Raw genomic sequence first — 115,343 nt, forward strand, 5'->3', positions numbered from 1 at the left:
AAGGTATTGGTGTATTCCGCAAAGCCAGCTGCATAGAGAGCTGCCGCTATGAGATAAGCGATATATTGAAAGATATTGAGCCCACCCGATATAACCCCTGGGCCATAACTCATGACTGTGAATGTGGCAGCGCCACCGCTGCTTGGAAAGGTGGCGCCTAGTTTGGCATATGAGTACACCGAAAAAGATGCTGCAATCGCTCCGAGCAAAAAAGCCAGAGGAACGTGGGTGCCAGCATGGGCGCTTGCAGGCCCTAAGAGGGAGAATAGACCGGCACCCATCATGCCGCCAATGCCCAAGGCGGTAGCAGCAAATAGGCTGATTCCCGGTTCTTTACCAGTGGCCTTTTTTAATAGGGTGGGTTTTGCTTGGGCGGTCAATTTTTTTTTGGTATCGGATATTTAGGGCTTTATATTAAAGCCTTTACAGTAAATAGACATTTGGGTCCATTTGATGATAATCCAGTACTGTAATAGGTAATAACGCTAATGATGATGGCTAGTTATTTACTTTAGCCGCTGACATAATTTGTAAGTTTTAATTATTCATGAGGATGATTTTGTGAAAAAGTTCAACCGTAGTTTTATTTCTAATTCCATTGCCACTTTGATGGCGTGCTCTATTCCACTAATGGCTTCAGCAGAAATCGTGGTGCTGAAGGCCTCAACCATTATTACGATGGATGATAAAAATCCTCGAGCAGAAGCGATTGCTTTTGATACAAGCACCAAAAAAATTACTGCTGTTGGAACGCTTAAAGAAGTTCAAGCATCAGCGCCCAACGCTACGGTTAAAGATTTAGGTACAACTGTATTGATGCCGGGTTTCATTGATCCTCACAATCATCCCTTCTTATCAGGAATTACGACTCAAGCGCCTGCTATTTGGGTTGCGCCTTATGTTGGTTATAAGACCTGGGGTGATGTTCAGGCAAAAATTTTAAAAGCCGACAAAGAGTCTCCTGCTGGTGTGCCATTAGTCTTTAATGGTGTTGATAAATTGTTGCAACAAGCTCCAACCCCAACAAAAGATGTGCTCGATAAGTTAACCCCAAGTGGACGTCCAGTAGTTGTAATAGATAATTCTGGGCATGCGGTTTACTTTAACTCTGCATCCATCAAAATGTTGGGCTGGAAGGATGGCAAGCCACCTGCTGATCCAGTTGGCGGCAATTATGGTCGCAATAAAGACGGCACGTCTAATGGAGTTGCTAATGAGACTGCTGCCATCATGGCTGTAATGAGTCCGATCCTTCCTAAGGCCGTTCCTCATTTATTGCTCTCAGGCGCTGAGTGGTATGCCTATTTAGCCTCTTTTGGGATTACTTCTACCTCTGAGCATACCTACAGCACTGGCATGTACAAGGGCTACTTAGCGCTTGCTTCGGTACCTAATAGCCCAGTAAGAATAAGCGTCTATCACATGGCAGTTGATTCTGATGCGGGGGTTAAAGCCACTTGGCCTGACTCTAGCATGGTTCGCAAAAACGGTATCAAGCTCTGGGCTGATGGTACCCCTTGGCTGGGGAGCGTAGCTCAAAGCTTTGGATATTTGGATAATGAGCGGACTCGTAATGCTCAAATTATCCTTGGGCCACTTGGTGAAAAGGGCATGAACTACACACGCTTGCAGCTCGATGAGATGCTCGACAAATATACTCCGATGGGCTATCAGATGGCTTTTCACTGCAATGGTGACGTAGGCTTTGATGTAGTGCTTGATGCTTATGAGTATGCTCTAAATAAATACAATCTTATTGGCACCGATCACCGCTGGCGTGTTGAGCATTTGGGCGCAGCCCGCGCAGACCAATTTAAGCGCGCAGAAAGTCTTGGCGTAACAGTTTCACTGGCGCCTTTCCAATATATTTATTGGGGTGATTTATTGGATGGCACTATGTTTAAGCCTGAGTATGGTTCGCAATGGCAGCGCGCTGGCGATGCGTTTAAGTACAACATTCACACAACATTCCATAACGATGGCTCAGTATCTCCGCCTGACACTTTAAGAAATATTCAGCGGATGGTTACTCGAACAACAGACGCTGGTAATGTTCATGGCCCCAATCAGGCAGTGACCTTAGATCAGGCGCTCAAGGCTTCCACCATCAATGGGGCATATCAACTAAAACGCGATACAGAAGTTGGATCGCTTGAGGTGGGTAAGTACGCCGATTTGGTAGAGCTTTCCGCTGATATTACAGCGGTCAAACCCAATGAAATTTTGGATAAAGTCAAAGTCCAAGGTACTTGGCTTGGCGGTAAAAAAATTGATACTGCTCAATTCTTAAAAGAAGTTAAAGCGATTGATCCAAGCGAGCATCAGGCTCTAGGTCAGGCAAGTTTGAAGGCGGTTCATCCGCATTAAGAGATTGCGTTCAGACTAAAAACCGCCTTCGGGCGGTTTTTCTTTAGGCGCTCACCAACATGATTGATGGTGATAGGATATGGCTATTCAAGACTTTATAGGTAAAGGAAACTAATTCATGAGAACTATTGCCTCCACATTAATGGTTTTATCAGCGGGAGTTGTATTGGCTGGCTGCGCTATGCAAACGGAAATTATTCCAACAAGAGGTCAGTCTGAAGCTCAATTTAATAAAGATAAAGAAGCCTGTTTGCAAGTTGCTAGAAGCTACTACGGAGCATCTAACAATGATTTAACTACTTCCGATACATATTTGGCCTGTTTGAGCTCTAAGGGTTACGAGACAAAATCAAAGTTCTAATTTGATTGATTGCCTTGTAGCTGAATTGGGTCGCAGACGCCTTGCTTAAAAGGTTGGCCTATATAGTATGAGGCTTAGGAGTTGACTTAGATGTAGCGGTGGTGCCCAGGAAGGGACTCGAACCCCCACAACCTTACGATCGCCAGCACCTGAAGCTGGTGCGTCTACCAATTTCGCCACCTGGGCAAGCTTTTATTATAAATGGATAAGCATTTTTAGGTCTTTTGCGCCCGTTTTTGACTTTTTCTCATTTGTCCTCGCGGTTTGATACAGTAGGCTTATTCATAACAAAAATAGATATCAGTAGATATATAGATAGGGCATGTATTGCCGAAGGAATTAAATGCGTAAAGCAAAAGACTTGGTGCCACGTGAGGCAGATCGTTTAGGTACGGTTCAAGGGCATCGAGATGGATTTGGATTTGTCATTCCCGATGATGGTGGTGAAGATATTTTTCTTTCGGAAAGAGAAATGTCGCGTGTTATGCATGGGGATCGCGTCAATGTCAGAGTTTTAGGAACAGATCGTCGTGGTCGACCTGAGGGGCAAATTGTTGAAGTAGTCCTTCATGCCAATAAAGTGGTTATAGGCCGTCTCTTAAATGAAAATGGTGTTTTGATTGTTGCGCCAGAAGATAAACGTATTGGTCATGATATTTTGATTCCGCCTAAGGGGCAAGGTAACGCCAAATTGGGTCAGGTGGTCAGCGTAGAGATTATTGATTACCCAGATAGCTATCGGCAAGCGGTGGGAAGGGTGGTTGAAGTCCTTGGTGAAATTGATGATCCAGGGATGGAAATTGAAATCGCTGTCCGCAAATATGGAGTGCCGCATGAGTTTTCTGCGGCAGCATTAAAAGAAGCGGCTGCATTACCCGATGCAGTACAGCAATCTGATCTTGAGGGTCGCATTGATCTTCGAGATATTCCTTTGGTTACGATCGACGGCGCTGATGCGCGTGACTTTGATGATGCAGTCTATTGTGAGCCAGTCATGTACGGCAAAACAAAGGCTTGGCGATTAATTGTAGCCATTGCTGATGTCTCCCATTATGTGAAGCCTGGTCAACCACTCGATGACGAGGGTTTGTTACGCGCTACTTCGGTGTACTTTCCAAGGCGTGTCATACCGATGTTGCCAGAGAAGATTTCGAATGGACTTTGCTCCCTAAATCCTGGGGTAGATCGCTTGTGTATGGTGTGCGATTCTGTGGTGGATAACAACGGGATTGTGTTGGCTTACCAGTTCTATCCAGCGGTAATGCATTCTGCACAGCGTTTTACTTATGACACTGTTTGGGAGATTCTTTCCAATAGCAGGGGGCCTGAAGCAACTCGCTTTGCCCAATTCCGTCCGCTTTTAACTAATCTGTATTCTCTTTATAAGATTTTGCTAGCCGCTCGTGAGAAGCGCGGTGCAATCGAGTTTGAAACCACTGAAACCCAAATTATCAGTAATGAGCTTGGCAAAATCCTGCGTATTGAGCCACGCATTCGGAATGATGCGCATCGCTTGATTGAAGAGTGCATGCTGACCGCCAACGTTTGTGCTGCCGATTTCATTGATAAAAATAAACATTTAAGTCTCTATCGAGTTCACGGCGAACCCTCCGAAGAGAAATTGGTCACTCTTCGACAAGTGCTCAGAACCTCTGGTCTGTCATTGGGTGGTGGTGATAAGCCAAAGCCACGTGACTTTGCTAAGTTGATTCGTGAGATTAAAGATCGTCCCGATGCCAATATGTTGCAGTCAGTAGTTTTACGTGCCATGCAGCAAGCGATGTATCAGCCAGATAACGAAGGTCACTTTGGTTTGGCTTATCCAGCGTACTCTCATTTCACAAGTCCAATTCGTCGTTATCCAGACTTATTGACTCATAGAGTAATTAAATCCATTCTGCAGAAAAAGCCTTATGTACCTGTATTGCCGCCAAAGGTGCCTCTCAATTTAACTTTGCCCCGCAAAGGTAAAGGTCGAGAAAATGCAGTCAATGCCAAGAAATCTCAAAGCGATGCGAAGGCAGGGGCTGCTAAAGGTACCAAGCCACCAAAAGGTGCAAACGCTGCATTACCAATTTGGGGTCAACTAGGCGTTCACTGCTCTTCAAATGAACGACGCGCTGATGAAGCTTCGCGTGACGTCGAGGCGTGGCTGAAGTGTTATTACATGCGTGACCATTTAGGTCAGGAATATGCTGGCACTGTGACTGGTGTCGCAAATTTTGGTTTATTTATTCAGCTAGAGAGCTTATTTGTTGAAGGCATGGTTCATGTAACTGAACTGGGAGGTGATTACTTCCAGTTTGACGAAGCGCGCCAAGAATTACGTGGCGAGCGCACTGGAATTCGTTATCGCTTAGGTGATCGTGTGCACGTATTGGTAAGTCGTGTTGATTTGGATGCGCGTAAGATTGAATTTAGCCTAGTCAAATCAGTTGGCGCAGAACCAGGCGGCTCCCCCAATCGTCGTCAACTGTTGCTAGCTGCCGATACTGGCAGGCCAAATAAAAAGGCAGCCTCAAAAAGAAGTCGGCCAGACAATAAGATTCCGCAAAAGCCTAGTGGGGTTAATGTCAATGCAGCCAAATCTGCTGGCACTTTGGGCGCGAATCAGTCAAAGAGTAAAGCGAGTCGAAAAAACGGTAAAGCAAGTAAACCTGGAAGGTCTGTTGGCAAGCCTGCAGGCTCTAAACCACCAGTGCGAAGTACTAAAGCACGCCGTAAATAAAGATTGAGTTAATGAAAAAATGAAGCAAATATTAGTTGGATTTCATGCGGTTCAAGCGCGTTTGCGAGTTGATCCAGATAGCTTAAAGTCGGTGTACTTCGATCCTAGTCGTCGCGATAGACGAATGGGTGACTTTCTAAAGCAAGCAGAAGAAATTTTGGGAGAGCGTTTACATGCTGCTGATGCTGAGCGTCTTCATAAGCTTACTGGACATGACCGTCATCAGGGGGTAGTTGCCTTGGCTGAAAGGATGACCATTGCTCGCACGATTACTGAAGTCGTCGAGGACGTTGAAGGCGCTCAAGAGAAGCCTTTATTTTTAGTGTTGGATGGTGTTACCGATCCGCATAACTTTGGCGCCTGTCTGCGGGTAGCCGATGGCGCTGGCGTAGATGCGGTAGTCATCCCCAAAGATCGCTCCGCCTCCATTAATGCCACCGTCAGCAAAGTATCGAGTGGTGCATCAGAAGTGATGCCTGTAATTACAGTAACTAACCTCGTGCGCAGCATGAAAGAGATGCAAGAGGCAGGTGTTTGGCTAATCGGTACTGATGATGAAGCCACTAAATCAATCTATGACATTGATCTTACCGGTTCCATTGGTATTGTGATGGGAGCAGAGGGTGAGGGAATGCGTCGCCTCACCCGAGAGAACTGCGATGAGCTGGTCCGCATTCCTATGCAAGGTGTTGTCTCTAGTTTGAATGTATCAGTCGCAAGTGGCGTATGCTTGTATGAGGCATTAAGACAGCGCTTGGTAAAAGCTGCTAAGTAAACGATTTAAATAATGCGTACAAAAAGGAGTCAACCATGAAATGCAATATTGGACATACTGATCGCGTACTACGCATGACTGTTGGCGTAACACTAATGGGTTTAGCCGGGTTTGGAATTACTGGTCCATGGGCTTGGATTGGGGTTATTCCTTTGTTAACCGGAATGATTGGTAACTGCCCCGCATATTCATTGCTAGGTATCAATACGTCCCAAAGAAAATAGTTAATCTGTTCAGATTGAGCTCATTTACGAGCTAGTTCACATGGAATTCTAGAAAAATGTCGGCTACACTTTCTCCGGAGAAAAAATCCTTTCTTAAATATTGGGCAATTGGAATTTCGATCATCTATATATTGATCGCTATATTGGTGGTTTATATTGTCCAAGGTGAAAAAAGTTTTTCCAACAAAAATCATGCGCTACGCATGGATCCTAATGCAGTTGAGCCTGGCAAAACTCCTCCCGATCCACTGCCAAAAAATACCGACTTTAAGACAGTCAATGTTGGTATTTATTTAGATGGTATCGAAAACCTATCCATCTTAGATTCATATTGGACGCCTACTTTTTATATTTGGTTTCGATGGAAGGGGGATAAGTCACTTAATCCCGGTAAATACTTTAGGCTTGTCGACGGAAAAATCGAAAAGCAAGATCTTCAAGATAGTTACTCTGCTCCCGACGGTACCAACTATGAGCTTTATAAAGTGGTCGCCAAAGTCTCGAAATTCTTTAATACGACACGTGTCCCATTGGATGATCACATGCTCAATATTTATATTGAGGATTCCACCAATGATGTTCGAAAGATGCGGTATGTAGCAGATTCATCGTCTGGAATTAGTTCTCGAGTAAAAATTCCTGGATACAACATTACCGGAATGAGTACGGTTGTGAAACCGCATACTTATAAAACTAGCTATGGAGACCCAAGGGTTGCTGAGGGTGCGCGGACTACATTTAGTGAATATAACTATGGGGTAACCATAAAACGTAATAACATCGGCGTCTTTTTGAAACTCTTTGTTGGTTTGTATGCTGGAGTATTGCTGACTATATGTAGTTTTTATATCCATCCATCTGATACTGGCTCACGTTTTGCGTTGCCATCCGCCTCTTATTTTGGTGTGATTGCAAATGCCTATATGACAACCTCTTTGCTACCTCCTTCTGGATATTTTGGGTTGGCAGACTTAGTCACTTCAATAGGTTTATTTACGATCACCTTATGTGTGATTGCCTCATTAATATCGGTGTATTGTTTCCTGCAAAAAAATGAAAAAGAGTTTTCTCGTCAGGTTGACAAGGTTTCTCGCAGATACATTACAGTCGGATTTATAGCGGTAAATATTCTTTTGCCAGTTTGTGCTTTTTATTAGGAGCACTTAATCACTTTGCATCTTCGGTGGGGGCTCTATTTTCAAGATAGAGTCCTACAGATATCTGTCCTGAAAAGAAAAAATATCTGTAATGAGTCTAAATTACTGAGCTAGCAGCACTTCCAATTTCTCGGTATCAATACAGAAATTGCGGATGCCTTCCGCCAATTTTTCTGTAGCCATTGCATCATTATTAAGTTGTAAGCGGAAACTAGATTCATCTAACTTCAGCGGCGTAATGCCTTCTGTCTGCAGAGCTGCTTGAGCATTTGCTGCACTGAGTTTTTTCTCTACTACAGTATTATTTTGTTGAAGTTCGGCCAATAACTCGGGACTAATGGTGAGTAAATCTACGCCAGCAAGCTCCAGAATTTGGCTGGTGTTTCTGAAGCTGGCACCCATGATTTCTGTTGGAATGCCAAAGTGTTTGTAGTAGTGAAAAATTCTTTTTACTGAAGTGACGCCAGGATCATTTGCGCCGCCATTATTCATATCGCTCCAATTCGAGCCAAGTTTCGCTTTATACCAATCGGTAATACGTCCGACAAAAGGTGAGATGAGTTTGGCATTCGCAGCACCACAAGCGGCAGCTTGGACCAGCGAAAAGAGTAAAGTCATATTGCAATGAATGCCTTCCGCCTCTAATTGCTTGGCGGCAGCAATGCCCTCCCATGTGCCGGCTAACTTAATCAAAATGCGATTGCGGTTTATTCCATGGGATTCATATAAGGCGATTAAGTGTTTTGCTTTGGCTACAGTTCCCTTGGTGTCAAAGGAAAGTCTGGCATCTACTTCGGTTGAAACGCGTCCAGGAACAATTTTGAGAATTTCAAGGCCGAAAGCTACCAAGATATAGTCAACCAAATCGGTTGGGCTCATGCCAGGATGCGCTTCCTTCACAGAGCGTACTAAATCTTGATAGTTACTTTGCTGAGCAGCCTTCAGAATTAATGAAGGGTTGGTAGTGGCATCTTGAGGCTGAAAGACTTGCATGCGCTCAAAATCGCCAGTATCGGCTACAACCGTGGTGAGTTTCTTGAGTTGCTCGAGTTGGCTTATTGCTGAAGAGGTGCTATTCATGGGCTTGCTTGATGCTTTAAAGTAAATTTTTCGTCAATATCATATGATAGATGGAATAATTACTACCTTCCAGTAAAGGTGTTTAATAGGTATATGAATCAAGATCAGTTAAAGCAGATGGTGGGTGAGGCAGCTAGAGATGAGGTGCTAAAGCTGTCTGCTGGCCAGATTTTGGGTATTGGTACTGGATCTACAGCGAACTGCTTTATTGATGCTCTGGCGCCCAATAAAGATCATTTTGCTGGAACTGTTTCTAGTTCGAATGCAACTACTGAGCGCTTACTCAAGCATGGCTTCAAGGTTCTCAATCCCAATGATGTTCAAGAGCTTCCTGCCTATGTAGATGGCGCTGACGAAATTGATCCAGCAGGTCACATGATTAAGGGCGGTGGTGGGGCGCTTACCAGAGAAAAGATTATTGCCTCCATGGCAAAGCAATTTATATGTATTTGCGACTCTTCTAAGCAAGTTCCCGTGCTGGGCAATTTTGCCTTGCCAGTGGAAATCATTCCGCTTGCGCAGGGTGTGGTTACTCGAGAGTTGGAAAAGTTTGGTGGCAAAGTCAGTTTGCGTTTAGCAAAAAATACGCGCGCTGATTTAAATCAAACCCCTAGCGAACCTTTTGTCACCGATAACGGCGGTTGGATCTTGGATATAGCTGGCCTGCAGATTGTCGACCCAGTAAGCATGGAAGCCCGGATTAATCAAATTGCTGGCGTAATTACTGTTGGTCTCTTTGCCAAAGAGAAGGCTAATATTTTGTTGGTTAGCAATGCCGCCGGCGTTGAGCGTATCGCCTTCTAAATTATCCCAAGCTGAATTTAGGTATTAAAAAACCCGACGGGGCATCCCCATCGGGTTGTTTGCCATGGTATGCATGGCACAGGCACTCGGAATAACTAGATCCCTTAGCCTATAAGCGCATAGATGCACTCATTTTTAGTGGCTTTCGCCAATGTGGTGGAACACCATTACTGTCTCACCACGACTTCATCCTATGCCTGTGTTTTCTGCTTGTCAACAAGCAAAATCAATATTGAAAAATATTTATTCGGCTGAAGGAGGTACAAAGCCTTGGGCTGTATCAGCGCCACCTTCAAAGAAGTACTTTTCCACCTGCTTTAAGAGGTATTGGCGAGCACGCGGATCTGCCATATTGAGGCGATTTTCATTGATGAGCATGGTTTGTTGCTTCAACCATCCAGCCCAAGCCTCTTTAGAAACTTGATTCCAAATCTTTTTACCTAGCTCGCCAGGCAATGGTGCGAAATCCATGCCTTCAGCTTCTTTATTTAATTTGATGCATTGAACCATGCGTGCCATCTGTAATGCCTTTCGTATATTGCGATGTATCTTATAAATCTTTAGTTAAAACCATGGACTTGCGGTCCCAGTTGTAAATTTGTTTTCTTTCTTCTGGCAGGTCATCCACTGTTGCTCTTTTAAAACCACGCTTCAGAAACCAATGCTCCGTTCTGGTGGTCAGAACAAATAATTTTTTAATACCTTCTTGTTTAGCGCGCATCTCAATCCGCTTCAGAAGGCGTTCACCATCACCTGAGCCTTGAACATCAGGATCAACTGCCAGACAAGCGAGTTCACCAACCCCATTAGGGAATGGAAAGAGGGCTGCGCATCCGAAAAGGACGCGGTCATGTTCAATTACTGAGAAGCGCGCAATATCGCGCTCAATGACATCTTGACCACGCGCTGCCAAAATACCTTCTTCTTCGAGAGGCATTGTTAATTGCAAAATTCCACCTACGTCATCCTGATTGGCTTCGCGTAAGTTCTCGATATCCGATGAAGCCAGCATCATGCCAATGCCATCATGGGTAAAGAGCTCCTCCAAGAGCGCGCCATCTTGATTGCACGGCAGGAAGTGAACGCGACTCACACCTGCACGAATGGCTCTACCGGAGATATTCAGTAGGCTCTTCATGCCAATGTCCATGTCTTTGTTCTGCGTTACGTATTCTTGTAGCTGTGGCATGGACAATTCGGTGATGAAGTCACCTTCAGCGTCCTTCAGACCATCGTAAGGACTTAAAAAAATCAACTTATCAGCCTTAAGGGCAGCAGCGGTGGATGCGGCCACATCCTCATACGCCAAATTAAATGCTTGACCTGTTGGTGAAAAACCTAAAGGGGAGAGCAACACAATTTTGTTGCTATCTAAAGATTGCCTAATAGACCCGGAGTCTACTTTGCGCACCAGTCCAGTATGAATATAGTCAATGCCTTCAACCACGCCGACTGGCATGGCGGTGATAAAGTTTCCAGAAATCACAGAAATACGTGAGCCTGCCATCGGGGTATTTGGAAGCCCACGGCTAAATGCTGCTTCAATATCGAGGCGAAGTTCACCAGCAGCCTCTTTGACGCACTCTAGTGCTGCTGCATCTGTAATTCGATAAGAGTGCATGGCACTTTTGCCAAACTTGCTCTTAATTTTGCGGAGCATTAGCTGTTCTTCAATTTGCGGCCGAATACCGTGAACCAGCACAATACGCATACCCATAGCATGTAGCATGGCAATATCTTCAATGAGATTTTCCAGGCCAGATTCTTGAACAAGTTCACCTGCGAAGGCGATCACAAAAGTCTTTTCGCGGAAGCTGTGGATGTAGGGCGCAACATCGCGTAACCACCCTACGAAAGGGAAGTTGGAGGTAGATTCTTCGGCGCTTGTGGCAGGATTCGGTGCATTTGTTGGCATAGTGAGAAAATTATAGGGTGCAAGAGCCCATAAACCAACAAAAACCCAAAGCAAGGCCTCAGCCTGTGTCTGCTTCCAACACCGCGCGTAGGCTAGAAATTCTGTTTCCAGAGGAATTGCCGGTCTCGGGTCAGCGTCAACTGATCAAGGATGCCTTACAGAGTCATCAGGTGGTGATTGTTTGTGGGGAGACGGGTTCAGGCAAGACTACGCAATTGCCCAAAATTTGCTTAGATCTTGGTCGGGGCACTATCAATGGCGGCAAGTTGATTGGCCATACACAACCACGCCGAATTGCGGCAACTGCCACTGCTAAAAGAATTGCCCAAGAGCTCGGATCACCCATTGGTCAAGATGTCGGTTACCAAGTTCGCTTTGCCGATAAAACCAGTAAGACAGCCTCTATTAAGTTAATGACCGATGGCATCTTATTAGCTGAGACGCAGCGCGACCCACAGTTAAAGGCTTATGACACCCTCATTATTGATGAGGCTCATGAGCGTAGCCTGAATATCGATTTTCTATTGGGCTACCTACGTCAGCTACTTCCTAAGCGTCCAGATCTAAAACTGATTATCACTTCAGCAACGATCGATGCACAACGTTTTGCAGAGCACTTTGCGGTGAACGGCAAAGTAGCTCCCGTTATTGAGGTGAGTGGTCGATTGTTTCCAGTCGAGCAGCGATATGCACCACTAGAGCCAGACGCGAAGTCTGATGGGAAGAAAGAGTCCAAGGCTGCCAAAGAAATTCCGGATGCGGTAGCTGAGGAGATTGCCAATTTGTGGCGCGAGGGTGCCGCAGGTGCCGGTGATGTATTGGTTTTTCTGCCTGGTGAGCGCGAGATACGCGATTGTGCAGAAGTATTGCGCAAGGATCATGTTTTGCAACAGCGTTTTCACCCAGAGATTTTGAGTCTCTTTGCTCGGCAATCTGTTGCAGAACAAGAGAGAGTATTTAATCCTGGTAATGGCCGTCGAATTATTTTGACGACTAACGTAGCGGAAACCTCATTGACCGTTCCCAATATTCGCTATGTGATAGACAGCGGCTTGGCGCGCGTCAAGCGCTACTCATATCGTAATAAGGTGGAACAGCTTCAAATTGAACCTATCTCACAAGCGGCTGCCAATCAACGGGCTGGTCGTTGTGGACGGGTATCTGATGGTATTTGTGTACGCCTCTACAGTGAGCAAGATTATCAAGGGCGTCCTAAATTTACCGATCCAGAGATATTGCGTAGCTCACTGGCGGCGGTGCTTTTGCGAATGAGCTCATTGCGCCTGCCAAAAATTCAGCATTTCCCATTTATTGATAAACCCTTAGGTAGAGCCATTGCCGACGGGGTGCAACTTCTCGATGAATTAGGTGCAATAGAGTTTGATGAGCCAGAGACAGTTAATGACAAAGACATTAACAATAGCTTTAGGCTCACCGCAATTGGTAAGCAATTGGCTGATTTGCCTCTAGATCCACGCATAGGCAGAATGCTGTTGGCTGCAAAAGAGCAGAACGCTCTGAAGGAAGTCACCATCATCGCTTCAGCATTAGCCACCCAAGATCCGCGAGATCGACCAATGGATCAAGCTGCTGCGGCAGATCAAGCGCACTTGCAATTTGCGGATGAGCGTTCTGAATTTTTGAGTTTTGTCAAACTCTGGAATTGGTATCAAGATGCTTTGCAACATAAGCATAGCAACCGACAATTTGAGAATCTTTGTAAAAGTAAATTTCTTTCACCGCGTCGCTTGCGTGAGTGGCGTGATGTCCATGGTCAACTGCATACGATGTTGGGCGAAAAGGGTTGGAAAGAAAATGGTTTGGCTGCTAATTATGAGCAAATACATCTCTCTTTATTAACGGGTCTTTTGGGTTATGTGGCCAAAAAAGAAGAGGATGAAAAATCTCTCGACCGTAATAGTAAAACTGGTGGATATGTTGGTGCACGCGGTATTCGCCCATTTATCTGGCCTGGTTCAACGATTGGTAAAAAAGCGGGTGCGTGGATTTTGGCTGGAGAGTTGCAAGAAACCAATCGTATGTATGCGCGTACCATTGCCAAAATCGAACCACAGTGGGTAGAGCGGGTCGCAGCACACCGCCTGATTAAATCATTGAGTGATCCGTTTTGGGATAACCGCCAAGGTGAAGTGATGGCGTTTGAGAGGGGCACTCTATATGGTTTGCCGATTTATCACGGGCGCAGGGTGCGATACGAGCCACATCATCCTGATGAAGCAAGAGAGTTATTTATTCGGCAAGCATTAGTGCAAGGGGAGATGTTCGGACGCATGGATACTCCCGCTCTCCAACGCGAGACCGAAGCAGATGCAAGGAAGAAATACCCCAATCTTTTTGGTTTTTTCTGGCACAACCGACGCCTAATTAAAGAAATTGAAGCCTTAGAGCATCGGTCTCGTCGACCAGATGTGCTGGTTGATGATGAACTGCTGTTTGCTTTTTATGACTCGCGCATTCCTAAGGGGGTATGCAGTCGCGAGGGTCTAAAGGCTTGGCTATCAAAGGAAAAAGACAAAGATGCCGAACTCGATAGTCAACTCCGTCTAGCAAAAGCGGATTTGATGCGCCATGAAGCTGCTGGCATCACTGTTGACCGTTACCCTAAAACAATGCTCGTGGGAGGCGCTCAGCTCAGCCTGACTTATCACTTTGAACCTGGCAGCCCAAAGGATGGTGTAACACTCGTTGTTCCTTTAACCCAACTCAATCAAGTAGATGGTCGTCGCTGCGATTGGCTCGTTCCTGGTATGTGCGAGGAGAAGGTGTTGCTACTTTTAAAGTCGCTACCGCAGAAATTACGTCGCCATTGTGTACCTTTGCCTGAATATGCGAAGTCTTATCTAGAACGACAGCTTGATGCAAAACAGTTCGGCGTAGGTGATTTTTTGGATAGTCTCATTAGCGACATTCGTAAAGAGCGAGGATTGGAAATAAAGCGTACGGACTTTAGGCCAGAGTCTTTACCATTGCACTCATCGATGAATTTTCGTTTGATTGACGAACATGGGCGTCAGCTGGAGGTAGAGCGAAATCTAGCGCGCTTGCGTTCAGAATATGGCGAAACCGCTCGCAATGCTTTCCAAGCGATTGCTCAAGAAACCGCACAGGCTGAATTGGGGGTGGAAATTGCTCCTAAATCGAGCGATGACCAACAATCCAAAGGAAGTGCCCGCATGGTAGAGCAGGGCGGTTATCGCACTTGGGAATTTGGCGAACTACCTGAAACTTTAGAAATTCAGAAGGGCAATAAAACTTTACTTGGCTACCCAGCATTAGTAGATCGAGTTGATTACTGTGACTTAGAGGTTTTTGATGACTTGTTGGAAGCTCGAAAGCAGCATGCCCTTGGACTGCGACGACTATTTGCTTTAAGCAACAAAGACACACTTAAAGCATTGCAAAAGCAGTTGCCTGGCATTCGAGAATTGGGATTGTTATTTATTAATGTCGGGTCAGTGGATGGTTTGATAGAACAGATTCTGAATTTGGCATTAGAACGGGCTTTTATGTCCGAGCCACTCCCTGTAAATACAGATCAATTTGCGGAACGCTTGCAAGCAGGTAAGCCAAGATTGGCGCTGATTGCGCAAGAAATCTCGCGTCACACCTTAAATGCATTACAGGCTCATGCAGATTTGCAGAAAAAGATCGTGAGTGCAAAAGCGGTATCGCCAAGTGCTTATGCGGATATTCAAACCCAAATACAAGGTCTCATCTTCCCCAAGTTTGTTGCAGACATTCCATATTCTCAGTTAGTCCATGTGCCACGCTATTTGAAGGCGATTGCAATGCGGATTGATAAATTGCGGTCGAATCCGAGTCGCGATGCGCAATGTCAAAAGGACTGGGAATCTGTTGCTCGTCCTTGGCACAAGCTATTACAAGGAAAGAAAGGTTCTACTTCATATACGCTGAACGAAGATCCTGCTTTAAACGATTTTCGTTGGCAACTCGAAGAGTTAAGGGTGGCATTATTTGCCCAAGAGCTGAAAACTCCCACCCCAATGTCCTTAAAAAGACTAGAAAAGGTTTTAGCCAGCTTGCGCTAAGTCAAATCCACGGGCGATTAGAGGGTATTTATTCTCCCCGATTGCTTACAATGTGGGTATGTATACATTTATTAAAAATAGAGGTTTTCACGCCTTAGCAGCCTATACAGTATTGGCGCTTTTGATGGTGAACCACAATGCTTTTGCTCAGACGGGTAATTCGGCAACGCCTTCCTCATCCACTAGTTCAATCAATCAGCCGAAGTTGGCGGTCATTCTGAATTCTGGCGAAGCTTCTGTTAGCTTAATAGACATGACCACTCGTCAAGTCGTAAAGACTGTGCCAGTTGGAAAAGAGCCGCATCACTTGATGATGACTCCTGACCAAAAAACCTTATTGATTGCAAATGCCGCTGGTAATGATGTCGTTCTCATGAACCCGACTACTGGTGAGTTGACTGGCAAGATTCCAAACATCATCGATCCATATCAAATTGGTTACTCACCAAATCACAAATGGTTTGTGGCTAATGGTAATCGTTTAGATCGTGTAGATATTTATGCCGCTGATGGCGCAAATCTAAAATTAGCCAAGACAGTGAAGTTGGCGAAAACTCCGAGTCACATTGCCTTTACTTCCGATAGCAAAATTGCATTCATTACCTTGCAAGATTCCAGTGAGTTAGCTGCGATTGATCTTGAGACGCAAAACGTTTTGTGGGTGATGCCAACAGGAAAAGTACCGGCTGGATTGTGGATGACCCCAGGTGATCAATATCTCCTAGTCGGAATCACTGGAGATGACTATGTGCAGGTAATAGATTGGAAGACTCGTAAAGAAGTTAAACGTATTCCTACTGGCAAAGGCGCCCATAATTTCCGTCCATTGGGTGATAAGAAGCATGTCTTCGTCAGTAACCGCATAGCTTCCACTATTAGCTTGATTAATATGCAAACCTTAGAAAAGGTTGGCGATATTACTGGTCTTCCAGCTGGACCAGATGATATGGAAATCACTCCAGATGGCAAAACGATGTGGGTGACCTTTCGTTTCTCCAAAAAAGTTGGCGTGATTGATATCTCAACAATGAAACTTGTAACCGTCATCCCAGTGGGCAAATCACCTCATGGTGTCTTCTTTACTCCAAGGGCTGCATGGGAATAAAGGCCGCAATGAGTTATTCCGTGTTTACACGTCTTGCAGCCGCGCTTTTGCTCGGCTGTTTTTCATTGGGATGCATTGCTCAGGTTGCAGAGTGTAAAAAGAAGGTTTACTTGACTTTTGATACAGGCAATATGTCGGTCGCGGAGAAAGTAGCGGAGATTTTGAAGCGACAAAATGTAAAAGCTACCTTTTTCTTGGCTAATGAGAAAACCTTCCGTGGTGATTTTTCGTTAGATGATTCCTGGAAAGCTTATTGGCAAGAACGCGTTAAAGAAGGCCATCATTTTGGAAGCCATACTTATGACCACACTTACTTTGTCAAAGATGGTCCGAAGGGGGAGGTTTTTGAAAAGCCTCAGTTTGGGCCTAAAGCTGGGATGACGCTCTTGTATAACGAAGCGGCTATGTGCAAAGAAATCCGTAGAGTAGATCAGCGTTTCCAAGAGTTAACTGATCAACCATTGCAGAGAATATGGCGTGCTCCTGGTGGTAAAACTTCTCCAACCTTAATTCGGATGGGGGATATGTGTGGGTATCAACATATTGGCTGGGCTTCCGCTGGTTTTTTAGGGGATGAGCTGAATTCCGATAAACATCCGAATAGCCAACTTTTGGATAAAGCCAGTCGTACTATTGCTGATGGCGATATCACAATGGCCCATTTAGGTATCTGGTCCAGAAAAGATCCATGGGCACCTGCTGTTCTCGAGCAACTTATCATGAACCTAAAGGGTCGCGGGTTTTGCTTTGGTCTTCTACCCAAAGATTTGGCAAATGCGTCAAAATAAAGCATGGATTTCTCAGTCATTACCGCATCGATTTCAAGTGTCTACGGCAGTCTTCAGGAGTTTCTGTTCTCTGAGGTTGCTGGACCCATCCTCTACCAATTTGATTTAATGTCTTGGGCTGAAGATGTGTTTGATGGGATTGACTGGTTCTTGTTTGGTTGTGTGCAAATTTTCTTAATCTTTTTTGTTTTAAGAACTTGGGAGCGAATAGTTCCAGCAGAAAAGCAAGAGCGCTTTGCAAAATCAAGTAGGGCGGATGTAATCTATACATTGTTTCATCGCCTTGGAATTTTCCATGGACTCATCTTTATCCTTTTATCAGGATTCTTTTTTGAGCTCGATTCCATACTGCATGACTTTCGTTTTGGCAGATTGAATGTGGAGTCATGGTGGCCAGGGGTGACTTCAATCCCAGCAGTTAGCTTTTTGATCTACCTTATTCTCTTAGACTTTGTAGATTATCTTTATCATCGCGCTTCGCATACGTTTAATTGGTGGTGGCAATTACATGCTTTGCATCACAGTCAAACGGTAATGACGGCTTGGTCAGATAACCGTAATCATATTTTGGACGATATTATGCGTGCCGTTTTGATGGCTTTCTTCGCGCTGTTGTTTGGAGTATCGCCAGGTCAATTTATCGCCCTAGTTGCCTTAAGTCAATTTATCCAAAGTTGGCAACATGCCAATATCAAAATTGACCTTGGTCCAGCGCGCTATTTGCTGATTTCACCGATGTACCATCGCATGCATCATGCTGTGGGATATGGGCATGAAGCTAAAGGTAAGCCAGGCGTTTTAGGCGGTTGCAATTTTGGAATTTTATTTCCATGGTGGGACATGCTGTTTAACACAGCCATCTTCCCAAAAGAGGTCTATCCTACGGGGGTAAGAAATTTGTCAGTTTCGCAAAATATTCTTACCCAGCAATGGCAGGGCTTAGTGCACGCTATTAAAGAATTAAAGCCTAAATAGATTTCAATCTAGAGGCAATGGGGGGTGGTATGGTCGGATTGCAACAAGTATTTAAATCATTTGGTATGGCCTTAGTTGGGACCATGCATCCTCGTATGTTGTGGCTGAGTTTGCGACCATTTTTGATTGTATCGATTTTGTGGGGTTGTCTGATTTGGTTGATTTGGACCCCGGCACTGGAAGCCCTAAGCGTTTTTTTAACGACATCTATCTTTACTAGTTGGATACAAGAGGGACTCATTTGGGCTGGTTTTGAAAATGCCAGAGCATGGATTGCACCACTTTTCTTTGTGATGCTCATCATTCCACTGATTACGATTAGCTTATTAGTCTTTATCGCTTTCTCAACTGTTCCTGCGATTGTGAAGATCGCTTGTAAGCAATCGCAATACCAAGATCTAGAGTGCAAGCGTGGGGGCGGAATCTTTGGAAGCATAATTTACAGCTTGTGGTCTGCATTGCTATGCCTCGTTTTAGTAATGCTCACCCTGCCAGTTTGGTGGGTTCCTCCATTAGTAGCGGTCTTGCCACCATTGCTATGGGGTTGGTTAACAATGCGTCTTATGTCTTACGATGTTCTCGCCAAACATGCGAGCTCTGAAGAGCGGGATCAGCTCCTTGAAAAATATCGTTGGCCATTGCTTTGTATGGGAATTGCCTCCGGAATGCTTGGTGCAGTGCCAACTTTCTTTTGGGCCACATCCGCATTAGCCTTGGTGCTGTTTCCAGTCGTCAGCTTTGTGGCGTTGTGGATTTATTCCCTCATATTTGTATTTGCAGCGCTTTGGTTTAGCTACTTCTTGTTAGATGCTCTGAAGCAATTAAGAGATGAAGAGTTAGATAAGGCGCTGACAGTGCAATCGCGTGTAGTTGATATGGAACTTCCTTACCATGGTTGATGCAATTAAAAAAGTAGAAGTCGAAGAGGTAAAAAAAGAACAGCGTCGTTTTGGTTTAATTGTGATTGGCGATGAAATTTTGTCCGGTCGCCGTCAAGATAAGCACATGAGTAAGCTGATTGAATTGCTCAATGAACGAGGTCTTAGTCTCGCATGGGCAAAATATGTTGCCGATGATCCTAAGCAAATTACTGCCACTCTAAAAGAAAGCTTTGCGAGTGGGGATGTGGTGTTTAGTACAGGCGGTATTGGCGCTACGCCAGATGATCACACTCGTCAATGCGCGGCTCTTGCGTTGGGAACAAAAACAGAACTTCATCCTTCTGCTCAAGAATTGATTGCGGGACGTATTCAGTCAATGGCCGAGGGTGATCCCATTAAGTCAGACTTAAGCACTCCTGAAAATCAGCAGCGCTTCAAGATGGGCGAGTTTCCGATTGGTAGTGAGATCATTCCGAACCCTTATAACCAAATCCCAGGCTTTCGGATACGTGAGCATCACTTTGTCCCTGGCTTCCCAGTAATGGCTGCGCCGATGATGGCTTGGTGTTTAGATACCCATTACAAAGATTTATTTCATCAAGAGAATTGGGCAGAGCGGAGTTTTATTGTGCCCAAAGGAATTGAGTCCACTTTGACGCCACTGATGGAGCATATTGAGGCTAACTATCCTGGGGTGAAGGTGTTTAGCCTGCCATCGGTAGGGGACGCTAGCAAGGGCGGTGTTTACGCCCAGCGACATATCGAATTGGGCATCAAAGGCAACGCAAACCTTCTTGAAAGTGCTTGGATTGCCTTAAGAACGGGCGCACAAGAGTTGGGTTATGAAATTCACGATATCAGTTAAGCCTAAACGCACTAAAAAGGTGCAAATAGTCTTTTATTAGGCTTTAAGACTGATAATTGGGCACTTTAATAGTGCAATAATAAGGGTTCCCATTTGTTTGCTTCAGTAAATTACATACATCCATTAGGCATGTTTGGTGCCTGGAATAAACAAGGGTGTATGCCTTAAGTTTTGATTCCGAATTTAGTTAACAGAGGAGATTTGCATGACGAAGACCGTCGCTGATGTGATGAAGTTGGTTAAAGAGAAAGAGTGTACTTTTGTTGATTTTCGCTTTGTAGATACAAAGGGTAAAGAGCAGCACACAACAGTACCTATCTCTGCATTTGACGAAGACAAATTTGAGAGTGGTCATGCATTTGACGGCTCTTCTATTGCTGGCTGGAAGGGTATTGAAGCTTCAGATATGTTGCTTAAACCAGATCCAACAGCTGCATACATTGATCCATTCTATGAAGAGCCAACATTGGTTCTCACATGTGACGTTATCGAGCCAGCAGATGGCAAAGGTTACGATCGCGATCCACGCTCTATTGCAAAACGTGCTGAAGCGTATTTGAAGAGCACTGGTATTGGCGATGCTGCTTACTTTGGTCCAGAGCCAGAATTCTTTATTTTTGACGGCGTTCGTTGGGGTGCCGATATGCAAGGTTGCTTCGTAAAGATTGATTCTGAAGAAGCGCCATGGTCATCATCTAAAGAAATCGAAGGCGGCAATACTGGTCATCGTCCAGGTAAAAAAGGCGGCTACTTCCCAGTTGCTCCAGTAGATACATTCCAAGATATGCGTTCCGAAATGTGCTTGATTCTCGAATCATTGGGCATTCCAGTTGAAGTTCATCACCATGAAGTTGCTGGTCAAGGCCAAAACGAATTGGGAACCAAGTTCAGCACATTGGTACAGCGTGCTGACTGGACTATCTGGCAGAAGTACGTTATTCAAAACGTTGCGCATGCTTATGGCAAGACAGCAACATTTATGCCTAAGCCAGTAGTTGGCGATAACGGTTCTGGTATGCACGTTCACCAATCTGTTTGGAAAAACGGTGAGAACTTGTTTGCTGGTAATGGTTACGCAGGTTTGTCAGAGTTTGCTCTGTTCTACATCGGCGGCATCATCAAGCACGCGAAGGCATTAAACGCAATTACTAACCCAGGTACAAACTCATACAAGCGTTTGGTTCCAGGTTTTGAGGCGCCAGTGAAGTTGGCATACTCAGCACGTAATCGTTCTGCTTCTATCCGTATTCCACACGTTGCTAATCCAAAGGGTCGTCGTATTGAGACTCGCTTCCCAGATCCATTGGCTAACCCATACTTGGCATTCTCTGCCTTGTTGATGGCTGGTTTGGATGGTGTTCAGAACAAGATTCATCCAGGCGAAGCTGCTGACAAGAACTTGTATGACTTGCCACCAGAAGAAGATGCAAAGATCCCAACCGTTTGCGCGAGCTTGGAAGAAGCATTGGATGCATTGAGGAAAGATCACGAGTTCTTGACTCGCGGTGGAGTATTCACTGAATCAATGATTGATGCATATATCAATTTGAAGATGGAAGATGTCACACGTTTCCGTATGACAACTCATCCAATCGAATTTGATATGTACTACTCCCTGTAAGCGAAGGAGAGAACTTGAGCGCAGGTCTGTTGCGCAATTCGTTCAAGGGAGCAGCTTCGGCTGCTCCTTTTTTTCCGACATTGCTTGATCAGATGCCGAATGCCATCGTGGTATTTACGGCTGAGAACCAACAATTGGTATATGTGAATCCCGCTGCTGAGTCAGCCCTCGATCTTTCACGTAAATCACTTGAAGGTCAATCTGTGCACAATTTATTTGGCGATAACGAAGCATTAAATTCCATGATTTCCGAAGTGAGGCTAGGGCATGTATCAGCTCAACGTCAAGAAATGATGTTGCACTCGATGCCTAGCAGCATTCATCAAGAAATCATTCCGGCGCATGTGGTTGTCGCTGCGTTGGAAGACCCCACGCTGATCATGATGGAGTGGTTTCCAATCGATCAACAGCTGCGTAGCGAGCGCGATGAACGCGTGACTCAGCAAGTTGAGGCAAATAAACAGTTGATGCGCAACTTAGCGCATGAGATTAAAAATCCATTAGGCGGTATACGTGGAGCGGCGCAATTACTCGAATTTGAGTTGCCCGAAAAAGGTTTGCGTGAATATACGCAAGTCATTATTAAAGAATCTGATCGTTTACAAACGTTGGTGGATCGTCTCTTGGCGCCACATCGTAAAGCCCATGTGATGGAATCTTTTAATGTGCATGAGGCCTTAGAGCGTGTTCGCAGCTTGGTGCTGGCCGAGTTTCCAAAAGGTCTGCGCATTATTCGAAATTACGACACGAGCTTGCCAGATTTATTGGGTGATCGTGAGCAACTGATTCAGGCAACTCTGAATATTGTTCACAACGCCGCCCAAGCGCTGAGCGAAGAAATTCGCACTGGAGTAGCGCAAATAGAATTAAAAACTCGAGTAGCACGTTCGGTTACTATCGCAAAGCATCGCTATAAATTAGCCTTGGATTTGCATGTGATTGATAACGGCCCAGGCATACCACAAGAGATTATCGAGCGCATTTTCTTTCCCTTGGTGTCGGGTCGAGAGGGTGGTAGCGGACTTGGTCTGACGTTAGCGCAAACCTTTGTTCAGCAGCATCAGGGCTTTATCACTTGTAATAGCCGTCCTGGGCGCACTGATTTTCATATTCAAATTCCATATCGTAGGCAGGAGAAAGCATCATGAAACCAGTTTGGATCGTAGATGACGATCAATCTATTCGTTGGGTCCTTGAAAAAGCTCTATCGCGTGAAAATATTCCGCATAAGAGTTTTTCTAATCCCAACGATGTGCTCAATGCCCTAGAAAAAGAGACGCCTCAGGTGTTGATCTCCGATATTCGCATGCCACGCGGTAATGGCTTGGATTTATTGCAACATGTGAAGGCTAGTCATCCGCATTTACCAGTCATCATCATGACTGCCTATTCGGATTTAGATTCTGCTGTTTCCTCGTTTCAAGGTGGCGCTTTTGAATATCTTACAAAACCATTTGATGTAGAAAAGGCGGTTGAGCTGATTCATCGCGCTGTGGAGCAGGGCACCCGAGATAATTCTGGTGCCAAGGAATTAACTGCTTGGAGACAAGATGCGACCGAGATTATTGGTCAAGCGCCAGCGATGCAAGAAATTTTCCGTGCAATAGGACGTTTGGCTCAATCTAATGCCACCGTCTTGATCACTGGTGAATCCGGTACCGGAAAAGAGTTGGTTGCTCACGCATTACATAAACATAGCCCTAGCGCCAAGGGTCCATTTGTATCGCTGAGTACTTCCGCAGTACCTAAAGATTTATTGGAATCCGAGTTGTTTGGTCATGAGCGGGGCGCCTTCCCTGGTGCTCAGACTCTACGCCGTGGTCGTCTAGAACAAGCTGATGGCGGTACTTTATTTTTGGGTGAGGTTGGAGACCTGCCATTTGACCTTCAAACTCGCTTATTGCGCGTATTGTCTGATGGGCATTTTTATCGCATTGGCGGTCAAGATCCTATTAAGGCAAATGTTCGCATCATTGCATCAACTCATCAAAATTTAGAGGCAAGAGTAGTGGCTGGGCTTTTCCGTGAAGACTTATTGCATCGCCTAAATGTGATTCGTTTGCGTATGCCTTCTTTGCGCGAACGTACAGAAGACATTCCGATGTTGGCAAGGCACTTTATGCTGAGCTGTGCTAAATCCCTGGGCGTACAACCTAAAAAACTCTCAGATGAAGTGCTGAAAGAAATTAGTGCGATGCCATTTCCAGGAAACGTACGTCAACTAGAAAACTTATGTCATTGGCTAACAGTAATGACATCAGCAAATGTGATTGGAGTGAGCGATCTTCCTGCTGATATCGTAGCCCAGGCTAATGAGCAGCCAATTGCACTTCAAAGTGAGTCCGCGCCCAGTAATCCTAATCTTGCAAAAGCAGCCTCAGGTGACTGGGAGAGTGGTTTAGGGCGCCTCGCTGTGAAGATGCTGCAGGATGGCGAAAAGGAAGTATTTGATGCTCTTACTGCTCGCTTTGAAAAAGCGGTATTGCAAGCTGCTTTAGAGGTGACTCGTGGTAGGAGAGTTGAAGCTGCGCAGCGATTAGGTATTGGCCGCAATACGATCACGAGAAAGTTGCAAGAATTGGGAATCGATGACTGATTCAGTTCGAATAGCAGCGTGGAATGTGAACTCCCTGAAGGTTCGCCTTCCACAAGTATTGCGTTGGTTGCAGGATCAAGAAAAAAAGCAGCAAGCTATTGATGCGCTTTGTTTGCAAGAGCTGAAGCTGACCGATGACAAGTATCCCCACAAAGAGCTGGAGGATGCTGGTTATTTGAGTCTGGCTGCAGGGCAAAAAACCTATAACGGTGTTGCAATTATTCTGCGTAAAGCTGCATTGGCGCCCATTTCATCGGACATTGAGACTGCTTTCCTGAAGCCAGTCAGAAATATTCCGGATCATGCTGATGAGCAGCAGCGTATCCTTGCGGCTACAGTCTGTTTTGCTGGTACTCAACCCATGAGATTAGTATCTGCTTATTTCCCTAATGGGCAGTCGCCTGAGAGCGAGAAATTCACTTACAAGCTCAATTGGCTGCAAGCCTTGCAAACCTGGCTGAGCGAAGAGCTTCAGCAAAACTCACGTCTAGCTTTGCTTGGTGATTTCAATATTGCGCCTGCCGATGAAGATGTTCATGACCCTAAGGCTTGGGAAGGTCAGAATCTAGTGTCACCACCAGAGCGTGCCGCATTTCAGGATTTACTTAAACTTGGATTGCATGATTCATTCAGAATGTTTGAACAGTCACCCAAAACCTTCAGTTGGTGGGATTACCGCATGATGGGCTTTAGAAGGAATGCCGGTTTGCGCATCGATCACATATTGTTGAGTGAAGCGCTTAAAGCGAAATGCGAAGCTAGTATCGTTGATAAAGAACCAAGAGCTTGGGAGCAGCCGTCAGACCATGCCCCCGTAATAGCAACCATTAAAAAAACCTAAGCCTGCTGCGCTAAGCCCCCATGCCTTAGCAAGGCATCGATACTCGGTTCTCTACCTCTAAACGCTTTAAAAGATTCAGCAGCAGGGCGACTGCCGCCCACTTCCAGAATTTCTTGTCGATAACGAGCGCCCGTTTTTTCATCCAGAACACTGCCAGTAAGTTTGGCGGCCTCTTCAAAGGCAGAGTAAACGTCAGCTGACAGTACTTCCGCCCATTTATAACTGTAATATCCCGCTGCATAGCCGCCGGCAAATATATGGCTAAATGTATTGATCCAACGGGAAATCTCTGGTTGAGAGATTACGTTAAATTGGTTGGCAATCTCTCTAGAGAGTTCTAGCACTGCTCGGCTTTCTGTACTTTGCGCATCAAATGTAGAGTGCAAACGCCAATCGGTTAATGACATCACAATTTGACGCAGGGTCATGTAGCCATTTTGGAAATTCTTGGCGGCTAACATTTTTTCAAAAAGTTCGCGGGGTAAAGGTTTACCTGTCTCGGCATGAGAGGTCATTTTTTCTAAAACCTCCCACTCCCAACAGAAGTTTTCCATAAATTGACTTGGTAGCTCAACTGCATCCCACTCAACACCATTGATGCCAGAGACTCCTAGGGCGCTAACTTGAGTTAAGAGATGATGCAGACCATGACCGCTCTCATGGAAAAGGGTAATCACATCATCATGGGTAATGGTGGGTTGACGCAATACACCGTCCACCTTTACAGGGGGTGCAAAGTTGCAGACTAAGTAAGCTACCGGTATTTGGATCTCTCCATTGGGCAATATCCTGCGTCCACGTGCATCATCCATCCATGCGCCACCTCGTTTACCAGGTCGAGCGTAGGGGTCTAAATAAAAATACGCCACGATATTGCCTTGAGTATTCTTGACTGAGAACGATTGCACATCCGTATGCCAAGTAGGGAGATCAGCAGCTTCAATCTTGACGCCAAACAGGGTTTGGATTACTTGAAAAAGTCCATCTAATGCTTTGGGCAGAGGAAAATATTGCTTAAGCTCGTTCTCTGAAAATGAATAACGTTCTTGCTTTAATCTTTCTGAGGCAAAGGCAATATCCCAGGGTTCCAGCCCATCGGAAATACCGAGCTTCGTTTTTGCAAAATCACTCAATTCTTGCCAATCTTTGAGTGCAAATGGTTTTGCCTTCTGTGCAAAGTTGGTTAAGAATGAGTCCACCTCCTCAACGCTATTTGCCATCTTTGGCGCCAAACTTAGTGCGGCATAATTTTTGAAGCCGAGCATACGAGCCTCTTCATCTCGTAATCTTAATTGCTCAAGCATATTGAGAGTGTTATCCCACTCTAACTTACCATTGGCGTATTGAGGTGCTAGTTCTGAAGCTCGTGTAACGTATGCTTCATACATGAGACGTCTTAGCGCACGATTTTCAGAGTACTGCATGACTGGGTAGTAGGAGGGGAAGTGTAGCGTGAATGCCCAGCCCTGCAGGTTCTTTTGCGCAGCGGTGTCAGCAGCTGCAGTAATTGCATCTTCAGGCAATCCAACTAATTCAGCCTTGTTTGTAATAAGGTGCACAAAACTATCGGTGGCATCTAAGACATGATCGGAAAACGCTTTACCTAATATCGCTTGTTCGTCTTGAATTTGAGCAAAGCGGGGCTTATCAGCATCGCTAAGTTCGGCGCCACCCAAACGAAAATCTCGCAAAGAATTTTCAATCACTTTTTTCTGTGCTGGACTTAGTTTCTCAAAGACAGGTGCTTTACTTAATTCTTTGAATTTTTTGTAAAGATCTAAATTCTGTCCAAGACTAGAGAAGAAGGCGGTAACTTTGGGCAACATTTCTCCATAAGCTGCACGTAGTTCTGGCGTATCGGCAACACTATTGAGATGGGAGATCACTCCCCAAGATCTTCCCAATGCCTCGGTAGCATCTTCAAGAGGTTCTGCTAAAGCATTCCAGGTTGGCGCAGTATCCGAATTTACTGCCACATCAACAGCTTCTTGTGCGCGTTTGAGTAAATACTCAATTGCAGGGGCAATGTGTTCGGGCTTAACTTTTGAATAGCTGGCAATGCCTCGACCAAAAGTTAGTAGAGGATTATTTTGTAAATCAGAAGGAAGGGTATTGGAAGAGGATGTAGTCATCCCTCTAGCTTAACGGACTGGGAACTATTTTGCTAAAAGTCCCAGCCAATCCCTTAGAGCTTGACCGCTTTTTCAGCTGCTTCCAAGGTGTTCATGAGGAGCATAGTGATAGTCATCGGGCCAACTCCACCTGGAACTGGGGTGATCCAGCCTGCAACATATTTGGCCGTATCGAAGTCGACATCTCCGCAAAGCTTGCCATCGGGTAGGCGATTGATGCCTACGTCAATTACTACAGCGCCATTCTTGACCATATCGCCGGAAATCATCTTTGGTTTGCCTGTAGCTACCACCAAAATATCGGCATCTTTAGTATGGTGAGCTAAGTCACGGGTTTTGCTATTACAAATAGTCACGGTTGCACCAGCTTGCAATAAAAGCATTGCCATTGGCTTACCTACGATATTAGAGGCGCCCACAATGACAGCGCGAGCCCCGCGAATGGGGTAGTCAATGCTTTCGAGGATTTTCATGCAACCATAAGGCGTGCAAGGTTTGAACTCGGGTTGCCCAACCATGAGCGCGCCAGCATTGGCAACATGAAAGCCATCAACATCTTTTTCTGGAGCAATTGCCTCGAGAACACGCTCTGAAGCAATGTGTTCTGGTAGCGGAAGTTGTACCAAGATTCCGTGTATAGCTGGGTCCGCATTAAGGGTGGCGATGCGAGCAAGCAACTCTTCTTCGCCAAGTTCAGCAGAGTAACGCTCTAAGACAGAATGAAAGCCAACGTCTTCGCAAGCCTTCACTTTATTGCGCACATAGACTTGGCTGGCTGGATTATCTCCGACCACAATGACTGCCAATCCTGGTCTAGTGCCTTTAGCGGTAACAATGGCCCCGCGTGCGGCAATCTCAGTGCGTAGTTTTTTAGAAAGGGCGTTTCCGTCTAATAATTGAGCAGGCATTGATCAACCCAGTGATTAATTAGGCTGTGGGTCAGACAAAGCTAGGCGAAGCAGATCGGCAACTGTATTGACATTGAGCTTCTCCATGATATTGGCACGATGTGCTTCAACAGTCTTAATAGAGATACCGAGGTCATCGGCAATTTGTTTGTTTAAGCGACCAGCAACAATGCGCTCCAATACTTGGCGTTCGCGTCCTGTTAGCTTGCTCAGTAAACCTTGGGTAATTTTTCGTTGGCTAGCTTGAGAGTAAACAACACGAGCTTTGGCAAGCATGCGATCAACCAAGCCGCAAAGATCATTCTCTTTAAAGGGTTTCTCAATAAAATCGATTGCGCCACGCTTCATTGTGGAGACTGCCATGGAGACGTCACCATGACCGGTGATAAAGGCAACAGGCATTGGCAGATTTTCACTGGTGAGGCGCTCTTGTAGCTCAAGGCCAGACATGCCAGGCATCCGAACATCCAAAATAGCGCAAGAGATGGTGGATTTATCTGTGCTTTGTAGAGATTGTAAAAAACGTTCAGCGCTTGCATGGCAACGCACTACATAGCCATTGCTCTCAAGGAGCCAGGTAAGCGAATCTCTTACCGCTTCATCGTCATCCACAACATAGACAACTTCGGCTTGATTTGGTTTTGTAGTAGCACTTAAGTTCATATCGGTTCTCGCGAGGTCAAACTATCAATTCGGTGTTAAACATTATCCTTAGATTCTGGGGATTCTAAGGGTAGGAGTATTGTAAAGGTGCAGCCTGCCAGCTTGGTCTGTTCTGAGTCCGTGACGTTTGTGGCCCAAAGTCTGCCATGGTGGGACTCAATAATAGAACGGCAAATATTGAGTCCCATGCCCATACCATCGGATTTTGTACTAAAAAACGGCTCAAACATGTGTTCCAGCACGTTTTCAGGGATGCCACCACCGGCATCAGTAACCTGGATTCTGAGCATCGCTGGGAAGATACTGGTTTCTAAATCCGCGCTAATTTTTACAGCGGGAGCTGACCAGCGGGAGGAAAGGGGGTACGCCTCGCGAACGCTATCAAGAGCATTCTTCAGGAGATTCACTACCACCTGCAGGATTAGAACCGGATCTAGATTGACTACTGGTAGATTTTCCGCAATCTGAGAAGTGATGCTTAAGCGATGCCGATGTGCCTCAATTTCAACCAAGCCAACTGCGTCGTTAATGATTTCTGAAATGCAAGATGCCTTACGTTGTGGCTCGCTGCGTTTCACAAAACCCCGTATACGTTGAATGATGGTGCCAGCTCGATGAGCCTGTTCAGAGGCTTTTTCTAGTGCGGGCAAAATTTCTTTAGTTAGTGTTGGATCTAGATTGCCGTCTAAACGCTTAGCAACACCCATGCAGTAATTGGATATGGCGGAGAGTGGTTGATTTAATTCGTGAGCTAGTGAAGATGCCATTTCACCCATGGTGGTAAGGCGACTAGTAAACTGCATGCGCTCTTGTTGCTGCTGCGCTAATTCATCTGCTTCTTTGCGGGTGGTGATATCCGTAGCAATTAAAAGCTGCGCGAGATGTCCATCTACCCATGGAATAAAGCGACGTCTTACTTCAAACCATTGATTGCTGCCGTCACTCAGTTGCACTTCTTCAGACTCAGATTCTTGATACAAAAAGTGTGTTGGAATTCCAGGGGGAGAATCTTCTAGGTCCTCTGCAATATCTCGCATCGTGGTATTACTTGCATCGTTACCAGCCAATTGGAAGTGACCTTTTGAGTCATCACCAAAGCGCTCACGATAGAAACGATTAGCAAACAACAGAGCATTTGTTTCCAAAGAGACAACCGATACTGCTGCGTCTAGACTTTCTAAAACGGTTGTAAAGCGTTCTTGAGATGCTGCCAACTCTTCACGAATCTTTTTTGGCTCAGAAATATCAATTAATGAAGTAACCCAGCCAGTCTGCTTTCCTTTTTCATTGATGAGTGGGGCAATAAAGGTGCGGGTTTGGATTAGAGTGCCATCTCTTTTGACGATCACGCCTTCAATACCGACCTTCATGCTGCCTGAGATATCAGCTCGTAGCGCACGATTCATTTTTTCAACGAGCTCATCCCTTCTGCTATCAGGCCAGAATGGGAATGGCGGCGTGAGACCCATTAACTCGTCAGCGGTCCAGCCCGTCATTTCGCAAAATGCGCGGTTGACATAGGTAATGCGTTTTTGCATGTCATGAGCTCGAATACCCACAGGAGTGGAATTCTCCATCGCCTTACGGAAGCTAGTTTCGGTACGTAAACTTGCCTCTGCTTCTTGTCGTACTTGCATTTGTTTTAAAACAGACCAAAGGCTCCAAATCACGAAGACGCATAAGCCCATTACAACCCCGATCAACATTCGGAAAGTTAGATTGGTGGGTGGTGGATATGTATCGATACGTAAATTAATATTCGGACTTAAAACACCGATATCCAAACTCGTTTGATTGCTAAATGCTCTCTTAGGGATACCCTTATCAGAGGAAATAGCCAATACTTTTTCGTTATCTGTCAGTAAGGTGAAGCGATAGTGGGACTTAAGCTCACCAGGAATCACATCCAAAATTCCTTGAGTGGTATAGAGCGCAGCTAAGTAACCAATGATTTCACCGCCAACAATATTTGGCACCACTTGCCAAAAAACGATTTTTCTCTCAGCGGAAATGGGTTCGTCAGTTGGTAAATCCAAAAAGATGAACTGACTAAATGCAGCTCGACTCGTTACCCGACTGAGTTCAATGGCCGATAAAAGATTTGCATGAATAAGTTGATTGTTTTGAGATTTACTAACCCAGTCCGTTTTCTCGCTCTCAGCTGGTGCTATCCACTGTCTCCGGTGTTGTGCATCTAGCCAAATGATTCTGACAATCTCATGATTATTGACAACAATATCTTCTGCTTGCTCGCGAGCAATCTGTCTTAGTTTGACCTGATCTTCACTAGCAGCGAGTTCTCGATTAATGGTGGTTAAAGCTTCAAGGTTGTTGAGAAAGCGCGATTGAATGCGTTGCTTGGCAAAAGAGAGTTCTCTAAACAATGCAGCTTCTTGCTGATTTTTTTCTTGAAGATGAAGTGTGCCCAAAATAATGCCCATGACTGCAGTAAATAAAACAATCGCAAGTAATGGGGTGTAAACCAGTCTAAATCCGCGAATTTTGCGGAGCCATCTGAATGGGCTGAGGACTAAGCTAGCAAAAGGCGTGAATTTCATGAATATGATGCATTTTGCCCTATTTGTTTTATTTGAAATCGATTTTGAGGGGGTTTTCTACTTCTTATTTGCAGTGCAATAAAATACCACATTATGAGAAATATTATCATTATGTGGAAAATTGCTTGTTTACACCCATATACCTTCCTAGAATATTGCCTATAGAGTTAATGACAAATTACGCACTATTAATTGGAGACAAATGATGGCAGCAGTTCCAGATCAAATATTAGGCAAACAAAATGCTCAGGATGCCGATCCAGGCGAGACTCAGGAATGGTTACAAGCGCTTGATGGCGTGATTCGTAATGAAGGTCCTGAAAGAGCTGCCTACCTCATCGACCAACAAATTTCTCATGCGCGCGTAAACGGAGTAGTGCAACCGTTCCATGCTGAGACACCTTATATCAATACGATTCCCGTAGAGAATCAAGCGCGACTCCCAGGTGATCAGAATGTTGAACATCGCATTCGTTCATACACTCGCTGGAATGCAATGGCAATGGTGCTTCGTGCCAATAAAGATACCAACGTTGGTGGACACATTTCATCTTTCCAGTCCGCTGCAACTTTATACGATGTTGGCTTCAATCATTTCTGGCATGCACCTTCGCCTGAACATGGTGGCGATTTAATTTTTGTTCAGGGCCATTCAGCACCAGGTGTTTATGCGCGTGCATATATGTTGGGACGTCTTGAAGAGGACCAACTAAATAATTTCCGTCAAGAAGTTGGCGGCAAAGGCATTTCAAGTTATCCACATCCATGGTTGATGCCTGATTTCTGGCAATTCCCTACAGTATCGATGGGTCTTGGCCCGATCATGGCGATCTACCAAGCGCGCTTTATGAAATATTTAACTGACCGTGGCTTTATTCAAGAGCAAGGTCGGAAGGTTTGGGCATTCTTGGGTGACGGTGAAACTGATGAGCCAGAGTCATTGGGCGCGATTGGTATGGCTGGCCGTGAAAAGTTAGATAACTTAATTTTTGTTATCAACTGTAACTTACAGCGCTTGGATGGACCAGTACGCGGTAATGGAAAAATTATTCAAGAATTAGAAAGCGAGTTCCGTGGCGCCGGTTGGAATGTGATCAAAGTTGTTTGGGGTGGTCAGTGGGATGCATTATTTGCTCGAGATAAAAAAGGTATCTTGATGCAGCGCCTAGGGGAAATCGTTGACGGTCAGTATCAGACCATGAAATCTAAGAACGGCGCTTATGTTCGTGAGATTGTTTTCAACACTCCAGAATTAAAAGCCCTAGTGAGTGACTGGAGCGATGATGAAATTTGGCAATTAAACCGTGGCGGTCATGATCCGCATAAGGTGTTTGCTGCATTCCATGCCGCCGTAAATCATAAAGATCAACCAACAGTTATCTTGGCTCACACAATTAAGGGCTACGGTATGGGTGGTTCAGGTGAGGCGATGAATATTGCTCACCAAGCCAAGAAGATGAATGCGGATGACGTTCGTCGATTCCGTGATCGCTTTGAGATTCCTGTAAAAGACGAGCAACTAGATGAAATGCCTTTAGTGAAGTTTGCTGATGGTAGTCCTGAGCTTGAGTATATGAAAGCGCGTCGTAATGAATTAGGTGGCTACTTACCGCAACGTCGCATGAAATCCGAGAGCTTGCCTGTTCCAGCACTGGATGTTTTTGCCCCTTTGCTTGAGGCAACTACAGAAGGTCGTGAGATCTCTACAACCATGGCATTTGTACGCATGCTCAATACAGTAGTGCGTGATAAGGTCATTGGTAAGCGCGTAGTTCCTATTGTTCCTGATGAGTCTCGCACCTTTGGTATGGAAGGTATGTTCCGTCAATTAGGAATCTGGAATCAACTCGGTCAGTTATACACGCCAGAAGATCATGATCAATTGATGTTCTATAAAGAGGACAAGACTGGTCAAATCCTGCAAGAGGGCATTAATGAAGCAGGGGGCATGTGTGATTGGATTGCAGCTGCAACTTCTTACTCTACTCATGGAGTGCCGATGTTGCCTTTCTATATCTTCTATTCCATGTTTGGTTTCCAGCGTATTGGCGACTTAGCTTGGGCAGCAGGAGATATGCGTAGTCGCGGCTTCTTGCTCGGTGGTACGGCAGGAAGAACGACTCTAAATGGCGAAGGTTTGCAACATGAAGATGGACATAGCCATCTTTGGAGCGGCGCAGTTCCTAACTGCATCAGCTACGACCCAACATTCGCCTTTGAATTAGCGGTTGTTGTTCAAGATGGTATGCGTCGCATGTTAGAAGTTCAGGAAGATGTTTATTACTACATCACTTTAATGAATGAAAACTATGCACACCCTGCAATGCCTAAGGGTGCGGAGCAAGACATTATTAAAGGGATGTACAAGCTTAAGTCCGTTGGCGACGATAAGGCAAAACTCCGCGTACAACTATTAGGTTCTGGCACCATCTTCCGCGAAGTGATTGAAGCTGCCGATATTCTCCATAAAGACTGGGGTATTGCTTCTGATTTATGGGGTTGCCCAAGTTTCACTGAGCTTGGTCGTGATTGGACTGCAGTACACCGCAGTAATCTTTTGAACCCAACTGCTACACCGACTCTTTCTCACGTTGAGAAGTGCCTGAAGGACACATCTGGTCCTGTGATTGCTGCAACCGATTACGTGCGTTTATTTGCTGAACAAATTCGTCCGGCTATTCAACATATGGGTCGTCGTTATGAAGTCTTGGGTACCGATGGATTTGGACGCTCCGACACTCGTGAAAAACTCCGCGACTTCTTTGAAGTTGATCGTCGTTGGGTGGTGCTCACAGCATTGAGATCCTTGGTTGATGCCGGTCAGCTTGATCGATCTAAATTGGCTGAAGCAATTCAGAAATACGGGATTGATGCTGCTAAACCAAATCCAATGACGGTTTGATAAGAGAAAAATAATATGAGTCAAATAATAGAAATCAAAGTTCCGGATATTGGTGATTACAAAGACGTTCCAGTCATTGAAGTCTTGGTAAAAGCAGGTGATACCGTTGAAAAAGAGCAATCACTGGTTGTACTTGAATCTGATAAAGCCACAATGGACGTTCCTTCCTCACACTCTGGTGTGGTGAAAGAAGTCAAAGTAAAGGTTGGCGACAATCTCTCTGAGGGATCGGTAGTAATTACTTTAGAAGAGGGGGCGGCAACGGCAGCGCCGGTAGCTAGTTCTTCGCCAGCGCCACCTCAAGCCCAGACCCAAGCTTCTGCACCTGTGGCAGCATCTGCTGGCGGCGCTCCAATAGAAATCAAAGTTCCGGATATTGGTGATTACAAAGACGTCCCTGTCATTGAAGTCTTGGTAAAAGCAGGCGATACCGTAGAAAAAGAGCAATCACTGGTTGTGCTTGAATCTGATAAAGCCACAATGGACGTTCCTTCCTCACACTCTGGTGTGGTGAAAGAAGTCAAAGTAAAGGTTGGCGACAATCTCTCTGAGGGGTCAGTTGTTGTTATTTTGGAAGGTGGCTCTGCTGCAGTAGCAGCCCCTGCGCCCGCTACTGCCCCTGCAACATCAGCAGCTCCAGCAATAAAAACAGTTGAGCCTCCGATTCCTAGGGCGCCAGCACCGCCTCCAATCAGCAATACACCACCTGTAGTAGATGCAGCCGTTAGCCACGCAAGTCCATCGGTGCGAAAGTTCGCGCGTGAACTGGGTGTGACGATTTCTCAAGTCAAGGGCTCTGGACCGAAGGGACGTATTACTCAGGAAGACGTGCAAGCATTTGTGAAAGCAGCAATGAGCGGTGGCGCAGGTAGTCCTGCTGCTGCCCCTAGCGGTGGCAGCTTGGGTGGTCTAAATCTAATTCCATGGCCAAAAGTGGATTTCACAAAGTTTGGTGAAATTGAACGTCAGCCATTAAATCGAATTAAGAAACTCACTGCCGCCAATTTAGGTCGCAACTGGGTCATGATCCCAGCGGTGACCTATCACGAAGATGCTGATATTACTGATCTAGAAGCTTTCCGCGTTCTCACCAATAAAGAGAATGAGAAGAAGGGCATCAAGATTACGATGCTTGCTTTCTTGATGAAAGCCGCAGTAGCTGCGCTGAAGAAGTATCCAGAATTTAATAGCTCCTTAGATGGCGATGATTTGATTTTGAAGAAGTACTTCAATATTGGATTTGCTGCTGATACTCCAACTGGATTAGTGGTGCCAGTTATTAAGGATGCGGATAAGAAGGGCATCTTCGAGTTGGCAAAAGAAACATCTGAACTCGCGGCTCTTGCGCGTGATGGCAAATTAAAGCCCGATCAAATGCAAGGTGCTAGCTTTACGATTTCTTCATTAGGTGGCATCGGTGGAACATATTTTTCACCAATCGTGAATGCGCCTGAAGTTGCGATTTTGGGCGTAAGCAAGGCTGCCATGAAACCTGTTTGGGACGGCAAACAATTCGCGCCTCGCTTGATTTGTCCACTATCCCTCTCTGCGGATCATCGTGTGATTGATGGTGCCTTGGCGACACGATTCAACGTGTATATTGCTCAGCTTTTAGCCGACTTCCGTCGCGCTAGTCTGTAAGGGGGGTCTATGGCTAAGCAAACGATCCTCGTGCCAGATATTGGCGACTACTCTGATGTGCCAGTGATAGAAGTGCTGGTCAAAGTTGGCGATGTAATTGAAAAAGAGCAGCCTTTGTTGGTGCTTGAATCCGATAAAGCAACTATGGAGGTGCCTGCAGATGCTGCTGGTACGGTGACCAATATTGCTATCAAGTTGGGCGATAAAGTGAGTAAAGGCTCTTTGATTCTGGAGATTGAAGCAAGTGCTTCTGCGCCAGCCGCAAAGCCTGCTGCCACTGCTGCACCAGTGGCTGCAGCTCCAACAACCCCCGCTAAGTCATCTCCTGCTCCAGTAGTGGGGCAGTACAGCGGTAAGGTGGATCATGAGTGCGAGATGTTGGTGTTAGGTGCTGGACCTGGTGGATATAGCGCAGCTTTTCGCAGTGCAGATTTGGGAATGAATACCGTTTTAGTGGAACGCTATCCAACCTTAGGTGGCGTTTGCTTAAACGTAGGTTGTATTCCATCAAAGGCGCTTCTGCACACAACTGCAGTTATGGATGAAGTCAAAACGATGGCTAAGCATGGCATCACTTTTGGCGAACCTAAGATTGAGATTGATCAGCTGCGAGGTTATAAAGAATCAGTAATCGCCAAATTAACAGGTGGTCTCGCTGGTATGGCCAAAGCGCGCAAAGTGAAAGTGGTGCGCGGTCTTGGTAAGTTCTTGGATGCGAACCATGTCGAAGTTGAACTCACTAACGGCGCAGGACAGGATCTGACTGGTCAAAAAGAAGTGGTACGTTTTCAGAAGGCCATTATTGCTGCAGGTAGTCAGCCAGTGAAGTTGCCATTCTTGCCAGAAGATCCACGAATTGTGGATAGCACAGGAGCGTTATTGCTCAAGAGTATTCCAAAGCGCATGTTAGTGATTGGTGGCGGCATTATTGGTTTGGAGATGGCTACTGTTTACAGCACACTTGGATCAAGAATTGATATCGCTGAAATGATGGATGGCCTGATGGCTGGTGCTGATCGTGACTTAGAGAAAGTCTGGGAGAAGTTCAATGCCGGACGTTTTGAAAAAGTGATGCTCAAGACTCGAGCTGCCAAGGCAGAAGTAAAGCCAGATGGTATTCAAGTGACCTTTGAAGGTGAGAATGCACCTGCTGAGCCGCAGACTTATGATTTGGTATTGGTGGCGGTAGGCCGCACTCCCAATGGCAAGAAGATAGATGCAGATAAGGCGGGTGTGCAGGTCGATGAGCGCGGCTTCATTCCAGTTGATAAGCAAATGCGCACTAATGTTCCTAATATTTTTGCCATTGGCGATTTGGTGGGGCAACCGATGTTAGCGCACAAAGCGGTTCATGAAGGTCATGTGGCTGCTGAAGCCGCTGCTGGTGAGAAATCCTACTTCGATGCGAAACAAATTCCTTCCGTTGCCTATACTGACCCAGAGGTAGCGTGGGCTGGTTTGACTGAAGAGCAGTGCAAAGCTCAAGGAATCGCATATGAAAAAGGCCTATTCCCATGGGCAGCTAGTGGGCGTGCAATTGCTAATGGTCGTGATGAAGGTTTTACAAAACTGATTTTTGATGCAACTACCCACCGCATTATCGGTGGCGGTATTGTAGGTACTCATGCCGGTGATTTAATTGGTGAAGTGTGCCTTGCAATTGAAATGGGTGCTGATGCAGTAGATATCGGTAAAACGATTCATCCTCATCCAACACTTGGTGAGTCGGTTGGACTAGCAGCGGAAGCGGCACATGGCCACTGCACTGATTTACCACCAGTGAAGAAAAAATCATAAAGAGGGAAGAGAGTAGAGATGCTCTCTGAAATTGGAGTGAAAAGTAAGCGTAAAGAGTAATTAAAAAGCCCCGATAATTCGGGGCTTTTTATTAAGAAGAGCGCGAATGAAATCTAATGCTTCGAATTACTTCTTCTTCGTGGTTTTAGCGACAGTATCAGCAGTCTTTAAAACAGTTTCAGTTGCGCTATTGAGATTGTTTTGTGCAACTTCAACTGCATGCTTAACTGCTTTTTGACTGGTTTCAAATACATTGTTAGCAGAAGCGATTGCTTGTTTCATCGCTTGTACTGCAGCGTCAGATCCTGCGGGCGCATTCTTAGTCCACTCTTCAACCAATGAATTGATTTTCTTTTGACCAGCCTGAAATTCTTTTTCAGCTGATTTAGTAAAGTTATTTTGAGTCTCATGCGCCAACTCATAAAGATGACGGCTGTAAGCCATAATCTTTTCTGCCATCGGCTGAACAGTTTCAGCTTGGTGGGCGAGCAATTGCTGAATATCCTTCACTTCTAGGGCTTTTTTGGCGCTGTTCATGCTGTCACTTAAGCTTTGCTTAGCAATGTGCATATTGAGCTCAACCAATTTTTCAATGCTTTGTAACGCTTGATTAGTTAAACCACTCAAGGTCTCTAGGTTTGCTTTTTGTGCTGCTGCGAGTTGTTCAGGAGTTAAGTTCATTTCAATCTCTTTCCGTTTAGTTTGTCTCGAGTCTGTCATTGGGCATACGTCTAATGTACTACCTTTAGCTTGATTATAGAGTAATTATGTTGCGTTGCAACATAATTACTCTGGTTTCAAGAAACTGGGAGTTCTTTAAAAAGAGCCTAAAATCAGACGTTAAGTTAAAAAATCTCAAGAATTTCAGTAAGTTACCAATGAAGTTAACGCTTGATAAAGCAATCGCGCCCATTTTTGTCCTTATTTGGAGTACAGGTTTTGTGATCGCTCGTTTGGCAATGCCCTATGTAGAGCCAGCCACCTTCTTATTTTGGCGTTTTTCAGGTGTTTTAGTAGCAATGACAGCCCTAAGTCTAGTGTGGAAGATCACTTGGCCTAGCTGGTCTCAAATCAAGCATATCGCCATTGCAGGGATGATGCTCCAGTTTGGCTACTTACTGGGAGTTTGGTTTGCCGTTAGGTTGGGGATGGGAGCTGGCTTGGCAGCCATCATCGTGGGATTACAGCCGATCGTGACTGCTTGGTTTGCTGCTTGGATTTCTGAAAAGGTGACGACACGTCAGTGGATTGGGTTGGGGTTTGGATTTGCAGGGGTTGCCTTGGTAGTAGCTGAAAAGATTGGCTTTGACCATATTCCTGTCGTCAGTTACGTTTTGGCGTTTATTGCGCTACTTTCAATTACGTTTGGCACGCTCTATCAAAAGAAATACTGTCCTGTATTTGATTTAAGAGCTGGTTCCTCTATTCAATTTGGCGTTTCCTCAGTGCTCTGTTTTATTTGCATGTATCTATTTGAGTCGGGTGAAATGGTTTGGAATGCTTCAGTAGTTGGCGCATTGCTATGGGCGATCTTTCCATTATCAATTGGATCAATCAGCTTGTTATTTATGATGATTCGTAAGGGAGCTGCTACTAAAGTGACGAGCTTGCTCTATTTAACACCACCAACGACCGCTTTAATGGCTTGGTTGCTGTTTGATGAGCCATTCACGCTCCTAATGGCGATTGGTCTCTGTTTGACGATGACTGGTGTGATTTTGGTAAATGCGCGTCAAACGAATACGGTTCCAACAATTGCAGAGTAGTTGAGCGTTTTAGTGGCGTTAATTTAGCGGGATGGATTTTCATGCTGGTGCGAATAAATCGCTGATGCTTCTGGAAATTAATTATCATTCCGTATGTTGAATGTTTTGGAAGGTTTTCTGGGATGCGTTTGAATCGAATTTGGCTTTCTGCCTTGGTATTATTTTTTGCTGTTGGCGTCTCTGTGAATACATCCGCTATCGCTGCCAGCAAAGATAAGCAGACAGCCAAATCTCCTGCCAAAGTAGTTGCCAAAACAAATTCTAAGGCAGCCAAGAAACCCAAATCCGTACGCGTGACTGTAACGCGCTCAACTGAACCTGTTGTGCCTACAAGACCATCTCTTGCTACTGCATTGGGTTTGCGTGGTCAGCACGATGAACTCAGTTTGAAATCCAGCGTGGCGATGGTCGTCAATCAAGATACCAAAGAAGTGTATTTTGAAAAGAATCCTTCTGTCAGTTTGCCAATCGCTTCTATTACCAAGCTCATGACTGCCATGGTCTTATTGGACTCTAAATTGCCTCTTGATGAAGCTATTGTGATTAATTCTGACGATGCGCACATTTATCGGCATTCTCGATTGGCTGAGGGTACCGTACTTACTAGAGAAGAGGCTTTGTTATTAGCGCTGATGTCCTCTGAGAATCGTGCTGCATATACCCTTGGAAGAAACTACCCAGGTGGAATCCCGGCGTTTGTGGATGCAATGAATCGCAAGGCAAAAGAGCTTGGCATGGACCACTCTCATTTTGCCGATCCTACTGGTTTGATGAGTGAAAACGTGGCTAGCGCTGAAGATTTGACTCGTATGTTAAACGCAGCGTATCAATACAAAATGATTCGTGAGTTTTCTACCTGGCCAGACTTAACTATGGTGATTGCCAATCGTCCACAAAAGTTCCTCAATACCAACCGCTTAGTGCGCTCTGGTGATATGAATATCGGCCTGCAAAAAACTGGCTATATTAATGCCGCTGGTAAATGTCTGGTGATGCAAGCACGAGTTAATAACACACCATTGCTATTGGTCTTCCTCGATTCAGTGGGAACGCAATCCCGTTTTGCGGATGCTGTACGTGTGCGCGATTGGTATGAGCGTATGCCTTCTGGAGCACAGCCAATACGTCGCTTAATGTGAGTTAGCCGTTTGGAGTTAAGCGAGTGTGCTTGGCTCTGAAGACTTGGGTTTAAAGCCCATCCCTTTGGAGATCTGCAGGGCAGTTTCTTGAAGGGCGCGTAGCCAGTCTGCCTGAATGCGATCGGTTGGGGCGCTCAAAGAAAGACCTGCAACTAACTTTCCTGTGTCATCCAAGATGGCGGCAGCAAGGCAACTAACACCAAGTTCTAGCTCTTCGTCATCGCGCGCGCTTCCCACTTTGCGAACTTGATTGAGTTCGGCTTCTAGCTTTCCTAAATCGGTAATACTATTGCGAGTATGTCCAGATAAACCAGTGCGTGTTACATAAGCGCGCACTTGGCTTGGATCATCACTTGCCAAGAAAAGCTTACCAACTGAGGTGAGATGTAAAGGCGCACGACCACCGATAGCGCGCACAACCTGCATGCCGGAACGTTCGCTATACGCACGATCTACATAGACAATTTCATCACCCTGACGAACCGAGAGGTTTACTGTTTCACCAGTTAATTTATGCAGAGTGCGCATAGGTAGTTGAGCGGCTTCACGCACAGATAAGCGCGCTTTTACGAGATTACCAAGTTCTAACAGTTTTAAGCCAAGACGATAAGTGCCGCCATCACCACGTTCAACGAGTCTGCAGGCAACCATGTCATTCAAAATGCGATGAGCGGTAGAAGGGTGAAGTCCAGTCATTTCTGCTAGATTTTTGAGGCTACTGGATTCTTCTTGATCTGCGAGTGCGTCTAGCAAATTCATCATCCGATCGACTACCTGAATGGCTGTTTTGCCAACCTCGCCTGCGGATTTGGGTGTCTTGATAGCTTTGTCGGTGCTCATGAGTTCCATTGTAGCGATTTCATGAGGAATTGCATATTATGAAATCTGATTTTACGAAATCCGCAACAAAACAGAATCACCAGCCTCTCAAAAAGCGAATTTAGGCTTATCTAAGGGCGCGGGCGCATTCATTTATAAGCTCAGGACCACGGTAAATTAAGCCGCTATAAAGTTGCACTAAGCTAGCGCCGTCCATAATCTTTTCTCTAGCATCATTGCCCGTCAGAATGCCTCCCACACCAATGATGGGTAACTGATCTCCTACTCTGGCTTTTAGGGCCTTAATCACTCTATTAGAAGCCTCTCGAACGGGAGCGCCCGATAAACCCCCAGCTTCATTGGCATGCTCCATGCCTTGAACCGCTTCTCGAGAGACGGTGGTATTGGTTGCTATAACAGCGTCAATACCAAACTCAAGCATGAGATCTGCAATCAAATGAATATCGTCATGATCTAGGTCTGGCGCAATTTTCAGAAAGAGTGGCTTACGCACACCATGACGATCGGATAATGATTTTCTTTCTTCGTCTAAGCTACCAAGTAATTCACGGAGCATTTCTTCCCCATGCAAGTCACGGAGATTTTTAGTGTTCGGCGATGAAATATTAACGGTGATGTAGCTCGCAATTTCATAGACCGCTTCCATCGCGAAGATGTAATCTTTAGAGGCTTCCTCAATAGGGGTGCTGGCATTTTTTCCAATATTTAAACCAAGCACACCGCCACTTTGCCAAAATTGTGATTGACGAACTCTCTTTACACAGGCTTCAACACCATCATTGTTAAAGCCCATACGATTGATCAGAGCTTGTGCCTGAGGGAGACGAAACATGCGAGGTTTTGGATTGCCAGGCTGAGGGCGAGGTGTAACAGTGCCAATTTCTAAAAAGCCAAAACCCAAAGCAGCAAGCGCATCGATGTGTTTGCCATCTTTATCTAATCCAGCAGCTAGACCAACAGGATTTGGAAACTCAATTCCACAAAGTGTTTGTGGATCTTGAATGGGTTTGCTAACCATGCGCTCCAGCAATCCCCAGCGCTGGGCGCGATCTAAATTAGTGAGGGTGAGGTGATGCGCTTTTTCTGGGTCTATACAAAAGAGCCAAGGGCGTAAAAGGGAGTAGCTATCGATCATAGATAGACATTATGACTCAGAGAGCGTTTGCCAATGATCGTCGATTAAGCCTTCCATGGGCTGGTATTTCACTTTGTACGACATCTTCTCGCTTTCCTTGATGTAATAGCCAAGGTAAAGGTAGGGTAGGCCTAATATACGAGCTTGTTCGATTTGCCAAAGAATGCTGTAGTTGCCGTACCCTGCGCTCGGATTAGAAGTGTCGTAGAAGGTGTAAACCGATGAGATGCCTTGCTCCAAAATATCTATCATGCTGACCATGCGTAGTCGACCAGGATGAGGGTCGTGCGGTCCATCCCGAAACTCCACAATGCGGGAGTTCACTCGACTTTGAAGTAAGAACTGCATGTACTGATCTTGATCATCGCTGTCCATGTCTCCACCTGCGTGTCGCTCTGTTTGATAGCGTTGATAGAGTTGGTAATGCTCTTCTTGATAGCCTAGGTGTAGTACAGACGCTTCTAGTCCAGCATGCTTCTTTTGCGCACGACGCTGACTGCGAGTCGGCGTAAATTGATTAACTAGTATTCGTGTAGCAATGCAGGCCCTGCATTCGTCACAATAGGGGCGATAGGTATATAAGCCGCTTCGTCTGAAACCGGCGTTTAATAAATCGCTATATACATCCGCATGAATGAGGTGAGATGGTGTAGCTACCTGTGAGCGGGCGGTTTTATTGGGTAAATAGCTACAAGCATAAGGAGCTGTTGCATAAAACTGTAGCGCAGTCAGCGGAAGTTCTTTAAGTTGAGTCATAACCAGTATTGCAGGATTGATTTATCAAAAGCCCAAGATGGCTCAATCTTAGTTTGATTTAAAGATATTTGCAGTTGCTCTAAAAAAGTTTGGCGTGATATTGGGGCGGCGCCTAATGAACGCAGGTGCGCTGTTTCTTGCTGGCAGTCGATCATTTCTATCTTATTTTGCAGACACCAAGCGCTCAGAGAAGCTAGGGCAATTTTAGAAGCATTCGTTTTGCGGCTGAACATAGACTCACCAAAGACCATTCCCCCAAAAGCAACACAATATAAGCCCCCAGTTAACTGACCATCTTCCATGATGGCAATGCTATGAGCATTACCTTGCTCATGAAGGTCGGTGTAGGCATCCATAATTTCATGGGTAATCCAGGTACCATCCTGATCCCTACGGCTGGTAGTGGCGCAAGAGCGAATCACTGCGCCAAAATCAGCATCCACCAAAATTTGAGAGTTGGTGTTTTGACAAAAGAGACGAATATCTTTTCTTAGAGATTCACTACATTTAAATTCAGTAGGTTTTAATACCATTCTAGGGTCTGGTGACCACCAAAGAACTGGTTGATTTTCTGAATACCAAGGAAAGATTCCTAATTGATATGCGCGGGAAAGTTGTCCAGGATAAATGCGTTCACTGACGGCAATTAAGCCGGGCACGCTAGGATCAGGGTCTGCCTCAAAGAAAGGATTTGGAAAAGGGTCTTGAGGCCCTAGCCAAGCAATCTGACCCATGTCGAACCTTTAAATCTTTTCTGAAGGCAAGATGTCGCGACTGCGTACATGAAACTCTGTATTCGCATCTAATAAACCTGCGGCGCGATCGGCAAAGAACCACTCCAGAGTTTGCTTTACAGTTGGGAAAGCTAAATCATTCCAAGGAATTTCATGTTCATGAAAGAGGGCAACTTCTAGACTTTCTTCGCCCGCAGAAAAGTCTGGTGTTTTCATGGTTGCCAAATAAAAAAGATGCACTTGCTCTGCATGTGGAACATTAAGCAAAGAATAGAGTGGGCCAATTTCAACAATTGCCCCAGCTTCCTCAAGAGTTTCTCGTGCGGCACCATGACTGGTGCTTTCACCTAGCTCCATAAAACCAGCAGGCAAAGTCCAAAAACCATGACGTGGTTCAATGGCTCGGCGACACAATAGAACTTGATTGCCAAATACGGGGATGCTGCCAACCACGTTACGTGGATTTTGGTAATGAATGCTGCCACAGGCTTCGCAAACGTGGCGCTCACGAGAATCATCCACAGGAATTTTGATCGTGAGTGGAGACGCGCAGTTAGGGCAATACTTCATGCTGACTTTCTAAAAGTAGGCTTTAATTGCCCCACGTAGGGCATTACTAAGGATAATCTCATCTGCCGATGAAACGTCATCAATACTCAGGTTGGCTTCACGGGCATTCAGTTGCGGGTCATTTAGCAAGGCTGCGCGCATGACACCAGGTAAAAGACCGGCAGAAACGGGGGGTGTTAGCCAATCAGTACTGCCTTGCGGTTTAATGAAGATGCTCGTTCTACCACCCTCAGTAACGAGACCTTTTTCATTGGTAAATATCGCATCAAAGCCGCCCAGTTGCGCCGCTTTTTGCCATGCCTGATCATAAAGCTGTCGATTGCTAATTTTATGCTGCAGTAAAACGTTGCCAGAGTACATGGTGACATTCCCTGCAAGGATATCTTTGGCCCAAAATATTTTTACAGGTTCGTTTATTGGCTCTAGTATTCCTATTGAAACTGAGATACCCCCATTGGGTGAGAGATCTAGTCGCAATCGATAATTTAGTTGGCGATCAAGAGGTCGACATGCATTTTTAATTTCTTCTTCAGCAGCTATTGGATCAAATTTGATATTGAAGGCTTTGGCTGAGGCTTTAATTCGATGTAGATGGTCATTGAGTCGCTTCGGCACACCTTTATCAATAGCTATCGTCTCAAACAGTCTAGTACTGCTGGGAAGATTTGTGAGAAAGTCTGACTTAATGCGGCACTCTTGCCATTCTTGGTTAGGGTCTGAATCATGGGTAATTCCAGCGCCAACACCCAATGCAAAGTGCGTTGCATGTGATTTACTGTCGCAAGTAATTTCAAGGGTTCTGATAGGCACACTAAATGCAAAATTGCCATTTGGATCAAGCCAGCCCAATGCGCCACAGTAATATCCTCTATTCTCTGGTTCGAGTTCCTGAATAATCTCCATGCTGCGTTTTTTGGGCGCACCTGTAACCGACCCGCAGGGAAATACGGCATTAAAAATATCAAAAAGGGTGGTGTCAGGCTTAATTTGACCTTCTACTGTTGATGTCATTTGCAAAACATCCCCATGTCTTGCGACTTCAAATAAATGGGGAACGGATACGGAGCCTGGCAGAGAGATGCGACTGAGATCATTGCGCAGTAAGTCAACAATCATGACATTCTCCGCTTGATTTTTAGGATCGTCAGAGAGGGTAGTGGCGATAGTTGATAAGGCACTAGCTGTGCCCTTCATCGGCATTGCTTTTAATGTATTGCCTTCGCGTGCTATGAAAAGTTCTGGAGATTGCGATAGGAGGAAATGATCTACATGCTCTATGTAAGCACCAAATCTGCCAGGTTGACGCTCACGCAAACGAGAATATAGGGCCAGAGGATGACCATAACTTCTTCCTTTAATCCGATACGTATGATTAATTTGGTAGCTATCGCCGTTGCGAATGTATTCTTGTATGGCTTTGATATCTTCCGAAAATTGTTCTTCGGTAATGGATTGATTAATATCCATCACACCAGCAATTGTCTCGCCACTATCTAGTTGAGAAATTTTCTGTTCAATACAGTGATCTGTTTCTGCTTTAGAAAGTTTTTTGAATTCTGAGAAGGACCAAGCTTCAATCAGGGGGTGATGATCATTCGCATCGTGTGTGCGAGGGGTCAAATTATGAATCTGCATACCGAGTTCATAAGCTAAGGCAATAACAACAAATTCACCTCTGGCTACTGAGCTCGATATTTCATCAAAACAATTTCTTGCTGCTGTTAAATCTTTTTCTCTATTGCCGCTTGGGAGAATGCGCCAATAGTGCAGGGGATTTTCGTAAAGACGACTAGTGGGTGAGGCTGCGGTGCTTTGTGCATCGTCGAGCAAAATCATCGCAGCTTACCTAGTAATTTCAAATTACTTCAGGATGGTGACTGACTCAATAGTGACGGTCTTGGAAGGGACGTCAGCCAGTCTGCCCATGCGCGGTGCAGGAGCAACCATCGTCGGTACTTTACGAATGGCGTCAATCGTTTGTGTTCCAGAAATCACCTTTCCAAATACGGTATAGCCATTACCCATTGAATTTGGATAATCCAGAGCGGTATTGTCATTTACGTTGATAAAAAACTGAGAGGTAGCAGAGTCTGGGTCGGATGTGCGAGCCATCGCAATGGTGTAGCGATTATTTTTTAAGCCATTTTGCGCCTCAGAAACTACCGGTGGGTCTGTTGGTTTTTGGTTGAGATCTGGCGTGAAACCACCACCTTGAATCATGAAGCCATCAATGACTCGATGAAAAATAGTGCCGTTATAAAAACCACTCTTTACATAATTTAAAAAGTTAGCAGTAGTCTTCGGAGCCTTGACATCATCAAGTTCGACTACAAAATTTCCCATCGTTGTTTTAAATTCAACTTTAGGTCCTGCCATTGCAGATTGACTTGCTAAAAAACCGAATACTAAAAGAAGGCCGGCAAAAAACTGACGCATAAGAACTCCTTAATGGATTAAAAACGTGATCGTTGAATGATTGTATTGCTCAGATAAGACCATTAGGAACATTAGCGGCATATGCATAGGAAGCCTCTTCAAACATATGAGGTCTTGCTAGATAGTCTAGGGTCCAATCTATGGTGTCAACTCCCCAAAAGAAATGCTGGTTGACAATTAGTGCTGGTACTCCAAATGCGCCATCCTCTCTGGCTTGCTTGGTATTTGCGATAAGCTGAGCTTTGATTTCGGGGTGATCTGGTTTGAGGGTATCCGCCGGCAACCCCAAGTAGGCGCAAAAATCTGGCCAAGAAAGATTGGGATCCTTGCCTTCCATCCAAACATAATCAAAGGCACGCTCAACCATAGCCCAATCTGCATTTTGCTGAACCAGTAGGCGTTGTGGAGCAACCGTCATAAATGGATGGTGTTCGGGGAAGCGAATCGGAATACCTAACTTCTCAGCTTGCCAAACGCAAAATTGATATGTGTGTGGGCGTTTAGCGACCACTTCTCCTGGGCCAATATTTTCTGAAGCTCTCAGAAGTCCACCCAATAACACGGGTACGGGATTGATATTGAGTTTTCCTTCAAGTCGATGTCTTTGTTTCACGTAAATGTAGGCAAATGGCGAAACAATGTCGTAATAAAAGGTGGCTGCAATCTTAGGGTTCATGTCTCTCGTCCGTTATTGGCGCTTGTTATTTCTTTTTGTACTCTGCATCTAGCTGGCGTAAAAAAGCCATCTTTTCTTTAATCTGTGACTCAAGACCGCGCTCAACTGGCTCATACCAATGTGGGTCTTTCATGCCTTCAGGAAGATAGGTTTCACCAGCAGCATAACCATGTGGTTCGTCATGAGCATAGCGATATTCTTTGCCATGACCTAACTCTTGCATGAGTTTGGTGGGGGCGTTGCGTAAATGATTTGGGACGGGTTTAGATTGATCTTTGGCGACATAAGCTCTAGCAGCATTAAAGGCGTTGTAGCCAGCATTGCTTTTGGAGGCAACAGCCAAATAAACCAGCGCTTGACCAAGAGCGAGTTCACCTTCGGGTGAGCCTAATCTCTCATAAGTCTGGGCTGCATCATTCGCTAACTGCATTGCCCTTGGGTCAGCTAGTCCGATATCTTCCCATGCCATACGAATAATACGTCGCGCAAGATAGCGGGGGTCAGCGCCACCATCAAGCATGCGACAAAACCAATATAAGGCTGCGTCAGGGTTGGATCCTCTGACGGATTTATGTAATGCAGAAATTTGATCGTAAAAATGATCACCGCCCTTATCGAAACGCCTGGATTGTGCGCTTAGCGCATTTTCGATAAATTTCTGGTCCACTAATTTCACTTCAGCATTTGGTGTGAGTGCCGCATTACGTACTTGTTCTACAAGATTTAATAGGCGACGCGCATCACCATCCGCGTTAGTGATGAGTGTATTGATAGCTGCCGTTTCAAATTGCACGTCAGGCATTGCATATTGATGAGCACGGTCAAATAATTTGCGCAGTTCATCCGAAGAAAGAGACTTTAGTACGTAGACTTGCGCACGTGATAGGAGAGCAGAGTTCACCTCAAACGATGGATTCTCCGTAGTGGCGCCGATAAAAGTGAATAAGCCTGATTCCACATGAGGTAGTAAGGCATCCTGCTGGCTTTTGTTAAAGCGATGAATTTCATCGACAAACAAAATGGTTTGCTTGCCATATTGAGCCATGCTTTGCTGCGCCTGTTCAATCGCCTCCCGAATTTCTTTTACACCTGCTAATACAGCTGAGATAGCAATAAATTCTCGCTCAAATGCTTTTGCAGAAAGGCGTGCCAATGTGGTCTTACCAACCCCAGGCGGCCCCCACAAAATCATGGAGTGCGGTTTACCAGAGGCAAATGCAAGGTTTAGTGGTTTACCGCTAGCGAGTAGATGTGTTTGTCCAATGACTTCATCAATTGTCTTTGGACGCAGCGCTTCCGCTAAAGGTGGCGGTGGAGTGCTGTCAAATAGGCTGGTCATTGCATCATGCTTGAATAAATAATATAACTAAGGATGCCCAAGCTAAACATCCGGCAGCTATATAGGTCAAACGATTGCGCATGGTCATGAATGCAGAACGGGCGGCATCATCTGCAAAATAATATTGGTAGGTATTTTGATCAATATTGCGTTGAATAATTAGAGTAGAGGCTAATATCAAGAGGCCTACTGGTATGTAAATATGCAATGCTATCCAAGCGACTAATGCCGGAATAACACCCCATATCCAGGCATTTCGATCTTCCCAGCGATCCCCAGCAGGCGCCTTTCCTAATAGATGTAAATTCGCACCCCAATGCAATGCACCCATAAACGAAGTAATAACCGCACCGTACCCCGCTAAAGATTCGGCGCTTAAATAGTTGATAGGAGTTGGTGCCAACTGCACCATTAATGCTAGTCCCACAAAAGGAATCAGTCCGGCATATCCCAGTTTGCGGACTAAGGGTGGAATAGGGTTCACGTTAGTTGCTCTCTAATTAATTGGTATTCCGTTTATTTGTCATAGCTATAGACACCACGTCCGGTTTTGCGTCCAAGATAGCCGGCGGCAACCATTTCCCGCAGCAGTGGGCAAGGACGATATTTAGAGTCACTAAAGTTCTCAAAATATACCTCCATTACAGCTAGACATGTATCGAGTCCGATTAAGTCTGCTAAAGCTAGAGGGCCAATAGGTTGGTTGCATCCTAGCTTCATGCCTGCATCAATATCCTCTGGACTCGCAAGTCCTTCAGATAAAACAAAGAAAGCCTCATTAATCATCGGCAGCAATATGCGGTTCACTACAAATCCAGGAGAGTTCTTTACTGTGATGGGCTCTTTACCAACGCGCTTAGCCATTTCAATAATGGCAGCATGCGTAGCATCACTAGTTTGCAAGCCGCGAATCACTTCCACTAAAGCCATTAGAGGTGGTGGGTTGAAAAAGTGCATGCCAATAAAGCGGGCAGGATTTGAATCGAGTGCAGCCAGTTTGGTAATAGAAAGGGAGGAGGTGTTAGTGGCAATAATGGTGTCTTTGCTGACGATCTCATCGACCTGCTTCAAAATCTTTTCTTTGATTGCTTGATTTTCAGTAGCAGCTTCAATTACCAATCCAAGACCTTTGAAGTCGGAGTAAGAAGTGCTGCCTTTAATACGCTTGAGTGCCGCATCTTTTTCTTCAGGTGTCAGTGTTTCTTTTTTAACGAGGCGATCCAGGCTTTTGCTAATCTGCTCAAGACCACGTTGGACAGCTGCTTCATTAATATCAACCATTACTACATCTAAGCCAGCTACCGCACAGACTTGTGCAATTCCATTACCCATAGTGCCTGCGCCGATAACACCTACTGATTGAATGCTCATCTTATTTCCTCTTTTGATACTGTGTTGAACCAAATAACTGCTCTCTCGCCTTGTCATCATGCAAGGGCTTACGTAATGCTGTTAAAACCTCACAACCCCGTTGAACTGCAGGTCGCGCGCCAATCTTTTCAAACCATTGCTTAAAGTGCGGATACTCATTGATATCAATTCCTTGATTTTTCCAGTTGCGAGTCCATGGATAAATCGCAATATCTGCAATGGAGTAGGACTTGCCAGCAATATAGGGATTATCTTTCAGTTGTCCGTCTAGGACGCCATAGAGGCGTTTGGCTTCATTGGTGTAGCGATTAACGGCATATTCAATTTTCTCAGGGGCATAGAGACGAAAGTGGTGATTTTGCCCAAGCATGGGTCCTAAGCCCCCCATTTGGAACATGAGCCATTGCAGCACTTCGTACTTGCCACGTGTACTTTTTGGTAGAAACTTACCAGTTTTACTGGCCAAGTAGAGCAGAATTGCCCCTGACTCAAAAAGGCTGATCGGCTTTCCATCTGGTCCGTTTGGATCGACGATGGCAGGAATTTTATTGTTGGGACTGATCTTGAGGAAGTCTGGTGCAAATTGATCACCCGCACCAATATCAATTGGGTGCGCAATCCAATCGTGATTTAGGCGATAGCCACATTCTTCCAGCATGATGTGCACTTTATGTCCATTCGGGGTTGGCCAACTGTAGACATCAATTACTGAATTCGATTTTTTCTTGGTCATATTGATCTTTGCCTTAAATGGTTTGCAAACGTTGTAATGCTCTAGTCAAAGTTTCTTCTTGTTTTGCGAAACAAAAACGAATCACGCCTGACTCGGTAGAATTCTCATAAAAAGCCGAGACTGGAATTGCGGCAACCCCAACTTCCGATGTAAGCCATTTGCAAAAATCAGCTTCATTCAATTTGGCCTGAGGAATATTGAGGGAAGAGTAATCGACACATTGAAAATAGGTGCCAGGGGTAGGGAGTAATTTAAATTTTGTTTTGCTTAAGCCCGCTTTGAAAAAATCTCGTTTAGCTTGATAAAAAGCGGGAAGATTTAAATAATGCTCAGCATTTGAAAGATAGCTTGCTAGTCCATACTGCATAGGTGTGTTGACGGTAAATACATTGAACTGATGTACCTTGCGAAATTCTTTTGTGAGTGCCGTAGGAGCGGCAACATAGCCCACTTTCCAGCCAGTAACGTGATAGGTCTTACCAAAGCTAGAAATCAGAAAGCTTCTAGCGGCTAATTCAGGGTGTGAAGCCACGCTGTGATGTTGGGCGCCGTCATACACCATATGCTCGTACACCTCATCACTGAGAACCAAAATAGCAGTATTGCGTAGGAGATCTGCGAGACGATCTAAATCTGCCTTCTCCCAAACCATGCCGGTAGGGTTGTGTGGACTATTAATAATAATCAGTCGAGTTTTTTCGCTGATTGCCTTCGCTAATGCATCCCAAGGAATTTCGTATGAGGTCACTTGACCGGCAGCATCACGTTTTACATCTAATGAAATTCCAATTGTTTTTCCGACAGCTAAATCAATCGCAGGACGATAGCTATCGTAAGCCGGTTCAATAATGATGACTTCATCACCAGGACTAACGCAAGCCAAGATGCTGGTGAGGATGCCTTGCGTGCCACCAGCGGTAATCGTGATTTCCGCATCTGCATCATAGTGATGCCCATATAAGTTTTGAATCTTTTGGCTGATTCCATGGCGAAGTTCTGTAACTCCAATCATCGGTGGGTACTGATTGCGATCTGCCAGCATGGCTTCATTAACATTGTTGATTAATGTTCGATCGCAGGGAAAATCCGGAAACCCTTGCCCTAGATTGATGGCGCTGTGCTCTGTTGCTAGTGCCGACATTACCGTAAATATCGTTGTTCCTACTTTTGGCAAGCGACTTGGAAAGGATGGCGTTACTGGAGTGGTCATAAGAAAAGGCGGTGGCAGGGGTCTTTTAAAGCGTAGATATCCGGTAGTCGCTAGAATGGTAAAAATACATAAACAAATTGTGCCATGCTGATAGTTCTTTCACCTGCTAAATCCCTGGATTACAAGACCCCCGTTAAGGTTAAGACCACAACCTTGCCCGAGTTTGTCTCAGAATCCGCTAAGTTGATTGCGGATCTAAAGAAATTGGCTCCACAAGATATTGCCAAGCTGATGGGTTTATCTGATCAACTGGCCGCGCTAAATGTGGGTCGCTATCGGGATTGGTCCAAGAAATTTACCGAAGAAAACAGCAAGCCAGCCATTTACGCCTTTGACGGGGACGTCTATGACGGTTTTGACGTCAAGACGCTCAACGCTAAATCCTTGGAATTTGCCCAAAACCATATTCGTATTTTGTCGGGTCTTTACGGCGCTCTTAGACCCTTAGATTTGATGCAAGCTTATCGCCTGGAGATGGGTACTTCTTTTCAGAATGCTAGAGGGAAAGATCTCTATGCTTTTTGGGGCAATCGCGTGACCAAGTCAATAAAAGAAGTTTTGGACAAGCAGAAGAAGCCCGTTCTCCTGAACTTGGCCTCTGAAGAGTATTTCAAAGTGCTTCAGCCTAAAGACTTGGGTTGCCCAGTGATTTCGCCTGTATTTCAGGATGCGAAGGATGGCAAGTACAAGATCATTTCTTTTTATGCGAAACGCGCACGTGGCTTGATGGCTCGTTATGTGGTTGAGAATCGTATTACTGACCCAGCAGATTTAAAAGGCTTTAATTTAGATGGCTACAAGTACTGTGCTGCAGAATCCAAAGAGGATAAGCCCGTATTTAGAAGAGCAGAAAGAAAATAATGGCTGTGCATCGCACTAAAACTTCTCAACGTAATTCTCCTGAAGTGGAAAAGTTAGTTGCGGACGCAATTTCTCTTGCCGCCTCTGGTAGTCAAATTGAAGACCGGTTTTGGGAAGAGCGCCTCAACGCACGTCTGATGCGCTTACTCAAAAGTCAAAATCAAAATGTGATTGATGCCGCCTTAGATCAAACCTTTCGAATAAATACGGTTGCATTTGAAGTCCTCGCCGACTCCGCTGAAACTCTAGCTGAGTCATTGAAGGTTGAGCACGAAGGGCAGGAGTGGGATGTGTTGCTGTTGGCAATGCCCATCGTTGCTCATACACGGTATCAGATTCCCTCTGGTCCATTGCCAGCAAATATGATTGAAGCGACAGCGCAGGCTTTGCATAGTGCAATCGCCTCTACCGATACACGCTTAGCGATTGTTCCTTGGCTTTACAGCATTGATCAAATGCCACAATCCCATTGCCAAACTCGCATACTGACAGAGGCTTTAGCAAGCGCTGCGATATCGGGCAAAGACGTTAAGCTTGAGTTGCGTGATATGTCTGAAACCATTGCAGTCCTAGCGGATCCCCGTTTCATTATTGCCGCCTTAAGCGCTCCAAGTGGTGCGCCTATCTTCCGGTGGCAAGCTGAACCGCCTGCTCGCCAAGAGCGTGGTGTCAGTTTGATTGGTTGGCAAAATGCAATGCAAGAACCAATTGCCGCTATGTTGCCTGGTTGTGAGTTCGAGCTGTTGTTGCCCGAAGCGTATTTCACAAATTGTCGTTTGGCTGATAAGCATGTGCGGCCTTTGAGTATTCGTGCCGCGGTCAATTTTCTAGAGAGTACTTTGGGCATACTGCCTGCTGGTTTATCTTGTGTGGTCGGAGCCTTTGGGGAAGAGCAGGCAGACGAGTATCGGATTTCATTTAGCGCAAAAGGATCATCAGAGGTAATGTATGGCGTGATCTGGCCTTTATATGATCGCGAGAGTGTTGCGAGTGATGCTTTAAATGATTTATCTGATGATGAGAGTCCGATTAAAAAGATTTGCGATGCCTTGCATGATGCGGGTGTAGAGGATGTGTTCCGACATGCAATGTTGTTTGATCCAGAGTTGTGTGATGATTGTGGGGCTCCTTTATTTCCGGATCGCTCAGGTGAAGCGGTGCATGCAGAAATGCCTGAGGATGCGCCTTCACAGCAACCTTTGTTTCATTAAAGAGTTAATTGCTTATTAAGCAAACAATCTCTGAAATTAAAAGTGGATAACAAAAAAGCCGAGAATCTCTCGGCTTTTTTGATTGATGCAATCAGAAAATTTAGTTTTGCACAAACGGCTCTGCACCAGCAAACAAATGAGGCAACTTACCAGATCTCATTTCCGCTGTTTGGCAGAAATCGGCAAGACGCACACCCGCTTTGATGTTAAACAGCATTGCTTTATTACCTAACACCACAAGGTCATAGCCAGAATTAGAATTTTTATAGCGCAAGCTTCCTGGTAGAGAGGTTTGGCGATCCAAATCGTAAGTTCTAGATTCCCAAGTTAAGCGAATTTTTTCAGTGGTGCCCGAAGTTTTGAACTGTTTGCTTTCGCTACAGCTCCAAGTGAACTCTTCATTAGCACTCACGTTTGCTGCGCCAATCAGGCCGGCAAGTAAAACGCTTACGGTGAGAAGATTTTTTTTCATGTGCAAATTTTCCTAGAAGGATTAAGAGAGCAAGTGCTTAACGCCAGCTTGTTCTTCAAGTAATTCATTCAAAGTATGAGTCATGCGCTCACGGGAGAATTCGTCGATCTCTAAACCTTCGATCATTTTGTATTCACCGTTTTCGCATACTACTGGGAATCCATAGATTACCTCAGCAGGGATACCGTATTCACCTTTGGATGGAATACCCATAGTGACCCATTTACCATTGGTACCAAGAACCCAATCGTGAATGTGATCAATTGCAGCATTCGCTGCAGAAGCTGCTGAAGACAAGCCGCGCGCTTCGATAATTGCGGCACCACGCTTACCAACAGTAGGAATGAAAACATCTTTGTTCCATGCTGCATCATTGATAGCGTCTTTAACAGACTTGCCGTCAATCGTTGCGAAACGATAGTCAGGGTACATAGTAGGACTATGGTTACCCCAAACAACTAACTTCTCAATATCAGCAACAGGCTTATTCAACTTGTTAGCCAATTGTGAGAGGGCGCGGTTGTGATCAAGGCGCAACATTGCTGTGAAGTTTTTCGCAGGAATATCTGGTGCAGATTTCATTGCAATGTATGCGTTGGTGTTTGCTGGGTTACCAACAACTAATACTTTTACAGTTTTCTTAGCAACTGCATTCAAGGCTTTACCTTGTGCTGTGAAAATTTGTGCATTTGCGGAGAGCAAATCTTTACGCTCCATGCCAGGTCCACGTGGACGTGCGCCAACTAATAGAGCGACATCAATATCCTTGAACGCTGTCATTGGGTCAGAGTGAGCGGTCATGCCGGCTAAGAGTGGGAAAGCACAGTCTTCGAGCTCCATCATTACGCCAGTTAATGCTTTTTGAGCCTTTTCATCAGGAATCTCAAGCAATTGCAAGATTACGGGCTGATCTTTGCCCAAAAGGTCGCCATTGGCGATACGGAATAAAAGGGAATATCCGATTTGACCGGCTGCACCGGTTACAGCGACACGCATTGGGGCTTTTGCCATTACTAATCACTCCAAAAGAAGGTTGAGAGGGTTAAATTAACGAAAACTTTTCTATTATCCATTCAAGTGTAGGGACTTTAGCTTTACACTGTCAATGATGTCTTATATAAGACTAGAATTACCTTGAATTTTATCCAATTGACACGGTCTGGAGATAATTTGTCAAATGTGACTTTGCCTGTTGCCTCATTTAGCCCTCTGTATGAGCAGATCAAGGCGATGATTTTGGCTAGTTTGCAAGCCTCTGAATGGCTTCCGGGTGAGGCCATTCCTAGTGAAATGGAGCTTGCGGCTCGTTATGCAGTCAGTCAGGGAACTGTTCGCAAAGCCATTGATGAGTTAGCGGCTCAGAACCTTTTGGTTCGTCGTCAGGGTAAGGGGACTTTTGTTGCCACCCATCAAGAGGATGACTGGCAGTACCGTTTTTTACGTTTGGCGCCTGACACTGGCGAAAAGTTCCATCTAGTCAATCAATTTTTGTCTTGCGAAAAAACCAAAGCGACAGCCTACGCAGCCAATTTGCTCAAATTAAAGGCAGGAGACCCACTGATTCATATTGATCGTGTGCAGAGTTTTGCCGGCAAACCGATTGTTTATGAAGAGATTTTCTTGCCAGGCGCTCGCTTCAAAGGCCTCGATCTAGACGCTTTGAACAATTGGCATGGACCTGTATATGCCTTTTATGAAAGCCAGTTTGCAACGCATATGGTGCGCGCTGAGGAGAAAATTAAGGCAATTTCCGCTGATGAAACTTTGGCTAAGCATTTGCATTTACAGCTAGGGGCGCCACTCCTCTCTGTGGAGCGGGTTGCTTTTACCTACGGGAATAAACCAGTAGAAATTCGTCATGCAAGATACGACACTTCAGAGCAGCATTACGAGAACAAATTGAACTGAACTTATCCGTTAAAACCCCTATTTAACCCCTATAAACCCGTAAAAATCCCCACCACCTCTAAGGTTTCCAATAGAATATGTTGCGATACAACAAAACCACACTGAACCTCCACCTAAAGATAGAGATTACCCATGGTTGATTCACAGCAAAACGTTAAAAAAGATAGACCGGTTTATCGAAATATTGGTCTTGCCCAATTGATCAAGTACCGCCTTCCTTGGGCCGGTAAGGTATCAATCCTTCATCGCATTAGCGGGGCAGTCATGTTCCTCTTATTGCCATTTATCCTTTACCTCTTTGATCAGAGCCTTGCTTCTGAATTGAGTTACCAACAATTCCAAGTCTTCACAGGAAATATCTTGGTAAAACTGATTTGCCTTGGTCTGATCTGGTGTTTCTTGCACCACTTCTGTGCTGGTATCCGCTATCTCTTGCTAGATTTAGAAATTGGCGTAGAGAAATCTGAATCGAATCGTTCTGCCATTGTTGTGCTGTTCCTAGGACTAGCTTTAACTGCGGTAGTAGGTCTCAAAATGTTCGGCTTGTACTAAGCGCTAACTATTTAAGGAAATTTCATGCCTATTTATCAAATTGGACCAAAGCGCTTAGTTGTAGGCGCACATTATGGCCTTAAAGAGTGGATCATCCAGCGCGTAACTGCGATTGTGATGGTGGTGTTTACAGTTGTTTTGTTAGTTGACTATTGCGTTACTGGCAGCGCTAACTACGAAGGTTGGTCAGGACTATTTAGTGGTCAAGTAATGAAGCTTCTCACATTGTTGGCTTTCTTTAGCTTGTTCTATCACGCTTGGATCGGTGTACGCGACATTTGGATGGATTACATCAAGCCTGTTGGCATTCGTTTGACGCTCCAAGTATTAACTGTCTTGTATCTAGTAGCCTGTGCGGCCTATGCTGTGCAAATTTTGTGGAAAGTGTAATCAATGACTGCAATTAAAAAATCATTGCCACGCCGCCGTTTTGATGCGGTGATTGTTGGTGCGGGTGGTTCCGGAATGCGCGCTTCATTGCAATTAGCAGAAGCCGGATTGAATGTTGCGGTACTGACAAAGGTGTTTCCAACACGTTCGCATACAGTTGCTGCGCAAGGCGGGATTGGCGCTTCTTTGGGCAATATGAGTGAAGACAATTGGCACTATCACTTCTACGACACCATTAAAGGATCTGATTGGTTAGGTGACCAAGACGTGATCGAGTTTATGTGTCGTGAAGCTCCAAAAGTGGTTTATGAGTTAGAGCATTTTGGTATGCCATTTGACCGCAACCCAGATGGCACGATTTATCAGCGTCCATTCGGTGGTCACACAGCGAACTATGGCGAGAAGCCAGTACAACGTGCTTGTGCTGCCGCTGACCGTACCGGTCACGCTATGTTGCACACTTTGTATCAACGTAACGTACGCGCAAAAACAAACTTCTTTGTTGAGTGGTTGGCGCTTGATTTGATCCGTGATGATGAAGGGGATGTGGTTGGTGTAACCGCGCTCGAAATGGAAACCGGACAGGTCTATATCTTGGAAGCCAAGATTGTGATGTTGGCTACTGGTGGTGCTGGTCGTATTTGGGACGCATCAACCAACGCATTTATTAATACCGGCGACGGTATGGGTCTTGCTGCACGTGCTGGCATTCCATTGGAGGATATGGAATTTTGGCAATTCCACCCAACTGGTGTAGCTGGTGCAGGCGTGTTGTTAACAGAGGGTTGTCGTGGTGAAGGCGGAATCTTGCGCAATAAAGATGGCGAGCGCTTCATGGAGCGTTATGCGCCAACCTTGAAAGACTTGGCGCCACGTGACTTCGTATCTCGTTCAATGGACCAAGAGATTAAAGAAGGGCGCGGTTGTGGTCCTAATGGTGATTACGTTGTGCTGGATTTGACGCACATCGGTGCCGATACCATCATGAAGCGTTTGCCTTCAGTTTATGAAATTGGTATTAACTTTGCTAACGTTGACGTTACCAAAGAACCGATTCCAGTTGTGCCAACAATTCACTATCAGATGGGTGGTATTCCGACAAACATCAACGGTCAAGTGGTTGTCCCTGGTAATGGTAAGCACAATGAGGTCATCAATGGCTTATATGCAATTGGTGAGTGCTCATGCGTTTCAGTTCACGGTGCGAACCGTCTAGGTACCAACTCATTACTCGACCTCTTGGTATTTGGTCGCGCAGCTGGTAACCACATTGTTGGCTTGAATTTGAAGAATCGCGAATTTAAACCGTTGCCTGCAAATGCTGGTGAGCAAACAATGGAGCGTATTGCGAAGTTGGATAACTCCACTTCTGGTGAATATGCACAAGACGTTGCAAACGACATTCGTAAGTGCATGCAGAAATATGCTGGCGTATTCCGCAACCAAGAGTTGATGGATGAAGGCGTTCGTCAAATGGCTAAATTGACAGAGCGTGCGAAACACCTGTGGGTCAAAGACAAGTCTGAAATTTTCAATACAGCGCGTATTGAAGCTTTAGAGGTGGCTAACTTGGTTGAGACCGCTAATGCAACCATGACTTCTGCAGCAGCTCGCAAAGAAAGTCGTGGCGCACACTCACATGATGATCACCCGCATCGTGATGATGACAACTGGATGAAGCACACGCTTTGGTATAGCGAAGGTAATCGCTTGGACTACAAACCAGTCCAATTGAAGCCATTAACTGTTGATTCAGTTCCACCCAAAGAACGTACTTTCTAAGTAAGAGAGATAGAGAATGAGTGATACCCGTATATTTGAAATTTACCGCTACGATCCAGATGTCGATGCAGCTCCACGCATGCAACGTTATGAGTTAGAGCTTACTGGTGAGCGTATGTTGTTGGACGCCTTGATCTCTTTGAAGAAGCAAGACGAAACGATTTCCTATCGTCGTTCATGCCGTGAAGGCGTGTGCGGTTCCGATGCAATGAACATTAACGGTAAAAATGGTTTGGCTTGTTTGACCAATATGTTGACTCTGCCTAAGGTCATCACATTGCGTCCATTGCCTGGCTTGCCAGTCGTGCGCGATTTGATTGTTGATATGACTTTGTTCTTTAAGCAGTATTTGTCTATCAAACCTTATTTGGTAAATGACAATCCACCTCCTGAAAAAGAGCGTCTCCAGAGTCCTGAAGAGCGTGAAGAGTTGAATGGTTTATATGAGTGCATCTTGTGTGCCTCTTGCTCAACTTCATGCCCATCTTTCTGGTGGAATCCTGATAAGTTCGTTGGTCCAGCTGGTTTGTTGCAGGCCTATCGCTTTATTGCTGATAGTCGTGATGAGGAAACCAATTTGCGCTTGGATAACTTAGAGGACCCATACCGCTTGTTCCGTTGCCATACCATTATGAATTGCGTGGACGTATGTCCAAAGCACTTAAATCCAACCAAGGCAATTGGCAAGATTAAGGAGCTAATGGTTCGTAGGGCAGTATGACCCTCGGTAATGCAGAGTTATATCGTTTAAAAAGTGATGCCCGCAGGGGTTTACTAGAGAACGATTTAATTCTGCAGCGTTTCTTTGAGCGCTACGGCTCTCAGTTAAGCGTAGAAGATGGAAAGGTATTAAGCCAGTTATTGGCCTTGGATGACAATGACCTGATGGATTTGTTAATCGGTCGTAAAGATTCTGTGGCAAGTCTGGAGAATGAGATGCAAGAGGACTCTTTTAAAGCGGTTTTACAAAAGCTAAGAGAGAAGTAATTCAGCATATTGGTGCAGTGGCTGTAAAAGCATGTGATCGAATAGTGTATTAATCATAATTTTGAATGACTAAGGATTAGAAATGATTGAATCGGACATCAAAGCAAAACTCTCGTTTTCGGATGGAACACCAGATATTGATCTGCCAATTTACAAAGGGACAGTCGGTCCTGATGTAATTGACATTCGCAAACTCTATGGTCAGACTGGTAAGTTCACTTACGATTCAGGCTTCCTTTCTACTGCGTCATGCAATAGCAAAATCACCTATATTGACGGCGATAAAGGTGAATTGCTCTATCGTGGCTACCCAATTGAAGATTTAGCAAATAACTGTGACTTCTTGGAAGTTTGCTACCTCTTGATCAATGGCGAGTTGCCAAACGCAGCTGAGAAAAAGGATTTTGAAAGCATGGTCATGCACCACACCATGGTTCATGAGCAAATGCAATTCTTCTTACGTGGTTTCCGTCGTGACGCGCACCCCATGTCAGTATTGACCGGTTTGGTTGGCGCGATGGCTGCTTTCTACCACGATGAAATTGATTACAGCGATCCATATGCTCGTGAAGTAGCACAGATTCGCTTGATCGCAAAAATGCCTACATTAGTAGCGATGGCCTATAAGTATTCCGTAGGACAACCATTTATCTATCCAGATAACTCATTGTCATACACCGCAAACTTTATGCGCATGATGTTTGCTACACCATGTGAAGAGTACAAAGTAAATCCAGTATTGGTGCGCGCTTTAGATCGCATTTTCACATTGCATGCTGACCATGAGCAAAATGCTTCCACTTCAACAGTTCGTTTGTGTGGATCCTCTGGTACTAATCCGTTTGCAGCGATCTCTGCTGGTATTGCTTGCCTCTGGGGCCCTGCACACGGTGGCGCTAACGAAGCTTGCTTGCAGATGTTGAATGAAATTCAAGCTCAAGGCGGCGTAGACAAAATTCATGAATTTATTGCGCAAGTAAAAGACAAGAACTCTAGTGTTCGCTTGATGGGCTTTGGCCATCGCGTTTACAAAAACTTTGACCCACGTGCGAAGTTGATGCGTGAAACTTGCTATGAAGTATTGAATGAATTGGGTCTCCAAGATGATCCATTGTTCAAGCTTGCAATGACTCTTGAAAAGATTGCGTTGGAAGATGACTACTTTGTAAGTCGCAAGCTTTATCCAAACGTCGACTTCTATTCAGGCATCGTTCAGCGTGCCTTGGGTATCCCAACAGAAATGTTTACCTGTATTTTTGCTTTGGCAAGAACAGTGGGTTGGATTGCTCAATGGGAAGAAATGATTACTGATCCTGAGTACAAGATTGGACGTCCACGCCAGTTATATGTTGGCGAAACTTCTCGTAAGGTTCCAAACATTACAGTTCGTAAATAAGGTTTTTAAGGTCACTCATGTCTCGTACGCTTTATGACAAATTGTGGGATGACCACGTTGTTTACTCTGAAGAGGATGGCACAGCCACGATTTACATTGATCGTCAGTTGCTTCATGAGGTAACCAGTCCTCAGGCATTTGAAGGTTTAAATCTTGCTGGCCGTCCGGTTTGGCGCGTCTCTGCCAATTTGGCGGTATCTGATCACAACGTTCCCACAACGGATCGTTCTGAAGGTATTACTGATCCAATTTCTAAGTTGCAAGTTGATACCTTGGATCAAAACTGTGATGCGTTTGGTATCACGCAATACAAAATGAACGATACCCGTCAGGGCATTGTTCACGTCATTGGGCCAGAGCAGGGTGCAACTTTGCCTGGTATGACAGTTGTTTGCGGTGATTCACATACTAGTACTCACGGTGCATTTGGTGCCTTGGCATTTGGTATTGGCACTTCTGAGGTAGAACATGTTCTAGCAACTCAAACCTTGCTCATGAAAAAGAGTAAGAACATGTTGGTGCGTGTTGATGGTCGTTTGCAACCTGGGTCTACCGCAAAAGATATCGTGCTTGCAATCATTGGCAAGATTGGTACTGCAGGCGGTACTGGCTATACCATTGAGTTTGCTGGTGAAGCGATTCGCAATCTTTCCATGGAGGGTCGCATGACTCTCTGCAATATGGCGATTGAAGCTGGCGCACGTTCTGGATTAGTTGCGGTTGATGAAACCACCATTGAATATATTCAAGGCCGTCCGTATGCGCCGAAAGGTCCAGCGATGTTGCAAGCTCTGCAATATTGGAGAACCTTGCATTCGGATCCAGATGCAAAATTCGATGCCGTAGTTGAATTACGAGCCGAAGAAATTGCTCCACAAGTAACTTGGGGAACCTCACCAGAAATGGTGCTGGCGATTAGTGAACGTGTTCCTGATCCAGAAAAAGAGCGTGATCCAAACAAGCGTTCAGCAATGGAACGCGCTTTGGAATACATGAACCTCGTACCTAATACACCATTGAGCAGCATCTCGGTAGATAAAGTATTTATTGGCTCTTGCACTAATAGTCGTATTGAAGATATGCGTGCCGCTGCTAAGGTCGTTGACCGCTTAGGCAAGAAGGTTGCAGCTAATGTGAAGTTGGCATTGGTCGTTCCTGGCTCTGGTTTGGTAAAAGCCCAAGCAGAACGTGAGGGCTTAGATCGAATCTTTAAGGCGGCTGGTTTTGAATGGCGTGAGCCTGGTTGCTCTATGTGCTTGGCGATGAATGCCGATCGACTAGAGCCAGGAGAGCGCTGCGCATCAACCTCTAACCGTAACTTTGAGGGACGCCAAGGTAATGGAGGTCGTACCCATTTAGTCAGTCCTGCAATGGCAGCTGCGGCTGCTATTGAAGGTCACTTTGTTGACGTGCGTAAGATTTCATAAAGGTTATCAGCATGAAATTTACTTCCCTGTCTTTGGTTTCTAGAATTGCAATGATTGGCATCGCTGGCGTGATGATTTCTGCCTGCAGCAGCACCATGGAAGGCGTTGGTAAGGATTTGCAAAACATGGGAACGTCTATGGGTGGGTCAAGCAATACACAGCAAAACAATCAATCTCAAACTAAGGGTAAGGATGTCGTCGTTACCCCAGTGAAGTAAATCAATAGAATCAACAGCGAATCATGGAAAAATTTACGGTATACAAAGGCTTAGTTGCTCCGCTTAATCGCGAGAATGTGGATACCGACGCCATCATCCCAAAGCAATTTTTAAAATCCATCAAGAAAACTGGTTTTGGGCAAAATTTATTTGATGAATGGCGTTATCTTGACCATGGCGAACCAGGTCAAGATTGCAGCACTCGTCCGCTGAACCCTGACTTCGTTCTAAATCAGCCGCGTTACAAAGGTGCTGGAATTTTGTTGGCTCGCAAAAATTTTGGCTGTGGCAGCTCTCGTGAGCATGCTCCTTGGGCTTTGGAACAATATGGCTTCAGAGTTGTGATTGCGTCTAGCTTTGCGGACATTTTTTACAACAACTGCTTCAAAAACGGTGTTTTACCCATTGTTTTGACAGAAATGCAGGTTGATCACCTATTTAATGAAACCCAAGCGTTTACTGGTTATCAATTAACAATTGATTTAGAGGCTCAGCAGGTTATTACCCCTGATGGCACAGCTTATAGCTTTGAAGTGGCTCCATTTAGAAAATATTGCCTACTTAATGGCTTAGACGATATTGGCTTAACTCTGCAACATGCAGATAAAATTAAGGCTTATGAAGCCGAGCGCATTTTGAAAATGCCTTGGCTTGCGACACAATTGCCATAATTTTGTTGATTTAAAGGCCTTTTCATGAAAATTGCAGTTCTACCGGGCGATGGTATCGGCCCGGAAATCGTTGCTCAAGCCGTTCGCGTTCTCCAGGCGCTTGGTCCTAAGTTTGATTTAGAGGAGGCTCCAGTTGGCGGTGCTGCGTACGATATCGCAGGTCATCCTCTGCCACCTGCAACTCTAGAATTGGCTAAAAAGGCCGATGCCATTTTATTTGGCTCTGTAGGTGATTGGAAATACGATACGCTTGCACGCGAACTTCGCCCAGAACAAGCGATTTTAGGTCTGCGTAAACATCTAGAGTTGTTTGCCAACTTTAGACCAGCGATTTGTTATCCAGAACTCACTGCAGCATCCAGCCTAAAGCCTGAAATTATTGGCGGCTTAGATATTTTGATTGTGCGTGAACTAAATGGCGATATATATTTTGGCCAGCCACGCGGTACTCGTTCTTCTGAGTTGCCTTCTTTCAAAGGTGCTCGGGAGTGTTTTGACACCATGCACTACAGCGAACCAGAAGTTGAGCGTATTGGCCATGTTGCTTTTGAAGCGGCTCGCAAGCGTGGCAAGAAAGTATGCAGCGTGGACAAAGCCAACGTTCTAGAAACTTCACAGCTTTGGCGTGAAGTGATGATTCGGGTTGCTAAAGACTACCCAGACGTAGAGCTTTCTCATATGTATGTGGATAACGCAGCAATGCAATTAGTTAAAGCGCCAAAGGCTTTTGATGTTGTCGTAACTGGCAATTTGTTTGGTGACATTTTGTCAGATGAAGCAGCTATGCTCACCGGCTCTATTGGAATGTTGCCATCAGCCTCTTTGGATAAGAACAATAAAGGCCTGTACGAACCGAGTCATGGCTCGGCACCTGATATTGCAGGTAAGGGCATCGCTAATCCATTGGCAACTATCTTGTCTGCTGCAATGATGTTACGTTATTCCTTAGGAATGCCTGCGGAAGCGGATCGCATTGAAAAAGCAGTGCAAAAGGTATTGGCGCAAGGTCTTCGCACTGCTGATATTTATACCGATGGCACGCAAAAAGTTTCCACGGTGCAAATGGGTGATGCTGTAGTGGCAGCACTTGCGTAACTTAAAAAAAGAAGTCCAATATTCATTCTCCTTAAAGAAGTCAAATTAATAAATAGTTGATCATCATGGCAAATACAAAAACACCTTTAGTTGGTTTAGTCGGTTGGCGCGGTATGGTCGGTAGCGTTCTCATGGAGAGAATGCTTGCTGAGAAAGATTTCGATTTAATCGAACCCGTATTTTTCAGTACTAGTCAGGCTGGCGGCGAAGTGCCTTTACTCAATGGACAAAAAGTAACCAAGAGCGAATCCACATTGCAAGATGCCAATGACATCAAGGCGCTGTCTCGTTGCGACATTATTTTGACTTGCCAGGGCGGGGACTATACAAACGACATATTTCCTAAGCTGCGTGCAGCAGGTTGGAATGGTCATTGGATTGATGCGGCCAGTGCACTGCGCATGAAAGATGACGCGGTATTGGTCTTAGATCCAGTTAATCGTCCAGTGATTGATAAAGCACTAGCTGCAGGTGGAAAAAACTGGATCGGCGCCAATTGCACTGTGAGCTTGATGATGATGGCTATGGGTGGCTTAGTGAAGGCAGACATGGTTGAGTGGATTAGCGCCATGACTTACCAAGCAGCCTCGGGTGCCGGCGCTCAGAATATGCGTGAATTGCTTCTCCAGATGGGAGCTTTGCGTGATAGCGTCGCTAGCGAATTGGCAGACCCTTCTTCATGGATTTTGGATATTGATCGTAAAGTTACTGAAACGCTTCGCTCAGCTGATTTCCCGAAAAAGAATTTCCGCAATACTGCTTTGGCCGGTAGCTTAATTCCATGGATTGATGTTCCTGTTGAGAGTGGTCAAACAAAAGAAGAGTGGAAGGGTGGCGCTGAGTTCAACAAGATCTTGGGTCGTCCAGCGTTCCGTTCAGCAGGGAGTATCCCAATCGATGGATTATGCGTGCGAGTTGGCGCAATGCGCTGTCATTCACAAGGTTTAACAGTGAAGCTCAAAAAAGATATTCCATTAAAAGAGATTGAGGCGATTTTGGCTGCCGATAATCAATGGGTCAAAGTAGTTCCTAATGACCGTGAGACTACAGAGCGTGATTTATCGCCTGCGGCAATTAGCGGTACATTGACTGTACCTATTGGACGTCTGCACAAACTGGCGATGGGGCCTGAGTACTTAGGCGCATTTACAGTTGGCGATCAATTGCTGTGGGGTGCTGCTGAGCCCTTGCGGCGTATGCTGCGCATTCTACTTGAAAAGTAATTTATCCCTTATGTTTTGTAATTACCGGCTAGGTTTGATAAAGCTGCTTAGCTTTGTTTTGCTTGGCTGGTCAACTTTTGCTGGCGCACTTACTTTGGGTGCACCACAACTTCAGTCGCGCTCGGGCGAGCCACTGCGTGTGGAGATTCCTATTCGATTAAGTGCGGATGAGCAAGGCGCCTTATCGAGTCTTACTGTCAAGATCCCAAATAAAGCAAGCTATGAACGCTTGGGTATTTCCTCAAAAATATTGGATCTAAATCCTCAGGCAATGGTGTATCGAAACCGCCAAGAAAAGTTAATGGTTTTGGTAGAGACAGTTAATTCTGTTCCGATTACTGATGATCCATTTTTAGATATTTTGGTCAATCTGAATTGGTCTAGTGGCAGCCTAACGAAAACATTTACCCTTTTGCTGGGCGATGTGCAAAAAGTGACTGTCAAACCAGGTCAAACTTTGTCAGAGATTGCTGCTGTTATGGCACCTCAGTTGGATGGAGCCACATTAGATCAAACAATGATGGCTTTATATAAAGCCAATCCTGATGCTTTTGCCAGTGGCAGCATTAATCGTTTAGCTGCGGGTGCGGAATTAAATAAACCCAGTCAAGCACTCTTACGTTCTATTAGTCCTATAGAGGCAAATCAGTTTGTTGCAGAGGCAAATGAGCAATGGCGTCAAGAGCATGCTGATGCAGATGTCGGGTCTGGTGGCGCTAAGACGGGCAATGCTAAGTCTGGTGATATCGCAGCAAAGGATCGCCTGAAGATTGGCTCTAGCGCTGACGGTAATGAGCAGGAGCGTCGTTACACAGAAGAGTTGGTTGCCCAAGAGAAGATGTTGGAGCAAACCAAAGCACGCGTCGCTGAACTAGAAAAGAATATTGCTGATTTGCAAAGACTCTTGGATAAGTCCAAAGAGAAAAAAGCGGTAGATAGTAACTTTGGTTTGGGTGGCTTTGGCCCGGCAATTTTGGCAATCGCTCTAATTGCTTTAACAGGCTTGTTATTGTGGGGCTTAGCTCGCAATGCGCGACGCTCAGAAGTTGCCAACTTTGCTACATCAATTCAATCTGACTCAAGAGGTCAACACGCTCCTCAAAGTGACAAGCCTGCGGCTGGATCTCATTTTGAAATGCCTGCACGCGCCAAAGCGTTGTTTGAAGGGATTGATCTTGATCTTTCAAAACCCGTTAAAGAGCCTGCATCAAATCCGCTAGCTGATACTCTGCGCGTAAAGCTAAATTTAGCACGTGCATATATCACCATTGAAGACTTTTCTGCAGCTAAAAAGTCAATTGAAGAAGTGCTTCATGTGAGCAATTCTGTTGATCCTGCAATTACGATTGAAGCGCAGAGCTTGTTGGCGGAAATCACGCATCGCAATACCTAACTATATGCGTATAGCCCTTGGTCTCCAGTACGATGGCAGTCCTTATTCAGGCTGGCAAACTCAGGTAAATCACAATACGGTACAGGATGAATTAGAAAAGGCCATTTCTGCCTTTGTTGGTGAACAGGCCTGTGCCGAACTCCCCATCCATACCATTACTGCAGGCAGAACTGATGCTGGAGTGCATGCGTTGGGTCAGGTGATTCACTTTGATACCAATGTGGAGCGTGAAGACTTTTCTTGGGTGAGAGGGGTGAACTCATTTCTGCCTGAGTCTATTGTGGTCAATTGGGCAAAACCGGTTACTGATGATTTCAGTGCGCGCTTCTCGGCTTACGAACGTGAATATATTTATGCGCTACAGGCAGGTCCTTGTCGTTCGCCAATGTCACATTCGCGCGCGGGTTATTTGATGTTGCCGCCAAATCAATGGCTAGATATTGAGGCCATGAAACAATCAGCTGAATGTTTGATTGGAGAGCATGATTTCAGCTCATTTCGCTCATCAGAGTGCCAAAGTAAAACTCCAGTAAAAACGATTTACTCCATTGAGATTATTGCTGAGCAACCATGGCTGTATTTCAGAATCCGAGGCAATGCTTTTTTGCATCACATGATTCGCAATCTTGTTGGATGCTTTTTACAGATCGGTCAGGGTAGACAAAGGCCTGAGTGGATGGCTGAAGTATTGGCCGCAAAGAATAGGCAAATTGCAGCTCCGACGTTTATGGCTGATGGTCTATATTTAGCCAAAATTCAATATCCTGAAGAATTTGCTATTCCAGCGCCATGGCTTGAAAACTCTTGGTTACCACCTCAGGTCATTGGGAAGCAAAAGCAAGAACACAAGAAATCCTAGGCTCAAGGCCTTATTATTCATTTATGGGCTTACTGACATACTCTCCGGGTCGAACTAGGGTCAAAATCTGCGGTTTGAGGACGTCTGCTGACATCGATTCGGCAGTTTCTGCTGGGGTAGATGCTGTTGGCTTTGTTTTTTATCCCCCCAGCGTGCGGGCTGTAACCCCCAATATTGCCGCACAGCTTATTTCTAGGCTTCCTGTAGGGGTTGATGCCGTTGGGTTGGTTGTAAACGCCTCAGATGAGCAATTTGCGGCAATTAGGGGTGCAGCCTCGATTACTTTATGGCAATTTCATGGCGACGAGACTCCAGAGCGCTGTGCCGAGCTTGCCGCAGGCGATCCTTGGATGAAAGCCGCTAGGGTGGGGGAGGGGTTCGCTTTTGGTGATTTTTCCCTACAATATGGTCATGCAAACGCTTTTCTGCTTGATGCCCTTGTTGAGGGATATGGCGGCGGAGGCGTTCCTTTTGATTGGCAAGGAATTCCACAGACATGGGTAAGCGAAAACGCGCCTCGGGTCGTTTTGAGTGGTGGGTTGAACACGCACAACGTGGGCGAGGCGATTGCACGCCTGCATCCTTGCGCGGTTGACGTCAGTAGTGGCGTAGAAAGCAGCAGGGGTGTCAAAGATCCTGCGCTCATGGCTCAATTTGTTCAGGCGGTGCGCGCAGCAGATGTGAAATCATCATCCCAATAATTTGCTGTAACTAAATCAAAAGAGGTAGCCATGTACGACAAGCCAGATGCACGAGGACACTTTGGTCCCTATGGTGGCGTGTTTGTGTCTGAGACATTGATGTATGCGCTTGATGAGCTCAAAGAAGCCTACGCAAAATATCAACACGACCCAGAATTTATTGAAGAGTTTCATTACGAACTAAAACATTTTGTTGGTAGACCATCGCCTGTCTATCATGCAAAGCGTTGGAGTGAAACGCTTGGTGGTGCGCAGATTTATCTCAAGCGTGAGGATTTAAATCACACTGGCGCCCACAAGATTAATAACGTCATTGGTCAAGCGATGTTGGCTAAGCGTATGGGCAAGCCCCGCATCATTGCTGAAACTGGCGCAGGGCAACACGGTGTTGCCACAGCGACGATCTGCGCTCGTTTTGGTTTGGATTGCACTGTGTACCAAGGCTCTGTAGACGTTGCTCGTCAAGCGCAAAACGTATTTCGTATGAAACTGCTTGGCGCAAAAGTAGTTCCTGTTGAGTCTGGTACTAAGACTTTAAAAGATGCGCTCAATGAAGCAATGCGCGATTGGGTAACCAACGTAGACAATACTTTCTACATCATTGGTACTGTTGCAGGTCCACATCCTTACCCAATGATGGTGCGTGATTTTCAAAGCGTAATTGGTGAAGAGTGCAAAGTGCAAATGCCAGAAATGACCGGTCGTCAACCTGATTTTGTACTTGCTTGTGTTGGTGGTGGATCTAATGCAATGGGTATTTTTTATCCCTATATTGATTTACCTGAAGTTAAGCTTGTTGGTGTAGAGGCCGCAGGCCATGGTTTGGGAAGTGGTTTGCATTCTGCTGCCTTATGCGTAGGTAGGCCTGGTGTGTTGCACGGTAACCGCACGTACTTGTTACAAGATGAGAATGGTCAGATCTCTGAGACTCACTCGGTTTCTGCTGGCATGGATTACCCAGGTGTTGGTCCAGAGCATGCTTGGTTAAAAGATTCAGGTCGCGCAGACTACGTCGCCATTACCGATGAGGAGGCATTGCAAGCATTTCATGATTGCTGTCGCATTGAGGGTATTATTCCTGCCCTCGAATCTTCACATGCCATTGCCTATGCGTGCAAGCTAGCTAAGACCTTGCCAAAAGACAAGACGATTTTGGTAAACCTCTCTGGTCGCGGTGACAAAGATATGCATACCGTTGCTCAGGCAACTGGTTCAGAAGGTTAATGAAGGTAGCAATAAAAATAAAACAGAAATAAGAATAAGCAAGAATAGAAAATAAGAATTAGCTATGTCAAAAATTACCGCTCTATTTAAAGAGTTAAAAGCCTCTGGTAAAAAAGGATTGATTCCTTTTATTACCGCAGGGGATCCAGATCCAAAACTGACAGTTGAATTGATGCATGCATTGGTGCGTGGTGGTTCTAGCGTAATCGAATTGGGCGTGCCATTTTCTGATCCGATGGCAGATGGTCCTGTGATTCAACGATCCTCTGAGCGCGCCTTAACTCAGGGTGTGACCTTGCATGGCTGTTTAGAGATGGTTAAGGAGTTTCGTAAAAAAGATGCTCATACTCCAGTTGTTCTAATGGGATACGCAAATCCCGTTGAGCAAATGGGGGCAGAGCGATTTGCTACGGAGGCGAAAGCTGCTGGTGTTGATGGTGTTTTGGTGGTTGACTATCCCCCAGAGGAGTGTGTGGATTTTGCAGCTCGTATGCGTGTTGCTGGAATTGACCCCATTTTCTTGCTGGCACCCACGTCATCTCATGAACGTATTAAAGAGGCTGCCAAAATAGCTTCTGGTTATATTTATTACGTCTCGATGCGCGGGGTTACAGGAGCATCCCACCTCAATACCCAAGATGTGGCAAGCATCATCCCAAAAATCCGCGAAGAGACCGATATTCCGATCGCAGTGGGCTTCGGTATTAGCGATGCCGCAAGCGCTAAGGCGGTCTCGGCGAGCGCTGATGCTGTGGTAATTGGCAGTCGCATTATTCGTCTTTTGGAGGATGCACCCCCAGGGCAGGCAGTACAATCACTAGAAACCTTCATTCGCGAAATTCGCGAGGCATTGGATAGCTAAAACTGATGAGCTGGATAGATAAATTACTCCCTCCCCAAATTCAACATACTGATCCTGCAAATCGCAAATCAGTTCCAGAGGGGTTATGGGTTAAATGCCCAGGTTGTGAAACGGTTCTTTACAGCACGGATATCGAAGCCAATTTATCGGTTTGCCCCAAATGCAGTCATCATATGCGCATCGGTGCGCGTCTTCGTTTGGATAGCTTGTTGGATGAAAAAGGTCGTTACGAGATTGGTGCAGATATCTATCCAACGGATCCATTGAAATTTAAGGACTCTAAGAAGTACCCAGACCGTATTAAAGAGGCAAATGATGCCTCTGGTGAATCCGAAGCCTTAATTGTGATGGGTGGCAAGATTGAAACGATACCTGTAGTTGCCGCTTGTTTCGAGTTTCAGTACATGGGCGGTTCAATGGGTTCTGTTGTGGGTGAGCGTTTTGCTCGTGGCGTTCAAGAAGCGATTGATAAGAAGTGCGCATTCATATGTGTAACTGCTACTGGTGGCGCACGTATGCAAGAGAGCTTGCTATCACTATTTCAGATGGCCAAAACAAATTCGATGTTGACCTTACTCTCAAAAAAAGGTTTGCCTTACATTAGCGTTCTCACCGATCCAACTATGGGCGGCATCTCTGCTAGCTTTGCCTTTATGGGTGATGTAGTCATGGCAGAGCCAAAAGCCTTAATTGGTTTTGCTGGTCCTCGTGTTATTGAGCAAACTGTACGTGAGAAGTTGCCTGAAGGTTTTCAGCGGTCTGAATTCTTAATGCAAAAGGGCGGCATTGACATGATTGTTGATCGTCGTCAAATGCGTGGTGAAATTGCCCGTTTGCTTGCTTTATTGCAAAAGCTTCCTGAACCTGCGATAGCGGGTAGCTCAGCTCTCTAAGCGCTTGAGCTCAGCACACCAAGCCCCTATATTATTTCTCAGCCTAGAGGCTTGGCTTAGCCATCTTGAAACTGCCCACCCTGTCGGGATCGATATGGGTCTTGAGCGAATTAATCGGGTAAAAGCTGCCCTAGATCTTCATTTTGATTGCCCAGTCATTACCGTTGCTGGCACAAATGGTAAAGGTTCAACTTGCGCTTTTTTAGAAAGCATTCTGTTGGCTTCGGGTTATCGGGTCGGTTGTCATACATCTCCGCATTTACTCAAATTTAATGAGCGCGCTCGTATTAATGGCGAAGATGTCAATGACAACTTATTACTTGAACACTTTGCGGCTGTTGAAAAAGCGCGCGTCAGTTTGGTTGATGCACCTACATTAACTTATTTTGAATTCACCACCTTGGCGATCATGCATTTGTTTGCTAAATCCAATTTAGATGCGGTTATCTTGGAGGTTGGAATGGGTGGACGTTTAGACGCGGTCAATATTGTGGATGCTGACTGCGCTATCGTGACTAGTATTGATATCGATCATGCTGATTTCTTGGGAGGAACCAGAGAGGCTATTGGCCTTGAAAAAGCGGGCATTTTTCGTCCAGGACACATTGCGGTATGTGGCGATCCTGTGCCACCCCAGTCATTAATCGATTACGCCGAGAAGTTAGGATGTGATCTTTGGTTGCAAGGACGTGACTACAATTTTCAGGGTGACAAACAGCAATGGGGATGGGCGGGGCGTAAAAAACGTTTTAGTGGTCTTGGCTACCCGGCATTACGGGGCGCCAACCAAATCCTGAATGCATCTGCTGTAGTGGCTGCATTAATGGCTCTTCATCAGCGTCTGCCTGTAAGCGCCCAAGATATTCGGAATGGTTTTGCTCTAGTTGAGTTGCCTGGCCGGTTTCAGGTCTTACCAGGTCAGCCAACAGTTGTCTTGGATGTTGCTCACAACCCCCATGCGGCTGCAACATTGGCGCAGGGTCTCGATAAGATGGGTTATCACCCCTATACCTATGCCATTTTTGGTGCGATGACCGATAAGGATATTGAGGGGGTCATTAAACCCCTTCTCAATATTGTTGATTTCTGGTTTTGCACCGATTTACCCACTTCAAGAGCTGCGAGCGCTAAGGATTTAGCAGAGAAGCTTGAATCCATGGGGGTTAAGCCAAAAAACGGGGCAGATGGTGGTATTGAATGCTTCCCAGATCCTGCTGCAGCGTATCAAAAAGCCCTTTCAAAGGCAGGTGAGGGTGATAGAATTGTGACCTTCGGATCCTTCTATACCGTTGCAGGCGTAATGACTTACCGAAACAACCAGGCCCACTGATCCATGATTCGTTTACCGAGCTTTTTTAAGCGAAAAACCCAGTCTGATGACCTTGAATTAGGTTCAAGGGGTAACCGCACCGTCAAACGAGTTGCCCCAAGAAGCTTGCAACGTTCTATTGAGGCTGAAGAGCTAGCGCTAACCGAGGATCCAGAGCAACAAAGGGCGCGTCACCGTCTTATCGGTGCGGCCGTTCTAGTCCTAATTGCCGTAATCGGTTTACCCCGTATTTTGGATAGCAAGCCAAAATCATCTCCAAACGATATTGCTATCAATATTGTGACTAGCTTGCCAATGCCAGGCGCAGAATCTAAGCCTGATGCCAAGACGGAAGTTAAATCTGAAGCAAAACCAAAAACAGATGCTGTCGTGGAAGCTCCTAAGGCAGTAGTGCCTGCCCCCGAAGTAAAGGCTGATGCGAAGCCAGAGCCAAAACTAGAGTCTAAGCCATCAGCGCCTACTGTTAGTAAGTCAGCTACATTAGGTCTAGCAGCAGGTGAAGAGGTGGTTGCAAGCGCCAATACCAAGCCAAAAGTTGATGATGCATCTAAGGCCGTTACACCCAATAATTCAGCTACAAGTAATGCTTCCGCAAGTGGCACAGGCAAGTATGTCATTCAGATTGGTGCATTTGCATCCGAAGAGCGCGCTAAAGGTTGGGTCGCAAAGCTAAAGGATCAAAAGATACCTTATTACACTTCAACTAAGACTGGTGCGGATGGAGTGAAGTTGTATTTGCTGCGAGCGGGTCCATATACCGATAAAGACCTCGCAGATGCAGCAGAAAAGAAAATAAAGGCGATGGGTCTTTCGCCCAAAGTAATCGAGTCTGGTAAGCAGTAATGGAATACTTATCCACCCTCAAGCTAACATCGGTGGATTATTTCACCCTAGTTGTACTCTTGATTTCTGCTTTAGTTGGCATCTCAAGGGGATTGTTTAAAGAGTTGCTGGCCTTAGTGTCTTGGTTTGCGGCTTCTTGGGTCGCTTACCATTACAGTAATTACTTATCTACTGAATGGCTCTCTACGTTTCATCTTGATGAAATGCTTAGCTTAGGCGCTAGCTTCATCATTCTATTTATATTGACTCTGATTATCTGTGGCCTAGTTGGCGGAGTGGTGCAAAAAATTATTTCCTCAGTGGGATTAAGTTTGGCTGATCGTTTCTTGGGTTTAACGTTTGGTTTAGTTCGCGGCGCCTTGATTGTTGTTGTGTTTGCAACTCTGGCCGTGCTCACCCCCATTCCTCAAAGTATGGCTTGGCAAAATGCAATTACGAGACCGGCTATCGATATGGCAACAGGCTTGATTAAAAGTTGGCTTCCTGCCGATTGGGCTAAACAGTTGACTGATGCATTACCAAAAGTTACCCCAACCATTAGTCCTAAAATAACAATAGGAATCTAGAGATATGTGTGGCGTTGTCGGAACAATTTCTCATACACCAGTAAACCAACTGCTTTATGACGCTTTGTTGCTCTTGCAACATCGCGGACAGGATGCTGCTGGCATTGCGACTATGAATGGCAATTCATTCACGATGCATAAAGCCAATGGCTTGGTTAGGGATGTATTCAGAACGCGTAATATGCGCAGTTTGGTTGGTAATGCAGGTATTGGTCAGGTACGCTATCCAACAGCTGGATCGGCCAGTAGCGAAGAAGAGGCGCAACCGTTTTATGTAAGCGCCCCTTACGGAATTATTCTGGCGCATAACGGCAATTTAACAAATGCGCCCAGCTTGCGCGTAGAGATGGCCTATCGTGATCGTCGGCATATCAATACTAGTTCTGATACTGAAGTTTTATTAAACGTACTAGCCGACGAGTTACAAAAAGAAACCAATAGCGCTGCCTTGGATGAAGGGGCAATGTTTAATGCAGTCACTGGTGTAGCAGGTCGCGTCAAAGGTTCTTATGCAGTGGTCTCACTGATTGCTGGTTATGGTTTATTGGCTTTCCGTGATCCATTTGGTATTCGTCCGTTATGTATAGGTCGTATCGATACACCTCAAGGCCCTGAGTGGATGATTGCTTCTGAATCTGTGGCGCTAGAAGGCCTTGGATTTACATTTGTTCGCGATGTTCATCCTGGTGAAGCAATTTACATTGACTTGGATGGCAATTTTTATTCACGTCAGTGCGTACCAAATGCTGTTCTCACGCCTTGTATTTTTGAATATGTTTATATGGCAAGGCCAGACTCTACGATTGATGGAGTGACTGTCTATAACGTCCGCATGCGAATGGGTGATTATTTGGCTGAGAAGATTCGCAAAGAAACAAACGTAGCGGAGATAGACGTAGTGATGCCTATTCCGGACTCTAGTCGACCTGCGGCAATGCAGGTGGCAAAGAACTTAGGCGTTGACTATCGCGAAGGTTTCTTTAAGAACCGTTATATTGGTCGCACCTTCATCATGCCAGGACAGGCTGTGCGCAAGAAGTCCGTTCGCCAGAAATTAAATGCGATGCGCATTGAATTTAAAGATAAGACTGTATTGATTGTGGATGACTCGATTGTTCGTGGAACCACTTCTTTCGAGATTGTGCAGATGGCTCGCGAATCTGGTGCTAAAAAAGTGATCTTCGCATCTGCGGCGCCTCCAGTTCGTTTCCCGAATGTTTACGGTATCGATATGCCTACTCGTAGCGAATTGGTGGCCTATGGTCGCACCGATGAAGAAATCAATAAGATGATCGGCGCAGATCAATTGATCTACCAAAGCGTTGAAGACATGAAGCAAGCGGTGAGGGACATTAATCCGGATATTCAGAATTTTGAAGCCTCTTGCTTTGATGGCAACTATATTACGGGTGATATTACCGAGTCCTATTTGGATGCATTAGAAGCTTCCAGAAATACCTCAGCAGCGAAGGCGGATCGCCAAAAGGATTCCAGTGACTTTGCTCGTTCGCAACTCCATTTGCACTTGGCAACCGAAGACTAAAAAGCGACAGGAATTTGCATTGAAAAAGGCAAATCTGCAATTCGGTGTCAAAATAGCAGAATGAAGAGCAAAACTACACGCCAAAAACCTGATTTTTCTAAGTTAGCACTCGAGACCTTGGCGGTCCGAGCAGGCACTCGTCGCACTGCCGAGTATCAAGAGCATTCCGAAGCAATGTTTTTGACCTCTAGTTTTTGTTTTGATAGTGCAGAGTTGGCAGCAGATGGCTTTGCGCACGCTGATCAAGGTTTTATTTATTCCCGTTTTACAAATCCAACTGTCAGCATGTTTCAGGATCGATTGGCTGCACTAGAGGGTGGCGAAGCATGTATAGCTACAGCCTCTGGAATGTCGGCCATTCTCACAATGGCGATGGCTCATCTTCAAGCCGGTGACCATGTTGTTTGTTCGCGCTCAGTATTTGGAGCAACGATTCAGTTATTCACCAACATCTTAGGGCGATTTGGCATCACGACGACTTATGTTGATTTGACGGATATCAAGTCATGGCAAGCTGCTGTCCAGCCAAACACTAAACTCTTTTATTTGGAAACACCCTCTAATCCATTAACCGAGATTGCAGACATAAAAGCAATTTCTAAGATTGCCAAAAAAGCGGGCGCGCTATTGGCTGTTGATAACTGCTTCTGTACACCAGCTTTACAAAAGCCATTGTCCTTGGGTGCCGATGTCGTAATTCATTCAGCAACTAAATATTTGGATGGTCAAGGTAGGGTGGTTGGCGGTGCGATTGTGGGTAGTCATGATTTCATTATGGGGAAAGTATTCCCCTATGTGCGCACAGCAGGTCCAACACTTTCTGCATTTAATGCTTGGGTATTTCTCAAAGGGCTCGAGACTTTAGAGCTTCGTATGAAGCAACAGAGTCAGAATGCATTGGCATTAGCGCAATGGCTTGAAAAGCAGCCTGGTGTAGAGCGCGTCTACCACCCAGGTCTAAAGTCACATCCTCAGCATGCTTTGGCAAAACGCCAGCAAAAAGAGGGTGGGGCAATTCTGTCATTCACACTTAAGGGCGGTAAGAAGGCGGCTTTCAAGTTAATCAATCAAACCAAGCTTTGTTCAATTACGGCAAACTTGGGTGATACTCGTACGACTATTACGCATCCCGCTACGACCACCCATTGTCGCGTGACCCCTGAGGCTAGAAAGGCTGCTGGTATATCGGACGGCTTGGTGCGGATTGCTGTTGGCTTAGAAAACATCAACGATTTAAAGAATGATCTAGCTGGTGGACTCAAAAAATAAAGAAGTGCATCAGGATAAGGCCATGGGGTTTTCTGATGCTACTCAATTTTGGAATGAGCGCTTCGATAAAGAAGAGTTCATTTTTGGCAAGGAGCCAAATGAGTACCTGGTCGAGAAATCGCAGCAATATCTAAAGCCCAAAGATAAAGTACTTTGTATTGCTGACGGCGAGGGGCGAAACGGTGTTTGGCTTGCAAAACAAGGCATGCAAGTTGTTGGCTTTGATGCTTCTGATATTGCGCTTAATAAGGCCAGACAATTTGCTAAAGAGAATCAAGTTGAAGTCGAATACACATTCTCAGATACGGATAGCTATGACTGGCCAAAAAATACTTATGATGCAGTCATAGGAATTTTTATTCAGTTCGCTGATCCAGCAATGCGGGCAAGAATATTTGAGCAGACATATAAATCATTAAAGACAGGCGGCATTTTTATTCTGCAAGGCTACACACCAAAACAATTGGAATATAAAACAGGTGGTCCCTCATTGATTGAGCACCTCTACACAGAAGAACTCATTCGAGATCTTTGCAAAGAATTTCAGATAGTCGAACTTGTTTCTTATGAAAAAGCGCTGTCTGAGGGTCCTAGACATACAGGGATGTCAGCGCTGCTTGGTTTGGTGGCTAAAAAATAAATTTAAAAAAAGACTGCGAGGTATTACTACGCAGTCTTTTCTATTCCTGAAGCACTTGATCGCGCTTCCGTTTTAAAACTAAGAAGCTTAGTTATTTACTTATGCTTTTTTAGCGTAAGCAGAGCACCAGCCTTTGCCAGATACTTGCTTACCAGCAAACAAAGAGCAGCCGCCAGAGGCAGAACCAGGCTTACCTTGGTACAAAGCACAGTTATCGCATTGCTGACCAGCAGCATACTTTGCATATTTTGCTTTATCTACCTTGGAAGCATCGGCTTTGTAACCCAAGGCGGCAGCTTGTGGATCAGTTTCTGCAACCATTGCTTGCGCTTGAACCTTGCCGTTCAATGCCAGAGTACAGGCACCAGCAGCAGACAAAATCATAAATTGGCGACGACTATTCTTCATGGATTCTCCAGTATTTGAGTAAATAAAAAATTTGAAACTATCTTTTGATGATCTTAAAGGTGTTGCTACCTTCAACAATAGGGGTTTCTCAGTATTAAGTTTGCTGTAAATTGAGATCACACTGCATAAATATGCATAAATACGTATATAAGCATTTAAATCGTGGTTTCGGCGCACAAAAAATAATTGAGGGGTGATATGAAAAAGTTTTTAATTTTGGGTTTAGTGTTGTTTTCTGGTTTGGTGGCTGCTCAGCCTTCTTCGCCTGAGCTATTGCAAATTATTGATAAATCAACCAACTTTGTGGTGAATACCCCAAAGGGTCCAATCGAGATTACTCGCGTCATGACACCATGCGCTAAAAATAAAGGTTGGTTGCAGCCATTAATTCCTATTAAGGGTGTGGTACCAGTTGATGAGATTGATGTGCTGAATGCTTTAAACGACAAAGATTCCTTGGTTGTAGATATGCGCGTTGTGGATGACCGAGTAAAAGGTACGATCCCTGGATCCATTGGCATCCCGTATACCGAGGTTGCTATGCGAATGGATGAATTAGGGTGTAAAAAACCCACTACAGGTTCATCTAAGTGGGATTGTTCTAAGGCCAAAAAGGTTTATGCGTTTTGCAATGGTCCCGTTTGCCCACAAAGTCCAATGGCTATGGCTGCAATGACGCGTGATGGCTTCCCAGCAACTAAGATTTATTACTATCGTGGGGGCATGTTGGATTGGGATGCTTTGGGTCTTACAACAGTGAAGGGTGAGTTTTGAATAATCTCATCCAAAGTTATCTGATGGATGACAGGGGGCTGATTGCACCCCCCAAAATCCTTGTCAGACTCATCTTTATCAGTCTTAGGTGGTGATTGGAGCTTTTTAGTAAAAGGTCAATTTCTCGGAGTTGACTCTTAACGGCTCTAGATATTGCAAATTAATGTATTCTATAATATACTTATTTATATATTATTTAAATCTTAAATGAGATTATGAAAGATGATTGATAAAGAGGCGCAACCCAAGTCCACGACTTATATGAATCCCTTATTAGCAGGGCTTCTTCTTGGTATGGTGTTACTGGCGACTTTTGTATTTACAGGCCATGGGCTTGGGGCAACAGGATTCACAACTCGCTTAACTGCATGGATTGGAATGTATGTTGCTCCGGTTGCCACTAATGCAAACGATTACCTCGGCGGAATGGTTGAGGAGGGAAGACCACTCAATGCCTGGATAACTTGGCAGGTGATAGGTGTTGCTATCGGTGCATTGTTGTCAGCATTTGTTGCCAAGAGAATTCACATTCAATTGGATGGAAAAAAGTTTCTCGGCGGATCTAAGCGCCCTTTGACTGCTTTGTTTGGCGGTATTTTGGCAGGCTTTGGGGCAAGGGTAGCTGCGGGTTGCACTAGCGGTCTTGGATTGTCTGGCGCAGCGGTTCTCAGTTTGGCAGGCTTTACTTTTCTTGCAACCTTCTTTGGGGTGGGTTTGTTGGTAAGTCGTATGTTGAAAGAGGAGAAATAAGATGAGCGAGATTCTTTCAGGCCTTCTTTTGGGCGCTGGCTTTGGTTTTGTCTTGGAGCGAGCTGGCTTTGGAAATCCAAATAAGTTAACTGGTCAATTTCGTTTAACTGATTGGTCAGTTTTCAAGGTGATGTTTACTGCAATTGTGTTTGCAGCTGTAGGGCTCTTGATTTTGGAGAAATTTGGTTATGTAGATGCGGATAATTTATTTGTGCCGCCAGCATTTTTAGGGGCTGCCGCCTTGGGTGGTGCACTTGTGGGTGCAGGTTTTGCAATTGGTGGCTATTGTCCTGGAACCTCTGTGGTCGGACTGATGTCTGGCCGTATTGATGCGGCGATATTTTTATTTGGATTAATTTTAGGAACGGTATTGTTTGCTGGTATTTATCCAAGTATCGAGTTCTTAACATCCATGGGCGAGTACACAAAAGCGGATACGTTATCTAATGCCTTCAATATCTCTAATCTATCTATTGATATTGGGATGATTGTTGCTGCAGTTGGTGTTTTTGCTTTAGGAACTTGGATGGAAAAGAAATTGCAGGGCCCAATTAATTCTCAAACTTAATTTTTCAAAAGGAAAGACATGTCTAAAAAATCAACTGTAGCTGCATTGGCACTTGCTTTGGCTGGTTTATCCGCGGCTCCACTAGCGCATTCGGCGGACGCACCTGCGAACCCAACAAGCGCAGAACAAAAAAACCCATGTGGTCCCAAAAAAGATACGTCAAACCCATGTGGTCCCGCAAAGAAAAAAGCCGCTAACCCATGTGGCCCCGCTAATCCTTGTGGCCCAAAAAAGCGTAAAGCTGCAGAATAACCTACATGCTCACTCAATCTAATCTCTGGTTGGCTGCCCAAGAGCTTGCAAGCATTCAGATGCGATATGCAGGTGCAGGCCGAACCTTAAGTGAGGCTGCTTTAGGTGGTGCTAGGGATTTTGTTGAATGGCGACATTATCCAAACAATGACTTGGTCGACAAGGAGAGCGGCTATGAGTTTTATTACCATGCCCATCCTAAAGACGATATGCCAAAAGGAGAGCATGGTCATTTTCATGTAATTAAACGGGATGGAGAGCGTTTTCATCATCTCATTGGTATCGCGCTAGATCAAATGGGTCTGCCAACCAGATTGTTCACAACAAATCAGTGGGTTACTGGCGAAAACATGCTGAACGCGAAAATGGTAATGAAGTCCGTTAAAGGGTTTGAAATGTCCACTAAAGGACGCGTGGCCCCAGTTTGTAAATGGATCAGCTCTCTAATTCAATTATTTTCATTAGAAATTGAGCAATTAATGTTGGAGCGTGATCAAAAGATAGCTCGATTAGTTGATGAATATGGAAATCGTGATCTTGTATTGAATTTAAGAGAGCATCATGTCTTAACGGAGTGCAAAATAGATTTAATGGGTCGCCTTTCAGATAATTTGTTGGTTGTAAATTCATAAGGGAGTAAAAATGAAAAAGATTCAATGGTTATTAGCCTTCGTTCTAGCGAGTTGCATAAGCCTAGCTCAAGCAATTACATTGCCTGGTCCAGTTGTCAGCGCAGACTGGCTGGCAAATAATCTATCTGAGGTTCAGGTAATTGAAGTGAGAACGGATTTGGATAGCTATCTTAGAAACCCGGAATTTGACACTGATAAAAAAACTGGCAAGAAATTCTTGGTCGAGGTAGGTGGTCACATTACCAATTCAAGCTTGCTAGACTTTAAGAAGGTGCGAGCTGAGCGTTTGGTTGATGGTAAAAAAATTAAATTCCTAATCCCTGAAAAGGCCGACTTTGAAAAGCTGGTTCAATCATTGGGTATTAATTCAGATAAGCCGATCATTCTTGTGCCAATTGGCCAAGATATGTCTGATATCGATGAGGCATTACGTACCTATTGGTCATTCAAGGTTTATGGCGAAGATCAGGTTGCTGTATTGGACGGTGGAATTGCTGGTTGGTTAAGTGAAGGTCGTGAGTACACAACTGCCAATACTCCAAAAACGACTGGTAATTGGTCTTCTAAAGCAGAGCGCAAGGAATTGATCGCTAGTTCAGATGATGTGGCGGCTGCTTCAAAAAGTGGCAAACCACAATTGTTGGATGCTCGTCAGCCTGCTCAATACTTGGGTCTTGCAAAACGCCCAGACGTAATGACATTTGGCCATATTGCCGGCTCTAAAGAATTGGCCCCTGAGTTGTTGGCAAAATCTAGTAATGGCGCTTTATATTTCTGGTCGAAGAATACCTATGACGCATTGATGGCGGCTAATGGTTTAAATATTAAAGGCCCAACGATCGCTTATTGCAATACTGGTCACTTAGCAGCTGGCGGTTGGTTTGTAATGTCTGAGCTGGTGGGAAATAAATCAACTAAGCTATACGATGGATCTTTGTATCTTTGGACTTTAGAGGGTCGCCCATTAGTTGGTGTGCCGCTTAATTAAGAGTATTTAACATGCCAATCGTAAAAACAAACGTAAGTCTAAAAAAGATGCAGTCTTCAGCAGATAAGGCTTGCCGCTTGATGAAGGTTCTTGCAAATAGGGATCGTATGTTGCTACTTTGTCAAATTAGTCAAGGCGAAATGTGTGTTAGCGAGCTTGAGGAATGTCTTGATATTCATCAGCCGACATTGTCGCAACAGCTTACGGTTTTGAGAAACGAGGAATTAGTCCAAACTAGAAGAGAGGGTAAGCAAATTTATTATTCGCTCTCTAACGAGGCAGTCATGGATGTAATGAATGTGCTTTATGAAAATTACTGTAGTAAATAATCAAAAAGGGAGTTCGATATGAAAAGCAATGTTGGTGGTATGGATCGTATGTTACGTATATTGGTTGGCCTAGTACTAATTGGTCTAGCTGCAACTGGAACCGTCGGGGTCTGGGGTTGGATTGGCGTTGTTCCTCTTGCAACAGGTCTATTTAAATTTTGTCCCGCCTATACCGTTTTAGGGATAAATAGCTGTAGCAAATAATTGTGTTCTAGCTTAATTAAAAACCACCTACGGGTGGTTTTTAATTAAATACACATAATTCAGACCAATCTATAGACTTGATAGGTGCGTGGAGATGAGTTTTTCTAACTGTGCTGGAGGCAGCGCTCCGGATATTCGTTCAACTTCAGCTCCATCTTTAAAAATGGCTAAGGTCGGGATGGAGCGGATATTAAATTTTTGACCTATAGAAGGGTTTGCTTCCGTATCTAGTTTCACATACAACAGCTTTTCACCATTTATTTTGGCGCTTGCTGCAAATGTAGGTGCGAACATTTTGCAAGGCCCGCACCAGGGTGCCCAAAAATCAACAATCACCGGCAGTTTGCTTGCCTTCAAAATTTCTTGAAAACTCACTTGATCTGCATCTATGGGTGAAGTCAGTAAGCTTTCTTTGCAAGCTCCACAAACTGGTTTTTCGCTCAGGCGATCAAGGGGTAGGCGATTAAATTTATGACAGCGAGGACACTTAACTAGCATGAAATTTGCTCCGATCTAAGCTCTTATTTTTTTAACTATATTATGCTCTTTCGCCTAAAAATCGTAGATTCGAGTTCCGATAATTATCGATTTGAGTATAGAATCACCGTATGCGCTCACGCAATAGATTCCTAGTAATTCTGATTTGCCTCTTTTTGACTTCATTCAAAGTGGCGGCGGGTAGTGTTTTTGTTGATGCGGCTATTGAGCGGGCTCAAATGCACCAAAATTCAATTGCTGGCACTTCTCTTGAACAAAGTCATGCCGGCAAAGAAGTTGTTGGTGAGCAGCAATCCCACTCATTATTTCTAATGAGTCACGTCACTGCAAATATCAGTGAGATTGGGATTGTTGTTATTGATCCGCCATTGATCTCTCTTAAGTCTATCAACGCAAAAAAACTGTCGTTTACACAGAATTTCCCTGATTCAGCATTTAAGCCTCCCAAAGGTCAAGCCTAATTCTTCTAGGTAGGGCATGTCGAATCGATATGCCTCATTTCTAATTGGCTAGATGCACATAGCCATTCTGGGAAATACATCATGTCTAAATTTTTGAAGGTACTGCCTTTGGCATTACTGGTTTTATTTGTATCGGCTTGTAGCGGTGTTAAGTTAGGCGATGCTAATAGTGTTGCCACAGTCAATGCTGGTGATTCAATGACCTATGATCCCATTAGCGATCCTAAGTCCAGTGTGTATGGGAAGCGTTCCATTTACTTTGAGTTTGATAGCTACAGTATTGACCCAAAATATGTTTCAACCATTTCGGCACATGCAGCATATTTAAAGGCATTTCAAAAGCAAAAAGCGTCAATCATCATTCAGGGCAATACGGATGATCGAGGTACAGCTGAGTACAACCTAGCCCTCGGCCAAAGACGATCCGAAGCCGTTAAGAAGGCATTGCTTGCTCAAGGGGTCAGCGAATCTCAGTTAGAGGCTGTGAGTTTTGGGAAAGAAAAGCCGGTCAATCGAGATCAAACAGAAGCAGCATTTAAGGAAAATCGCCGCGCTGATTTTGTTTACCAATAGATTAAATGGAATATGGATATGAAAAATATATACAAATTAGGTGTAATGGGCATTATTTTTTTAAGTGGATGCGCTACAAATGTGGCGCCTAAGGATTCTGTAAAAGATGCAAAAACCTCGGCAATCACCCCCGCAAAACCGTCAGTTCAATCGAGCGCAGTAGTAAGGCGACTTAATGATTGCATTATTAAAAGCAATCAAAGTGCTGACGCATTATTAGTTGACAGTCAAATCATAGCTGTTACAAGAAACAATCCGCACGCAAAAGCTCTTTTTGCATCCCCAGATAAATTGACTGATCAACAAGCTGTAGCTCTGACAAACTATTTGGCTGAAGCAAATACTTGTAGGCCTATTGCCATTGAAGGCTTGAGCCCAGAAATGGTGACAATTTACGAAGATTTTTTTAAAAAAATTGATCAAGTATATGCAGATCTTATTGCTAAAAAAATCACTATCGGAGTTGCCAATCAAGAGCGTCAGTTACTAATACAAGATGCTCATTTGAAGCGACTGGCTATTCAATCTAAAAAGAGCTGATAGGAAAGATTTATGGCTAGATATAAATTTGTATGCCGTTCCTGTAACTTTGAGTGTATTAGTGGAATTGGTAAAGAGGTCGGTTTGCAATCTTCAAAGATAGTGATGGTTTGCAAAGCCTGTTCGACAATAGGGTCATATACCGTTGCCCATTCTAGTAGCGCGAATGTTGACATTGACTTTATTCCCTCTTGTATTAATTGCCACTCTAGTAATCATCTGGTGCAGTGGGATGGACTTACTTGCCCGCATTGCAACAAGAATATGAGAGCATTGGGTGGGGATGTGGATGCGGAAAGGCCTTTTAAATATTGGTAGTCAGATGTCTAAAAATTCTAGGCACAAATAATAAATTGTTGGAGGAGACATTAAAACCACCTACGGGTGGTTTTTTTCACATATATGAGCGTTGAAAAATCCTTATCGACGCCATGTGAATCAGTCTAAAAGCATCCCAATGAATAAAAGAAGCGTATATAAATGAATAGAAACTAAATTAAGAATAATCAACTTCTTAGTTTGATCTCTTTGCTTTTTTGCCATTCTGATAGTTTTTGCGCAATGTACAAAAATAGGCAATAGTAAAACTGTCAATAGAGTTCCTATCGATGCAGAAAAATAGTGGACACCTATCAGTTGAAAGATGTATGCAGCAATGATGATTCCTAGGTACCAGTTGCTTAATTCGTTCCCGTTCGTTCGGGTAGCTAGTGTTAATTTTCGAGCGGTACGATCTGCCTCGATATCGGGAATCTGATTTACAAGCAGGATATTCGATACCATTAATCCATACGCAAGTCCCATGGGAATTGCTTGATAGACAAAGCTCGCTGTTTGTATGCTAGCAAACCCAATCACTACCAAAGACCAGGCAATAGCTATCGATAACTCACCGAGAATACCTCTCGACATTAATTGGAGCGGGGGAGCAGAATAAGCCCATCCAAAGATAACCCCAGTAATTCCGAGAGGAATTAGGAGCCACGTTGTTTGTTTGCAAAAATACAAACCAATTGCAGTGCTAAGAATGATCAAAGCTACGCCAAGATGAAATATTTGAGTGGGTTTTAGTAGCTGGTCTTGTATAAAACGACTGCCGCCAGTAAATGGTGAAATGCGGTTGTGATTATTTTGATCGCTGCCATTTAGGTGGTCGTAGTAATCATTGATTACATTTGCTGCTGCATGCACAAGGATAACTAATGCAAAAGTAAGCAGATTGATAACGATGGATTGTTTGCTAGGGCTTGGAACCGTCAGCCCAATGAGGCACCCCAATAATGTGATTGTGAGGAATGCCGGTCGAGTCGCTAAGAATAAATTTAATGCAGCATGCATGACGCTGTTTTTAATTAGTTCCCAACAAATCGTCTGGGATCATTGATTGGGCGGAGGGGCATGATGTGGATCTGATTTGGATCTAGATCTAGATGTATATGACTGCCAACCCCTATATTCATGCGTTTAATTTCAGATGAAGAAGCAACCCACTCAATTTTGTGATCGCTATTTTGAATCTGTAGCTGAAGTACTGCAATTTGTCCTAAGCTACTAATTTCTGCAGCGGTTGCTGGAATGCTGGTGGGGGTAGGTAAGTTATGAATACGTAAGCCGTCTTGAGGAATAACCCAGGCAACTTGCGCATTGGGCGGTATTTTCCCCTTGTCGATTACTGAAAATATCTTTTCGCAACCATCCCAGGTGAGATTGCCAGAGTTAAATTTACCGTGAAACATATTGCTGATACCTACTAGCTCGGCAACGCGTGAGTTTCTGGGCTTTTGAAAAATCACTTGTGGTGGAGCGGTTTGCAAGCTTATGCCATTATCAATTACGGTAATACGATCTGCCAGCAGATCCGCTTCGCGTAAATCGTGCGTAACTAACAGAATTGGAATGTTTAAATCTTTGCGTAAATCTGCGAGTGTTTTGTAAAGACTTTGTCTGGTAGGTGCATCCACTGCTGAGAATGGCTCATCTAATAACAGGATTTTGGGTTTTCGTGCCAGCGCTCTAGCGAGAGCAACACGTTGTTGTTGGCCGCCAGAAAGTTGATGCGGTAATCGTTGTGCAAGTTCTGGAATTCCCATATGACCTAACCACTCGAGTGCGATCACTTTCCGCTCATGGACGCTGTAAGTGGAATTTTGTAACGGAATCAGGACATTTTCTAACGCAGAAAGATGCGGAAAGAGGGCGTATTGCTGAAATAAAAACCCGCAGGATCGTTGAGTGGGGTCTAGGTTTTGAATTACTCCCGATAATTCGTTAGCTTCAAACCAAGTTTCTCCGCCGCACTCAATCTTGCCGATTTTGGCTTGACTGAGGCCAGCTATAACTCTCAATGTGCTTGTTTTACCGCTGCCTGATGGCCCTACGAGCGCATGCAATTGACCGGCCGCACACTCCAGTGTGATTTGCAATGGATTTGGAGAGGTTTGGCTGATCTTCAGTTTTAGCATTAGCTTCCCCATCTGCGCTGGTCAGAGGCAGTTTTCCCGAAAATACCGTATGAGAGTGCAATTGCAATGAGCGAAATTCCTAATAAAAGTAAAGCAAGCACTCCAGCCCCAGAAGTGTCAAAACCTTGCACTTTGTCGTAGATTGCAATGGATACCGTTTTGGTTTCCCCGGGAATAGCGCCACCAACCATTAGCACTACTCCAAACTCGCCTAAAGTGTGGGCAAAAGCCAGCACTGCAGCGCTGGTGATCCCGCGCCATGCAAGGGGTAGTTCAATTAATCGAAATATTTGCCAATTGGATAGTCCGCTTACCTGGGCGGCTTCACGAATTTCCGGGTTTATTGCTTCAAAAGCGCGTTGTATGGGTTGAATGGCAAAAGGGAGATTCACTATTAGTGAGGCTATTAGGATCCCTGTAAAAGAGAATGTCAGCGGAATACCCAAGATGGATTTGCCTCCTAAGCCGACAAGGAGGTAGTAGCCTAAAACCGTTGGCGGCAGAACGAGTGGAAGTGCTAGGGCGGCCTCTACCCAAGGCTTGCTTTTATTTAGCCTTAAAAGGCTATGTGCCGCCCATACCCCAAAAGGGATGATCAGGGCTAAAGTCCACAGCGCTAGTTTCAGCGAGAGAAGAATTGCTTCCATATCCATTGGCTTAATTGTATTGCTAAGCAATATAGGGTATCTCACTATATCGATTTAGTTGCTACAGGGGTCAAATATATGCGTATATATGCATATATAGAAGAAGGTTCGCAAAATTGAAATCTAGAGTTCAAAAGGCAACAAAGAATTTATCCCCCAAGCAAATGGAGAAAGTGTTTTCTCAAGTTGCGGCGTATTTCAATGTTCTCTCTGAGCCAGCTCGGTTGCGCATTATGTATGCAGTTTGTTCTGGCGAAAAATCTGTAACTGAAGTGGTTGAGATGTGTGGTTCAAGTCAAGCTAATGTTTCAAGACACCTATTGGCATTACACAAGGCTGGAATATTGCTCAGACGAAAGGAAGGTGTCACGGTGTATTACTCAATTGCAGATAGTGCAACCGTAGAGATGTGTCAGACAGTCTGTGCCAAGATTGCTGAAGGTATCCACTAAATTTTTGCAGTAAATCAATTGTTAAATAGAGGTCAAATGACTAAGAAGCAAATTGAATTAAATGTGGAAGATGTCTCGGCTATTGAGAAGCCTGCAAATAGAGCTCGTTTAGTTAAAGCTCCAGAACACTTTATCTCTCAAGAGTTGATTGCCGACATCAATACCAATGGTCTTGATGAAACGCGTCGCGGCTTCTTGCGCAAAGGATTTATGTCCGCAGTTGGTGGAGCCGCAGCTAGCTTGGCTGCGCCACTAGCTTTTGCTGCTGGTGAAGGTGATCCAGCGATTCTTGAGAAACAAGAATGGCAAACCACATTGGGTAAAAACGTTGCCACAATGCCCTATGGGGTGCCCTCAATCTATGAGGCCAATTTAATTCGCCGTGAATCCCCAGGCTTAACGCGTGTATCAGCCGCTTCTGTTGCGTTTACTCCTTTGCAAGGATTGTTTGGAACGATTACTCCTAATGGCTTGCATTTCGAACGTCATCACCAGGGTTGGTATAACTTAAATCCAGAAACCCATCGATTGATGGTAAATGGTCTGGTGAAAAATGCTCGCGTGTTTACCATGAATGACTTAATGAGATTGCCTTCCGTCTCTCGTACACACTTTATTGAGTGCGGTGCGAATACTGGTCTTGAGTGGGGTAACGTTGCCGTGCCAACCGTGCAGTACACCCACGGCATGTTGTCTTGCTGTGAATTTACAGGAGTACCTCTCAAGGTGTTGCTTGAAGAGTGCGGCGCAGATCTGAAAAAAGGTAAGTTTCTGCTTGCCGAAGGTGGTGATGGCTCAGGTATGACTCGTACCATCAATTTAGAAAGCTGCTTGGACGATACGATTGTTGCTTGGAGCATGAACGGTGAGATGCTGCGCCCAGAAAATGGCTTTCCATTGCGCCTAGTGGTTCCAGGGGTGCAGGGGGTTAGTTGGGTGAAATGGTTGCGCCGCCTTGAAGTGGGCGATATGCCTTGGAATGCTAAAGATGAGGCTGTTCATTACATTGAGCTCATGCCTGATGGAATGCATCGCCAATATGCCTCCATTCAAGAATGTAAGTCTGTTATCACGACACCTTCTGGTGGACAGCAATTATTAGATAAGGGCTTCTATAACGTAAGCGGCATGGCTTGGTCAGGGCGTGGCAAGATAAAGCGCGTTGATGTTTCTTTTGACGGTGGTAATAACTGGCGTACTGCACGACTTGAGACACCAATCCTAACTAAATCCATTACTCGTTTCAATATTGATTGGGTGTGGGATGGTTCACCTGCAATTCTGCAATCTAGAGCAGTGGATGACACTGGCTATATTCAGCCATCCATTAAGGTTTTGCGTGATTTGCGTGGCAATCGTTCCATCTATCACAACAATGCAATTCAATCTTGGAAGTTAGATTCAAATGGAGAGGTGAGCAATGTTCAAGTTGGTTAATTTGATTGCTCGTTTGAGTTTAGTGAGTGCTCTAGCGCTCACTGCTCAGTTATCAATCGCACAAAGTACACAGGGTACACAGGGTTCAACAAAGTTCCCTGGTATAGGGCGTAATGCAACCCCTGCTGAAGTAATTGCATGGGATATAGATGTGCGTCCTGACTTTAAAGGTTTGCCTAAAGGATCTGGATCGGTAGAGCAGGGCCAAGCGATTTGGGAGTCTAAGTGCGCTAGTTGCCATGGTGTCTTTGGAGAGTCTAATGAAATCTTTACACCTATTGCTGGCGGAACTACTGCTGATGATATAAAAACTGGAAGAGTTGCTTCATTAGCGGATCGAAAGCAACCGCAACGGACCACCTTAATGAAGGTGCCAACTGTGTCCACTTTGTGGGATTACATTTATCGGGCTATGCCTTGGAATGCGCCAAGATCATTAACACCGAATGATACCTATGCACTGGTGGCGTTTATTTTGAGCCTAGGCGAAATTGTTCCGGATGATTTTGTATTAAGTGACGCCAATATTGCTGAAGTACAAAAAAAGATGCCAAACCGAAATGGTATGACTCGTAATCATGGTTTCTGGAGTGTGAATGGCAAACCAGATGTTAATGGCTCTTCTTGCATGACTAATTGCGTGAAGTTTGTACAAATTGGCTCTACTCTTCCGGATTTTGCAAGAAATGCTCATGGCAATATTGCAGAGCAAAATCGACTGTATGGTCCTTATCGCGGATCGGATTCAACAAAACCTCCATTAGCCAAACTACCTGGCTCATCAGGCGAAGGCCTCGCTCATGCTGCTGATACTCATGCTGCCTCGACTAAAGGTCCGGCTGCGTTATTTAAAAATGAAAATTGTTCAGCATGTCATGCGCCTAATGCCAAATTAGTAGGGCCATCTATTGCGGACATTGCTGCCAAATACAAGGGGCAGAGTGGCGCTCAAGAAAAGCTCATGGCAAAGGTTAAAAATGGGGGCTCAGGAGTGTGGGGGGCAATACCAATGCCACCGCAGTCACAGTTATCAGATGAGGATAGAGCGACTCTAGTGCGCTGGGTTCTTACTGGGCAATAGATTTACAGAAGATTTTTTGAAATACCGCTATATTTGATACTAAGAGTAGATTATTAAAGGAGTTTTTATGAATCAGCAGCGACGCAGTTTATTGAAATATTCAGCTGTTTTTGGCTTGATGGCATCCGCAGGTCTTATTAGCGTAGCCCAGGCTCAAGAGTGGAACAAAGCCGCTTTTGAGGGCAAGAGTTTAGATGATGTTTTTAAAATTCTAGGCGCAGGCAGTCCTGACAAGTCTGGCGCAGTAACTTTGAATGCACCAGATATTGCTGAAAACGGTGCAGTGGTTCCAGTTGGTATTACAACCACTCTTAAAGCAGAGCAAATGGCAATCTTGGTTGAGAAAAATCCAAGCGCCTTAGCTGCGCAATTCTTTATTCCTGCTGGTACAGAGCCTTTTGTCACTACTCGTATCAAGATGGGTCAAACATCCAATGTGTACGCCTTGGTTAAAGCGGATGGAAAGTGGAGCATGGCTGTAAAAGAGGTGAAGGTCACTTTAGGTGGCTGTGGCGGTTAATTGCCTATCCGAATTTAACTAAACACTATTAATTAATTACTAGATACAAGAGGAAAACATGGCTGATCCAATGCGCGTTAGAGCTGCTGAAAACGGTGGAATTGTGGATGTAAAGATTTTGATGAAGCACGATATGGAATCTGGTCAGCGTAAAGATGCTGCTGGTAAAACAATTCCTGCATGGTTCATCAGCACTATCAATGTCAAAGCTAATGGCAAAGATGTATTAAATGGTCAGTTTGGTCCAGCAGTTTCCAAGGATCCATTCTTGAACTTCAAATACAAAGGCGCCAAGGGTGACAAGATTGTGGTGAGCTGGGTGGATAGTAAAGGTGACAAGCGTACTGATGAAGCGACTGCTTCTTAATTGCTAGTTGAATTCATAAATCTTTACCATCTCATGGGTTTTGAAAGGGTTGCAAATGCAGCGTAAATTTACATTAGGGCTAGCTTCAGGATTAGTGGCTACCTTACTAGCAGTATCGTCGTCAGTCACGGCACAAAATAGTGCTACAGACGATATCGCGAAATATCGCGAGATGATTGCTGATGGAAACCCTTCAGAACTTTATGAGGCAGCTGGCGAAGATTTGTGGAAAAAGCCTGCTGGCCCAAAGAACGCCACTCTAGAAAAGTGTGATTTAGGCTTAGGGCCCGGGGTAGTAAAGGGTGCTGCAGCACAGTTGCCGCGCTATTTCAAAGATACCAATAAGGTTCAAGATCTTGAATCCCGTTTGATAACCTGTATGCAACAGTTGCAAGGGCGTGATCCACAAGAGATGATTGATGCACCGTTTCAAAAGGGCCCCAAGAAAGATATGGAGGCTATTGTTGCTTATGTGGTCACCTTATCTAAAGGTGAAAAAATTAAAGTCAGCACAGCACATCCAAAAGAAAAAGAAATGTATGAGCTTGGTAAGCGTGCATTCTTTTTCCAAGGCGGCCCTATGGATTTCTCATGTGCTTCATGCCATGGCGAAGATGGTAAGCGTATTCGTCTGCAGGATTTGCCGAATATTACAACTCAAAAAGGCGCTGCTCTAGGTTGGGGTTATTGGCCTGCATATCGCGTATCCAGTGGGCAATTCTGGACGATGCAGCAACGTTTGAATGATTGCTACCGTCAACAGCGCTTCCCATTCCCTATTTATACCTCTGATGTCACGATTGCTTTATCTATGTATATGGCGAAGAACGCCAATGGCGGTACCGTTGAAACACCTGGTTTAAAGCGTTAATGGATAAGAGGCAGAGAATATGAACATGAAGAATATTAAATCCCTCTTAGCCCTTGGTAGTTTTGCCTTGGTCGCAGCAATGATGCATGGCAATGCAGTTGCACAACAAGCTAATGATCCTAAATTTAACAAAATGATGAAGGATGGTTTTCGGGCTGACGGTATTGCTGGTCTAGACCGTATTGTCCAAGATGAAACTCAAAAGTTTTGTTCCGATCCTGTTTTTGCAAACAGTAAGAAGGGCGAAAAGATGCGTGACAAGATTCAGAAAATGAATATGGAAAGCATCAAGCAACCGTCTGATGGTAAATACATCGGTGATTGGAAGAAGGGTGAGGCGATTGCACAGAGCGGTCGTGGTGCCACTTGGTCTGATAAGGCTGATACTGTTATTGGAGGTGGTTGCTACAACTGTCACCAGATCGATCCTAAAGAAATTTCCTATGGAAATATTGGCCCATCATTAACGGGCTATGGAAAGTTGCGTGGTTATTCGCAGGAAGTGGTTACCTATACCTGGAATCGTATTAACAATTCCAAGGCATATAACGCATGCAGCAATATGCCACGGTTCGCACACTTTAAGCTCTTAAATGAGCAGCAAATTCAGGACGTCATGGCTTTACTGCTTGATCCTAATTCGCCAGTTAATCAATAAAGAATAAAAGAACAGGCCGAGAGGCCTGTTTTACTAAGGGGAAATAATATGTCTTTAAGTCGTCGCGATTTTTTGCAAGCCCTCGCTATAGCCTCAGCTGGTGGCATGAGTTTGCAATCGAATTTTGTTAATGCACAAACTACCGCGCAAAAGTTTTATGACTTACCAAAATTCGGGAACGTCCATTTTCTGCACTTTACCGATTGTCACGCACAGTTGTTGCCAATCTATTTTCGTGAGCCCAATGTCAATCTTGGTATTGGTAGTCAAGAAGGCAAGACACCTCACTTGGTTGGAGAATATTTTTTAAAAGCAAATGGGATAGCTCCAGGTACCCGTGATGCTCATGCTTTTACCTACTTGGATTATGTTGCTGCGGCTCAAAATTACGGCAAGATGGGTGGCTTTGCGCATATGGCCACGTTGATTAAGCAAGTGAAAGCCAATCGTCCGGGGGCATTGTTACTTGATGGTGGCGATACATGGCAGGGCTCGGGAACTGCTCTTTGGACCAATGGTCAAGATATGGTCGATGCAGCATTGGCATTGGGAGTAGATGTCATGACGCCCCATTGGGAAATGACTCTTGGCGAAAAGCGGGTTATGGAAATCGTCAATGGGGATTTCAAGGGAAAAGTTTCATTTATTGCACAAAACATTAAGACATCTGATTTTGGCGATATCGTTTTTAACCCTTATGTCATGAAAGTCCAGAATGGTATTCAAGTTGCCATTATTGGACAGGCCTTCCCTTATACACCGATTGCAAATCCCCGTTATTTCACCCCCGACTGGACTTTTGGTATTCAGGAAGAGAATATGCAAAAGACTATCGATGAGGTGAGATCCAAAGGAGCTAAGGTAGTGGTGCTTCTATCTCACAATGGTATGGATGTGGATTTAAAGATGGCTTCTCGAGTGCGCGGTTTAGATGCGATTTTAGGTGGCCACACTCATGATGGTGTACCCATTCCAGTCAAAGTAAAAAATGCTGGTGGAATAACTTTAGTTACTAATGCTGGTTCGAATAGTAAATTCTTGGGCGTACTCGATTTCGATGTGAAAGGCGGTAAGCCAGTAGATTTTCGTTACAAACTGCTGCCAATCTTCTCAAATATGATTCCTGCAGACCCAACTATGAGTAAGCTCATTACAAAAGTCAGGGCTCCATATGAGGCAAAGTTGAATGAGAAGCTAGCCACTACTGAAGGTCTTTTATATCGTCGCGGTAATTTCAATGGAAGCTTTGATCAACTGATTCTGGATGGATTAATGACCCAGAAGAACGCTGAAATTGCATTCTCACCTGGTTTCCGCTGGGGAACTAGTCTATTGCCTGGTCAGGCAATCACTCGTGAGAATTTGTTGGATCAAACTGCGATTACTTATCCATACACTACCGTTACCAATATGAGTGGTGAAACCATTAAAACCATTCTTGAGGATGTAGCGGATAACTTGTTTAACCCTGATCCGTATTATCAGCAGGGCGGAGACATGGTGCGGGTTGGAGGTATGCAATACACCATCGATCCTGCACAGACTGCAGGCAAAAGAATCACAGATATGCGTTTAAATGGCAAACCCATTGAGGCCGGCAAGACTTATAAAGTCGCTGGCTGGGCTCCAGTTAGCGAAGAGGCAAAAAATGCTGGGGGTGAAGCAATTTGGGATGTGATGGAGCGCCACTTACAAGATGTAAAGGTAGTTAAAGCGGTTAAGCTAAACGAACCAATCATTAAGGGGGTTGCTAACAATCCTGGAATGGCCCCCATTTAATTGATTTCAGAGGATATCTAAATGAAAAAGCTGCTTTCTATCATTATCGGCATGGCACTTGCCTTAGGATTTTGTTCAATTACTGTAGCCCAATCTACGGGCTCTACAAAAGTGGTTTATCACATTGATGATGCGCAGGCGCAAGGTTTGAAAGGTTTGCGTAATATCCGTAATCACTTGGATATCTCGCCACAAACTACCATCATTGTTGTCACTCATGCAAACGGTGTGGATTTATTGATGGAAGGCGCTAAGGACCAGAAAAGTAATACCGATTACGCGCCATTAGTCGGCGCTTTAAAGTCTCGGGGCGTGAAATTTGAGGTCTGCGAGATTACTTTAAAAAATCGCAACCTTAAGAAAGACCAGTTCACGCTGGACGCAGACTTTACCCCCTCGGGTGTAGTGCGTGTTGCCGACTTGCAATACAAAGATGGGTTTGCCTACATTAAGCCTTGAGTAAATCAAAATGAAAGGCAATCAAAACTGGATTTATTTTGTGAAGTGTTTGACGGGGATCCTTGTGGGATCCCTTTTTTCATTTAGCGTGATCTTTGCTCAAAGCAAATCTTTAGATACGTTGACTCTTAAGCCTGTTCAGGTGGCGCCCCATACTTATTTTGTGCAAGGCCTTCCTGAAATGGGCAGTAGTGCTAATCAAAACTTTATCTCTAACGCTGGTTTTGTTGTAACCCCGAGTGGAGTTGTGGTGGTTGATGCCTTAGGCTCTCCTATTCTTGCGCAAAAGTTAATCGCTGAAATAAAGAAGATCACTCCTCAAAAAATAGTGGCCGTCATTGTGAGTCACTATCACGCAGATCATATTTATGGATTGCAAGAATTTAAAAAAGTTGGCGCAAAGATTTATGCCCAAGGCGAAGGAAGAAATTATCTTTCTTCAGAAACAGCGAAACAACGTCTTATTGCATCTAAGATTGATTTCGCTCCTTGGGTGAATGAGAATACAAAACTGATTTCTGCCGATATCTGGATTGATCAAAAAATGAAGTTAACGATTGACGGAGTGGATTTTGATATCAGCAGGGTGGGGCCTGCACATGCTCCTGAGGACTTAATGGTTTATGTACCATCAGAAAAAGTGCTCTTTGCCGGAGATCTCGTGTTTAGAGGCCGCATTCCATTTGTGGGTAACGCTGATAGCAAAGGATGGCTGGTGGCTTTAGATGAGATTGAAAAGTTAAATCCCACTATTGTGATTCCGGGTCACGGTAATTATTCAGTGAAGCCGGCAGAAGATATTGCTTTTACCAGGGAATACCTAAAGTATTTAAGGCAGTCGATGACCAAAGCCGCCATTAATCTTGATCCATTCGAGGATGCTTATAAACAGGCAGATTGGTCAGAATACGAGGGAATGCCTTTGTTTAGAGCTGCCAACCGTATGAATGCCTACAACGTTTACCTGTCTATTCAGGCTGAATAGGGCATATAAAGCCGATGGGCCTTAAAATAGAGGATTAATGCTAAATCCTTGATTTGTAATGAAAATGACTTTTCTTCGTTGTATTGCTGCATTCTCATTTAGCGCGCTGGTCGTTACGTCTGCGTATGCCAATCCGGATTTGGCTAATGGCAAGACAATTGATAAGCAAAAGTGCTATGCCTGCCATGCCAAGAAAAGTGGCTTTGGCAATGGCGACATGATTTATACCCGCACTGACGGCAAAGTTAAATCAATGGCTGATTTGAAAAAAATGGTCAGCCTATGCAATACCGAGTTACGTCTAGATTTATTCCCCGAGGATGAAGCAGACGTTATCGCTTTTTTAAACCAACAGTTTTATAAATTTAAACCTTAATTTTTAAGATATTTTTACCATGGATGTTGTCGATATTAGCTCCATAAGTAAGTCAGTTCTCTGGGCAACATTTGCCATTACTTTTTTGCTTGGGGCGGTTATGCAAAAGACGGGTTTCTGCAGCATGGGTGCAGTCTCCGATGTTTTCATCATGTCAAGTTGGGATCGTTTAAGACAATGGTTCTTGGCGATTGGTGTGGCAATCATTGGTTTTGCCTTGATGTCTTATATTGGTTTGATTGACCCGCTGAAAAGTTTTTATACCTCCAGTAAATTTCTATGGCTTTCTACAATAGTAGGAAGTGTGCTGTTTGGCTTTGGTATGGTTTTGGCTTCAGGCTGTGGCAGCAAAACATTAATACGAATCGGCGGCGGGAATTTAAAGTCCATCATCGTGTTTATGGTTTTAGGTTTAACCGCTTATATGACGATGCGTGGTTTCTTGGGTGTCATTCGAATTAATACGCTCGATACTTTTTTTATAGCGTTGAATACCCCACAAGATTTGCCCAGTCTTTTGAGTGCACCTCTCGGCATTGCTCGTCCCACACTTCATTTAATTTTGGGGCTCATTATTGGCTTTGCATTTATTACTTTTGCTTTAGCTAACAAGGCATTTTGGACGGCCGAGAATTTACTCGCTGGCATTGCTGTTGGATTGGCAATCTGTGCTGTATGGTGGGTATCTGGTAATTTGGGTTATGTCGCTGAAGACCCCAATACACTGGAAGAGGTATTTTTAGTTACGAACTCGGGGCGTATGGAAAGTCTATCCTTTGTGGCGCCTTATGCATACTCACTGGACTGGCTAATGATGTATAGCGACACCTCTAAAGTATTAACGGTGGGTATCGTCGCTGTTTTGGGGATGATTCTGGGTTCTGGTGCCGTTTCTGTTGTCACCAAATCCTTCCGTTGGGAATCCTTTCGCAATTCTGAGGACACTGCCAATCATTTGGTGGGCGCTGCTTTGATGGGCTTTGGTGGTGTTACTGCTTTGGGTTGTACCGTGGGGCAGGGCTTAAGCGGCATCTCTACATTGGCGATAGGTTCGCTTATAGCTTTACCTGGATTTATATTTGGTGCGTATTTAGGTTTGCGCTACTTGCAGTTGCGTCTTGCGCCTAACCCTTGCAGTTAATTTTCAAATTACGGAAATAGATAATGCAAATTGATTGGATATCTTTTACGCCAGTTCCATCCTTGCTAGGAGGAATGATTCTGGGTGTTGCAGCAGCACTTTACGTTTTGTTGCATGGTCGCATCCTTGGCATCAGCGGTATTGTTTCTGGCTTACTGCATCCAAAACGGAGTGATTCTGCTTGGCGAGTGAGTTTGGTATTGGGTCTGCTTACCTCACCATTTCTGGCTGCTTTATTCTTTGGAATGTTCCCCATTGTTGAAATTGAGGCAGATTGGATTGCCATTGTAATTGCTGGCCTTCTAGTGGGCTTTGGTGCTCAATATGGCTCTGGTTGTACAAGTGGGCATGGTATTTGCGGGCTCTCTCGTTTATCGCCCAGATCCCTTGTTGCCACAATCTCTTTTATGACTGCAGGATTCATCACGGTCTATGTTTTGCGTCATTGGATCGGAATCTAAGATGAAAAAGCATTTTGGTCTTTTGAGTCAGTACGCCATTGGTGTGTTGTTTGGATGGGGTTTGATCATCTCAGGGATGAGCAATCCACAGAAAATATTAGGATTTCTAGATTTGACAGGTCTTTGGGATCCTTCATTAATATTTGTGATGTTGGGGGCGGTAATCGTTGGTCTGGGCGGTTTTTATGTTGTTAGCAAAAGATCAGAAGCCTTTTTTGGCGGTGCTTTGCACATTCCGAAACGTCGAGATATTACGAAGCCACTCATTGTAGGTAGCTTGATATTTGGGGCGGGGTGGGGAATTGCTGGTTTTTGTCCTGGCCCAGCCTTAGTGGCTCTGGGTGCTGGACATCTGAAGGCATTGGTATTTGTGCTTGCGATGCTTGTTGGCATGGAAGTCTGTGAGCGTTTCTTCTCTGCGCACAAAAAGAAGCCTGTTCAAAGCTAAATCAGGCTGATTTAGAATCATCCTGTTCTGTATTTATTCATGTAGAGGGTCTTATGAGTCTTCCTATTTCTTGCCATAGCGCTCAGTTTGGCACCTTGGGTCAAATTGATCCCAGTCATTTAGCTGAAATTGCTAAACAGGGCTATAAGAGCGTGATTAACAACCGTCCTGATGGTGAGGGTGGTCCAGATCAACCTACAAATGCCTCTATTCAGGCTGAAGCAGAAAAACTAGGCTTGAACTATGTTTACTTGCCAGTTGTTCCTGGAGCATTTACACCAGCACAAGTTCAAGAAATGGCTCGTCTATTAAAAACACTGCCAGGCCCTGTTTTGGCGTTTTGCCGCTCGGGTGCTCGCTCAACCAATTTATATCAGCTTGCATTACAGCTTGGTTAATAGAGTAACGACTTCAATATGCGTATCGCAATCCCCGAGGAAAGAAAACTTGTTCATGAAATGATCATGCCGATTCGTTGGGGTGATATGGATGCTTATGGACATGTGAACAACACTGTTTACTTTCGTTACATGGAGCAAGCACGCTGTGAGTGGATCACTGCGATGGGTTATGAAGTCGCTCCTGGTCGTGAGTCAATGTTGATGTTAAATGGATTCTGTAATTTTTATCAGCAACTTTCTTTCCCGGGCGAATTAATCTTAAAGACCTCAATTGGCGCTATTGGGAGAACGAGTTTAGATCTCTATACCAGTATGGCATTAACCACGTCACCTGATGTGGAGGCGGCCATTGGTGGTGCGACGATGGTCTGGGTAGATCTCACTACGAATAAATCAGCCCCTTGGCCTGAGCATATTTTGCAAAAGTTGCGATAGTTCATCGTGCAACCCAGCAATCCACACATCTTAAGATCCGAACAATTTTTAACTGAGTTAGATCAGTTCGATATCGTTATTGATGTGAGATCTCCTGCCGAGTATGCATTGGACCACATACCAGGCGCCGTAAATTATCCAGTTCTAAATAATGAAGAGCGTGCCAAAATCGGAACTCTCTACAAACAAGAATCTCCGTTTGTTGCCAAAAAACTAGGCGCGGCTTTGGTATCAAAGAATATTGCCGCTCATATTGAAAACCATTTGTTAGAATTACCACGCGAGTGGCGACCCTTAATTTATTGTTGGCGCGGCGGCGAGAGAAGTGGTGCGTTTACACATATCCTAAATCGCATTGGCTGGAAAGCTAAACAACTTGAAGGCGGTTATCAAGGATTTCGCCGTACAGTAATTGATAGCTTGAATCAGTATGCCAATCAATTTTCTTTCCAAGTAATTTGTGGCATGACTGGTAGTGGGAAGACAAGAGTCCTGCAAGAGATTGGAAGGTTAGGCGCTCAGATCCTCGATTTGGAGAGCTTGGCTATACATCGTGGCTCAGTTTTAGGTAATGAGCCGCATATTGATCAGCCATCACAAAAGGGATTTGAAACGGCCCTGTGGAATGCGCTGAGATCGCTTGATCCCGCCAGGCCTGTATTTGTAGAGTCTGAAAGCAAGAAGGTTGGTGGATTGCATATTCCTGATGCCTTAATGGAAAAAATTCGCAATGGAATATGTGTGGAATTGAGGTCTAGCACTCAAACGAGAGTCTCTTGGTTAATTCGTGAATACCATCACTTCTTATCTGATACCAATAATTTCAAGCGTAAGTTAGCATTGCTGACTTCTCATTATGGAAAAGTACAGATTGCCAAATGGAATGAGGCGATTGATGCTGGTCAATTTCCACAGTTAGTCGAGGAATTGCTCGTAAAGCATTACGATCCATCCTATCAATCTTCCATTGTGCGTAATTTTCCCCAATATAAGGCGGAAAACTTTGTGCAATTAGGGGATGATAGCGATCTCGCTTTTTCTAATGCTGCTAAAGCGATTCTTAATACGAAGGCATGTCATTCATGAATCCATATTCAGATCATCATCGCGGACATGTGGTTGCTGGGATAGCAGGCTTTGGAACATACACGCCAACAGCCCGGGTCAGTGCTGAGGAGCTTGCTAGGCAGGCCAACATACCCGTTGAAAGATTGACTCAGGGAATTGGTTTTACTCATATACACAAAGCAAATGATGATGAACATCCTTTTACGATGGGTTTAGCGGCAGCAAAAGATGCTTTGCACGATGCCGGGATGAGTGGTGATGATGTGGATCTAGTGATTTTTGTTTCCGCTGGAGATTACGACTATCGATTTTGGTGTCCCTCAAGTGCGGTAGTGCGTGAGTTGGGTTGTCGCCATGCATATTCATTTGAAGTGCGCAATGGTTGTGCTGGTGGAAATTTAGCTTGCAATATTGCCATGGGGTTGATGGATCGTGACTCATCGGTAAAGACTGCGTTGATCATTTGCTCAGATACGCTTTCTAGGGTAATTAATCCTCAGATTCCGGAATGCCATCCTTTGCTTTATTTTGGAGATGGTGCCGCTGCTGTGGTACTAAAGAGGAATCATCCGCGCTATCAATTGCTCAGTTTTGCTGAGCATACTGATGGTGATCTTGGCGATTTGCTGAGGGTGGATGCTGGTGGAACTCGCATGCCAATTGGTAAAGACTTTCAAGACTGGACCAAAACATATTCAAAAGTGGATGTTGCGGCATTTGCAAATCTGATAGATAAGGTTTATCTCAAAAAGTACTTGGCAGTCATTAACAAGGCACTTGAACGCTCGGGACATGCAGTCTCTGAAATTGATTTTGTCCTCATGAATCAAATTAAAAGTTCTTTGCGTGACCATATTATGGAAGGTATTGGGATACCTCAAGATCACACCTACATCACCATGGATGAATTTGGACATATCGGTCCAGCAGATGCCTTTTTTACAATGGCAAAGGCGCATCGCGAGGGATTGTTATCTGAAGGTAAATTAGCAATTCTGGCCTCAAGTGGCTTAGGTTTCTCATGGGCCGCTAGCATTATTCGTTGCTAGAAATTAAATGAATTTGCTTTAAATAGTCCTGATAAAAAAAGCCCCGCAGAAACGGGGCTTTGTATTGAATAGCATTAGGAATTAGCTAAATGCCTGGATGCCAGTCTGTGCGCGACCCAGTATCAGAGCATGAATATCGTGAGTGCCTTCATAGGTATTTACAACTTCCAAGTTCAACATATGTCGAACAACACCGTATTCATCTGAGATGCCGTTTCCACCGTGCATATCACGTGCCATACGGGCAATCTCTAAGGACTTGCCACAGGAATTACGTTTCATGATGGAGGTAATTTCAGGGGCGGCAATTCCTTCATCCTTCATGCGGCCTAAGCGCAGGCAGCCTTGAAGTCCAAGTGTGATTTCGGTTTGCATATCCGCTAATTTTTTTTGAATTAACTGATTGGCTGCCAAAGGCTTGCCAAATTGTTTACGATCCATGGTGTATTGGCGGGCGGCATACCAGCACCACTCGGCCGCTCCAAGCGCACCCCAGGCAATGCCATAACGCGCAGAGTTCAGGCAGGTGAAGGGGCCTTTAAGACCTTCAATTTCAGGAAACTCATTTTCCTGGGGAACAAATACTTCATCCATCACGATCTCACCAGTGATCGAGGCGCGCAATCCCATCTTGCCGCTGATTTTCGGAGCAGTGAGCCCCTTCATTCCTTTTTCTAGAATATAGCCGCGGATAATGCCCGCATCATTTTTTGCCCAGACTACAAATACATCTGCAATTGGAGAGTTTGAAATCCACATCTTTGAGCCGGTTAAAGAAAAGCCGCCAGGTACTTTTTTGGCTCGAGTAATCATGCCTCCAGCATCAGATCCATAGTTGGGCTCAGTTAATCCAAAGCAACCTATCCATTCGCCGCTAGCTAATTTTGGCAAGTACTTTTGCTTTTGTGCTTCGCTACCAAATTCATTGATAGGAACCATTACTAAAGAAGATTGAACACTCATCATGGAGCGATAACCTGAGTCCACGCGTTCGATCTCGCGAGCAATCAAACCATATGAGACATAGTTCAAATTGGCGCCACCATACTGCTCAGGAATGGTGATGCCCAATAGACCCAGTTCTCCCATTTCGCGAAAGATAGCAGGGTCGGTGGTCTCATTACGATAGGCATCATGAATACGGGGCATGAGGCGGCCTTGTGCATATTCGGCTGCTGCATCTCTTGCCATACGCTCTTCTTCAGTAAGTTGCGTATCGAGAAGGAGTGGGTCTGCCCAATTAAAAGTCGCTTTACTCATTACCTTGCCATCCTCTATGCGGTTTTATTTACATTTTTGCCTGCACTCTGCGAAGTTTCGGGAATGCAGATATTCTTCTTTCTATTATCCATTTTTCTGAGCTTATGGACCGCCCTAGACCTCACCATCGCTATTACGATCTGATCTTGACTGCTTTTGTGGTTGTTTTGGTGTGCTCAAACTTTATTGGCGCAGGAAAAGCGGCGGTAATTGATTTGCCTTACTTGGGAAGTGTTCCATTTGGTGGCGGAATATTATTTTTCCCAATAGCGTATTTTTTCGGCGACATCCTTACTGAAGTATATGGATATGCCTATGATCGTAGGGCTGTTTGGGCTGGTTTCACAGCCCTTGCGTTTGCTGCAATCATGGCTCAGATTGTGATTGCTCTCCCAGTAGCTCCAGGCGCATATATGGCCAACTATCAGCATGGCCTAGAAACGGTATTTGGTAATTCTTGGCGCATAGCGTTAGCTTCTATGTTTGCATTCTGGTGCGGTAGTTTTGCTAATAGCTATGTTTTGGCGAAGATGAAAATCTGGACTCAGGGACGCTTTCTTTGGATGCGTACGATTGGCTCGACTGCTGTAGGTGAGTTGGTTGACTCATCCTTTTTCTATGTTCTGGCTTTTTATGGAATTTGGCCAACCGATGAAGTGATTCAGGTGGCGCTTGCGCAATATGTGCTCAAAACTTCTTGGGAGGTTTTAGCTACGCCCTTGACTTATTGGGTCGTTAACTTCCTCAAACGGAAAGAAAACGAGGATTTCTACGATATTCATACCAATTTCACCCCATTTAGGGTCAAAGTCTGAGCGAGAGATAGGCTTCCTGCCAACAAAGACCCCTAAGCCGTTAAAATAATGGTCTTTGCCCCCAATTCGGGGGTAACTATTGAATTTCAGAAAGCTAGAAACATCCGTGCTGTCAGCATCCAATATCACTATGCAGTTTGGGGCAAAACCCCTGTTTGAAAACATTTCCGTAAAGTTTGGCGGTGGCAATCGTTATGGCCTGATTGGTGCGAACGGTTGTGGAAAGTCGACCTTCATGAAAATATTGGGCGGCGAACTCGAGCCTACTAGTGGCAATGTGAGTTTGGATCCTGGCATTCGTTTGGGTAAATTGCGTCAGGATCAGTTCGCTTACGAAGATGTGCGAGTGCTCGACGTAGTCATGATGGGTCATGAGGAAATGTGGAGGGCTGCTGCGGAACGCGATGCCATCTATGCCAATCCTGATGCTACTGATGAAGATTACATGAAGGCTGCTGAGCTTGAAGGTAAATACGCCGAATACGGTGGATATACCGCAGAAGCAAAAGCAGGGGAGTTGTTGTTAGGTATCGGGATTCCGATTGAGCAACATAACGGCCCCATGAGCAATGTAGCGCCAGGTTGGAAGCTACGTGTATTGCTTGCACAAGCATTATTCTCTGATCCAGATGTGTTGTTGTTGGATGAGCCAACCAATAACTTGGATATTCATTCTATTCATTGGCTTGAAGACATTCTTAATCAGATTAAGAGCACCATCGTCATTATTTCCCATGATCGTCACTTCTTGAATGAAGTTTGCACGCATATGGCGGACATGGACTATGGAACCCTGAAGGTTTATCCAGGGAACTATGATTCTTATATGCTGGCATCTGTTCAGGCGCGCACACAACAACTCAGCAATAACGCGAAGGCTAAAGAAAAAATTGCTGAATTGGCGGCTTTCGTGGCCCGCTTCTCTGCAAATGCATCTAAGGCGCGTCAAGCGACTTCACGTCAGAGACAGTTGGAGAAAATTGAAATTGTTGAAGTAAAGCCTTCTTCGCGTCAGAACCCATTTATTCGTTTTGATACCGAGAAAAAACTTCACAATATGGCGGTTGAATGCAATGCACTCACCAAAGCCTATGACCGTGTTATTTTTAAAAACTTTAAGTTAGGTGTGCGCGCTGGTGAAAAGATTGCCATTATTGGTCAAAACGGCGCTGGTAAGACAACCTTGCTTAAAACCATTTTGAGTAAGCGTTTTGAAGGCATTGCCGCTGATAGTGGCGATGTGAAATGGGCTGAAAACGCTAATGTTGGTGTCATGCCCCAAGACAATACTGAAATGTTTGCCAAAGATGAGTTACTCATGGATTGGATGAACAACTGGCGTAATACTGGCGATGACGATCAAGTCATTCGTGGCACATTAGGTCGCTTGTTATTCTCCGGTGATGATATTGGTAAGTCTGTGAAAGTTCTCTCCGGTGGCGAAAAAGGCAGAATGATTTGGGGCAAACTGATGCTTCAAAAATATAACGTTCTCGCCATGGATGAGCCAACCAATCACATGGATATGGAATCAATTGAAAGTTTGCAAATTGCTCTTGAGAAGTTTGACGGCACATTGATATTCGTTTCTCATGATCGTGAGTTTGTGTCTGCTCTAGCCAATCGCATCTTGGAGGTGAAGATGGACGGTACCGTAGTGGATTATTCAGGAACTTACGAAGAATATTTGCGTAGCCAATCTCTAGAAGGCTAAGCCCCAAATAAGCCCTTAAGCGGGCTTATTTTCTTTAGGTTGACGTTGAAATCGGGTTGCAGTGCCTTCTTCCCGAATACGCTTCCATACAGAGTCTTTTTCTTCTTGCGAGAAGAAAACCCAGTTACTGACTTCATTTAAGGTTCGACCACAGCCTTGGCAGATTTCATCGTAGAGGGTGGTGCATACGCCAATGCATGGGGAGTCAGATTCATCATCTCCAGTAGATAAGGAGTGTGATCCATCTTGTATGGCTAGTTTAGGGTCGTCATTGCTTCCAGAATTCATGACTGTACTTTAGACGATTTCAGGGGGCTGTGCTCAGAGAGCTCATCCACATAAGCGCCAATGCCTTGATGTTCACGGTCCAAGAAATGTTGAACTGCTCTGGCAAACTGTGTATCAGCAATGTAGTGGGCGGATTGAATGGTCGTTGGTAAGAAACCGCGTGCCATCTTATGCTCTCCCTGAGCGCCTCCCTCGAAGGTTTGAATGTTGTTAGTAATACAGTATTCAATCGCTTGATAGTAGGCAGTTTCAAAATGAAGGCACGGTATATGTTCGATTGCGCCCCAGTATCTTCCGTAAGCCTTAGAGCTTATGGGATCAACAACAATGAGTGATGCAGCTATCGGGGTGCTATTGCGTTCCGCAAGAATCAGATGTAAGTTTTCAGGCATATATTTAGCCCACATCTTAAAAAACGCCTCATTTAGGTAGGGGCTCGAATGATGTTCGATATAGGTATTTTGATAGCAGCGATAAAAAAATTCCCAGTCGGCATTGGTAGATGCTGCTCCCGAAATATGTCTGAAGTGAATGCGTTCACGCGCCACTTGCTCTCGTTCACGTCGAATATTTTTACGACGTTTCATTGTTAGAGCAGATAAAAAATGTTCGAAATTTTGAAAATTTTGGTTATGCCAATGAAACTGCACAGAGTCCCGCAACATAAAACCCTGACACTTAAACTCAATTGCTTCTGATGCGTGAGGAAATAGAACGTGTGCTGAAGAAAGTCCATTTTGAATTGCTAGATTTTTCAATTGCCCAACCAGTTTTGTTCTCACGGTAGAGATATCCATTTGTGGGGCAATTAAGATGCGTGAGCCTTGAACAGGTGTAAACGGCACAGCACATAGTGCCTTAGGAAAATATTGCATTCCTTGTTGCTCATAGGCTTGCGCCCAAGACCAATCAAATACAAACTCCCCATACGAGTGTTGTTTGATATATAGAGGTAATGCGCCAACTAATCGCTTTTTATCGCGCATGACAAGATGAGCTACTTGCCACCCAGTATTGCCACCAACACAGCCAGTTTCTTCTAATGCGTTAAGAAACTCATGTCGTAGAAAAGGGCCAGCGTCTAATGAAAGTAGTGCGTTCCATTGGTTCGCAGGAATGTCGCTTAGACGATCAAGGATTTCAAATTGAAAAGTATCGGGCTCAGCCACGATTAACGCTGAATAAGCTCTATTTTGTAACCATCAGGATCGGTAACAAAAGCAATCACGGTATCGCCCCCAGCAACTGGGCCAGCCTCACGAGTCACATTACCTCCAGCGGACTTGATATTGGCACAAGCTTCATATGCATCTTTAACGCCGATGGCGATATGCCCATAAGCTGTTCCCATCTCATAAGAATGAACGCCATGGTTATAGGTTAGCTCGATCTCTGCATGCCCATCAGCATTGCCTTTGCCGTAACCTACAAAAGCTAAAGAATATTTTTGCTCTGGGCGCTCCGTGGTGCGGAGTAAATTCATTCCCAAAACCTTGGTATAGAAGTCAATTGAGCGATTGAGATCGCCAACTCTGAGCATGGTGTGAAGAATCATCATGTAGATAAATATAACGCTATTTAATTATTTTTGTTTTGCAAGAAAAACCCCGGCATATAGCCGGGGATGGATTTTTTACATTGAGCCGTAGTTGGGGCCACCACCACCTTCAGGTGTTACCCAAACAATATTTTGGCTTGGGTCTTTAATGTCGCAGGTTTTGCAATGCACGCAGTTTTGCGAATTGATTTGCAAGCGTGGCTTGCTATCTGTTTCAACGTATTCATAAACGCCAGCCGGGCAGTAGCGTTGCTCTGGACCTGCATAAGTTTTTAAATTGAGACTTACCGGAACCGAATCATCTTTCAGTGTCAAATGAATGGGTTGATTCTCCGCGTGATTGGTATTGGAGATAAATACTGAGGATAGTCGATCAAATGTAAGTTTGCCATCCGGTTTTGGATAGTCAATTGGTTTGTGTTGGGCTGCAGGCTCTAAGCATTCATGATCGGCATGTTTTAAATGAACAGTCCATGGCATATTGCCACCAAGAACCTTTTGCTCTAAACCTACCATTAAGGTGCCTAAGTAGAGCCCTTTTGACATCCAAGCTTTGAAGTTGCGAGCTTGATTCAGCTCGGTATGTAGCCAGCTATTTTGGAATGCTGTTGGATAAGCAGACAATACATCTGCAGAACGATTTTCATTGATGGCTGCAACAGCGGCCTCGGCAGCAAGCATGCCCGTTTTAATTGCTGCATGACTACCTTTGATACGTGATGCATTGAGGAAGCCAGCATCACAACCAATCAAAGCCCCGCCAGGGAACACGGTTTGCGGAAGGCTATTTAAGCCTCCTGCCGTCAATGCGCGGGCACCATAGGCAATGCGTTTTCCGCCTTCAAAAGTTTCACGAATTTTTGGGTGCAACTTATAACGTTGAAATTCTTCAAAAGGAGAGAGATAGGGGTTTTTATAAGAAAGACCAACCACCAAGCCAACAGCCACTTTGTTGTCACCCAAGTGATATAGGAAAGAGCCACCATAGGTGTCACTTTCAAGTGGCCAGCCCGCAGTGTGAACTACTAGACCTGGCTTACTCTTTGAGGGCTCAACTTCCCAGAGTTCTTTAATTCCAATACCGTAGCTCTGAGGATCGGCATCTTTATCTAAAGCGAACTTTGCTATGAGTTGTTTGCCAAGGTGTCCGCGCGCACCTTCAGCAAAGAGGGTGTATTTGCCGCGCAATTCCATGCCGAGCTGAAACTGATCGGTGGGATTACCTTCTTTATCTAAGCCCATTGATCCGGTGATGACACCGCATACCGCACCTTGTTCGTTATACAAAATGTCTGCCGCAGGAAAGCCCGGAAAAATTTCAACGCCAAGATTTTCTGCTTGCTGTCCTAGCCAGCGAGTGACGTTGGCAAGACTCACAATGTAGTTGCCTTCATTCTTAAAACAATGTGGCAACATCCAATTAGGAACTTGGTATGACTTATCTGTTGTTAAGAATAAAAACTGATCTTCGGAAACTGGGGTATCGAGTGGGGCGCCTAGTTCTTTCCAATCGGGGAAAAGTTCAGTCAGTGCCTTAGGATCCATCACGGCGCCTGAAAGAATATGGGCGCCGATTTCTGAACCTTTTTCAAGCACGCATACGCTAAGCTCTTTTCCGGAGGCATTTGCTAATTGCTTTGCTTTGATTGCGGCAGATAAGCCAGCTGGACCACCCCCAACAATGACAAGGTCGTAATCCATTGAGTCTCTGGGTCCAAATTGCTCTACCAGTTCTGCAGCATTCATGCGATTTCTCCGAAAATTCTTAAAAATGGGGCATTTAAGCCCTAATAGTTTAGTTCTAACTGCAAAAAACCCATTTGGTGCCAGGACCACCTGCCAAAGCTGCCTAAGGCGTTATGATTACTTTTTTACCCATTTTGGCAATATTAGGACAAAAGTTATGAATAAAACTTACCCATCGGCAGTTGATGCCCTGCGGGATATCTTAAAAGACGGACAAAAATTAGCTGTTGGCGGTTTTGGTCTCTGCGGCATTCCTGAGGCTTTGATCCAAGCGGTTAAAGATTTGGGTGCTCAAAATTTGACCGCTATTGCCAATAATGCTGGCGTAGATGGTTTTGGCTTGGGCTTGTTGCTCAATTCTCGCCAAGTGAAGAAAATGGTTGCTTCCTACGTGGGTGAGAATAAGGAGTTTGAACGCCAATACCTTGCTGGTGAATTGGAGTTGGAATTTACCCCACAAGGCACTCTGGCTGAAAAATTACGCGCGGGCGGTTGTGGTATCCCAGCCTTTTACACCAAGACAGGTGTAGGCACTTTAGTTGCTGAAGGCAAAGAAGAGAAAGAATTTGATGGCGAGAGATACATCATGGAACGTTCAATCATTTCAGATATCTCTCTAGTGAAGGCCTGGAAAGCAGATAAATCAGGCAACTTGGTTTATCGCTACACAGCCCGCAACTTCAATCCAGTTGTGGCTATGGCTGGCAAGATTACTGTGGCTGAAGTAGAAGAGATTGTTGAGAATGGCCAATTAGATCCTGATCAGATTCATACCCCTGGCATTTATGTGCATCGCCTAGTTGTCAACGCCAACCCAGAGAAGCGGATTGAGCAGCGCACATTGACGCCAAAAGCTTAATTACACAGAACAGAATATTTAGGAAGATTGATATGCCTTGGACTAGAGATGAAATGGCGGCACGTGCTGCTAAAGAACTAAAAGACGGTTACTACGTAAATTTAGGCATTGGTATGCCTACCTTGGTGGCCAACCATGTTCCAAAAGATATGGAGGTATGGCTGCAGTCAGAGAATGGGTTGTTAGGAATTGGACCATTCCCGACTGAAGAGACTATTGATGCAGATTTAATCAATGCCGGCAAACAAACCGTAACCACTTTGCCTGGTTCTTCAATTTTTTCTTCTGCTGATTCCTTTGGAATGATTCGTGGCGGCAAAATCAATATTGCGATTTTGGGTGCTATGCAGGTAAGCGAGCACGGCGATTTGGCTAACTGGATGATTCCAGGAAAAATGGTCAAAGGCATGGGTGGTGCTATGGACTTAGTTGCTGGAGTCAAGCATGTAGTTGTCTTGATGGAGCACGTGGCCAAAAAGAAAGATGGCACAGAAGAGCTCAAGATTTTGCCTAAATGCACATTGCCACTAACAGGTGTGGGTGTGATTAGCCAAATTATTACGGATCTGTGTGTTTTAGATATCACCCGCGCTGGCTTGAACTTGGTTGAATTGGCTCCTGGCGTGACTAAAGAGGAAGTTATCGCCAAAACTGGTGCCCCTGTTGATACATCAGGTTTCTGATTAGCGTCATTATTTAATGGAATAATGGGTTCACTATGTCGGGTTCCCATCATTTCCATTTTCAGTCGCCAAAGGCAAAGACTCAGTCTGAGTTAGATCCGTCTCTACACGCTCACAAAAAAGGGGATGCACGGCATTCCCATAGCAAGCAAGTCTCCAATCAAAACTTGCTTTTAATCGCACTTGTTTTAACGCTTGGTTTTTCTGGGGTTGAAGGTGCTGCCGCCTATTTTGCTAACTCACTAGCTTTGATATCGGATGCTGGCCATATGGTCACCGATGCAGCAGCTTTAGGTCTTGCTCTGTTAGCACAAATCATTTCACGTCGGCCCCCATCTCCTAAACATTCGTTTGGTTTTGGGCGCGCCGAAGCATTAGCTGCTTTTGTAAATAGTATTGTGATGCTTGGTTTAGTAGTGTGGATTGTGGTTGAGGCGATCAGTCGTTTTTATGATCCACATAAAGTCGATGGCTTAACAGTCACAGTAGTTGCGGCCATTGGTTTGGTAATGAATATCGTGGTTGCATGGGTGCTATCACGCGATAAAAAGAGTGTTAATACTCGCGCTGCCCTAGTGCATGTAATGGGCGATTTACTCGGATCGGTCGCGGCCTTGGTTGCCGGTGTTGTTATTCAGTTGACTGGTTGGATGCCAATTGATGCGATCCTTTCAATTTTAGTTTCGCTTCTCATTCTAAAGTCCACGATCTCTATTCTTCATGAGTCGTACCACTTCCTCATGGAAGGTGTTCCTTTGCACATTGATTACTTGCAAGTGGGGAATGATTTAAAAAATGTTCCAGGGGTTGTCGCAGTACATGATTTACACGTTTGGGAAATGACCCCTAGCTTTCCGGCGTTAATTGGGCATATTGAAATTACTAATATGCAAGAGTGGCCAGAGATCATGTCCAGAATTAATACAATGCTTTTGGATAAGCATGGTATTGATCATGTGACATTGCAACCTGAAGAAGTGGGGGATGATCAAAATCATGAAACTCAGTTGGAAAATATCTTTCATGACGGCGAAACTTTTTATGTCGATTGCTTAAGCGGTGATGAAAAGCATCGCATGGCCTATCACGTTTGGGGAAATCCCAATAACAAGGTATTACTTTGCGTACATGGCCTCACAAGACGTGGTAGTGACTTTAAGACGCTTGCTCAAGCAATGTGCAAAGAGTATTACGTTGTATGTCCAGATATCGTTGGTAGGGGTGAATCAGATCGATTATCTAATCCAATGTTGTACGCCGTTCCGCAGTACGTTTCTGATATTGCGACTCTGGTAAAGAAATTGGGTGTATCTCAGGTAGATTGGTTTGGTACGTCTATGGGTGGCTTGATTGGCATGGTTTATGCATCAATGCCAAATTCGCCTATACGTCGCATGCTCATTAACGATGTGGGTCCACGAATCGAGCCAGAAGCAATTAAGCGTTTGGGTTCTTATGTAGGTCAACCATTTGCTTTTGCTGATCGTGCTGATGCGCTCAATCGCTTAAATGAAATTTGTGCCAGCTTCGGCGAACACACTCCGCAGGAGTGGGAAATTTATAACGGTCCTATGTTGGTTCAGAAGGATGGCAAATGGATCATGCATTACGACCCCAATATTTCAGTACCGTTTGCTTCAGTCAACCCCATCATGGCCAAAGCAGGTGAGATGGCTATGTGGCATGCATTTAAACAAATTCATATTCCGATGCTGATTGTGCGCGGTGGCGACTCTGACCTCTTGTCAGCTGCAACCGTTGCTGAAATGTGCAAAGTGAACCCCTATGCTCGCAGTATTGAGATTCCTCATGTGGGTCATGCGCCTGCATTTGTAAAGCAGGAACAAATTGCTTTAGCAAAAGAGTTCTTCAGCTAATTATTGATTACACATTTCTAGTTGCCTATGGCAAACGTTCCTAGCGATTCGACGAAAGCCCCTCTATTTGTTGATGCTTGGTATGGCGAGCCGGCAGAGCACCATGCTGTTGGTGTAAATCAAATCTTGCAGTCTCTTAATTTGGATGAGGCAACACTCACTGCTGCTATCAATATCGCCCGCACTCACGGCAAAGAAGCGCTTGTAAAACTAATTGGGGATGAACCTGCTAAGTTGCTCATCGGCTACCGAGGATTGCGTCAAGCACACGCAAAGTTGGTGCGGGTTGATGGTGGTTTAAGTGTCGCAGGCCAAGAAGAGATGCTTCGTAAGATGCTATTGGCATTTGGAGATGATTTACGAGTTGTATTAATTTATCTTGCCTCTCGTTTGCAAACTTTGCGCTGGGTGACTCAAGAAAAGATGGAGATGCCCTCCGCCTGGGCTCAAGAACTTCTCAATATAGATGCTTCATTGGCTAATCGTTTAGGTATATGGCAAATGAAATGGGAGATGGAAGACTTAGCCTTCAGGGCTTTGTCACCACAGACTTATCGCGATATTGCCAAGATGTTGGATGCGAAACGAATTGAGCGCCAATCATTTATCGATCAAATTGTTTTGCAACTTGAACAAGAATTAAAGACGGCTCACATTGAAGGTGAAGTTCTTGGAAGGCCTAAGCATATCTACAGTATTTGGAAAAAGATGCAAGGCAAGTCTTTAGATTTCGCTGATCTTTATGACGTTCGTGCATTCCGTGTCTTGGTGGATGATGTGAAGTCTTGCTACGCCGTTTTAGGAATTGTCCATAACGTCTGGCAACCGGTTCCGCGTGAGTTCGATGATTACATTGCAAGGCCAAAACCCAATGGCTATCAATCCTTGCATACAGTAGTTATGAATGATGATGGTGTTGCGTTTGAGATTCAGGTTCGAACTCGGGATATGCATCAGCAGGCTGAGTATGGTCTAGCTGCGCACTGGCGATATAAGGAGGGCGCTTATGCAGGCATGGCCACGCCTCCAAATCCCACAAAAGCCAATAAGCCCAATATTAACCATCAGCCGGGAACGCATAGCGCTGAAGTGGCGTATGAAAGGCAAATTGCATGGGCTCGACAATTAATTTCTTGGAAAGAGGATGCTTGGGAGCAACTGAAACATCATGAAATTGATGACCACATTTATGTCCTCACCCCTTTGGGTAAGGTGATCTCCCTAGAAAAGGGCTCCACACCTATTGATTTTGCTTACGCCGTCCACAGCAATCTTGGTCATCGTTGTCGGGGTGCGCGTGTGGATGGCGCTATGGTTCCTTTGGAAACCGCCCTCAAGAATGGGCAAACTGTAGAGATTATCGCGGTCAAGCACGGTGGCCCATCACGTGATTGGATCAGTCCAGACAAACACTATTTACGATCTCAAAGAGCACGCCAGCGTGTGCGCGCTTGGTTCAATGCGCTTGATGATGAAGAGGCTGGGCAGGCTAGCAAGTCAGCGGAAGCTAAAGTAGATGCAAGTGCTGAGGCAAAAATTCCCACGCCTGAAATTGTGTTGCGCAACAGTGGTCGTAAGAGCGGTCAGAGTGGCGACGTATTGGTAGTAGGGGTTGATTCTTTGCTGACGCAACTGGCGCGTTGTTGCCGTCCAGTGCCTCCAGATGCTATAGCTGGGTTTGTGACGCAGGGGAG

117 protein-coding genes and 1 tRNA gene (2 of these 118 cut by a window edge) are annotated in these 115,343 nt (G+C 44.9%); 83 read left to right on the forward strand and 35 right to left on the reverse strand.

From position 1 onward, the window contains the following. Window positions 1-380 carry the 5' portion of an APC family permease gene (locus FD973_RS03895; RefSeq protein ID WP_215324315.1) on the reverse strand. Its footprint begins 931 nt before the window's first position, so only the first 380 of its 1,311 coding nucleotides appear in the window; the start codon lies at window positions 378-380; the stop codon falls past the left edge of the window. A 181-nt stretch (window positions 381-561) separates the two neighbouring features. Between FD973_RS03895 and FD973_RS03900 the strand changes: the two genes are divergently transcribed. Both FD973_RS03900 and FD973_RS03905 read left to right on the forward strand, forming a co-directional pair. Next, on the forward strand, window positions 562-2,367 hold the full coding sequence (locus FD973_RS03900; RefSeq protein ID WP_215324316.1) for an amidohydrolase: 1,806 nt from the start codon (window positions 562-564) through the stop codon (window positions 2,365-2,367). Window positions 2,368-2,485: 118 nt separating this feature from the next. Next, on the forward strand, window positions 2,486-2,728 hold the full coding sequence (locus FD973_RS03905) for a hypothetical protein (protein ID WP_215324317.1): 243 nt from the start codon (window positions 2,486-2,488) through the stop codon (window positions 2,726-2,728). Between the two features lie 99 nt (window positions 2,729-2,827). Here the strand turns inward: FD973_RS03905 and FD973_RS03910 are convergent. Further along, window positions 2,828-2,914, reverse strand: a tRNA-Leu gene (locus FD973_RS03910). 157 nt (window positions 2,915-3,071) lie between these two features. Between FD973_RS03910 and rnr the strand changes: the two genes are divergently transcribed. From rnr to FD973_RS03930, 4 genes are read left to right on the forward strand one after another with little or no spacing between them, the layout of a single operon-like run. After that, window positions 3,072-5,456: a ribonuclease R gene (gene rnr, locus FD973_RS03915; RefSeq protein WP_215324318.1), complete on the forward strand. Its 2,385-nt coding sequence runs from the start codon at window positions 3,072-3,074 to the stop codon at window positions 5,454-5,456. 19 nt (window positions 5,457-5,475) lie between these two features. Beyond that, a complete protein-coding gene (rlmB, locus tag FD973_RS03920; protein WP_215324319.1) occupies window positions 5,476-6,231 on the forward strand; it encodes a 23S rRNA (guanosine(2251)-2'-O)-methyltransferase RlmB in 756 nt (251 codons plus the stop codon). 35 nt (window positions 6,232-6,266) lie between these two features. After that, the gene (locus FD973_RS03925) at window positions 6,267-6,455 is read left to right on the forward strand and encodes a DUF2892 domain-containing protein (protein ID WP_215324320.1); all 189 of its coding nucleotides are present in this window, start codon (window positions 6,267-6,269) and stop codon (window positions 6,453-6,455) included. Window positions 6,456-6,511: 56 nt separating this feature from the next. Continuing rightward, a complete protein-coding gene (locus tag FD973_RS03930) occupies window positions 6,512-7,612 on the forward strand; it encodes a hypothetical protein (RefSeq protein WP_215324321.1) in 1,101 nt (366 codons plus the stop codon). Window positions 7,613-7,714: 102 nt separating this feature from the next. Here FD973_RS03930 and tal read toward each other — a convergent pair whose 3' ends face one another. Continuing rightward, the gene (gene tal, locus FD973_RS03935) at window positions 7,715-8,692 is read right to left on the reverse strand and encodes a transaldolase (protein WP_215324322.1); all 978 of its coding nucleotides are present in this window, start codon (window positions 8,690-8,692) and stop codon (window positions 7,715-7,717) included. Between the two features lie 93 nt (window positions 8,693-8,785). On the opposite strand from tal, the gene rpiA reads away from it, so the two are divergent. Then, window positions 8,786-9,496, forward strand: coding sequence for a ribose-5-phosphate isomerase RpiA (gene rpiA / locus FD973_RS03940; RefSeq protein WP_215324323.1), 711 nt, complete (start codon window positions 8,786-8,788; stop codon window positions 9,494-9,496). Window positions 9,497-9,739: 243 nt separating this feature from the next. Here the strand turns inward: rpiA and FD973_RS03945 are convergent, their stop codons facing one another. Next, the gene (locus tag FD973_RS03945; RefSeq protein ID WP_215324324.1) at window positions 9,740-10,015 is read right to left on the reverse strand and encodes an oxidative damage protection protein; all 276 of its coding nucleotides are present in this window, start codon (window positions 10,013-10,015) and stop codon (window positions 9,740-9,742) included. A gap of 31 nt (window positions 10,016-10,046) precedes the next feature. Continuing rightward, window positions 10,047-11,411 (reverse strand): amino-acid N-acetyltransferase, encoded by a 1,365-nt coding sequence (gene argA / locus FD973_RS03950; RefSeq protein WP_215324325.1) that lies wholly within the window; start codon window positions 11,409-11,411, stop codon window positions 10,047-10,049. Between the two features lie 65 nt (window positions 11,412-11,476). On the opposite strand from argA, the gene hrpA reads away from it, so the two are divergent. From hrpA to xth, 10 genes are all read left to right on the forward strand, one after another. After that, complete coding sequence (gene hrpA, locus FD973_RS03955; protein WP_215324326.1) at window positions 11,477-15,481, forward strand: ATP-dependent RNA helicase HrpA; 4,005 nt, start codon at window positions 11,477-11,479, stop codon at window positions 15,479-15,481. Between the two features lie 58 nt (window positions 15,482-15,539). Further along, window positions 15,540-16,586: a cytochrome D1 domain-containing protein gene (locus tag FD973_RS03960; protein ID WP_251368836.1), complete on the forward strand. Its 1,047-nt coding sequence runs from the start codon at window positions 15,540-15,542 to the stop codon at window positions 16,584-16,586. Between the two features lie 8 nt (window positions 16,587-16,594). Then, window positions 16,595-17,374, forward strand: coding sequence for a polysaccharide deacetylase family protein (locus tag FD973_RS03965; protein WP_215324327.1), 780 nt, complete (start codon window positions 16,595-16,597; stop codon window positions 17,372-17,374). Window positions 17,375-17,377: 3 nt separating this feature from the next. Beyond that, window positions 17,378-18,349 carry a sterol desaturase family protein gene (locus tag FD973_RS03970; protein ID WP_215324328.1) on the forward strand — a complete coding sequence of 324 codons (972 nt, stop codon included), beginning with the start codon at window positions 17,378-17,380 and terminating at the stop codon, window positions 18,347-18,349. Window positions 18,350-18,378: 29 nt separating this feature from the next. Beyond that, window positions 18,379-19,248, forward strand: coding sequence for an EI24 domain-containing protein (locus tag FD973_RS03975; protein ID WP_215324329.1), 870 nt, complete (start codon window positions 18,379-18,381; stop codon window positions 19,246-19,248). Then, window positions 19,241-20,095, forward strand: a complete 855-nt coding sequence (locus tag FD973_RS03980; protein ID WP_215324330.1) for a molybdopterin-binding protein — start codon at window positions 19,241-19,243, stop codon at window positions 20,093-20,095. Before FD973_RS03975 ends, FD973_RS03980 begins: the two co-directional genes overlap by 8 nt. A gap of 205 nt (window positions 20,096-20,300) precedes the next feature. Next, window positions 20,301-21,716, forward strand: a complete 1,416-nt coding sequence (gene glnA, locus FD973_RS03985) for a type I glutamate--ammonia ligase (RefSeq protein ID WP_215324331.1) — start codon at window positions 20,301-20,303, stop codon at window positions 21,714-21,716. Between the two features lie 26 nt (window positions 21,717-21,742). Further along, complete coding sequence (gene glnL / locus FD973_RS03990) at window positions 21,743-22,864, forward strand: nitrogen regulation protein NR(II) (RefSeq protein ID WP_371816879.1); 1,122 nt, start codon at window positions 21,743-21,745, stop codon at window positions 22,862-22,864. After that, window positions 22,861-24,312: a nitrogen regulation protein NR(I) gene (ntrC, locus tag FD973_RS03995; protein ID WP_215324333.1), complete on the forward strand. Its 1,452-nt coding sequence runs from the start codon at window positions 22,861-22,863 to the stop codon at window positions 24,310-24,312. The genes glnL and ntrC overlap by 4 nt, the downstream gene beginning before the upstream one ends. Continuing rightward, window positions 24,305-25,153 (forward strand): exodeoxyribonuclease III, encoded by an 849-nt coding sequence (gene xth, locus FD973_RS04000; protein ID WP_215324334.1) that lies wholly within the window; start codon window positions 24,305-24,307, stop codon window positions 25,151-25,153. Before ntrC ends, xth begins: the two co-directional genes overlap by 8 nt. Here the strand turns inward: xth and FD973_RS04005 are convergent. The 4 genes from FD973_RS04005 to FD973_RS04020 are packed head-to-tail and all read right to left on the reverse strand — an operon-like array spanning window position 25,150 to window position 31,414. Further along, complete coding sequence (locus tag FD973_RS04005; RefSeq protein ID WP_215324335.1) at window positions 25,150-27,285, reverse strand: M3 family metallopeptidase; 2,136 nt, start codon at window positions 27,283-27,285, stop codon at window positions 25,150-25,152. The two genes, xth and FD973_RS04005, sit on opposite strands and share 4 nt — an antisense overlap. 53 nt (window positions 27,286-27,338) lie before the next feature. Further along, window positions 27,339-28,193 (reverse strand): bifunctional methylenetetrahydrofolate dehydrogenase/methenyltetrahydrofolate cyclohydrolase FolD, encoded by an 855-nt coding sequence (gene folD, locus FD973_RS04010; protein ID WP_215324336.1) that lies wholly within the window; start codon window positions 28,191-28,193, stop codon window positions 27,339-27,341. Between the two features lie 15 nt (window positions 28,194-28,208). Continuing rightward, window positions 28,209-28,856 (reverse strand): response regulator transcription factor, encoded by a 648-nt coding sequence (locus FD973_RS04015; RefSeq protein WP_215324337.1) that lies wholly within the window; start codon window positions 28,854-28,856, stop codon window positions 28,209-28,211. A gap of 35 nt (window positions 28,857-28,891) precedes the next feature. Next, window positions 28,892-31,414 carry a PAS domain S-box protein gene (locus tag FD973_RS04020; RefSeq protein ID WP_215324338.1) on the reverse strand — a complete coding sequence of 841 codons (2,523 nt, stop codon included), beginning with the start codon at window positions 31,412-31,414 and terminating at the stop codon, window positions 28,892-28,894. Window positions 31,415-31,619: 205 nt separating this feature from the next. Between FD973_RS04020 and aceE the strand changes: the two genes are divergently transcribed. Genes aceE through lpdA form a run of 3 tightly spaced genes read left to right on the forward strand, consistent with a single transcriptional unit; the run spans window position 31,620 to window position 37,754 of the window. Further along, complete coding sequence (gene aceE, locus FD973_RS04025) at window positions 31,620-34,316, forward strand: pyruvate dehydrogenase (acetyl-transferring), homodimeric type (protein WP_215324705.1); 2,697 nt, start codon at window positions 31,620-31,622, stop codon at window positions 34,314-34,316. 15 nt (window positions 34,317-34,331) lie between these two features. Then, window positions 34,332-35,957, forward strand: a complete 1,626-nt coding sequence (gene aceF / locus FD973_RS04030) for a dihydrolipoyllysine-residue acetyltransferase (protein ID WP_215324339.1) — start codon at window positions 34,332-34,334, stop codon at window positions 35,955-35,957. A 9-nt stretch (window positions 35,958-35,966) separates the two neighbouring features. Then, window positions 35,967-37,754, forward strand: a complete 1,788-nt coding sequence (gene lpdA, locus FD973_RS04035) for a dihydrolipoyl dehydrogenase (RefSeq protein WP_215324340.1) — start codon at window positions 35,967-35,969, stop codon at window positions 37,752-37,754. A gap of 126 nt (window positions 37,755-37,880) precedes the next feature. Here the strand turns inward: lpdA and FD973_RS04040 are convergent, their stop codons facing one another. After that, a complete protein-coding gene (locus FD973_RS04040) occupies window positions 37,881-38,435 on the reverse strand; it encodes a phasin family protein (protein ID WP_215324341.1) in 555 nt (184 codons plus the stop codon). Window positions 38,436-38,632: 197 nt separating this feature from the next. Between FD973_RS04040 and FD973_RS04045 the strand changes: the two genes are divergently transcribed. Further along, entirely contained in the window at window positions 38,633-39,520 is an 888-nt protein-coding gene (locus FD973_RS04045; RefSeq protein WP_215324342.1) for a DMT family transporter, read from the forward strand. A 122-nt stretch (window positions 39,521-39,642) separates the two neighbouring features. After that, window positions 39,643-40,659, forward strand: coding sequence for a serine hydrolase (locus FD973_RS04050; RefSeq protein ID WP_215324343.1), 1,017 nt, complete (start codon window positions 39,643-39,645; stop codon window positions 40,657-40,659). A 15-nt stretch (window positions 40,660-40,674) separates the two neighbouring features. Here FD973_RS04050 and FD973_RS04055 read toward each other — a convergent pair whose 3' ends face one another. The 13 genes from FD973_RS04055 to FD973_RS04115 form a co-directional block, all read right to left on the reverse strand. After that, complete coding sequence (locus FD973_RS04055) at window positions 40,675-41,499, reverse strand: IclR family transcriptional regulator (protein WP_371816871.1); 825 nt, start codon at window positions 41,497-41,499, stop codon at window positions 40,675-40,677. Window positions 41,500-41,605: 106 nt separating this feature from the next. Then, window positions 41,606-42,634: a quinone-dependent dihydroorotate dehydrogenase gene (locus FD973_RS04060; RefSeq protein ID WP_215324345.1), complete on the reverse strand. Its 1,029-nt coding sequence runs from the start codon at window positions 42,632-42,634 to the stop codon at window positions 41,606-41,608. A gap of 9 nt (window positions 42,635-42,643) precedes the next feature. Next, on the reverse strand, window positions 42,644-43,390 hold the full coding sequence (locus tag FD973_RS04065; protein ID WP_215324346.1) for an arginyltransferase: 747 nt from the start codon (window positions 43,388-43,390) through the stop codon (window positions 42,644-42,646). Next, complete coding sequence (gene aat / locus FD973_RS04070) at window positions 43,387-44,124, reverse strand: leucyl/phenylalanyl-tRNA--protein transferase (RefSeq protein WP_215324347.1); 738 nt, start codon at window positions 44,122-44,124, stop codon at window positions 43,387-43,389. Before aat ends, FD973_RS04065 begins: the two co-directional genes overlap by 4 nt. A gap of 9 nt (window positions 44,125-44,133) precedes the next feature. Then, the gene (locus FD973_RS04075; protein WP_215324348.1) at window positions 44,134-44,694 is read right to left on the reverse strand and encodes an NUDIX hydrolase; all 561 of its coding nucleotides are present in this window, start codon (window positions 44,692-44,694) and stop codon (window positions 44,134-44,136) included. A gap of 9 nt (window positions 44,695-44,703) precedes the next feature. Beyond that, the gene (locus tag FD973_RS04080; RefSeq protein ID WP_215324349.1) at window positions 44,704-46,530 is read right to left on the reverse strand and encodes a bifunctional chorismate-binding protein/class IV aminotransferase; all 1,827 of its coding nucleotides are present in this window, start codon (window positions 46,528-46,530) and stop codon (window positions 44,704-44,706) included. 24 nt (window positions 46,531-46,554) lie between these two features. Then, window positions 46,555-47,130 carry a peptidylprolyl isomerase gene (locus tag FD973_RS04085; RefSeq protein WP_215324350.1) on the reverse strand — a complete coding sequence of 192 codons (576 nt, stop codon included), beginning with the start codon at window positions 47,128-47,130 and terminating at the stop codon, window positions 46,555-46,557. A 49-nt stretch (window positions 47,131-47,179) separates the two neighbouring features. Next, window positions 47,180-47,806 (reverse strand): 2-hydroxychromene-2-carboxylate isomerase, encoded by a 627-nt coding sequence (locus tag FD973_RS04090; RefSeq protein WP_215324351.1) that lies wholly within the window; start codon window positions 47,804-47,806, stop codon window positions 47,180-47,182. Window positions 47,807-47,831: 25 nt separating this feature from the next. Further along, window positions 47,832-49,145: a replication-associated recombination protein A gene (locus tag FD973_RS04095; RefSeq protein ID WP_215324352.1), complete on the reverse strand. Its 1,314-nt coding sequence runs from the start codon at window positions 49,143-49,145 to the stop codon at window positions 47,832-47,834. 4 nt (window positions 49,146-49,149) lie between these two features. Continuing rightward, complete coding sequence (locus FD973_RS04100; RefSeq protein WP_251368837.1) at window positions 49,150-49,629, reverse strand: DUF3429 domain-containing protein; 480 nt, start codon at window positions 49,627-49,629, stop codon at window positions 49,150-49,152. A gap of 32 nt (window positions 49,630-49,661) precedes the next feature. After that, window positions 49,662-50,516, reverse strand: coding sequence for a 3-hydroxybutyryl-CoA dehydrogenase (locus FD973_RS04105; protein ID WP_215324353.1), 855 nt, complete (start codon window positions 50,514-50,516; stop codon window positions 49,662-49,664). Between the two features lies 1 nt (window position 50,517). Continuing rightward, window positions 50,518-51,249: a glutathione binding-like protein gene (locus FD973_RS04110; protein ID WP_215324354.1), complete on the reverse strand. Its 732-nt coding sequence runs from the start codon at window positions 51,247-51,249 to the stop codon at window positions 50,518-50,520. Between the two features lie 13 nt (window positions 51,250-51,262). Further along, window positions 51,263-52,459 (reverse strand): pyridoxal phosphate-dependent aminotransferase, encoded by a 1,197-nt coding sequence (locus FD973_RS04115; protein WP_215324355.1) that lies wholly within the window; start codon window positions 52,457-52,459, stop codon window positions 51,263-51,265. An 84-nt stretch (window positions 52,460-52,543) separates the two neighbouring features. Here FD973_RS04115 and yaaA point away from each other — a divergent pair, with 84 nt between their 5' ends. Together yaaA and FD973_RS04125 are read left to right on the forward strand one after the other, a co-directional pair. Continuing rightward, entirely contained in the window at window positions 52,544-53,320 is a 777-nt protein-coding gene (gene yaaA, locus FD973_RS04120) for a peroxide stress protein YaaA (RefSeq protein WP_215324356.1), read from the forward strand. Then, complete coding sequence (locus tag FD973_RS04125; protein ID WP_215324357.1) at window positions 53,320-54,531, forward strand: DUF2863 family protein; 1,212 nt, start codon at window positions 53,320-53,322, stop codon at window positions 54,529-54,531. Before yaaA ends, FD973_RS04125 begins: the two co-directional genes overlap by 1 nt. A 100-nt stretch (window positions 54,532-54,631) precedes the next feature. On the opposite strand, the gene FD973_RS04130 is transcribed toward FD973_RS04125, so the two are convergent. Together FD973_RS04130 and FD973_RS04135 are read right to left on the reverse strand one after the other, a co-directional pair. Continuing rightward, the gene (locus FD973_RS04130; RefSeq protein ID WP_215324358.1) at window positions 54,632-55,003 is read right to left on the reverse strand and encodes a hypothetical protein; all 372 of its coding nucleotides are present in this window, start codon (window positions 55,001-55,003) and stop codon (window positions 54,632-54,634) included. A 21-nt stretch (window positions 55,004-55,024) separates the two neighbouring features. Then, window positions 55,025-56,014, reverse strand: coding sequence for a malate dehydrogenase (locus FD973_RS04135; protein WP_215324359.1), 990 nt, complete (start codon window positions 56,012-56,014; stop codon window positions 55,025-55,027). A 168-nt stretch (window positions 56,015-56,182) separates the two neighbouring features. Here FD973_RS04135 and FD973_RS04140 point away from each other — a divergent pair, with 168 nt between their 5' ends. The 24 genes from FD973_RS04140 (at window position 56,183) to FD973_RS04255 (ending at window position 78,775) form a co-directional block, all read left to right on the forward strand. Further along, window positions 56,183-56,911: a GntR family transcriptional regulator gene (locus FD973_RS04140; RefSeq protein WP_251368868.1), complete on the forward strand. Its 729-nt coding sequence runs from the start codon at window positions 56,183-56,185 to the stop codon at window positions 56,909-56,911. A 132-nt stretch (window positions 56,912-57,043) separates the two neighbouring features. Further along, the gene (gene sdhC, locus FD973_RS04145; RefSeq protein WP_215324361.1) at window positions 57,044-57,463 is read left to right on the forward strand and encodes a succinate dehydrogenase, cytochrome b556 subunit; all 420 of its coding nucleotides are present in this window, start codon (window positions 57,044-57,046) and stop codon (window positions 57,461-57,463) included. A gap of 24 nt (window positions 57,464-57,487) precedes the next feature. Beyond that, window positions 57,488-57,853, forward strand: a complete 366-nt coding sequence (gene sdhD / locus FD973_RS04150; protein ID WP_215324362.1) for a succinate dehydrogenase, hydrophobic membrane anchor protein — start codon at window positions 57,488-57,490, stop codon at window positions 57,851-57,853. A 3-nt stretch (window positions 57,854-57,856) separates the two neighbouring features. Continuing rightward, on the forward strand, window positions 57,857-59,635 hold the full coding sequence (gene sdhA, locus FD973_RS04155) for a succinate dehydrogenase flavoprotein subunit (protein WP_215324363.1): 1,779 nt from the start codon (window positions 57,857-57,859) through the stop codon (window positions 59,633-59,635). A gap of 16 nt (window positions 59,636-59,651) precedes the next feature. After that, window positions 59,652-60,356, forward strand: coding sequence for a succinate dehydrogenase iron-sulfur subunit (locus FD973_RS04160; protein ID WP_215324364.1), 705 nt, complete (start codon window positions 59,652-59,654; stop codon window positions 60,354-60,356). Next, window positions 60,353-60,622 carry a succinate dehydrogenase assembly factor 2 gene (locus tag FD973_RS04165; RefSeq protein ID WP_215324365.1) on the forward strand — a complete coding sequence of 90 codons (270 nt, stop codon included), beginning with the start codon at window positions 60,353-60,355 and terminating at the stop codon, window positions 60,620-60,622. Before FD973_RS04160 ends, FD973_RS04165 begins: the two co-directional genes overlap by 4 nt. Window positions 60,623-60,704: 82 nt before the next feature. Then, the gene (gltA, locus tag FD973_RS04170; RefSeq protein WP_215324366.1) at window positions 60,705-62,018 is read left to right on the forward strand and encodes a citrate synthase; all 1,314 of its coding nucleotides are present in this window, start codon (window positions 60,705-60,707) and stop codon (window positions 62,016-62,018) included. 17 nt (window positions 62,019-62,035) lie between these two features. After that, window positions 62,036-63,445, forward strand: a complete 1,410-nt coding sequence (leuC, locus tag FD973_RS04175; RefSeq protein WP_215324367.1) for a 3-isopropylmalate dehydratase large subunit — start codon at window positions 62,036-62,038, stop codon at window positions 63,443-63,445. A gap of 11 nt (window positions 63,446-63,456) precedes the next feature. Next, complete coding sequence (locus tag FD973_RS04180; protein WP_215324368.1) at window positions 63,457-63,663, forward strand: hypothetical protein; 207 nt, start codon at window positions 63,457-63,459, stop codon at window positions 63,661-63,663. A gap of 23 nt (window positions 63,664-63,686) precedes the next feature. Continuing rightward, on the forward strand, window positions 63,687-64,334 hold the full coding sequence (gene leuD, locus FD973_RS04185; protein WP_215324369.1) for a 3-isopropylmalate dehydratase small subunit: 648 nt from the start codon (window positions 63,687-63,689) through the stop codon (window positions 64,332-64,334). A gap of 24 nt (window positions 64,335-64,358) precedes the next feature. Next, window positions 64,359-65,429, forward strand: coding sequence for a 3-isopropylmalate dehydrogenase (gene leuB, locus FD973_RS04190; RefSeq protein WP_215324370.1), 1,071 nt, complete (start codon window positions 64,359-64,361; stop codon window positions 65,427-65,429). Between the two features lie 65 nt (window positions 65,430-65,494). Then, window positions 65,495-66,652 carry an aspartate-semialdehyde dehydrogenase gene (asd, locus tag FD973_RS04195; RefSeq protein ID WP_215324371.1) on the forward strand — a complete coding sequence of 386 codons (1,158 nt, stop codon included), beginning with the start codon at window positions 65,495-65,497 and terminating at the stop codon, window positions 66,650-66,652. A 34-nt stretch (window positions 66,653-66,686) separates the two neighbouring features. Then, window positions 66,687-68,045 (forward strand): FimV/HubP family polar landmark protein, encoded by a 1,359-nt coding sequence (locus FD973_RS04200; protein WP_251368838.1) that lies wholly within the window; start codon window positions 66,687-66,689, stop codon window positions 68,043-68,045. A gap of 4 nt (window positions 68,046-68,049) precedes the next feature. Continuing rightward, window positions 68,050-68,904, forward strand: coding sequence for a tRNA pseudouridine(38-40) synthase TruA (gene truA / locus FD973_RS04205; protein WP_215324373.1), 855 nt, complete (start codon window positions 68,050-68,052; stop codon window positions 68,902-68,904). 23 nt (window positions 68,905-68,927) lie between these two features. Continuing rightward, the gene (locus tag FD973_RS04210; protein WP_215324374.1) at window positions 68,928-69,605 is read left to right on the forward strand and encodes a phosphoribosylanthranilate isomerase; all 678 of its coding nucleotides are present in this window, start codon (window positions 68,928-68,930) and stop codon (window positions 69,603-69,605) included. Between the two features lie 30 nt (window positions 69,606-69,635). Beyond that, on the forward strand, window positions 69,636-70,829 hold the full coding sequence (trpB, locus tag FD973_RS04215) for a tryptophan synthase subunit beta (RefSeq protein WP_215324375.1): 1,194 nt from the start codon (window positions 69,636-69,638) through the stop codon (window positions 70,827-70,829). A gap of 64 nt (window positions 70,830-70,893) precedes the next feature. After that, the gene (gene trpA, locus FD973_RS04220) at window positions 70,894-71,691 is read left to right on the forward strand and encodes a tryptophan synthase subunit alpha (RefSeq protein ID WP_215324376.1); all 798 of its coding nucleotides are present in this window, start codon (window positions 70,894-70,896) and stop codon (window positions 71,689-71,691) included. 5 nt (window positions 71,692-71,696) lie between these two features. Then, window positions 71,697-72,584, forward strand: a complete 888-nt coding sequence (accD, locus tag FD973_RS04225) for an acetyl-CoA carboxylase, carboxyltransferase subunit beta (protein WP_215324377.1) — start codon at window positions 71,697-71,699, stop codon at window positions 72,582-72,584. A gap of 4 nt (window positions 72,585-72,588) precedes the next feature. Next, window positions 72,589-73,914 (forward strand): bifunctional tetrahydrofolate synthase/dihydrofolate synthase, encoded by a 1,326-nt coding sequence (gene folC, locus FD973_RS04230; RefSeq protein ID WP_215324378.1) that lies wholly within the window; start codon window positions 72,589-72,591, stop codon window positions 73,912-73,914. Window positions 73,915-73,917: 3 nt separating this feature from the next. Further along, complete coding sequence (locus tag FD973_RS04235; RefSeq protein ID WP_215324379.1) at window positions 73,918-74,757, forward strand: SPOR domain-containing protein; 840 nt, start codon at window positions 73,918-73,920, stop codon at window positions 74,755-74,757. After that, window positions 74,757-75,323, forward strand: a complete 567-nt coding sequence (locus tag FD973_RS04240) for a CvpA family protein (RefSeq protein WP_215324380.1) — start codon at window positions 74,757-74,759, stop codon at window positions 75,321-75,323. Before FD973_RS04235 ends, FD973_RS04240 begins: the two co-directional genes overlap by 1 nt. Before the next feature lie 4 nt (window positions 75,324-75,327). Beyond that, window positions 75,328-76,866, forward strand: a complete 1,539-nt coding sequence (gene purF, locus FD973_RS04245) for an amidophosphoribosyltransferase (protein ID WP_215324381.1) — start codon at window positions 75,328-75,330, stop codon at window positions 76,864-76,866. 60 nt (window positions 76,867-76,926) lie between these two features. Further along, window positions 76,927-78,135 carry an O-succinylhomoserine sulfhydrylase gene (locus FD973_RS04250; protein WP_215324382.1) on the forward strand — a complete coding sequence of 403 codons (1,209 nt, stop codon included), beginning with the start codon at window positions 76,927-76,929 and terminating at the stop codon, window positions 78,133-78,135. Next, window positions 78,119-78,775: a bifunctional 2-polyprenyl-6-hydroxyphenol methylase/3-demethylubiquinol 3-O-methyltransferase UbiG gene (locus tag FD973_RS04255; protein WP_251368839.1), complete on the forward strand. Its 657-nt coding sequence runs from the start codon at window positions 78,119-78,121 to the stop codon at window positions 78,773-78,775. Before FD973_RS04250 ends, FD973_RS04255 begins: the two co-directional genes overlap by 17 nt. A 99-nt stretch (window positions 78,776-78,874) precedes the next feature. Here FD973_RS04255 and FD973_RS04260 read toward each other — a convergent pair whose 3' ends face one another. Next, window positions 78,875-79,183: a high-potential iron-sulfur protein gene (locus FD973_RS04260; protein ID WP_215324383.1), complete on the reverse strand. Its 309-nt coding sequence runs from the start codon at window positions 79,181-79,183 to the stop codon at window positions 78,875-78,877. Between the two features lie 198 nt (window positions 79,184-79,381). On the opposite strand from FD973_RS04260, the gene FD973_RS04265 reads away from it, so the two are divergent. From FD973_RS04265 to FD973_RS04300, 8 genes are all read left to right on the forward strand, one after another. Continuing rightward, a complete protein-coding gene (locus FD973_RS04265) occupies window positions 79,382-79,957 on the forward strand; it encodes a rhodanese-like domain-containing protein (protein WP_215324384.1) in 576 nt (191 codons plus the stop codon). A gap of 222 nt (window positions 79,958-80,179) precedes the next feature. Continuing rightward, entirely contained in the window at window positions 80,180-80,707 is a 528-nt protein-coding gene (locus tag FD973_RS04270) for a YeeE/YedE thiosulfate transporter family protein (protein ID WP_215324385.1), read from the forward strand. A gap of 1 nt (window position 80,708) precedes the next feature. Next, on the forward strand, window positions 80,709-81,275 hold the full coding sequence (locus FD973_RS04275; RefSeq protein ID WP_215324386.1) for a YeeE/YedE thiosulfate transporter family protein: 567 nt from the start codon (window positions 80,709-80,711) through the stop codon (window positions 81,273-81,275). A gap of 18 nt (window positions 81,276-81,293) precedes the next feature. Next, entirely contained in the window at window positions 81,294-81,527 is a 234-nt protein-coding gene (locus FD973_RS04280; protein ID WP_215324387.1) for a hypothetical protein, read from the forward strand. Window positions 81,528-81,532: 5 nt separating this feature from the next. Beyond that, complete coding sequence (locus tag FD973_RS04285; protein WP_215324388.1) at window positions 81,533-82,159, forward strand: hypothetical protein; 627 nt, start codon at window positions 81,533-81,535, stop codon at window positions 82,157-82,159. Between the two features lie 10 nt (window positions 82,160-82,169). Further along, entirely contained in the window at window positions 82,170-83,147 is a 978-nt protein-coding gene (locus FD973_RS04290; RefSeq protein ID WP_215324389.1) for a sulfurtransferase, read from the forward strand. A gap of 11 nt (window positions 83,148-83,158) precedes the next feature. Continuing rightward, the gene (locus tag FD973_RS04295) at window positions 83,159-83,476 is read left to right on the forward strand and encodes a metalloregulator ArsR/SmtB family transcription factor (protein WP_215324390.1); all 318 of its coding nucleotides are present in this window, start codon (window positions 83,159-83,161) and stop codon (window positions 83,474-83,476) included. An 18-nt stretch (window positions 83,477-83,494) separates the two neighbouring features. Beyond that, a complete protein-coding gene (locus FD973_RS04300) occupies window positions 83,495-83,680 on the forward strand; it encodes a DUF2892 domain-containing protein (protein WP_215324391.1) in 186 nt (61 codons plus the stop codon). A 69-nt stretch (window positions 83,681-83,749) separates the two neighbouring features. Here the strand turns inward: FD973_RS04300 and trxC are convergent, their stop codons facing one another. Then, window positions 83,750-84,178, reverse strand: a complete 429-nt coding sequence (trxC, locus tag FD973_RS04305; protein ID WP_215324392.1) for a thioredoxin TrxC — start codon at window positions 84,176-84,178, stop codon at window positions 83,750-83,752. Window positions 84,179-84,288: 110 nt separating this feature from the next. Between trxC and FD973_RS04310 the strand changes: the two genes are divergently transcribed. The 3 genes from FD973_RS04310 (at window position 84,289) to FD973_RS04320 (ending at window position 85,752) form a co-directional block, all read left to right on the forward strand. After that, on the forward strand, window positions 84,289-84,639 hold the full coding sequence (locus FD973_RS04310) for a hypothetical protein (RefSeq protein WP_215324393.1): 351 nt from the start codon (window positions 84,289-84,291) through the stop codon (window positions 84,637-84,639). A gap of 81 nt (window positions 84,640-84,720) precedes the next feature. Continuing rightward, the gene (gene pal, locus FD973_RS04315; RefSeq protein ID WP_215324394.1) at window positions 84,721-85,212 is read left to right on the forward strand and encodes a peptidoglycan-associated lipoprotein Pal; all 492 of its coding nucleotides are present in this window, start codon (window positions 84,721-84,723) and stop codon (window positions 85,210-85,212) included. Between the two features lie 18 nt (window positions 85,213-85,230). Beyond that, window positions 85,231-85,752: a hypothetical protein gene (locus FD973_RS04320; protein WP_215324395.1), complete on the forward strand. Its 522-nt coding sequence runs from the start codon at window positions 85,231-85,233 to the stop codon at window positions 85,750-85,752. Window positions 85,753-86,190: 438 nt separating this feature from the next. Here the strand turns inward: FD973_RS04320 and FD973_RS04325 are convergent, their stop codons facing one another. From FD973_RS04325 to modB, 3 genes are read right to left on the reverse strand one after another with little or no spacing between them, the layout of a single operon-like run. Then, entirely contained in the window at window positions 86,191-87,090 is a 900-nt protein-coding gene (locus tag FD973_RS04325) for a prenyltransferase (RefSeq protein WP_215324396.1), read from the reverse strand. A gap of 14 nt (window positions 87,091-87,104) precedes the next feature. Beyond that, a complete protein-coding gene (locus tag FD973_RS04330; protein ID WP_215324397.1) occupies window positions 87,105-88,214 on the reverse strand; it encodes an ABC transporter ATP-binding protein in 1,110 nt (369 codons plus the stop codon). Then, a complete protein-coding gene (gene modB / locus FD973_RS04335) occupies window positions 88,214-88,867 on the reverse strand; it encodes a molybdate ABC transporter permease subunit (protein ID WP_215324398.1) in 654 nt (217 codons plus the stop codon). Before modB ends, FD973_RS04330 begins: the two co-directional genes overlap by 1 nt. Before the next feature lie 110 nt (window positions 88,868-88,977). Here modB and FD973_RS04340 point away from each other — a divergent pair, with 110 nt between their 5' ends. The 18 genes from FD973_RS04340 to FD973_RS04425 all read left to right on the forward strand — a co-directional run bounded on the left by FD973_RS04340 (window position 88,978) and on the right by FD973_RS04425 (window position 102,849). Next, window positions 88,978-89,313, forward strand: a complete 336-nt coding sequence (locus FD973_RS04340) for a metalloregulator ArsR/SmtB family transcription factor (RefSeq protein WP_215324399.1) — start codon at window positions 88,978-88,980, stop codon at window positions 89,311-89,313. A gap of 81 nt (window positions 89,314-89,394) precedes the next feature. Further along, complete coding sequence (gene soxC / locus FD973_RS04345) at window positions 89,395-90,750, forward strand: sulfite dehydrogenase (RefSeq protein WP_371816880.1); 1,356 nt, start codon at window positions 89,395-89,397, stop codon at window positions 90,748-90,750. Then, entirely contained in the window at window positions 90,734-91,831 is a 1,098-nt protein-coding gene (locus tag FD973_RS04350; protein ID WP_215324401.1) for a c-type cytochrome, read from the forward strand. The genes soxC and FD973_RS04350 overlap by 17 nt, the downstream gene beginning before the upstream one ends. Before the next feature lie 67 nt (window positions 91,832-91,898). Next, window positions 91,899-92,351: a thiosulfate oxidation carrier protein SoxY gene (gene soxY / locus FD973_RS04355; protein ID WP_215324402.1), complete on the forward strand. Its 453-nt coding sequence runs from the start codon at window positions 91,899-91,901 to the stop codon at window positions 92,349-92,351. 58 nt (window positions 92,352-92,409) lie between these two features. Beyond that, the gene (gene soxZ, locus FD973_RS04360) at window positions 92,410-92,718 is read left to right on the forward strand and encodes a thiosulfate oxidation carrier complex protein SoxZ (RefSeq protein ID WP_087909856.1); all 309 of its coding nucleotides are present in this window, start codon (window positions 92,410-92,412) and stop codon (window positions 92,716-92,718) included. A 55-nt stretch (window positions 92,719-92,773) separates the two neighbouring features. After that, window positions 92,774-93,589 carry a sulfur oxidation c-type cytochrome SoxA gene (gene soxA / locus FD973_RS04365; RefSeq protein WP_215324403.1) on the forward strand — a complete coding sequence of 272 codons (816 nt, stop codon included), beginning with the start codon at window positions 92,774-92,776 and terminating at the stop codon, window positions 93,587-93,589. 19 nt (window positions 93,590-93,608) lie between these two features. Continuing rightward, entirely contained in the window at window positions 93,609-94,247 is a 639-nt protein-coding gene (soxX, locus tag FD973_RS04370) for a sulfur oxidation c-type cytochrome SoxX (RefSeq protein ID WP_215324404.1), read from the forward strand. A 48-nt stretch (window positions 94,248-94,295) separates the two neighbouring features. Beyond that, window positions 94,296-96,026 (forward strand): thiosulfohydrolase SoxB, encoded by a 1,731-nt coding sequence (gene soxB / locus FD973_RS04375; RefSeq protein ID WP_215324405.1) that lies wholly within the window; start codon window positions 94,296-94,298, stop codon window positions 96,024-96,026. Window positions 96,027-96,047: 21 nt separating this feature from the next. Further along, window positions 96,048-96,485, forward strand: a complete 438-nt coding sequence (locus FD973_RS04380; RefSeq protein WP_215324406.1) for a DsrE family protein — start codon at window positions 96,048-96,050, stop codon at window positions 96,483-96,485. A 10-nt stretch (window positions 96,486-96,495) separates the two neighbouring features. Continuing rightward, window positions 96,496-97,470 carry an MBL fold metallo-hydrolase gene (locus tag FD973_RS04385; protein WP_215324407.1) on the forward strand — a complete coding sequence of 325 codons (975 nt, stop codon included), beginning with the start codon at window positions 96,496-96,498 and terminating at the stop codon, window positions 97,468-97,470. A gap of 64 nt (window positions 97,471-97,534) precedes the next feature. Further along, complete coding sequence (locus tag FD973_RS04390) at window positions 97,535-97,846, forward strand: hypothetical protein (protein WP_251368840.1); 312 nt, start codon at window positions 97,535-97,537, stop codon at window positions 97,844-97,846. Window positions 97,847-97,865: 19 nt separating this feature from the next. Next, entirely contained in the window at window positions 97,866-98,987 is a 1,122-nt protein-coding gene (locus FD973_RS04395; RefSeq protein WP_215324408.1) for a YeeE/YedE family protein, read from the forward strand. Window positions 98,988-99,010: 23 nt separating this feature from the next. Next, window positions 99,011-99,448, forward strand: a complete 438-nt coding sequence (locus tag FD973_RS04400; RefSeq protein WP_215324409.1) for a YeeE/YedE family protein — start codon at window positions 99,011-99,013, stop codon at window positions 99,446-99,448. A 1-nt stretch (window position 99,449) separates the two neighbouring features. Beyond that, window positions 99,450-99,896, forward strand: a complete 447-nt coding sequence (locus tag FD973_RS04405) for a YeeE/YedE family protein (protein WP_215324410.1) — start codon at window positions 99,450-99,452, stop codon at window positions 99,894-99,896. 53 nt (window positions 99,897-99,949) lie between these two features. After that, window positions 99,950-100,294 (forward strand): TIGR01244 family sulfur transferase, encoded by a 345-nt coding sequence (locus tag FD973_RS04410; RefSeq protein ID WP_215324411.1) that lies wholly within the window; start codon window positions 99,950-99,952, stop codon window positions 100,292-100,294. Window positions 100,295-100,312: 18 nt separating this feature from the next. Beyond that, a complete protein-coding gene (locus FD973_RS04415; RefSeq protein ID WP_215324412.1) occupies window positions 100,313-100,732 on the forward strand; it encodes a thioesterase family protein in 420 nt (139 codons plus the stop codon). A gap of 6 nt (window positions 100,733-100,738) precedes the next feature. Then, complete coding sequence (gene mnmH, locus FD973_RS04420; protein WP_215324413.1) at window positions 100,739-101,818, forward strand: tRNA 2-selenouridine(34) synthase MnmH; 1,080 nt, start codon at window positions 100,739-100,741, stop codon at window positions 101,816-101,818. Continuing rightward, window positions 101,815-102,849: a 3-oxoacyl-[acyl-carrier-protein] synthase III C-terminal domain-containing protein gene (locus FD973_RS04425; RefSeq protein ID WP_215324414.1), complete on the forward strand. Its 1,035-nt coding sequence runs from the start codon at window positions 101,815-101,817 to the stop codon at window positions 102,847-102,849. Before mnmH ends, FD973_RS04425 begins: the two co-directional genes overlap by 4 nt. A gap of 81 nt (window positions 102,850-102,930) precedes the next feature. Here FD973_RS04425 and FD973_RS04430 read toward each other — a convergent pair whose 3' ends face one another. Next, a complete protein-coding gene (locus FD973_RS04430; protein WP_215324415.1) occupies window positions 102,931-104,109 on the reverse strand; it encodes an acyl-CoA dehydrogenase in 1,179 nt (392 codons plus the stop codon). Between the two features lie 104 nt (window positions 104,110-104,213). On the opposite strand from FD973_RS04430, the gene FD973_RS04435 reads away from it, so the two are divergent. Together FD973_RS04435 and FD973_RS04440 are read left to right on the forward strand one after the other, a co-directional pair. Continuing rightward, window positions 104,214-104,924 (forward strand): queuosine precursor transporter, encoded by a 711-nt coding sequence (locus FD973_RS04435; RefSeq protein WP_215324416.1) that lies wholly within the window; start codon window positions 104,214-104,216, stop codon window positions 104,922-104,924. A gap of 106 nt (window positions 104,925-105,030) precedes the next feature. After that, window positions 105,031-106,638, forward strand: a complete 1,608-nt coding sequence (locus FD973_RS04440) for an ABC-F family ATPase (RefSeq protein WP_215324417.1) — start codon at window positions 105,031-105,033, stop codon at window positions 106,636-106,638. Window positions 106,639-106,653: 15 nt separating this feature from the next. On the opposite strand, the gene FD973_RS04445 is transcribed toward FD973_RS04440, so the two are convergent. From FD973_RS04445 to FD973_RS04460, 4 genes are all read right to left on the reverse strand, one after another. Continuing rightward, window positions 106,654-106,926, reverse strand: a complete 273-nt coding sequence (locus FD973_RS04445) for a DUF1289 domain-containing protein (protein WP_215324418.1) — start codon at window positions 106,924-106,926, stop codon at window positions 106,654-106,656. Then, complete coding sequence (locus tag FD973_RS04450; protein WP_215324419.1) at window positions 106,923-108,095, reverse strand: GNAT family N-acetyltransferase; 1,173 nt, start codon at window positions 108,093-108,095, stop codon at window positions 106,923-106,925. Before FD973_RS04450 ends, FD973_RS04445 begins: the two co-directional genes overlap by 4 nt. A 2-nt stretch (window positions 108,096-108,097) precedes the next feature. Beyond that, window positions 108,098-108,484 (reverse strand): lactoylglutathione lyase, encoded by a 387-nt coding sequence (gene gloA, locus FD973_RS04455; protein WP_215324420.1) that lies wholly within the window; start codon window positions 108,482-108,484, stop codon window positions 108,098-108,100. A 75-nt stretch (window positions 108,485-108,559) separates the two neighbouring features. Continuing rightward, a complete protein-coding gene (locus tag FD973_RS04460) occupies window positions 108,560-110,230 on the reverse strand; it encodes an electron transfer flavoprotein-ubiquinone oxidoreductase (RefSeq protein WP_215324421.1) in 1,671 nt (556 codons plus the stop codon). Between the two features lie 157 nt (window positions 110,231-110,387). On the opposite strand from FD973_RS04460, the gene FD973_RS04465 reads away from it, so the two are divergent. The 4 genes in view from FD973_RS04465 to FD973_RS04480 are tightly spaced (at most 35 nt apart) and all read left to right on the forward strand, a layout consistent with a single transcriptional unit that may run on beyond the window. Continuing rightward, window positions 110,388-111,089, forward strand: coding sequence for a CoA transferase subunit A (locus FD973_RS04465; protein ID WP_215324422.1), 702 nt, complete (start codon window positions 110,388-110,390; stop codon window positions 111,087-111,089). 32 nt (window positions 111,090-111,121) lie between these two features. Beyond that, window positions 111,122-111,772 (forward strand): CoA transferase subunit B, encoded by a 651-nt coding sequence (locus FD973_RS04470; RefSeq protein ID WP_215324423.1) that lies wholly within the window; start codon window positions 111,122-111,124, stop codon window positions 111,770-111,772. A gap of 35 nt (window positions 111,773-111,807) precedes the next feature. Beyond that, on the forward strand, window positions 111,808-113,649 hold the full coding sequence (locus FD973_RS11120) for an alpha/beta fold hydrolase (RefSeq protein ID WP_215324424.1): 1,842 nt from the start codon (window positions 111,808-111,810) through the stop codon (window positions 113,647-113,649). A 27-nt stretch (window positions 113,650-113,676) separates the two neighbouring features. Next, window positions 113,677-115,343, forward strand: partial view of a bifunctional (p)ppGpp synthetase/guanosine-3',5'-bis(diphosphate) 3'-pyrophosphohydrolase gene (locus tag FD973_RS04480; RefSeq protein WP_215324425.1) — the 5' portion only. Its footprint extends 361 nt past the window's final position; 1,667 of the gene's 2,028 nt are visible here — the first part of the coding sequence; its start codon is at window positions 113,677-113,679; its stop codon lies beyond the right edge, outside the window.

It is taken from the genome of Polynucleobacter sp. MWH-Braz-FAM2G (assembly GCF_018687635.1).
In the GTDB taxonomy this organism is placed as follows: domain Bacteria; phylum Pseudomonadota; class Gammaproteobacteria; order Burkholderiales; family Burkholderiaceae; genus Polynucleobacter.

Bases quoted from the DNA above. Each gene is read 5' to 3' on its own strand.
- FD973_RS03905 (WP_215324317.1), top strand. From the start codon at position 2,486: ATGAGAACTATTGCCTCCACATTAATGGTTTTATCAGCGGGAGTTGTA.
- rnr (WP_215324318.1), top strand. From the start codon at position 3,072: ATGCGTAAAGCAAAAGACTTGGTGCCACGTGAGGCAGATCGTTTAGGT.
- rlmB (WP_215324319.1), top strand. From the start codon at position 5,476: ATGAAGCAAATATTAGTTGGATTTCATGCGGTTCAAGCGCGTTTGCGA.
- FD973_RS03925 (WP_215324320.1), top strand. From the start codon at position 6,267: ATGAAATGCAATATTGGACATACTGATCGCGTACTACGCATGACTGTT.
- FD973_RS03930 (WP_215324321.1), top strand. From the start codon at position 6,512: ATGTCGGCTACACTTTCTCCGGAGAAAAAATCCTTTCTTAAATATTGG.
- tal (WP_215324322.1), bottom strand. From the start codon at position 8,692: ATGAATAGCACCTCTTCAGCAATAAGCCAACTCGAGCAACTCAAGAAA.
- rpiA (WP_215324323.1), top strand. From the start codon at position 8,786: ATGAATCAAGATCAGTTAAAGCAGATGGTGGGTGAGGCAGCTAGAGAT.
- FD973_RS03945 (WP_215324324.1), bottom strand. From the start codon at position 10,015: ATGGCACGCATGGTTCAATGCATCAAATTAAATAAAGAAGCTGAAGGC.
- argA (WP_215324325.1), bottom strand. From the start codon at position 11,411: ATGCCAACAAATGCACCGAATCCTGCCACAAGCGCCGAAGAATCTACC.
- FD973_RS03960 (WP_251368836.1), top strand. From the start codon at position 15,540: ATGTATACATTTATTAAAAATAGAGGTTTTCACGCCTTAGCAGCCTAT.
- FD973_RS03965 (WP_215324327.1), top strand. From the start codon at position 16,595: ATGAGTTATTCCGTGTTTACACGTCTTGCAGCCGCGCTTTTGCTCGGC.
- FD973_RS03970 (WP_215324328.1), top strand. From the start codon at position 17,378: ATGGATTTCTCAGTCATTACCGCATCGATTTCAAGTGTCTACGGCAGT.
- FD973_RS03975 (WP_215324329.1), top strand. From the start codon at position 18,379: ATGGTCGGATTGCAACAAGTATTTAAATCATTTGGTATGGCCTTAGTT.
- FD973_RS03980 (WP_215324330.1), top strand. From the start codon at position 19,241: ATGGTTGATGCAATTAAAAAAGTAGAAGTCGAAGAGGTAAAAAAAGAA.
- glnA (WP_215324331.1), top strand. From the start codon at position 20,301: ATGACGAAGACCGTCGCTGATGTGATGAAGTTGGTTAAAGAGAAAGAG.
- ntrC (WP_215324333.1), top strand. From the start codon at position 22,861: ATGAAACCAGTTTGGATCGTAGATGACGATCAATCTATTCGTTGGGTC.
- xth (WP_215324334.1), top strand. From the start codon at position 24,305: ATGACTGATTCAGTTCGAATAGCAGCGTGGAATGTGAACTCCCTGAAG.
- FD973_RS04005 (WP_215324335.1), bottom strand. From the start codon at position 27,285: ATGACTACATCCTCTTCCAATACCCTTCCTTCTGATTTACAAAATAAT.
- folD (WP_215324336.1), bottom strand. From the start codon at position 28,193: ATGCCTGCTCAATTATTAGACGGAAACGCCCTTTCTAAAAAACTACGC.
- FD973_RS04015 (WP_215324337.1), bottom strand. From the start codon at position 28,856: ATGAACTTAAGTGCTACTACAAAACCAAATCAAGCCGAAGTTGTCTAT.
- FD973_RS04020 (WP_215324338.1), bottom strand. From the start codon at position 31,414: ATGAAATTCACGCCTTTTGCTAGCTTAGTCCTCAGCCCATTCAGATGG.
- aceE (WP_215324705.1), top strand. From the start codon at position 31,620: ATGGCAGCAGTTCCAGATCAAATATTAGGCAAACAAAATGCTCAGGAT.
- aceF (WP_215324339.1), top strand. From the start codon at position 34,332: ATGAGTCAAATAATAGAAATCAAAGTTCCGGATATTGGTGATTACAAA.
- lpdA (WP_215324340.1), top strand. From the start codon at position 35,967: ATGGCTAAGCAAACGATCCTCGTGCCAGATATTGGCGACTACTCTGAT.
- FD973_RS04040 (WP_215324341.1), bottom strand. From the start codon at position 38,435: ATGAACTTAACTCCTGAACAACTCGCAGCAGCACAAAAAGCAAACCTA.
- FD973_RS04045 (WP_215324342.1), top strand. From the start codon at position 38,633: ATGAAGTTAACGCTTGATAAAGCAATCGCGCCCATTTTTGTCCTTATT.
- FD973_RS04050 (WP_215324343.1), top strand. From the start codon at position 39,643: ATGCGTTTGAATCGAATTTGGCTTTCTGCCTTGGTATTATTTTTTGCT.
- FD973_RS04055 (WP_371816871.1), bottom strand. From the start codon at position 41,499: ATGAGCACCGACAAAGCTATCAAGACACCCAAATCCGCAGGCGAGGTT.
- FD973_RS04060 (WP_215324345.1), bottom strand. From the start codon at position 42,634: ATGATCGATAGCTACTCCCTTTTACGCCCTTGGCTCTTTTGTATAGAC.
- FD973_RS04065 (WP_215324346.1), bottom strand. From the start codon at position 43,390: ATGACTCAACTTAAAGAACTTCCGCTGACTGCGCTACAGTTTTATGCA.
- aat (WP_215324347.1), bottom strand. From the start codon at position 44,124: ATGGGTCAGATTGCTTGGCTAGGGCCTCAAGACCCTTTTCCAAATCCT.
- FD973_RS04075 (WP_215324348.1), bottom strand. From the start codon at position 44,694: ATGAAGTATTGCCCTAACTGCGCGTCTCCACTCACGATCAAAATTCCT.
- FD973_RS04080 (WP_215324349.1), bottom strand. From the start codon at position 46,530: ATGATTTTGCTCGACGATGCACAAAGCACCGCAGCCTCACCCACTAGT.
- FD973_RS04085 (WP_215324350.1), bottom strand. From the start codon at position 47,130: ATGCGTCAGTTTTTTGCCGGCCTTCTTTTAGTATTCGGTTTTTTAGCA.
- FD973_RS04090 (WP_215324351.1), bottom strand. From the start codon at position 47,806: ATGAACCCTAAGATTGCAGCCACCTTTTATTACGACATTGTTTCGCCA.
- FD973_RS04095 (WP_215324352.1), bottom strand. From the start codon at position 49,145: ATGACCAGCCTATTTGACAGCACTCCACCGCCACCTTTAGCGGAAGCG.
- FD973_RS04105 (WP_215324353.1), bottom strand. From the start codon at position 50,516: ATGAGCATTCAATCAGTAGGTGTTATCGGCGCAGGCACTATGGGTAAT.
- FD973_RS04110 (WP_215324354.1), bottom strand. From the start codon at position 51,249: ATGACCAAGAAAAAATCGAATTCAGTAATTGATGTCTACAGTTGGCCA.
- FD973_RS04115 (WP_215324355.1), bottom strand. From the start codon at position 52,459: ATGACCACTCCAGTAACGCCATCCTTTCCAAGTCGCTTGCCAAAAGTA.
- yaaA (WP_215324356.1), top strand. From the start codon at position 52,544: ATGCTGATAGTTCTTTCACCTGCTAAATCCCTGGATTACAAGACCCCC.
- FD973_RS04125 (WP_215324357.1), top strand. From the start codon at position 53,320: ATGGCTGTGCATCGCACTAAAACTTCTCAACGTAATTCTCCTGAAGTG.
- FD973_RS04130 (WP_215324358.1), bottom strand. From the start codon at position 55,003: ATGAAAAAAAATCTTCTCACCGTAAGCGTTTTACTTGCCGGCCTGATT.
- FD973_RS04135 (WP_215324359.1), bottom strand. From the start codon at position 56,014: ATGGCAAAAGCCCCAATGCGTGTCGCTGTAACCGGTGCAGCCGGTCAA.
- sdhC (WP_215324361.1), top strand. From the start codon at position 57,044: ATGGTTGATTCACAGCAAAACGTTAAAAAAGATAGACCGGTTTATCGA.
- sdhD (WP_215324362.1), top strand. From the start codon at position 57,488: ATGCCTATTTATCAAATTGGACCAAAGCGCTTAGTTGTAGGCGCACAT.
- sdhA (WP_215324363.1), top strand. From the start codon at position 57,857: ATGACTGCAATTAAAAAATCATTGCCACGCCGCCGTTTTGATGCGGTG.
- FD973_RS04160 (WP_215324364.1), top strand. From the start codon at position 59,652: ATGAGTGATACCCGTATATTTGAAATTTACCGCTACGATCCAGATGTC.
- FD973_RS04165 (WP_215324365.1), top strand. From the start codon at position 60,353: ATGACCCTCGGTAATGCAGAGTTATATCGTTTAAAAAGTGATGCCCGC.
- gltA (WP_215324366.1), top strand. From the start codon at position 60,705: ATGATTGAATCGGACATCAAAGCAAAACTCTCGTTTTCGGATGGAACA.
- leuC (WP_215324367.1), top strand. From the start codon at position 62,036: ATGTCTCGTACGCTTTATGACAAATTGTGGGATGACCACGTTGTTTAC.
- FD973_RS04180 (WP_215324368.1), top strand. From the start codon at position 63,457: ATGAAATTTACTTCCCTGTCTTTGGTTTCTAGAATTGCAATGATTGGC.
- leuD (WP_215324369.1), top strand. From the start codon at position 63,687: ATGGAAAAATTTACGGTATACAAAGGCTTAGTTGCTCCGCTTAATCGC.
- leuB (WP_215324370.1), top strand. From the start codon at position 64,359: ATGAAAATTGCAGTTCTACCGGGCGATGGTATCGGCCCGGAAATCGTT.
- asd (WP_215324371.1), top strand. From the start codon at position 65,495: ATGGCAAATACAAAAACACCTTTAGTTGGTTTAGTCGGTTGGCGCGGT.
- truA (WP_215324373.1), top strand. From the start codon at position 68,050: ATGCGTATAGCCCTTGGTCTCCAGTACGATGGCAGTCCTTATTCAGGC.
- FD973_RS04210 (WP_215324374.1), top strand. From the start codon at position 68,928: ATGGGCTTACTGACATACTCTCCGGGTCGAACTAGGGTCAAAATCTGC.
- trpB (WP_215324375.1), top strand. From the start codon at position 69,636: ATGTACGACAAGCCAGATGCACGAGGACACTTTGGTCCCTATGGTGGC.
- trpA (WP_215324376.1), top strand. From the start codon at position 70,894: ATGTCAAAAATTACCGCTCTATTTAAAGAGTTAAAAGCCTCTGGTAAA.
- accD (WP_215324377.1), top strand. From the start codon at position 71,697: ATGAGCTGGATAGATAAATTACTCCCTCCCCAAATTCAACATACTGAT.
- FD973_RS04235 (WP_215324379.1), top strand. From the start codon at position 73,918: ATGATTCGTTTACCGAGCTTTTTTAAGCGAAAAACCCAGTCTGATGAC.
- FD973_RS04240 (WP_215324380.1), top strand. From the start codon at position 74,757: ATGGAATACTTATCCACCCTCAAGCTAACATCGGTGGATTATTTCACC.
- purF (WP_215324381.1), top strand. From the start codon at position 75,328: ATGTGTGGCGTTGTCGGAACAATTTCTCATACACCAGTAAACCAACTG.
- FD973_RS04250 (WP_215324382.1), top strand. From the start codon at position 76,927: ATGAAGAGCAAAACTACACGCCAAAAACCTGATTTTTCTAAGTTAGCA.
- FD973_RS04260 (WP_215324383.1), bottom strand. From the start codon at position 79,183: ATGAAGAATAGTCGTCGCCAATTTATGATTTTGTCTGCTGCTGGTGCC.
- FD973_RS04265 (WP_215324384.1), top strand. From the start codon at position 79,382: ATGAAAAAGTTTTTAATTTTGGGTTTAGTGTTGTTTTCTGGTTTGGTG.
- FD973_RS04270 (WP_215324385.1), top strand. From the start codon at position 80,180: ATGATTGATAAAGAGGCGCAACCCAAGTCCACGACTTATATGAATCCC.
- FD973_RS04275 (WP_215324386.1), top strand. From the start codon at position 80,709: ATGAGCGAGATTCTTTCAGGCCTTCTTTTGGGCGCTGGCTTTGGTTTT.
- FD973_RS04280 (WP_215324387.1), top strand. From the start codon at position 81,294: ATGTCTAAAAAATCAACTGTAGCTGCATTGGCACTTGCTTTGGCTGGT.
- FD973_RS04285 (WP_215324388.1), top strand. From the start codon at position 81,533: ATGCTCACTCAATCTAATCTCTGGTTGGCTGCCCAAGAGCTTGCAAGC.
- FD973_RS04290 (WP_215324389.1), top strand. From the start codon at position 82,170: ATGAAAAAGATTCAATGGTTATTAGCCTTCGTTCTAGCGAGTTGCATA.
- FD973_RS04295 (WP_215324390.1), top strand. From the start codon at position 83,159: ATGCCAATCGTAAAAACAAACGTAAGTCTAAAAAAGATGCAGTCTTCA.
- FD973_RS04300 (WP_215324391.1), top strand. From the start codon at position 83,495: ATGAAAAGCAATGTTGGTGGTATGGATCGTATGTTACGTATATTGGTT.
- trxC (WP_215324392.1), bottom strand. From the start codon at position 84,178: ATGCTAGTTAAGTGTCCTCGCTGTCATAAATTTAATCGCCTACCCCTT.
- FD973_RS04310 (WP_215324393.1), top strand. From the start codon at position 84,289: ATGCGCTCACGCAATAGATTCCTAGTAATTCTGATTTGCCTCTTTTTG.
- pal (WP_215324394.1), top strand. From the start codon at position 84,721: ATGTCTAAATTTTTGAAGGTACTGCCTTTGGCATTACTGGTTTTATTT.
- FD973_RS04320 (WP_215324395.1), top strand. From the start codon at position 85,231: ATGAAAAATATATACAAATTAGGTGTAATGGGCATTATTTTTTTAAGT.
- FD973_RS04325 (WP_215324396.1), bottom strand. From the start codon at position 87,090: ATGCATGCTGCATTAAATTTATTCTTAGCGACTCGACCGGCATTCCTC.
- FD973_RS04330 (WP_215324397.1), bottom strand. From the start codon at position 88,214: ATGCTAAAACTGAAGATCAGCCAAACCTCTCCAAATCCATTGCAAATC.
- modB (WP_215324398.1), bottom strand. From the start codon at position 88,867: ATGGATATGGAAGCAATTCTTCTCTCGCTGAAACTAGCGCTGTGGACT.
- FD973_RS04350 (WP_215324401.1), top strand. From the start codon at position 90,734: ATGTTCAAGTTGGTTAATTTGATTGCTCGTTTGAGTTTAGTGAGTGCT.
- soxY (WP_215324402.1), top strand. From the start codon at position 91,899: ATGAATCAGCAGCGACGCAGTTTATTGAAATATTCAGCTGTTTTTGGC.
- soxZ (WP_087909856.1), top strand. From the start codon at position 92,410: ATGGCTGATCCAATGCGCGTTAGAGCTGCTGAAAACGGTGGAATTGTG.
- soxA (WP_215324403.1), top strand. From the start codon at position 92,774: ATGCAGCGTAAATTTACATTAGGGCTAGCTTCAGGATTAGTGGCTACC.
- soxX (WP_215324404.1), top strand. From the start codon at position 93,609: ATGAACATGAAGAATATTAAATCCCTCTTAGCCCTTGGTAGTTTTGCC.
- soxB (WP_215324405.1), top strand. From the start codon at position 94,296: ATGTCTTTAAGTCGTCGCGATTTTTTGCAAGCCCTCGCTATAGCCTCA.
- FD973_RS04380 (WP_215324406.1), top strand. From the start codon at position 96,048: ATGAAAAAGCTGCTTTCTATCATTATCGGCATGGCACTTGCCTTAGGA.
- FD973_RS04385 (WP_215324407.1), top strand. From the start codon at position 96,496: ATGAAAGGCAATCAAAACTGGATTTATTTTGTGAAGTGTTTGACGGGG.
- FD973_RS04390 (WP_251368840.1), top strand. From the start codon at position 97,535: ATGACTTTTCTTCGTTGTATTGCTGCATTCTCATTTAGCGCGCTGGTC.
- FD973_RS04395 (WP_215324408.1), top strand. From the start codon at position 97,866: ATGGATGTTGTCGATATTAGCTCCATAAGTAAGTCAGTTCTCTGGGCA.
- FD973_RS04400 (WP_215324409.1), top strand. From the start codon at position 99,011: ATGCAAATTGATTGGATATCTTTTACGCCAGTTCCATCCTTGCTAGGA.
- FD973_RS04405 (WP_215324410.1), top strand. From the start codon at position 99,450: ATGAAAAAGCATTTTGGTCTTTTGAGTCAGTACGCCATTGGTGTGTTG.
- FD973_RS04410 (WP_215324411.1), top strand. From the start codon at position 99,950: ATGAGTCTTCCTATTTCTTGCCATAGCGCTCAGTTTGGCACCTTGGGT.
- FD973_RS04415 (WP_215324412.1), top strand. From the start codon at position 100,313: ATGCGTATCGCAATCCCCGAGGAAAGAAAACTTGTTCATGAAATGATC.
- FD973_RS04425 (WP_215324414.1), top strand. From the start codon at position 101,815: ATGAATCCATATTCAGATCATCATCGCGGACATGTGGTTGCTGGGATA.
- FD973_RS04430 (WP_215324415.1), bottom strand. From the start codon at position 104,109: ATGAGTAAAGCGACTTTTAATTGGGCAGACCCACTCCTTCTCGATACG.
- FD973_RS04435 (WP_215324416.1), top strand. From the start codon at position 104,214: ATGGACCGCCCTAGACCTCACCATCGCTATTACGATCTGATCTTGACT.
- FD973_RS04445 (WP_215324418.1), bottom strand. From the start codon at position 106,926: ATGAATTCTGGAAGCAATGACGACCCTAAACTAGCCATACAAGATGGA.
- gloA (WP_215324420.1), bottom strand. From the start codon at position 108,484: ATGATGATTCTTCACACCATGCTCAGAGTTGGCGATCTCAATCGCTCA.
- FD973_RS04460 (WP_215324421.1), bottom strand. From the start codon at position 110,230: ATGAATGCTGCAGAACTGGTAGAGCAATTTGGACCCAGAGACTCAATG.
- FD973_RS04465 (WP_215324422.1), top strand. From the start codon at position 110,388: ATGAATAAAACTTACCCATCGGCAGTTGATGCCCTGCGGGATATCTTA.
- FD973_RS04470 (WP_215324423.1), top strand. From the start codon at position 111,122: ATGCCTTGGACTAGAGATGAAATGGCGGCACGTGCTGCTAAAGAACTA.
- FD973_RS11120 (WP_215324424.1), top strand. From the start codon at position 111,808: ATGTCGGGTTCCCATCATTTCCATTTTCAGTCGCCAAAGGCAAAGACT.